The sequence below is a fragment of the Legionella navarrensis genome (genome assembly GCF_052527415.1).
In genome coordinates this window covers 1-113,835 of the sequence record NZ_JBNVZR010000009.1, presented here as the reverse complement: position 1 = coordinate 113,835, position 113,835 = coordinate 1, and the positions used below count along the sequence as shown (strand labels likewise).

The following is a 113,835-nucleotide window of genomic DNA, read 5'->3' as shown; positions in this document are numbered from 1 at the left end:
CTCCTGTATTTAATGTTTACAAGGCACTAGAGCTCATCGTCCTTAAGCTCCGCAAACTTTGCGGCCATGGTAGGATTACCTCTGGTCAGCTTCTTAACAGTCAAGTCTTCGGCTTTGTTGTTAGCAAGACGAAGATTATTTTCAGAACCAAGCAGGGCGTCCTTAGTTTTCTGGAGATGGTCAATCGTTTTATCTATCTCCTCAATGGCCGTTTTAAATTTTCGCGATGCCAGTTCATAATTGCGCGCGAAGCCAGTCTTAAACGCATTAAGTTCATTTTCGAAATTGGTGATATCAATATTCTGCTCTTTCACCAGCGCGAGTTCCTTTTTGTAATTCAGTGAATTCTGAGCAGCATTTCGCAGCAGGGTAATGATGGGTATGAAAAACTGTGGTCGAACGACGTACATTTTTCGGTAACGGTGAGAAACATCAACAATACCCGTGTTGTACAGCTCACTGTCTGGTTCAAGAAGTGACACCAGAACCGCGTACTCACAGTTTTTTTCATTTCGATCTTTGTCCAGCTCTTTAAGGAAGTCTTCGTTTTTCTTTTTGGTGGCTGTTTCGTCGCTTTCGTTTTTCATCTCAAACATGATAGAAACGATCTCCGTCTGAGCTTCATCCAAATCACGAAAGATATAGTCGCCCTTGCTGCCCGAGCGGGAGTCGTTGTCCTTTTCAAAATATGCCCTGGGAAATGCCGTTGCCCGTATGCGGTTAAACTCCGTTTCACAATGCTGCTCGAGGGTTTCGCCAACCATTTTGGTTGACAGGCGCGCCTTCATGTCTCGGAGGCGTTCGATCTCGCCTTCACGATCCTTAATCTGTATTTCGTATCTCTCTTTAAGCGACTGCTCAACGAGCTGCCTTTCAAGCCGCATTTGCATGACATCATGTTTCAGTTTATCCCGCTCTTTCTCAAGGTTGCTCAGCGCTTCGGTTATGGCCAGCTTTTGTCGGACTTCGCCAGCGTCAAGCCGGGCCTTTAATTCCCTGATCTCCGCATCCCTGGCGGCAGTCACCTTCTCCAGCTCACTGGTGATTCTGGTGGTGGCCAGCTCAACGGCATAGCGTTTATCTTTTTCGGCCAATTCAAGCCGCTCGTGCAGCTGCTGTTCAAAATCCCTGTCACGAACCTGCTTAAGAATCTCGGCATACCCAGCCTCGTCAATTTTGAACGCTTTGCTACAGTGTGGGCATATGATGTCGTGCATAATCAGCTATCCTTCTTAAGTTCCCGGGGAATGCTGGATTATATTGCATACCCATCCATATCCGAAAATAAACCACCAAATTGAAATATAAGCCGGTCCACCTATGATGCGAAAGCTTTTAAATTACTAAAATTAAGATGGATCCGCATCGTGGACTGGGGAGTTGAATGAATATCATTGTATTTTTTATCTGCAAACACTGACTATCGACAGCCATTTCACAAGTGTGTCAACCCATTGAATCTTTCTTCAATTGGATAAATGAAAAAAACGGGATTCAAATTGCCAGAAAGGTGCGATCTTATCAAGGCTTGATGGTAAATATCTTTCTGGCTAATGAGATAGACTTTGCTCTGAATTGGTATTAAAGATTTCCCATAGAGACAAATCTATTGATCGAGTAAGTCAAAGGCCTCCCCCTTAATTTCTCGAGCAAGGATTGATTTGCTGATGCTATGTGCGTATGATTCGCTCGCTTTTCTCGCAATCGTCTGAATATCGCAATTTTGGGCGGTGAGGAGCTGACATGCTGTAAACAGCGCATCGCATAAAAAGCTTCTGTGTCGTTCAGTCCATACCTCTCGGTTCAGACAAGGAAGTTATTAAGGAAATTATAATGAAAATTAAAAAAATAATATTGTGCTGCATTCTTTTAGCCAACACTGCAACCTCAAATGCCGCTGGAAAAGAAACATGGCCCGGTGATATTATGGGGCGTGATCTTCAAAGCGATATTATGGGCTGGGTTGGGCACTTGGGGATAGCTACTGAAAGCATGACTTCAGCCGCAGGTATGCCACAGCATGCCTCCATGGTTATTGAGGTTTTGAATGAACCCATTGTTATTCAAATAAATTACACTACCGACTTTGCGCGACGTTCGAAATACTGGGGTTCGAAATGGGGCGTTGCGACATACGATCAGCAAGGTTATCGTATGCTTGTAGAAGCTAACCACCAGAGATGGTGGGGGGCAGAGTACACTATTACTACGGATTACAAACCGGGTGCAGGAAATCCAAAGACAGGTGCAATTTTTTATCCGGGCAAATGGCGATGTGATACCTTTGTATACTGGATTTATTTATATGGTGGATGGGACTTATATCACGGCTCCATGTCGCCAGCCGCCATGTTCAATGCGGCTCCACGATTTAATGACCGCTTGCTGTCAGGGCCATTCTTGAACAGTCGTAATCCCGGCTTGAAAGGCAAAACGACTGCTGATATAACCGTTGATGAACTTAATACGATGAACATCGAGGATATGCAAATGATCGTAGATACCCCCGCGACAAATTATGTTTCATATGAGGTGCCTTATTCTCAGATGGAATTTGCTAAAAATCCGGATGTAAAGATTGAAAAGAGGCAGTTCATGTTGGACACGGCGATTGCACAAGATGCAATGCCCGGCATTATTGATGAGTTGATACGTATGTTTGCCGTCGAGAGGGATCCGGAAATGATCGATACGATTGTAAGCCGCATGTACCTTTATTTTCAGTATAATGTTCGGAATAAATCTCCAAAAACGGAAGATATGGAAAAAATCCGTAGATTTTTTGAGCTCGTTTTACAGTCGGATAAACTGACACAGAAGCAGGCCGAGCGAGGTGTACAAGGATACGTTGACAGCCATTCCGCCGACGAAGTGGTAGCAAACCTCGATAGAATTAATGCGGCGCTGACTCAGACAAACCATGTTGCGTCGATTCAAACCAAATACTTGCTGGCGTTCAAATCACCCAGGCTGCAGACCTTGTATATCCAGTCAATCGTTGACGAACTCATGGCAGCAAATGATTCTGACCTCGATAGTTATTTTCTCGGGCCATTGTCAATCGGGCTTGAGAACACTGGCTCATCGCTTTTAAATCTGGAGTCTCAGGAAATAATCCGGGGATTTCTGCGTAGCCGCGAGAGCAGGTACAGCGCGGAAGGCATTATGGCCAATAAAAAGGACCATTATCGTGGCATGACAGCCATCGAGTATAACAAAGTAAAAAAAATGTTGAAGTAAGAAAATCGTTCTGAACATGTGAGTACAGCTGCTTGGTCGCCTTGGCAGATCTACTCACATGCATAAAAACACTCTACGCAAAGGGATTTTAAGAAATCTTTAATGCCAATTGTGAGCAAAGACTAACTCGGTAGCCAGCACGATGAGGTATTTTGTCTCTCATAATAAATCGGCAGCTAATCCTCCAATGACATGAACCATTTTGTTGTAATAAATCTGCCTGGCGGCTGCTTAAAGCGACGCTTGCGCCATCATTGACTTATCTCGGCCGGTAATCCATCCGAAGCTTTGCTGAAGCTAATCAGATTACCCGATTTTTTACCCTTCAACTTCCATGTTTTGACGCTGCCGAGGCCTTTCAGTTCTATCGGTTCGCGAGGCTCAAGAATAAAATCGTCTTCGAGCAGCATGGCCATTTTTTCCGAAACAAGGATCTCGTCTGGCTCAGAGACCGTTTCTAATCGACTGGCGAGATTAACGACATTACCCCAGACATCATAAACAAATTTTTTACGCCCGATGATACCGGCGATGACAGAACCGCTGCTCATTCCTATGCGCAACTGTATATTTTGCTTATACATCATGTTGAATTCCTTCAGTTTTTTCACCATGGTAAGCGCATAATTTGCGAGTTTTGAGGCGTGATTGGTTGATTCATTGGGAATCCCTGAAACGGCCATGTAATTATCACCAATCGTTTTAATTTTCTCGATGTTATATTCTACCAATAACGCATCAAATTCATCAAAAAGGTGATTCAAAAGATTGACCATATCTTTTGCTCCCAATTGCCTTGTCAGGCTTGTAAAGTTCACGATATCTGCAAACAGAATGCTTGCCTGGGGATATTCGTCAACAATATCTTCCTCTCCTTTTTTTAAGCGCGATACAATCGATGAAGGGAGGATATTTAACAACAGGATATCGTTCTCGTTATTAGCCCTTGATAAGGATTTGAACGCCTTGTAAATCGAAATAAGCATAAAAAGCGTCGACAGAACAGCAAATATAATAGCCACATTAATGATTTTTTTTATCCTTGACTCAAGTAGTTGAGTCATGGCTTTGGTGCGCTCTGTTACAGAATAATAGAAATCTTGAATAGGTTGCATGATTTCGGCTTTCAGTTCCATGTATTTGTCACCAAAAACCAGGTCTTCAGCGAGCTCAATATCAGGCTTGCCATGAATAGAAAATTCACTAGAGCCATCATCAAATTTGCCTTCACGCGCATTCATGGCAAGAATTTCCATTTTAGTTAATGCCTCACTGAGATGACTGGCTTCCGATAAGAGGTCAAACTCATGCATGGTGAAATCCATCTTCAACATCAGGGATTTTTCAGATTCTGCAGGCCCAAAGGCCGTAGGCCGTTTGTCATCCGTTACCAGATCCCAGTATATTTGATTGTAATCGCGGGGACGCGGGGAGGTTCCTTCGCGGATGCTCAAAATTTCGTTATAATAATCACGGTATTTTTTTTCACCGGTGACGACGTACAGCCGTACCATTTTGGTCAGATCATCGGAGCTCTGGCGCAGTTCTGTTGCCAGTACGTAGGATTGATAACGAATGTTGGCGTAGCGGATCCCTTCTTCAGCGATATATCGTAACATAAACAGACAGCCGAGCAGGCTGACTAAAAATATCGACAGAAAGAGGAAAAAAAACTTTAAATTATTATCCCGCTTGATCGAGAGTTCCATGTTTACCTTAAATCAGTCAGTTACCTAATGCAGTACGGTTTTTATCACGTGGCAGCATGGCACAACAGCCATCACCACGTTTACCGTAAAAGCCCGCGTTAAAACCTTTGGTGAATCCCTGTATCGACAAAATTCACGTACAGCTCTGCCAGCACATCAAGCAGAATATTAACAACGGTAAGACTGAAAACTCTGCCCATATCAGCTACTACTATTTCCATTTAGTTTTGACATGTGTCGTCCCCGCCTGCGCGGGGATGACACTTACATGTCAAAACTAAACAGAAACAGTACTACTTATTGTTTTTCCAATATAAATATAGCATATGTAGAGCTATTTGGCTTTTTTATGCGTCACCTCGAGGGGGCATTCGCCTCTAAATGAATAAGAGTGGCTTAATCAGCCGGGCCGTTCCTTATTCCTGCCAGAGCCTGACCATAACGTATACTGGTTCCAGCTTTCAGCTCGTCTTCCCACTGGACCTGTTCCCCATCTGCAAACAACAGAACCACGGTCGATCCCAGTTTGAAATAACCCATTTCATCGGCCTGAGCCAGATTAACCGGTTCGCTGTTCTGATAGTCAAAATGACGGGGCTTGCTGGCTCGTTGCAGGTCACCATGCCAGCTTGTGCCAATTGCGCCGACGATGGTGGCGCCGACCAGTACCATGGCCATCAGGCCGGCGGCGGTGTCAAAGAAAACGACCAGACGTTCGTTGCGGGCAAACAGGCGTGGAATACAGCGGGCCGTTAAGGGCTGTACGGAAAACAATTGACCCGGAACATGGATCATGCTGCGCAGGCTGGCCGCTATCGGCATATGAATGCGGTGATAATCTTTGGGCGACAGGTACAGCGTGGCAAACTGGCCGTTAAGAAACTGATCGCTCAATGACCTGTCACAGGCCAGGAACTCCTCAACCGAATAGGTTTTGCCCTTGGCCTGAATCAGCTGACCCTCGCTGATGCGACCAATTTCGCTGATGGTGCCATCCACAGGCGATACGATGTCGCAATCGGCAATGGGTCTTATGCCCGGCTTTAAGCGTCGGATGAAAAAATCGTTGAAACAGGCGTAGCGCGTGGGATCTTCTTCAAGCGCTTCGCTCATGTTGACATCGTATCGGCTGAGAAAGTCGCGAATCAGGTAATTTTTTACCGCAGGTGTTTTCAGGTCGGCCATGAATCCGGCAAAACGCGTCAGCGCGTGTTTGGGCAGCAGATAATGAACGAGCGTTTTACAGGAGTCATTCAGCATATAAAATCGGGTTATTTTTCACGAAAGAGCATAATACCTGTATCCAGGCCCTATTGCCATTTACAAAAAGGAAATTATGTGGCTAATTAATTACTGGCGTTGATTTTTCCTGTGTAAAATCACGTGTGCCTGCTTTCCAGTACTTCATAAACTGTTGTCACCGGGAGAGAGGATTATGCGCGAAGGGCATTACAAAGTAAGCTACCGGGCCATGCCGAACCGTGCTCGATTCGGTTTTTTTTCGGCCATCCTGCATCATGAGCGTTGCTACACTCAAGACGAGCTGCTGTTTCGAGAGCGCGTGATTACGATTCGGCAAAGCAGCGGTATCAGCGCCGATTTACTGCAGGGCGCCAGCTCCTGGTTTGACGCCGATGCCTCACTCGCCCTGGATAACGTCAACGAAAACTCCTGGCTGTATGCCGCTGAATTTCAGCCCAGACACAGCCTGAGCGAAACCGATTTTCATATTGGGCTGGTGCCGACTGACCGTTTGAACTGGGTCGGTCTGAGTACGCTCACGCGCACCATTGGTGATTACCTCCTGTTCCGCAACAGCCGTCTGCAGCCAGAATATCTTAATCAGCCGGTCAATTACGTACTGCTGGATCTGGCGCGCATGCTCAGGCAGCTGGCCATGATTGAGCGGGCAGACTACGTTGCCGGGCAAGTGCAGCTGTTGCAGCAGTATGTGCGGGCGGTAGAAATTCATGTGCCCTATACCGAAGGCAGTGATCGTCTCTTTCTGGCCGATTGCCGCTACAGTATGGATCAGGTGGTTAATACAGACATCAGGCAGCAGATACAGTCTCGTCAATTGAGGCAGCATTTCCAGGATGTCAGGAAACAGCTTAACCAGATTGGTGAAATGCGCCATACCTTGCTTCATTACGCTTTTTCCCGTGATGAAGTGAATCCTCATCCCTATTGGGAGTCCTTCTCTGACCATGAACTCGCAGGCAGCCAGGTCCTGGGATTTCCCGTTCTGATGGCAAAATCCTGTGCTCAGTCGACGGCTGTGACCGCCGGTGGGGAGCTGCCTTCACTGGAGCTGAGAGCTGAGGATTTGAGCCATTGCCCCGGGGTGCATTTTATTGAGCAGCTGGATCAGGACGCCAAAGATGCTTATGCTCGAAGTATCGCTGATCTGCAGGAAATTCTTCGCTTTCAACACATTATTGATCAGCTGATTCATGTGCTCGAGCAGGCCGGCGAGGTCTTCACGCTGGTTACATTTCGCGAGCAAATGATGGATTTACTGCAAACGATCGATCAGTTTATTCAGCGCTCTCAGGCACACATTGTCCGCATTCAGGACGTTAATACTCAGATTTATCATCAATACATGCAGGACCGGCAGAATCTGGGCTGGTGGGATACCTGGATCGGCAATCGCGAAAAGCTGATTAAACAATACGTAAGTAATCAGGACAATCTCGCTCGTTTTTCTCTTTTTCCGGGTGATTTTCAGGCGGCGAATGCGGCCTTATCCACATATGTTAATCAGTTGATGCAGCATTTGCATCAGCAGCCCTCCGCCGAATTACAGCTCATCGACACAACCAGGCAGCAGATCGATTCCCTGATGCTGTCCATGCACGCCTGGGTTGGCCGGCAGCGGGCCCTGGAAGGGCAGCCGCATCCCGCCTTGTCCTTAATCTCACCGGTTGAAGAGATGCCCGCAAGAGTGGACGCGGACAGGTCGGCGCCGGTCTTCAACGCAGTGGTCTGGACGCCTGTATCGCTGCCACTGGGCGGATCAACATCCTTGAACTGCGCACCCGCCGGCATGCTTGATTCTGGATATTGCGAAAAAGACTGCGCCCTCTCTGAGCCCTCCCGTCAGGCAGACAATCATCTGATCGGCCTCGTTTTTCTGGGTGTTTTTGTAACTGTTCCACTCGTTCTGATTGTGTTGAAGCTGTTGTACGACAGCTGTCTCGGCAGACCAGCGCGGCCCACAGGCCATCAGGATTCAATCCTGTTCGGATCGTTAAAGACAGCCGTTGAAGACCGCCTGGCGCTCCTCATCAATGCTGTGGATGAAGAGGACGAGAGACGTGTTATCGTGGATGATTGTGAAGAGAATTTTGCCCGTCTGCTCAGCCAGTCCGAGCAGGAGCAATATGACATTGACGCCATGCAGGAGCTGGCGGATAGCCTGGCTGATCTGCTGGCAGACATTGACGAAAACGCTCGTCAATGTCTACGAGGTCAGTCTTTAACGACGTAGACGAACGGGAGCTTCGTCGTCCCCGAAAAGAGACATATCGTCGTCCCCGAACAGAGACATAGCGTCGTCCTCCGAGCTATCCGACAACAAAACAGGCTCAGGTGTCAGACGCCTTGCCGGTGGCTTTGCCTGCATAACGGGTATACTGAACATGGAACTGCTGCCCAGTGATGTCGAAACCCGGGAGGAAGCTGTTTTGCCAGGTGCCGTTATGCTGACAGGCTTGCTGAACGTCATACTGCGCCTGACGGCGGGTGAGGCTGGTGTATCCGCAAGGGAATAAGCCGCGGCATTGTCTTTGAGTGTTTTCAGGAAATACAGAAAATGATCAGAATTCTTAGGTTGAATCTGCAATATAAATTCATTACTGGCACTCCGGGTTTCCGCAAGAATACCTTTAGCCTCTCTGATTGCATCTTCCGTTTTGGCGTTCCGCAATGCTTCCATCGCATCCTTGCGATTGCTCGGAATCATTGTCTGCATAAGCTCTAACAAGCCCTTGAATACTATGGTGCTCAGCCTGCCATCATTGGTTTTCCCGCCACCGAATACATAGGCAAGAATCTGGCGATTGCTTTGCGTCGGGTCTTTAAGTTTCGGTCTGACATCATCACCTCGTTGCCTGGTTTTAAAAAACAAAAAAATTTTTTTATCATATTTATCAATGAAACGATTCATCAGCTGTATGAACTCATCGCGTTTCATCTTATCAACCCAGTTATACAATGCGTCGTTGACCAGTCTGACGGAACGATTCGAATAAAAATGGGTGAAACGTGCGTCGCCTCTGGCATAATCAATCGCCTGCTCGGTGTAATACTTCAGGTTGAACTCCATGTGCTGACGCGCATGCTCCAGACTGTGCAGATTACAATCCACACGGCCAATCGAAGCCTGTAACATTAAGGGCATCAGGTGCTCGATTATTTTTGTATTGAGCGATGTAGGCTCGGTTCCCCCGGTGGACAAAATCCTCGCCAGCTTGTTCGCGCCGCTCTCCTGACTGGTTTTCAGGTAAGTTGCGACTTCCTCACCCCGGCATTTTGGGGAAAAGATATTGATATCGGCGGGTTTATAATACAGTTCTATGATTTCGGCTATGTAATGGCTGAATTCTTCTGCGTCCAGGCTGTTGGCCCAGTCAAACAGGGTCTTTAGAGCACTGTCCACTACGTCTTTGTCCGTGTGTTCTCGATACAGAAGATTGGAATAGAGCAGCGGCGTTATATGACCTGGCTCAGGGTTGGCGGCCTCACGATGCAGTGCGAAATCGAGGCGGGCATGATACTGAATAAGCATGGTGCAAATACGATCGAAGGGTTCTTCAAAGGTAGTTTTATTCAGAGAATCAGCAATTTTGTTCTTATAGGTTGTCAGAATACCTTTGATGGCTTGTGCATGAACCTTGTTTACAGTGTCGCTCAGGCGATCGGCTGGTAATTCATAATACTGGCTGCAACATTGGCGCAAATCACTGATCATCTGGTTTAACAGGATCAGGCCCTGTTTCATACTGCTGTCCTGAGCGCAATCGGTTTCAAGCGTCAGATCATCAGAACCAAACAGCGTACTGAGCAAGGGCCAGGCTGCTTTCAGCTCAGGAGCGTCTGGTCTGATAGGCTCCGGTGAGCTGGGTAATGTGTGTGAGTCCAGGCGTAACTCGCTGGCCAGTCTGCGCGACAGTTTTTTGCATAAAAAGAGACACTCCTGCATGATGAGGATACGGCTGTCGCGCCATATCTGGTGATAACGCTGTTCCAGGCGGACAGGGTTAAAATAGGCTTCAGGAGATGACCATTGTCCTTCCTGTTTTTCATTTTGATTATTGGCCCAGTCTAAAATCCGTCGCCAGGCTGAAGGGTTGTTTTGTATGTATTGGTAAAAACTCATCACCGGGACTTGGTGTTCGTTTGTTTCTCTGCCAGGATAAAATACGGTGTTTTTATAGGCGACATCATAATGTTGCTGAACCAGATTCACCATATATTCCGCAAAGGGGCGTTCGTTGGTCTCCTGGGTATACAGACTGGGGTAATTATGCTGATTGAGGATATCTCTTTTCCTCAGGGCTGCAATGGAAGCCTCCGGCAGGGACATGAAGTCCAGTGGCTCCTCGCCAAGATTATCGTCCAGTCTGGCTCTGTACACCCTGGGGTCATAGGTAACCAGGTATTTGAGATGTTCGAAAAACATCTGTTGCTGGAATGATTCGTAGCCTCGTTCTGTTTGAATGGCCGGGTTACGTGCCAGATCCCTGACGCTGGCATAGTTCATACAGCTTCTGCTGATGTTCCCGTTGCCGGGGACTAAGTAAGATGGAAAAAAGGTTCTGCCAGACACATTAGGAAAATTTGTAATGTCGCTGCCTTTTAAAACCAGTGCTTTTGCAGGTACTTCCTTTATTATCCCGTCGACCAGGCGCAGAGACTTCAAGGCTTCGGCCCATTCATCCGCGTAGCGTAAATCATGATCAATGAGAACGTATCGGATCATGTCGTCCGGTAAATGCTTGATAATTTTGTCTTTGCCGGTGTCTTTGTCTTTAACCGGACGGCCATCCTTATCTTTTTCTACGCGCTCGGTCAGCTTGATGATGCGACGAAGCTGCGAATCGTATAGTCTTTTTTTGCGCCCGATCTCCAAAAAAAAATCGTGCACCTCAGAGAGTTTTTCGGGCTCCATTGGGATGAATTCGAGGTTTTTAGCGGACTTGTTAAAATAATAAAAACCAATATCCGTTAAAATATAACATGACCTGGCATGCATCTCATCCAGTCTGTCTGCCTCAGGTTCGCTGTCCATGTACTCAAAGCCACAGCCGTCATCATTAATTACCGCCCAGCCCAGATTGCCATTATGCGCGTCATCATCGTTGGTCAGGAGAGATCCGACCAGGGCTGTTGTCATGCCTTTGTTCATCATGGTGGCAGCAGGGGGGCAACTCAGTTCCCTTTTTTGCACGTCTGTCGGAATTTTTTCACCTAAGGCCAGCATGCAGGTGAATTCAATCAGACCTTTAGAGCAGGTTCCGTAAATTTTGTTGTCTTTGTAGACCAGGTAATCGCGCGCAACCTGCCCACCCATGAACATTTCCATATGGACACTGATGCCTACGCTGCCCAAGGCCAGCATTCTCAGGTAGGTTTTGGAATCGATAGGTTTTAAGAATCCGAACTGTGCTTCGTTGTGATCGTCAAGGTAGGTGCCCTGCATAACGGCATGCCCGGACGGAGGCAGAGCTGCGCCTGTCGGTCTAAAGTTCTTAAAATTTATCGCCTTCACTGGCACAAACATGGCAATTTCCTTATCTTTCTGTTCGCCGCAGAATACTAATATTAAGCAGAAAGTAACGAAAAATTCAACTGCCACTCTTATGGCAAATGTGTTTGTAAATAACAAACCCTGCCTAAAAAAAAGGTTTCAGTCGTGCCGGTATGCCATGATGACAGCTGGTTGGCCCAAGCCAGGCCTAAGTTGCAGGGGTATTGAGAGAACAGAGCGCAGACTGGACTGACGGCTGTCAGAGTCTTGATGCGGCCAGTAAAATAAACGATCTTTTTGGGGTGGTTTTTGGTAAGCTTTAATGAGAGGCCTGGTTTTTTACTATGCAAACCAGGCGCTCGTCGGATCTTGGCTGGGGATATATTATGGCGTCCCCGGCAGGGGTAAATCAGGTGATGAACTATTCCTGACGCTTCATAGCCTCAAAGAACTCCGCATTGGTCTTATGATTTTTCATGTGCTCAATGAGGAACTCAATCGCATCAGATTCATCCATCGACTGCAGAATCTTACGCAGAATCCAGGTGCGCTGCAGATCCTCCGGACTCAGCAGCAGATCTTCACGGCGAGTACCAGAACGATTAATGTTAATCGCCGGAAATACACGACGCTCAGCAATATTACGGCTAAGGTGGATTTCCATGTTACCGGTACCTTTGAACTCTTCGTAAATCACTTCGTCCATTTTAGAGCCGGTATCGACCAGAGCGGTTGCAATGATGGTCAGGCTGCCACCTTCTTCGATATTACGCGCAGCACCATACAGACGTTTCGGACGTTGCAGGGCATTGGCGTCCACACCACCGGTGAGCACCTTGCCGGATGAGGGGATAACCGTGTTGTAGGCGCGGGCCAGACGGGTAATGGAGTCCAGCAGGATAACCACGTCGCGCTTGTGCTCAACCAGGCGCTTGGCTTTCTCAATCACCATTTCGGCGACCTGCACGTGACGTTCGGCGGGCTCGTCGAAGGTACTGGCTACCACTTCACCTTTAACCGAACGCTGCATTTCGGTTACTTCCTCTGGACGCTCGTCAATCAGCAGAACAATCAGGTAACAATCCGGGTAGCTCTTTTCGATGGAATGAGCCAGGTTTTGCAGCATGATGGTTTTACCCGCTTTCGGGGGAGATACAATCAGACCACGCTGACCACGTCCGAATGGCGCACACAGATCAACAACGCGGGCGGTTAAATCTTCAGTACTGCCGTTACCCTGTTCCATAATCAGGCGTTTGGAAGCGAACAGAGGGGTCAGATTTTCGAATAAAATCTTACGTTTGATGCTTTCGGGGCTGTCAAAGTTGATTTCATCAACTTTTAACAGTGCGAAATAGCGTTCACTGTCTTTAGGTGGACGAATCTTGCCGTAAACGGTATCGCCGGTTCGCAGACCAAAGCGCCGGATCTGGCTGGGTGAAACGTAGGTATCATCCGGGCCGGCCAGGTAGGAGTCGTCTTCGGAGCGCAGAAAGCCAAAGCCATCCGGTAATACCTGCAAAACACCGCCGCCCAGGATGTCTTCGCCCTTGCTGGCGTGTGCTTTCAGGATGGCAAACAAAATGTCCTGACGGCGTTTGCTGGACGTATTTTCCACGCCCATTTCCTGCGCGATGTTGACCAGATCGGCAATAGGTAACTGCTTGAGTTCTCTAAGATTCATACTTCTCACTTGATGTGTTGGTTAAACGAATGGGGTTTCCGGGATAATTAATAATAATTAAAGGTGATACGCGTGTACGATGGTGAGCAACAGAGTTCGTTTATCGATTTACCAGGTTGGTTACCGCAGCACACAGTTGATTGTCAACATTTAAGGGTAACCTGAAACTGGCGACCTGTTGTAACCCGGTCACGCATTGAGTAATCAGGCTAACACAGCTTGACCAAGAGATCCAGAAATATTCAGCAGATTTTTTCCTCAGGCTTTTGCTAATCGCTATGTGCTCATCTAAAATTTAAGTAATACCGGGTGTTTCTGGCAGCACAATGGATGATTCAAAACGTGAATACAGCGCCTTGTTCAGGCAGATAACAGACATTGGTATTGCCTTGTCTGCAGAGAAAAATCTTGATGTCCTGCTGGAGATGATTCTAACGAAGGCGCAGGAGCTGACCCACGCCGACGCCGCGACCATCTACCTCTGTGACGCCGGTCAGCTGCTGAAATTTGAAATCATGTTCACAGAATCGCTGGGGCTTCATGTGGGCGGCACCAGCGAAAAAAAAATCACCCTGCCTCCCTTGCCTGTATATAATGAAGATGGTTCGCCGAACAGCCATATGGTTGCCACCTGGGTTGCGGCCACTAAGCAGACGGTCAGCATTGACGACGCCTACCACGAAACAGCCTTTGATTTTTCAGGCACAATTGCCTGGGATCAGGAATTTGGCTACCGATCCAAATCATTTCTTGTTGTGCCCATGGTCGATCATCTCAACGACGTCATCGGCGTGTTGCAGCTGATAAATGCCCGGGATCCGGAAGACGGGCGCATCGTGTCCTTTTCGGCATTTGATCAACAGCTGGTCGAGTCACTGGCATCGCAGGCGGCAGTCAGCATCAGCAATCGTATCCTCATCGATGCTCAGAAAAAACTGTTTGACTCCCTGATTCAGCTGATTGCCGGCGCCATTGACGAAAAATCGCATTACACCGCAGGTCATTGTCTAAGGGTGCCGGTCATCGCCCATATGATAGCCGATGCGATCTGTCGTATTGATAAAGGCCCGCTGAAAGACGTTTGTTTTACCGATGACGAAAAATACGAACTGGACGTCGCCGCCTGGCTGCATGACTGTGGCAAAATTACCACCCCGGAATACGTTGTGGACAAGGCCACCAAGCTGGAAACCATTTCCGATCGTATTCATTTGATTGATTTGCGCTTTGAAGTCTTGAAACGAGACGCCATTATCTCCAGTCTGCGCAGAAGGCTTGCGCAAAATGGTCTTGAGCGCATTGATTTATCAACGGACAGAGAGCTGCAGAGACAGCTGGACGATCTGGATCGTGATGCCGCTTTCATCCGGGTATGCAATGTCGGTAAGGAAAATACAGCCGAGGAGGATATGGAGCGTATTTCACGTATCGCCCAGCGTCGATGGTCAGACAGTCGTGGTGACGATCAGGGGGTGCTGTCAGACGATGAGGTTCTTAATCTGACCATTTACAGAGGAACCCTGTCTATTCGCGAGCGTGACATTATTAATAACCATGTTGTCGTCACCCGGCGCATGCTTGATTCGCTGCCGTATCCGAAAGTTCTGGCACGAGTGCCTGAATTTGCCGGCTCGCATCATGAAAAAATGGATGGAAGCGGCTATCCGCGCGGTTTAACTGGCGCCCAGATGCCCCTGCAGTCCCGTATCATAGCCGTGGCCGATGTGTTTGAAGCCCTGACAGCCAGCGACCGTCCTTACAAAAAAGCCATGCCACTCTCTCAATCTCTGGCCATTCTTGGGCAGATGAAGCTGGATGGCCAAATCGATCCCGATGTGTTTGACGTGTTTATGCATGAAAAACTATATCTGACCTATGCCAGGCAGTACCTCTCTCCAGCCAGCATAGACATTGATGATCCCGGCGGTATTCCGGGTTATAAGGCCTTGGTGTGATAAACGCAGGGATGGCAGGTATTCATCCAGGGCCGTACGGCACCCTCATCCCCAGCCCGTCTCCCTCAATGGAGAAGGGCGTAGATCGTGCTGACTGATTAGCTTCTTATCAATTTTAATGAGACAGCTCTGGGTATTAATCGCATAAATATTGACAAGCCTGCCTTGTTTGTGAGATATTCACTCTGCGAGGTTGGACTTGCTATGTGTCATTCCACTGGGTCAATTGGCGACACACTGATTGGCCCTTTCTATTTCTCCGTTTTACCGCAAAAAGCCACATTAAAAATACCGTTTCCTCTTGTTTAACTCCTGAAGAACATTACAATCAATGCTTTCAATGGATGGAGGACAGGCGATGTTTACTGCGGCAAAAGGTGTTTTGGGTTTTTGGACAGCCCCTGCAGGCGTGCGCACGATAGAGACGAGTGTTTATTCAACGGCATTTAATTACAAGGATGCCACGCACCTGCGCGTAGTCAGCGACAGCATTAATCAATTTACCAGCAAACTGAATGCCCTGATGTATATCGATTACCGGATTGCCATGGCGGCAGCCATCAGCGGTATTGCGTACGTAGGCGCGTACATCTTCCCTCTGGTTCTTGTCTCGATCGCAGCTGCCAGCATTGCATCGTACAACCTGGGTATACGTGGGCCCATACACCTTGAGTATCGTGACGCATTGAACGAATTGATTAAGGTATATCAGTGGACCATGACGGCTGGGTCAGCAAACTACTGGTACAAGCTGGCCGTGCCCCAGTTGCAGGATCTCATCAGCACCCTCGGCCCGTGGGTCACAGCAAAAACCATCGCTACCTGGACGCATGATGATTTAAGACCAGCACGGCTGTCACTGGAGTCAAGGCGCAGTGATATTCCGGTTGACTTCGAAAACAGGCTGACGAGTCTGGCTGCTGGTGAACAGATGAAAAATCTGCCTTATCGCCTGTATGGCGAGACGGCATCGGCTACCCTGTCCGAGTTCCTGCGGGAGCTGTTGGCGAAAGCGGTACCTGCGATAAGTCAGGCTGTCTCCCGTCAACCCTGACTCAGGCCCAGTTTGAATCCCAGGAATACCATCAGACATCCACTGAGCAACTCAATGCGCCGCCAGACGGTGGCGCGGGACAAGGTATCTGAAAAATAGTGGGTCGTGAAGGTCAGCGAGCTGAACCAGAGCAGGCTGGCCGTCAGGACCCCCATTAAAAATGCCTGCTCATGCCCGGGAAACTGACTGCTTCCGCCTCCTATAATGATCAGGCTGTCGATGATGGCGTGTGGATTCAGCAGGGAAAACCCCAGTGCGAGCAGAACAATTTTCACCCGATTGGTTGCCTCGTCCACTGCCGTGCTGTCAACGGAGATCTTACGAAAACAGTTTCTCAGGGTGCTGCAACCATAATAAAGCAGAAACAACGCGCCCAGCCAGGTTATCCAGATTTTGAGGCCCGGATGATGCTCAAGCGCCTGATTCAGACCGGCAATGCTGCCGCAAATCAAAATAACGTCACAGAAAAAGCAGATGGAGGCAGACAGCAGGGCGTGCTGCCGCCTGGCGCCCTGACGGATCAGAAAAATATTCTGCGGGCCAAGCGCCATGATCAGGGACAGGCCAAGAAGCAACCCATTAAAATAAACCGGCATGATATTTATCTCAAATTAACAAATTGTACGGACCGAGAGCCCGATCCTCGTTCTAAAAAGGGCTGAAAACCGGTACCTGCTCATTATCTTACAGATAAATGCCTGATATCAACCTGTTTACGATTGCAAGTTAGGCAGCACGGAGTATAAAATGCGGGATTATTTTTATCGTCATCCCGTGTTCACAGACCCTGGCTGAAACGACTTGATTAAGGAGGGAGCGTGCGCTCTTCGTTGAAAAACAACGCAATACTGGTTTTTATGTTGCTGCTGGCCATGACCATCAACAACCGATCCTTTGCGGAAGAGGCTCCGCAACCCATAAGCGAGCCGTATCTTGCCGATGTTTATCCAACTTACCCTGCTACAACGCCGGCAACGGGCGAGCGGGCTAAACTGATCGAGCGTGGCGAATATCTGGCCAAAATGGGTGACTGCATTGCCTGTCATACCGATATGAAAGGTGGAACCCCACCTTACGCCGGACGACTGCCTATCGAAACACCTTTTGGCACGTTCTACAGCCCCAATATTACCCCTGATAAGGAAACCGGTATTGGAAACTGGAGCGAAGAGGATTTTATCCGCGCACTGAAAGAAGGGCGTGATCCTAAGGGACGCAACTATTTCCCTGTGTTTCCCTATGTCTATTTCTCCAAAATGAGCGACGACGATGCCCGTGCGCTGTATGCCTACTTCATGAGCATTCCTCCGGTCAAACTGGAAAACAAGAGCCTGCCTTTCCCCTTTAATATTCCTGGCGCCAGAATGTCCCTCTGGGGTTGGAACATGCTCTTCTTTTTCCCGCAGGACAATGAATTCGTCTACAACAATGAGCAATCGCCCTCCTGGAACCGTGGTAAATACATCGTGGATACCCTGGGGCATTGCAGCATGTGCCATACTCCTCTAAACGTATTCGGCGCGCCTAAAAACCGTTACTACCTGACTGGTGGATTTATTGATGGCTACTGGGCTCCCAACATCACCAAATACGGCCTGCATACTGCCAGCCACTACGAAGTAGCCGATGTTTTTGGCAAGGGCAACCTGATTAATCGCGCCGGACCCGTTGCCGGACCAATGGCTGAAGTGAATCACAACAGCTTAAGTCATCTGACCGACGATGACCGCCTGGCCATCGCAACCTACCTGAAAACCGTAGTCAGCGAGGAGCCCCTGGGTGTCCCTGCTTCCGAGGCACAGCCCACGCTTAAGCGCGGCAAACAGGTCTATATTAACTCCTGTATTATCTGCCATCAGGATGGAAAAATGAGTGCACCGCTGAACGGTGACGGAGCCAACTGGTATCGACGTCTGAAAAGCAGTGGTCTGACCGGACTTTACCGACACGCTATCAACGGGTACAACAGCATGCCGGTCAAGGGCGCCTGTGTCACCTGCTCTGACAATGATATTATCGCTGCCACGGATTATATTCTGAATAACTCCCTGTCACGATCACAGTGGCTGGATTTATCTACAGGCCGCGCCGCCAAATTTCCATCTAACGGCCGCGACATTTACAACGAAAGCTGTGCCATCTGTCACAACGACGGCAAAAACGGTGCGCCCAGAATTGGCGACAAGGAAGCATGGAAACCACTGATTGCCAAAAATATTGATACGCTGCTTGAAGACACCATGAAGGGAGGCGTTCATCCGGCCAATGGGGGCTGTAAGCTGTGCACCACGGGCGAAGTGCTGGAGGCCATCAAGTACATGGTGAGCCGATCCAAAACCGAGGGTAACTATAGTTTGTGGTGATGGTCCATTTTTACCAATCAAAACGTAACGACAGGCCGGGTTTACCCCGGCTTTCAATGAGGTGAGGAACGGGGATGTTAAACAGGTTTCAGGTAAGTAGAACACTTGCCACGCTGACTGGGCTGTTAATGGGGCTGCCAGCCATGGCTGCTACCGATAACTGGCAACTGAATATGTACAAAGGGGTAACCCCCATCAGCCGTGATATGTACGATCTGCATATGATTGCCATGCTGATCTGCGCCATTATCGGCGTTGGGGTATTCGGGGTTATGATCTATTCCCTGATTTATCACCGCAAATCAAAAGGGCACCAGCCTGCAACCTTTCATGATCACCCACGCCTTGAAATCGTATGGTCGGTGATTCCCTTTTTGATTCTGGTTGGTCTGGCCGTTCCTGCTACCAGGGTCCTGATGAACATGGACAACACCGACGATTCGGATGTCACCATCAAAATCATTGGTTCACAATGGAAATGGCAATATCAGTATCTGGATCAGGGCATCAGTTATTTCAGTAACCTCTCGACACCGTTCTCTCAAATCATGAATGAAGAGAAGAAGGGGCAATGGTATCTCCTGGAAGTCGATAAGCCGCTGGTTGTGCCAGTGAATAAAAAAATACGTTTTCTGGTTACCTCCACCGATGTGATTCACTCCTGGTGGGTTCCTGAACTGGGTGTCAAACGTGATGCGATTCCGGGTTTCATGCACGAAGCGTGGGCCAGCATAGAAAAGCCCGGCGTTTATCGAGGTCAGTGTACGGAGTTATGCGGTATTAACCATGGATTTATGCCGATCGTGGTGCAGGCGGTGAGTGATGAGGAGTTCAACACCTGGGTAGCACAGCAGACCAAGGCAATCGATCAATACGACATAAGCCGGGACGACGCACAGGAACAAAAAACACTGACCAAAGACGAGCTGATGACGCTGGGTAAAACCAAATACGATCAGGTATGTTCAGCCTGTCATCAGGTCAATGGTAAAGGACTTCCTCCCATGTATCCGCCACTCAAGGGCAGCTCCGTGGCCGTAGGAAAACCGATATCAAGGCACGTTGAAATGATACTTCATGGCGTACCAGGTACCGCCATGCAGGCATATAAAGATCAGTTTACAGACGAAGAACTGGCCGCAATTACTACCTATGAGCGAAATGCCTGGGAAAATAATACGGGTGACCTGGTGCAGCCTGCTGACGTTGCAAAGATACGTCAGGGCGACGTGCAGGAACCAAAAATGGTTAAAAAAGCTCAAGCTGGAGGGTTACAATGAGTCAGGCAATTACACACGGTTCTGCCCACGATGAGGCACATGAGCATGATCACGGTCCTGAGCAGGGCAAAGGCGTTATTGGTTTCATAAAGCGCTGGCTGTTCACGACCAACCATAAAGATATCGGTACGCTGTATCTCTGGCTGGCCATGATCAGTTTTTTTGTTGCCGGATCCATGGCGCTCCTGATTCGCGCAGAGCTGTTTCAGCCCGGGCGTTTATTTGTTGATCCGAATTTTTTCAACCAGATGACCACCATGCATGGTCTGATCATGCTCTTTGGTGTGGTGATGCCTGCGTTTACCGGTATGGCCAACTGGCAGATCCCCATGATGATCGGTGCGCCGGATATGGCCCTGCCCAGGCTGAATAACTGGAGTTTCTGGATCCTGCCTTTTGCCTTTACGCTTCTGGCCTCTACCATGTTTCATGCCGGCGGCGGCCCTAACTTTGGCTGGACAATGTACGCGCCTCTGTCCACGAAGTTCGCTCCACCCAGCACTGATTTCATGATTTTTTCAGTACATATGATGGGGATCTCATCCATCATGGGTTCAATTAACATTATTGCTACCATCCTGAACATGCGCGCACCCGGCATGACCATGATGAAAATGCCAATGTTCGTCTGGACCTGGCTGATTACCGCTTTTCTGCTGATTGCCATCATGCCGGTTCTGGCAGGTGCCGTTACCATGATGCTGGCTGATCGTCATTTTGGTACCAGCTTCTTTGAGGCGGCAGGTGGTGGCGACCCTATATTGTTCCAGCACATTTTCTGGTTCTTTGGGCATCCTGAAGTATACGTTCTGGTGTTGCCTGCGTTTGGTGTTATCTCTGAAATCATTCCAACCTTCAGCCGTAAAAAGCTCTTTGGTTACCATTTCATGGTGTACGCAACGGTAAGTATTGCGCTGTTGTCGTTTATCGTATGGGTGCATCACATGTTCACCACCGGGGTACCCCTGGGGGCCGAGCTGTTTTTCATGTACACCACCATGCTGATTTCAGTACCAACGGGTATCAAGGTCTTTAACTGGGTAGGGACTATGTTTAAAGGTGCGATGACCTTTGAAACGCCCATGCTGTTTGCCATAGCCTTCGTGTTTTTGTTTACCATTGGCGGCTTCACAGGCTTGATGCTGGCGCTGGTTCCTGCTGACTATCAGTATCAGGATACCTATTTTGTAGTCGGCCATTTTCACTATGTTCTGGTTCCCGGGGTTATATTCTCCCTGTTTGCGGCAACGTACTACTGGCTGCCCAAATGGACCGGTCATATGTACAGCGAATGTCTCGGTAAATGGCATTTCTGGTTATCGGTAATATCTGTGAACATTACCTTCTTCCCCATGCACTTTCTGGGACTGGCTGGTATGCCGCGCCGGATTCCTGACTACGCGCTGCAGTTCACGAATTTTAATGTGATCACCTCGATTGGCGCCTTTATTTTTGGATTTTCTCAGCTGCTGTTTCTGTATAACGTGATCCGAACCATACGACACGGCAAGAAGGCGAGCGCGCAGGTGTGGGAAGGTGCACACGGTCTGGAGTGGACATTGTCTTCACCACCGCCGTATCACAGTTTCACCACGCCTCCTGTTGTCCATTAATTCAGTCTGAGGCGTGTTGTGGTAAAAAGTCATGTCAGGCTGGTCGTGATACTGGCAGCCATCGTAGTCGGTATGTTTGGTTTTGGTTTTGCACTGGTTCCAATATACAACAGTCTGTGCCAGACGTTGGGTATAAATGGCAAAACCAATAAGGCTCCCATTGCCTACGATGCCAGCAAGGCGAAGGTAAACAAGGATCGCAATGTTGTTGTTGAGTTTGTTGCGACTAAAAACAGTAATCTGGACTGGGCTTTTTACCCGAAAACCAAACGGATAACGGTGCATCCGGGAGAAATTGCCCGCCTGGCTTTCTATGCTGAAAATCAGAGCAATCATCAGATGACCGTGCAGGCCATCCCCAGCATTACACCGGGAATCGCCGCAAAATATCTGAAAAAAACGGAGTGTTTTTGTTTTACCCAACAAACCTTAAATGGTCATGAAGCGATGGACATGCCCTTGCTGTTCCATCTTGATCCGGACTTACCGGCCGGAATCAAAACCATTACACTGGCGTATACGCTGTTTGATGTGACGGGTCGTTAAGCTTGCTGTCCGGCACGGATATTACTAACTGGAGAAAATAACATCATGGGAGCTCAAGGCACCTATTACATCCCCAAGCCCAGTCACTGGCCCCTGGTCGCGTCTATCGGTTTAACCACAACCCTGGTAGGTGCTGCGTCGTGGCTTCATCATGACTGGTATGGCCCTTACGTATTCACCCTGGGTCTGGCCATTCTCACCTTTATGATGTTTGGCTGGTTTGGTCAGGTGATTTATGAAAATGGCAAAGGCCTCTACGACCTTCAGGTCGATCGCTCGTTTCGCTGGGGCATGTGCTGGTTCATTTTTTCAGAAGTCTGTTTTTTTGGTGCGTTTTTTGGTGCCTTGTTTTTTGCGCGTTTCTGGTCGGTGCCTTTGCTGGGTGGCGAGATGCATCCCATCACCCATATCACGCTGTGGAATGATTTCAAGGCCGCCTGGCCGCTGTTGACCAATCCTGATAACCAGCAGTTTGTTGGCGCTCAGGAAGCTATGGGTGCCTGGGGACTGGCCGCGATCAACACGCTGATTCTGTTGACATCCGGTGTAACGATTACCTGGGCGCACTGGGCCCTGAAGATAAAAAAACAAAAGCAGCTACTGATTGGCATGGTGCTGACCATTCTGCTGGGTATCCTGTTTTTGAGTCTGCAGGCTTATGAGTACCATGAAGCGTATACGGAGCTGAATCTGACTCTGGACGCAGGTATTTATGGCACGACCTTCTTTATGCTGACCGGTTTCCACGGTCTGCACGTGACCATCGGTACCATCATGCTGATTGTGATCACCGTTCGCTGCAAACGCGGCCATTTTACCCCGGAACGTCATTTTGCCTTTGAAGCGGTTGCCTGGTACTGGCACTTTGTGGATGTGGTCTGGCTGTTCCTGTTTATCTTTGTTTACTGGTTATAGAAAACCTTATTCTGGGGAAGAATGCAGGTACTGTTGATTGATAGTCAATATAGGCCTGCCCCCTTGCCTTTACCGATTCGCCTTCCGTTACAGGAATGGTCATATGTACCATAATCAAATAAAGTGCCAGCGGTGAAATAACGCTCAACAGACCATAGGGCGACGATATGGCAAAAAAAGTGAATGAGCACCAGACAAGCCAGTCAAAAAAGCAATTGGGATGTCTGCTTAAACGCCATAATTTCTGATTGCAGACTTTTCCTGATGGGCTTTTTTTAAATTGTTGCAGCTGTAAGTCGGCCAGTGTTTCCATCGCCAGAGCAAAAGTAAATAAAATAAGGCCTGCCAATTCTATAAAGCTGATATTCTGTGCTGGATTTAACGAAATAAAATACCAGGATATCGAGACAACAAAGATAAATACTCCCTGTAATTGAAAATTAATAAAAAAACCGAGTGGCTTTTTAACAGTCCATGACTGGCTCAGGGCCATGTAGCGTTTATCGACATGTTTTTGCCTGATGCGCGTCCACCAGAGATAGCCGCCAAGGCGCAGGCCCCAGAGCACCAGAGCGGTTCCAAACACGACTGTGCGCACGGACACAGCGCTCTGGCTTAAATAAATAAGTCCGCTCAGGGTCAGACCTGAAGCCCAGCCTACATCAACAACCGATGGATTATTCGTTACCCGGTACCATACCCAGATAAGAAACATGTGAGCCGTTATTACTAAAAATACGATGAAAATAATCATGATTCAGGATCCTGCCGTAGTTTGTGTCCATATCCAATGTGTGTAGCACTGTTTCCATTTAATTTTGACATGTAAGTGTCATCTCCGCGCAGGCGGGGATCTATTCACCAGTGTCACATTATGCGCAAATCATGGCTGGTCCCACGCCTGCGCGGGGACGACAGATATCAAAATTAAATGGAACCCGTACTAACGTGTAACTGAAATTTATTTCTCATTCTTACTTGAAGTCAATAATACACTCCTTCATAGTAGGCTTTTTTAAAATTAAGGTATATGGATTTATGGCAAGATATTTAATTATCGCTGCGGGCAGCGCGATTGGTCAGTCAGTTGTTGAGCTACTGAAAAAACAGGGCCATGAGGTTTTGACGACTGCCCGGACAAAGGACAAAATCAACCCGGATTTTATACTTGATGCCTCTGACTTTAATGCAGTCGATAGCGTATTTGAGCAGGCTGGGTCTCTGGATGGTGTGGTTAACTGCGCGGGCTCATTATTACTTAAGAGTGCTCATGCAACAAATTTTGAAGAATTTCAAAAGACAATCAATGCGTCTTTGACTACGTCATTTGCAACGGTACGCGCCGCAGGCAAGAGAATGCCTCACGGCGGCTCAGTGGTTCTTATCGCCTCGGCCGCAGCCTTAACGGGGCTGGCTAATCACGATTGTATTGCTGCAGCCAAAGCTGGCGTTATTGGTCTGGCGCAATCAGCAGCGGCGACTTATGCGTCTTTCAATCTGCGGATTAACGTCGTAGCGCCAGGCATGGTGAGAACGCCCTTAACAGAACCCCTGTTGAAAAATGAACTGGCAGCTAAAGCATCTACTGCGATGCATGCTTTGGGGCGGATTGGCGAGCCCATGGATATCGCAAGGGCTGTCCTGTTTTTTCTTCAGCCTGAAAACAACTGGATTACGGGACAGGTCCTGGCGGTTGATGGGGGATTAAGCTCGATTCGTCCAAAGCTTAAACTGTAATTCATTTTCTTTCGGGATGCGCTGTGACGAAATTGTGTTTTATTCTCGGTGATCAGCTCAGTGAATCACTTGCCTCTCTTGCTGCAATCAACAGACATGATGACGTGGTTTTTCTTTGCGAAGTCAGGGAAGAGGCCACCTATGTTGCTCACCATCCTAAAAAAATTGCCTTTTTATTTTCGGCAATGCGCCATTTTGCAGCGCGATTAAACGAACTTGGTTATCGTGTGCGCTACACGCGATACGATGATGCTGCCAACACCGGCTCTTTTGAAAGCGAGCTGCGGCGGGCGGTTCAGGAAGAAAACATTTTAGAGGTACATATCGTTCACCCGGGTGAGTGGCGCGTGCTGCAAAAAATCATCACGCTCAAGGACGAATTGGCTATTCCTCTTTATCTTCATGAGGACACACGGTTTTTATGCTCGACAGATGAGTTTCATGCCTGGGCAAAAGATAAAAAGCAATTACGCATGGAATTTTTTTATCGAATGATGCGTCAAAAGCATAATCTGCTCATGGATGAGCGAGGGAGGCCCGTAGGGGGCGACTGGAACTACGATAAGCAGAACAGGAAAAACGCGAATCATATCACGGCATTTCCCGATCGCCTGACACACCCTCTGGATGAGATAGGCGCAGAGGTTTTAAACCTTGTGGAGAAGGAGTTTTCCAATCATTTTGGTCAATTGCGACCGTTTAATTTTGCGGTGACCCGTGAGCAGGCTCTGTATGAGGCTCATTATTTTATAGAGTATTGTCTGCCTTTTTTTGGTGATTACCAGGATGCCATGCGCGCCAATGAAGCCAGTTTATATCATGCGAAACTTTCCTTCTATCTGAATGCCGGGCTTCTACTGCCCTTAGAGTTATGTCACCTGGCAGAAGACGCGTTTAAACAGCATAAGGCGCCCTTGAACGCAGTGGAGGGCTTTATTCGTCAGATCTCAGGCTGGCGTGAGTATGTCAGGGGCATCTACTGGCTGTTTATGCCTGAGTATGGCGATAGAAATTTTTTTGAGGCGTCCAGGCCATTGCCCTCACTGTTCTGGGGAAAAGACACTCAGATGTTTTGTATGAAGGAAGTCGTTCGACAAACGCAGGTTGAGGCCTACTCGCACCATATCCAGCGTTTGATGATTACGGGTAATTTTGCTCTGCTGGCTGGTCTTAATCCCCAGGAGGTGTGTGAGTGGTATCTGGCTGTGTATGCTGATGCCTTCGAGTGGGTGGAGCTGCCCAACACACTGGGGATGGCGTTGTTTGCTGATGGAGGTTTAATGGCGAGCAAGCCTTATGCGGCCAGCGGCAACTACATTCATAAAATGAGCGATTTCTGTAAATCGTGCGCTTATAATCCTCGCGATGCTGTTGGTGAAAACGCCTGCCCGTTTAATTCACTTTATTGGAACTTTATAGATCAGCATCAAGACAGACTCAGAAGCAACCCTCGTCTTCATTACGCCTACCTCAACTGGGATAAAATGGATCAGCATAAGAAACAAAACATTCTCGCCAGGGCGGCTGACGTGCTGACCTCACTGGATGCCGGGAGCCTGTAAGACAGGGCTTCGCCATGGTGATTGAAATAAATCAGCCCGTGCTTCAGTGTTTCGAATCCCGTCATTTCCCCCTGAACCATTAACATTTATCGAGTATTTTTTAGAGTAAATATGCTACAATTTGTCGATAGATAAAAACGGCGGGGGTTGTATGTCTGTAGAAATTTTATCGCGAATCCAATTTGGTTTCAGCATTGGGTTTCACATTTTGTTTCCTACGCTGAACCTTGGTCTTGCGCTGTTTCTTGTCGTTATGGAAGCAACCTGGCTGAAAACCAAAAACCCCGTTTATCTGGAGATCTGTCGGTTCTGGACTAAAATTTTTGCCCTGACCTTTGGAATGGGGGTTGTTTCTGGAATTGTTCTGGCCTATCAGATTGGGACGAACTTTGGTCCCTTCATCACACAGTTTGGAAACGTCCTTGGCGCTTTATTTGCTTACGAGACCCTGACAGCCTTTTTTCTCGAGGCAGGTTTTCTGGGCGTGATGCTCTTTGGCTGGAAGCGGGTTCCACCACCGCTGCATTTTATGGCCACTCTTTTAGTTGCGATTGGTACCACGATTTCGGCATTCTGGATCATGTCGGCGAATTCCTGGATGCAGACACCCAGCGGCTATCAGTTCACCGAGGGTAAATACATTGTCGACAGCTGGTGGGCTGTCGTATTTAATCCGAGCTTTATCCCGCGCTTTATTCACATGCTCCTTGCCTCTTACGTAACGACCTCTTTTGTTGTCATGGCTGTTGCAGCTTATTTTTTAATAAAAGATAAATTTAACGTGATTGCCAGACGATGCCTTTCTTTTGCTGTGTGGGCAGCCCTGATTTTAGCGCCCCTGCAAATAGGCGTTGGCGATGTGGTGGGTATTAATGTGCATCACTTCCAGCCTTTAAAAACAGCGGCAATGGAAGGGGTCTGGCAGACACAAAAGGGAGCGCCCCTTGTGCTGTTTGCTATTCCATCGCAGGAACAGCAAAAGAATTTTTATGAAATCGCCATACCAAAACTCGCAAGCCTGATTAATACCCATGACTGGGATGGCGAGCTCGTCGGCCTGAGTTCGGTTCCCGTTGCTGAGCAACCTCACATGCTGCCGGTGTTTTTTTCCTTCCGTGTTATGGTCGGTATTGGAATTTTAATGCTCCTGACCGCTATTACGGGCGTTTTCCTGTATTTTAAAGGGACGCTGTATCAATCCCGCTGGTTTCATCGCTGGTGTCTTGCCATGGCGCCATTAGGCTTTGTTGCCAGTATCTCAGGATGGCTTACTGCTGAAATTGGTCGCCAGCCCTGGGTCGTCTATAATCTTTTAAAAACAAAGGATGCGGTGTCTTCTGTAGGTTATGAACAGGTGCTGATATCCTTCACGCTGCTGCTTATCGCTTATGGCGTTGTTTTTGGCTTTTACCTCTATTACCTGTTCAAGCTGATTCGTCAAGGGCCAGAGGCTCTGGTAGAGGATGAAACCGAGCATCATGCATTTCAATACATGACCGACATCCCCAGGGAGAAATCATAATGTTGCCACTCATTTTTGCGGTACTGCTGGGGTTTATTATCATCATGTACGTTATTTTGGATGGCTTTGATTTAGGCATTGGCATTCTCTTTCCCTTTACGGCCAATGAAACAGAGCGCGACACCATGATGAACTCCGTGGCACCCGTCTGGGACGGTAATGAGACCTGGCTCGTTTTCGGCGGGGCGATGCTCTATGGTGCCTTTCCCAAGGTATACGGGCTGCTGTTGCCCATTCTTTATATGCCCATCATGCTCATGCTTATCGCATTAATCTTTCGTGGCGTGAGTTTTGAGTTTCGTTTTAAGGCAAAAACAACAAAACCCATCTGGAATTGGACCTTCGCTATCAGCTCTGTCGCTGCCGCTTTCTTTCAGGGGGTTATTTTAGGTGCGTTTGTGCAGGGCTTTCCTATCGACGAATCGTCAATGACAATCAATCAGCCCGACTGGCTGACTCCTTTCAGTCTGTGTACAGGGATTGCCCTTGTCTGCGGATACGCACTGTTAGGCGCCACGTGGATGATCATAAAAAGCTCAGGAAGGCTTCAGCGTCACATGATTCATCATGCGCGGGGATTGTTAGTACTGGTGAGTTTATTTCTGATTTTTGTGAGTATTTGGACGCCCTTGCACAGTGATGAGATTTTTAATCGCTGGTACAGTTTTCCAAATATCCTGTTGCTGAGCCCCTTACCCCTGCTGACCGCCATCGCCATTTATCAGATTTGGAAAAACCTGAATACGGCGAGCGAGTACAAGCCCTTTATATACAGCATTGTGGTGTTTTTATGTGCTTACATAGGCATTGGCATCAGTGTTTTTCCCTATCTGATTCCGCATCAGGTGACTATCTGGGAGGCTGCCGCCCCTGATTCTACGCTGCTGTTTGTCCTCGTCGGCGTCGTGATCATGCTGCCCATACTCCTGGGCTATACGCTGTATGCCTACTATCTGTTTCGTGGGAAATCGTCAGGGCATTATCACTAGTACTGTTTCCATTTAGTTTTGATATGTGTCAATGCTCCTGATATGACGTAGGTTGGGCCTTGGCCCAACATGGAATTGGCACCTAAGCTCATTGTTGGGCCAAGGCCCAACCTACAGTTGATCACTTTATTTCATCATCTGCTGAAGCAGCTCTTCCAGGCTCTCTGCCGAGTCATAATGGATAACCAGTGATCCCTTGCCTCTTTTTCCCTGCTTTAGACTGATGCGGGTTCTGAGCATCTGCCCGAGCTGTTCGATATGTGACTCAATCACCGGCATGTGGCTTATATGTCTGGGTTCCGCTTCAGAACGGCCTTCCCGTACACGTTTCACCAGTTTTTCTGTTTCCCTGACCGACAGATTTTTAGCTACGATTAATGCCGCCACCTGTTGCTGCTGCTCCGGCTCCAGCATCAGCAGAGCGCGGGCATGGCCCATATCCAGATCACCGTATTCAAGGAAACGCATTACCGCTTCCGACAGTGACATGAGGCGCAGAAAATTACTGACCGCAGTACGTGATTTGCATAACAAATCTGCAATCTGCTGGTGTGTCAGTGAAAATTCATTTACCAGACGTGCCATGGCACGTGCCTGATCCATGGGATTCAGATCCTCGCGCTGCAGATTCTCAACCAGGGCCATGGCCATGGCTGTTTCATCGTCAACATTGCGTATAATAACCGGCGCGTCCGTAAGCCCCGCCAGTCGGCAGGCTCGCCAGCGTCGCTCTCCCGCGATGATTTCATAACGATCGCCAGCAATTGCGCGAATCACGATAGGCTGCAGCAGACCCTGCTGCTTGATCGATGCCGCCAGTTCCTGCAGCGATTCGTCGTCTATTAACGAGCGGGGCTGGTATTTTCCTGGCTGCAGCAAGTCAAGCGCCATGCTTTTGGCCTGTTCGGTACCCGCCGGTTCCGCAGCAGGAGATAATACGGGAGATAACAGCGTATTGGGGGTGCCCAGCAGGGCGGATAAATTACGACCTAAACCGTTACGTTTCATAGCAATGGCACAACCTCTGTCTTAACCGGTTACGGTTTGTTTATTAATAAGCTCAGCCGCAAGAACCATGTAGGCAGCCGCACCGGTGGACGATTTATCGTATTGCAGGGCTGGTATGCCATGGCTGGGTGCTTCGGCCAGACGCACATTACGCGGCACAACCGTACGATATACCTTGTCATTAAAATGCTGGAGCAGTTGCTTTGCCACTTCAGAGCACAGACGATTTCGCGCATCGTACATGGTGCGCAAAATACCCTCCAGCTCCAGACGTGGATTAACCGACGCCTTAACCTGTTCAATGGTTGTCAGCAGGGCGGCCAGTCCTTCCAGGGCAAAATATTCACACTGCATGGGAATAAGCACCGAATCGGCGGCTACCAGCGCGTTGATCGTCAGGGTGTTCAAGGCTGGCGGGCAATCGATAAAAATATAATCGTAACGGCTGTGGATAGGCTGCAGCGCCTTGAATAAAAAGGTTTCGCGATGATCCTGCTCCATCAGACTGACCTCAGCTACGGTCAAATCACCGTTGGCCGGAAGCAAATCGAAGCCGTAAGCGGTAGTCAGGCAGGCCTGTTCGGCCAGACAATCACGCAGAATCACATCATTACAGGTATGCACCAGGGTGTTTTTGTCTACACCACAGCCCATGGTGGCATTGCCTTGCGGATCCAGATCTATCAGCAGAACCTGAAATTTTTGTGCCGCAATGGACGCAGCCAGATTAATAGCAGTTGTGGTTTTGCCGACACCACCTTTTTGATTGGCAATTACGATGACTTTCGCCATGTTGGATTCCTTGTCAGGACAGGCCTGAATTGTCTATAGTCACACAGCAACGCTCGCCTTCAAGGCCAGGAACGGTATAGGTATGTACCTGCCAGGGGCGGTTAAGAGCATTGAGTTCGGTCTCGGGGTAGCGGCCTTTCATGGCCAGCCAGCGACCCTGACTGGCGAGCAGATGCCCGGTCCAGCTGAGCATTTGGCCGAGATCGCTGAACGCTCGACTTATTACTGTATCAAAACCCTGTTGCGGGCGATAGTTTTCTACACGTGTTTGTACAATTTCAATGTTGTGAATGTTTAAAACCCGTTTTACCTCCTGTAAAAAGCGGGTTTTTTTGCCATTGCTGTCCAGCAGAACAAACTGAAGGTGGGGGTGGCTGAGCGCCAGAGGAATGCCTGGCAGACCAGCACCGGTGCCCACATCGATGATTCGTGTACCCGACAGCCATGGGTGTATGGCCAGACTGTCGAGCAGGTGACGTGTCACCATATGCTGGACGTCGCGGATGGCGGTCAGATTATAGGCCTTGTTCCACTTTTCCAGTAGATACAGATACTGCATCAGGGGTTCGCAGGGTGTATCAAGCGCGATGGCCTGCAGACCGTCACGCAGGGACATCATGGCAGTGGATTGTTCGCTCATACGGTCGCTCGCATTTTTTTGACATGAATCAGCAACAGAGACAGAGCGGCCGGCGTCACGCCGGAAATACGCCCGGCCTGAGCCATGGTGACCGGCCTGATTTTACTGAGTTTCTGTATTACCTCGGTGGACAGACCCGGCACCTGCTGATAATCAATGTCTTCCGGTAACTGGGTTGCTTCGTGTTTACGCAGCCGATCAATATCCATTTGCTGGCGCTCAATATAACCGGCGTATTTGCTCTGGATATCGAGCTGCTCGGCTACGTCCGGGCTAAGCGCCGGCAGGCCCAGCGTTGTCACGGCCTGCAGGGTCTGATACGTCACTTCTGGTCGTTTCAGCATGTCCGACGCGCGACAATCCTGGGTCAGTGCCTTGTCGAGCACGGCCTGTAGAGCCTCGCTGTCGCTGACGCGAACGAAGGTACTGTGCAGCTGTGCCTGTGCTTCAGCAATGGCCTCGCGCTTTGCGCAAAAAGCCTGCCAGCGCGTATCGCCGACCAGACCCAGCTCGCGGCCTTTGCCGGTTAAACGTAAATCGGCATTGTCCTCGCGCAGGAGCAGGCGGTATTCTGCCCGTGATGTGAACATGCGATAGGGCTCCAGCGTCCCGGAGGTGATCAAATCGTCAATCAGTACGCCAATGTAGGCTTCGTCGCGACGTGGGCACCATAATTCTTTTTCCTGCACCTGGAGCGCGGCATTCATACCGGCTATCAGGCCCTGAGCCGCCGCTTCTTCGTAGCCGGTGGTGCCGTTGATCTGGCCGGCAAAAAAGAGGTTGGCCAGGGGTTTGGTCTGCAGGAAGCCTGTCAGGCCACGGGGATCGAAATAATCGTATTCGATGGCGTAACCTGGCCGGGTAATGTGGGCATTTTCAAAGCCGACGATGCTGCGTACAAACTGAACCTGGACGTCGAAAGGCAGGCTGGTTGAAATGCCGTTCGGGTACATTTCCGTGGTGGTCAGCCCTTCGGGTTCAACGAAAATCTGATGCGACAGTTTGTCGGCAAAACGTACAACCTTGTCCTCGATGGATGGGCAGTAACGTGGTCCAACACCTTCAATTACCCCGGCATACATCGGCGATTGATGCAGGTTGGCACGAATGATGTCGTGAGTCTGTTCGGTGGTCTGAGTAATGAAGCAGGGAACCTGTTCGGGGTGCATGGCCGTGGAGCCGATAAAGGAAAACACTGGAACGGGCGTATCACCGGGCTGTACGGTCATTTTGCTGTAATCAAGCGAGCGGCTGTCGATTCGCGGGGGCGTGCCGGTTTTCAGCCTGCCCACAGGCAGATTGAGTTCGCGCAGGCGGGCGGCAAGGGCAACGGCAGGTGGATCCCCGGCGCGGCCACCGGCGTATTGACCCATGCCGACGTGTATCTTGCCCGCCAGAAACGTGCCAACGGTTAAGACGATAGCCCTGGCACGGAATATCAGTCCCATCTGTGTTTTCACACCTGTGACCTGATCGCCTTCGACCAGAATGTCGTCCACAGCCTGTTGAAACAGGCTCAGATTAGGCTGCGTCTGCAGGGCATGGCGAATCGCCTGACGATACAGCACACGATCAGCCTGCGCCCGGGTTGCGCGAACGGCTGGTCCTTTCGACGAGTTGAGTGTGCGGAACTGAATGCCGGCCTGATCGGCGGCCAGAGCCATAACGCCGTCCAGAGCATCAATTTCCCGCACCAGATGGCCTTTGCCGATTCCGCCGATAGCCGGATTGCAGGACATTTGCCCGAGTAAATCGAGGTTATGAGTAAGTAACAGTGTCTGAGCGCCAAGGCGCGCTGCTGCCAGCGCCGCCTCCGTGCCAGCGTGACCGCCGCCGATGACAATGACGTCGTAGTGTTTTTCCAGATTCATGCCAGGGTGTGCCTCTTAAAATCGCGAGAGTAAAAAATTGCGCAACAAAAGTTGGAATTATACACATTTTTGGCTGGATTTATAAGATCCTTTTAATGAGGCAACAAGGCTGTCCCATCTTAATTTGAACTGAAATTAACCAGATGGCACGATCTGCTCCCTTCTCCCTTGAGGGAGAAGGGCTGGGGATGAGGGTGGTGGGTGTGGAACGGTCTCGAGTAAATCAAGAATGCCGTCCATCACACCCTGTATTTTTAAAATACCTCATGGTTCCATATTCACAAAACTCGATATCCACAGCTTTCCAAATGAACACAAGTGTCTCATTTCCCCAGCCGGCTTTTTTGCGTAATGCTTTCAATGCAATATTTTCAGGATCATTTAACACGCCAAAATGAGACTAAAATGAGCTGGAAACATCATGATTCACTTTGCTGTATCCATCGATTAGTTAATAAAAACAGACGGATAAACCAATCAAGTACCGTATTTCAATGTATTTATTCAGGCCGTGTCGCACCCACCACCCTCATCCCCAGCCCTTCTCCCTCAAGGGAGAAGGGAGCCTATCGTGCCAACGGATTAACTTCAGTTCAAATTAAGATGGGACAGCCCTGATTTAAAGCCGGGCCCATTCGTCGTAACCAGAAGAAGAGTAGTCGTCAGAATCTTCCGGTGATTTTTCCAGTAAAGGCGTGCTCTCACTGATTCCGTCGTATTCAGGCGGCGTTTTCTCCTGAAAAAATCCACGATGCTCGCTTTTTTTCACAGGAAAACGCTCCGGTGGGTTCTCGTTGAATTCCTCGAAGGCCAGCTCGTCCGCCTCATTCATCTCTGGCAGCTCCGGCATGCCGGGTTCGAATTGCTTCATGATGATTTTGGATATAATAATTAAAACCAGCGCCGCTCCCAATACGCCGAAACCAGCACCCAGCGGCATCAGTGCGATGGAGCTGAATACGAGGGCCGGAATCAGTGCATCAATCAACACCGAGCGTACCAGATTAAAGGCCTGAAAACGCGCCATTTGCTGATGGTAAACCGATTTCGCCGACAAGGCCTGCATTTGCAGATACAGGCGTTTTCGGGTATTCAGATCGGTGCTGTTGTTGAACTCGTCCAGCAGCTCCTGACCTTCGCTGCTGGCCCGGCGACTTAATTCGCGTGATTTGGCAATTTCAAGCCCGCCATTAATGGCAGAATAGGCCACGGTCAATACGAAGCACAGCGCGGCACCCGCGAGGCCAATGGCGGCGGCTGTTGCTGCCGGGATCATCACGGGGGGGAAAAAGAAACAGCAGGTCAGGGCAAATGCGATGAGCAGGGCGCCGGCATAAAATATGTCATTTTCCATGGCCCGGCGTCGGTGTTTCCACTCAAATTCCGTGTGTTCATGCAGTTTTACCAAATCCTTGCGCTGCTGTTCAAGCGCGGCAATTTTTTCCAAATCCGGGACGGCCGCAGCACGTAGTTTCGCCAGTTCGGCCTTAATGGCCTCAAAGGCCTGGCCAATTTCCAGCATTTTTTTATTATGAGCGGTGGATTCTTCCCAATACCGCAGGCAGGACAGACCCAAATCCATTAACAGCAGGGCCGCCGTCAACACATTGCCGCTATAGCCCAGAAGCCCCGGTCCCACCAGCCAGAAGAAACCGGCCAGATTGGCTGTGGCCCAGATAAGATCGTTAAGCAGAGCAAATTTCCTTTGCTGCCACTGGGTTTTAAATCGTTCTGCAAAAGGAATCTGTGCCTCTTCCTTGCTCATCCACGGGCCTTTTATGCAATGCTTGAGCAGCAGACCGAGTTGAATACCGAAACGGGCGTAATACAAAACCCAGCTCATGTAGCCGGTGGTGGAAGAGGGCATGCTCAGTCGTCTGTTGGCTTCGACGGTATTAATACCCGTACCCTGTAAGACAGTCAGGAGAGAGCCAAGCATACTGCCACCCCAGACCCAATACAGACGTACGCCGTTCAGCTCGCTCATGTTCTCGATGACCTTGCCCGTGATATGCTCACTGAATTCGTTGTAGGTAGAGCCAAACAGAGACAGCATTGTTTGCACAAAAGAAGGAGAAAAATCACGCATGGCGGTGAATTTAAGTGCTTTGTCCGAGGCAACCGTGTCTTCAAGCAATAACGAGCCAGGTGTGTCCTTATCAACACGTACGCTCAGCTGATCCAGGAGATCATTGCAGCGTCTCATCCCATCTTTCAGCTCGCCAAGCCTGTAGCGACGACCTTCCATTTTATCCAGCTGATACTGCATGTTCAGCAGGTTTAGCGTGTAAACCAGTCTGTTTGCCAGCGCCTCTCTTTGTTCCATGGTCAGAAAACGAAAGGTCGCTTCGTTGGTTTCTGATAACTGCTGCAGGTAATAATTTAACAGGTTGGGCAGCAGGGCGCGATGGCTGTGCAGTTTGTGCGGATTGATTCTGCGTTTGATGGTTTCATCGTTTTTGCTGCGATGAAAATGATACATATTACGAGCCTGAGCGATACCATCCATGCCCAGCAAATCCACATTTGGCGTGTCAGAATTCGGATTGGCTGATGGCATGATGTCACCTCGTTTTCATCTGCTCTTGATAATGGCGTATTCGGCTGAATACAGAGTGTTCTTTTTTATATCATAGTATTTATTTAAGGAACAAGGTAATTTTCTTTAACTTTACATTTGCAGAATACAGTCAAAGCCTGGGCATTTTCATTTCACTTGCATAATATTTTTGTTAGAATGGCGTCGTTTTTTAATTTCTGGAGTTGCATATGTTTTGGGAAAAAGTAAAAGGCTGGATGCGCAGCCACTGGAAAACAGTCGCTGCTATTTCTCTTGCAATGATAGCGGCCATTGTTGTTGGTGCCGTGTGCGCAAACCCCGTTGGTGCGCCGATTGTAGCCGCAGTAGCCGCAATCAAGATTTTTTCAGCCATTGCGACCATGTCACCGATCTGGATTCCCTTTGTGATGGGTGGATTGGCTGCCGCCGCCACGCTGATAGCGGCTGTTACGTTCAACGCTGCAACCTGGGTGGCTAACTGGCTTGATAAAAAGATTGATAAAAAAGGCGCTGGCGCTGAAAAAGACGCATCTCATCATTATCCGGACATCGATGACGCGAGAAGCCGACGTGCCATGAGCCAGTTGGGTGGTCAGCGGAATGCAGCAACGCATGGCCACGAGAGTCAGGGGCATTATCCTTCCCCTCATCGTCGCTCACGCACGCCGGCCGATATAGCGGAACATACCTCGCGGTCTCCGTCGAACGGTATTGGACTCTAAGAAGCATTAATCGATTAACTGGCAGGATCTCACCGAACCGCGACCGTCAGGAAGCGGAAGTCTTACGATCCTGCTCAACAGAAAGTTCTGCACAATGCGTACCAGGAATTTCCGCTTCCTGACGGTCGCGGTTCGGAAACAGGACTCAAAACTGCGATGTCCCTGCCTCTGGATTGCGCTCGAGAGAACAAGACTATTCCCCCTCATTACGCTATAATCTTCCGATTTTATTGACACAGGTTTCATTCATGAGCAAGCTTCGCACGATTCTGGTTACCAGCGCCTTACCGTATGCCAATGGACATTTACATCTCGGGCATCTGGTGGAGCACATACAAACGGACATCTGGGTGCGTACGCACAGGATGCTGGGCCATCGCTGCTTCAGTGTCTGTGGTGACGATGCCCACGGTACACCGATCATGCTTAAAGCCGAGCAGATGGGCATCACCCCGGAAGCCCTGACTGGCGAGATGCAGGCCAGTCACGAGCGGGATTTTCATGCGTTTGCCATCGCCTACGATTGCTATCACACCACCCATTCACCTGAAAATCAGGAAATGGCCAATCGCATTTATACCCGTCTGCTGGAAAATGGCGATATTGTCAAAAAAAGCATTCATCAGGCCTTCGATCCGGTAAAGAACATGTTTCTGCCCGATCGCTACGTCAAGGGAACCTGCCCAAAATGCGGTGCCGCTGATCAGTACGGCGACAGCTGCGAAGTCTGCGGTGCCACCTACGCGCCCACCGATTTGCTGAACGCCGTATCGGCGATTTCCGGCGCCACGCCCATCGAGAAAGAGTCTGAGCACTACTTCTTTGATTTACCGCGCTATGAGAGTCTGCTCAGAGACTGGACCCGCAACGGTCATTTGCAAAGCGAGGTAACCAACAAGCTGGATGAGTGGTTCACAGCCGGTCTGAAACTGTGGGATATTTCCCGTGACGCACCGTACTTTGGATTCCCCATACCGGGGACCGTTGATAAGTATTTTTATGTGTGGCTAGACGCACCTATTGGCTACATGGCCAGCTTTCAAAAGCTTTGTCAGAACACTGATCTGTCGTTCGACGAGTTCTGGGCTAAGGATTCGGAAGCTGAGCTCTATCATTTCGTGGGTAAGGACATCGTTTATTTTCATGCGTTGTTCTGGCCGGCCATGCTGGCCGGCAGTGGTCATCGCCTGCCTACAGCGGTTTATACCCACGGCTTTTTGACAGTCAACGGGCAAAAAATGTCAAAGTCACGTGGAACCTTTATTGAGGCCCGTCGTTACCTTGAGCATCTGAATCCTGAGTATCTGCGTTATTATTTCGCAGCCAAGCTGAATGGCCGGGTGGACGATCTGGATCTCAATTTTGATGACTTCATTAACCGCGTCAATGCCGATCTGGTGGGTAAAGTGGTGAATATTGCCAGTCGCTGTGCGGGTTTTATCAACAAGCGCTTTGATAACCAGCTGGCCGCTTCACTCAGCGATCCAGATTTGTATCAGAATATCCTCAGCGCCCGCGAAAGCATCGTTGATGCTTACCTGCAGCGTGATTACGCGCGCGCCATTCGTCAGATCATGGATTGTGCTGACCGCGTGAATCAATACATTGACACCAGCAAGCCCTGGGTGCTGGCCAAAGAGCCTGAGCGTCTTGACGAGGTGCAGGCCATCTGCACCATGGGTCTGAACCTGTTCCGACTGTTGATGACTTATTTAAAACCGGTTCTGCCGGCGATGGCTGAACAGGCGGAAACCTTCCTCAATTGCGCGCCGCTTACTTTCCAAAACATTGACGAGCCTTTGCTTGATCAACGCATTAACGGTTTTATTCCACTGATGCAACGGGTAGAGCGTGAAAAAATCGATGCCATGCTGAGTCCGGCGCCATGACTGTCACGGTGAAAGCCATAGACGCGCTGCTGCCGCAGACGCAGTGCGGGGAATGTGGCTATCCGGGCTGTATGCCCTATGCCGAGGCCCTGGCACAGGGCCATGCCCCTATTGATCGCTGTCCGCCGGGTGGTGTTGCCACGGTCAAGGCGCTGGCTGAGCTGCTCAGGAACGATGCCAGTCCTTATCTGCAGGCAGCCGAGGCCAATACCCGCGCGCCGTCGCAGGCGGTGATTCGTGAGGCAGAGTGCATAGGCTGTACCAAATGCATTCAGGCCTGCCCGGTCGATGCCATCCTTGGCAGTGCTAAAGTCATGCACGCCGTGATCTCGACCGATTGCACAGGCTGTGGCCTGTGCGTGGAGCCTTGTCCTGTCGACTGTATTGAGCTGCAGGAGCTGGATGCGCCTCAATACGATAAAAACAGAGCACGCCAGCAATTCCAGCAGCGGCAGGTGCGTTTGCTGCGGGAGCAAAACGAACAGCAACAGGCGTACCGCGCCCGGCGTCGTTTGAGCGCTGAAAACGAGGCTGATCAGCGTGATATGCAGGTCAAGCAGGATTATATTCTGCAGGCTCTGGCGCGCGTGCAGAGCAAAGGAAAGCATGAATAAAAAGGCGCGCCACGAACTGTTCAGCCGGTTGCGTGCGGCCAATCCGCATCCGACCACCGAGCTGCATTACAATTCGCCATTTGAACTGCTCATTGCTGTGATGCTGTCAGCTCAGGCTACCGATGTCAGTGTAAACAAGGCCACCGGGCCGCTGTTTCAAGTGGCCAGTACGCCAGAAGCCATCCTGGCTCTGGGCGAAGACAGGCTGAAAGACTATATTAAAACCATTGGTCTCTTTAATACCAAAGCCCTTAATGTGCTGAAAACCTGCGAGATACTGATAAGCCGGCATCAGGGACAGGTTCCTGCCAACAGGGAGGCGCTGGAAGCCCTGCCTGGCGTCGGGCGCAAAACTGCTAATGTGGTGCTGAATACGGCCTTTGGCCACCATACCATGGCGGTGGATACGCACATTTTTCGCGTTGCCAACCGTACCGGTCTTGCCCCTGGCAAAACACCGCTGGCGGTAGAGCAGGCCTTGCTGAAAGCGGTTCCTCCCGAATTTCTGAAAGATGCGCATCACTGGTTGATACTGCATGGCCGTTACGTATGCACTGCGCGCAAGCCTCACTGCATGGAATGCCCTATTCGCGATCTCTGTGAATACCCTGAAAAATCCAGTGGCATTTAAGCCGCGTTTTCCATAGAATCAGCTACAACGACCCGTTTGTTCAGGAGGATGCCATGGGGTTTTGGGATGGTGTGGGAAGTGCGCTGTTAATACCACGTAAATTTGGTTCCAGCCTGGTCCAGCAGGCGTTGGTTGTGCCTGAAGTGATTTACTCTGCCGTACGCGATCAACCGGTGCGAAGAATTCCGCTGATGGTGTCGAGAATTTCGGCGGAAGATGTGGCCTGGTCTTTGCTGGTTGCCTATATCCATACCCAGCTTGATCAGGCTGTCCGAGGATATCTGGAGGACAGCCCCGAGGACGCGGAGCAGTCCAGTTCCTATAGCTGGTTCTGTTTTTACCTGTTCATACAATTTGTTTTACTGGCTGTAAACGGTCTGGCCATGGCGTATACCAAGGTTCGCAAACCACTGCAGACCTTCGTACGCAGTGAGATACTGGAACTGGAAGCAGGTAATACCCTTGTCAATATCGGCGACCGCGGCTGTCGTCTGATTCGTTTGCAAGAACGGCTTGAATCCACATCGCACGAAGAGCTGCACCGTCTGCAGGGCAATGCGCCAGCCTACGCCATCCATTCGCGTTCGGGTAAAGCCTGGTTTCTTGACCGGCAGCACCGAATCACAGAACTTAATCCGGCCAATTTCACCAGATTCAAGGATCAGTTCCCACCAGCCGAGAAAGCAGGGCAGTTTATTCCTGCTACCAGAGCACAGCTTGATGTAATCAGCGCTCTGACCGGGCGAACACACCAGCATTTGCCAATGACCCTGTGTGAAGAAGAAAAATGCGGATCGCCGCTTAACTTCCTGCGTAACCGCACCTCCTATTATGTCACGGGCTCGCTGACCTGGTGTATGAGCCGGATTGGAAAGACTGGTCATTACATTACCACGGCTCTGAAGATGCCTGCGTATGCCCAGGCGGCTTTCCTCTCGTTGTGGTACGTGGCTGAAGGCATGAGCATTGTGGGCAATGGTCGCTTGATTCAACAGGGAGCCATACCTGAGCTGTGTGCGGATCATCAGATGGTGTATCTCCAGGAATATGTGGAATCATCGCTTGCCTTTGGCTTAAGCCACTGGGCCATGAGTGAAGTGATTATCCGGGCTCTTCAGCATGTAACGGGATGGCCACGTGAGTTGTACGAGAAAGTCGTAAGAGAGTATATGCTGCTGTTCAGTATCAGCATTGCCGCGCATATGTCCAAGGCACCGGCTGTGAAAACGTCAACCCGCTGGCATGATCCTGTCGGAGCGCTGCAGGGCAGTGCCGATGTGGCTTTTGAGATTGTGCGCTTAGGAGCGAGCAAGGTATTGCCGCCGATGTTTAAGGATCGTCCGGAAGGGCCGTCTCTTGCGGAATGGGTTGCGCGCATCAAAACGGCCTGGGAACATCCCGTTGCCCGCTATCTGGAATTTATTTTTATCCCTCGCTTATTGCGCAGCAAAACAGCGTTTACGGAAGATCCGGTGATCGCACCCAGCTGGGAAGTGGTGCGGCAAATGATGATAAGATTTCTTGAGGCCATCGAGATTATCCACAAAAGGCTGGATGTTAAGGCAGCGGCCATGGCTCCGGGCGGTGCCGGCAAGTTTGCAAATAAATTTTTTGGTCTTCCGGAGTCCATGGTTACTCAGCTGCTGATTTTGCTGAGTAACCCTGAAGCCATGGAAGCCTGTCGGGCTTTTCGACGCTATCTGTTTGCCATGGTGCCTGCCGAGATACGTAATGAAGATCTCGATTTTATCATCGATCTGCCGCCACTGCGGTGCAGCGATGAGCCCCTGACACATCCGGCCGATCGATCAGTGGCTGATGCCAGCAGTACCTCGTCAGCACGTACGGTAGAGGAAGCGCAATTGCTTATTCTAGATCACATCCGGCCGATTATTCCCCCGGCGCCGGCAGCGTCTTCCTCCTCCTCTTCCGATGTGCCGGAAAATCCAGTCGAAGCGCCCGGTGACGCCAGCCCGGCAGAGACGCCTGGTCTTAAAACACTCAGACAGAAGAGTGATGACCTAAGGAGACGCCCCACCCCGTCAGACGTCATTTTAGGTGCGAGACCCTTGCTTGCCAGTAGCAACGGGTTTTTTGCCAGCGCTGCGAGACAGAAAGATCCCAGTCAGATTATTCTGGGTAAACGGCCAGCCTGGTAATTCCAAAAATGAGGGGGGTGTTTCGTCTAAATATAGGCACAATGCAAAAAACAAGATAAGTTTGCATGAAATATGCTGATGGTGTTATATTCTCGCTCATGTTTCGCGGCGTTTTCGAGTTCGGTCTCGTCGTTTTTGACAAAAGGCAGGGCGTTTGATTCGTACAGCTTCTTCGGTAACAGCATCCATACGCTGCTACCCGGTCAGTATTGCCATGACAGCAGGGCTTGCCCTGTTGGTCAATACCTCATTCAAATTGATTGCCGTCATGGGGCTGGTCTTTTCGGCCAGCAGCCTGCTGTGCCCCCTGATTACCGGCCTGTACTTATGGATGCTGACAACGGTGTCCCCGATCGGGCAGCGCCATATTTTGAATCAGGCCTTACTGGCTCTGTATCTGTTCTCGATAGGCATCTACCTGCTGTTGAATCTGCCCGCAGCCGAGGGGGCGCTGGATAATCTGGCTTATCAGATTGTTTTTGACGATCTGCCCAGAAAATTTTTTGCATCCACACTGGCTTTTGCCCTCAGCTTTTACCTGCCCCATGCGTATTTTTTCATAAAGCAGACCGCCCTCCTGCAGGCCTTTCGTGGACGGCTGCTTATCGCATTGACGGGAGGGCTGGTGTTTTTCACCCTGAATTTTTTCCTGTTGTTTACCTCTCCGCGTATGGAAGATTTTGACCAGATTTATCTGGACTCCCTGCTGTTGGCGTCCTTCTTCCTGTTGATAATCGGTATCCTGTATTTTCTCTGTGTCAGACCCGCACAGCCGGGTTTGCCAGCGGCTGACCCCTCGAGCGCGGATGATGAGCGGTATCAATATCTCGTCAGTTTCGCCGTCATCATGTTACTGGTATGTCTGGCCTGTGAATACCGCCTTGTTTCGTTTACCAGCGATATGACGCTTGCGGCCAGCAGTATTTTACTGCCTTTGCTGATGATGATCAGCACAGTGGTTGGCGAACGCTTCGGTTATCAGGCCAGTAAGCGCCTGATTCTGGTGCTGCTGTCTGTTGAATTGATCTTTGATGCGCTGCTGATGCTGGTGGTACTTCTGCCGTCCCCTGAATTTTATGATCTGGATTCGTTTTACCATTTAACCCTGCCGCGTCGGATTCCGGCGGCAACGCTGGCTATTATTCTGGCTTTTGGCAGTAATGCCTGGCTGCAGGAGTTTTTGAAAAAATCGCTGTCGTCACAGGCATTACGCCTGTTTGTGGCCAACACGGCGGCTAATTCTCTGTTATGCCTGGTGACTTACACGATTCTGTTCTCTGGCGTTTATCCCGCTGAGCAAATCGTTGATCTGGCCATCAACGCCTGGATATACAAGATGTTGCTGTCGGTATTGGGCCTGCCCCTCATTTTGTGGGCCTGCCGCCGAAACAGGCTGTTGACTGCCTGGAGAGTCAAAAGTGCTCCTGATATGCCGTAGGTTGGGCCTTGGCCCAACATGGAGTTGGCGCCTAAGCTGATTGTTGGGCCGAGGCCCAACCTACTACTACCATTTCCATCGCCCTGTGTTTAGAGAGCAGGGAGCCGTTGTGAACTCATTTGTTATGACTTCTTTTTCTGCGGTCGCTTCCAGCCTGTCACTGTTTTCTGCCGGCTTTCGGTCAGGGTCAGTTCACCAGCCGGGACGTTCTTGCGGATGGTGCTGCCTGCTCCAATCGTAGCATGTGCACCGATGGTGACCGGGGCGACAAACTGGGTGTCAGAGCCGACGAAAACGCCGTCTTCAATAATGGTCTGATGCTTGTTGACACCATCGTAATTACAGGTAATGGTGCCTGCGCCAATATTGACGTCTTTCCCCAATCGGACATCTCCCAGATAGCTGAGATGACTGGCCTTGCTGCCCTCACCGAACAGCGCACTTTTGGTTTCGACAAAATTACCGATTTTGCAGTTATCCGCCAGACGTGTTCCGGGGCGCAGCCGGGCAAAGGGGCCAATGGCACAGTTTTTCCCTGTTTCACACTGATCCAGCACGCTGTTGGCAAAGACTTCGCAGCCAGCATCGAGGCTGACGTTACTCAGCGTGCAGTTAGGGCCAATGCGACAGCCGTCTCCGAGTGTTACGTCGCCGCTGATGACACAGTTCACATCAATGTACACATCACGTCCGCAGCGCAGCTCACCGCGAATATCGATGCGGGTGGCGTCCGCTATCATTACGCCCTCCAGCAACAGCTTTTCAGCCTGGCGCTGTTGCCACACGCGCTCGAGCTGCTGTAACTGCAGGCGATTGTTCACGCCCTGTATTTCGGATTCGTCTTCGGCACATAACGAGATGATAGGTTTTGCTTCTTCGGCAGCAAGGGCTATAATTTCTGTCAGGTAGTATTCTCCCTGAGCATTGCCGTTGCCCAGTTTCGGCAGCCAGCGTCTCAGGTCGTCTGATTGAGCGCAGCAAATGCCGCTGTAGATTTCCTGTATTTGCTTTTGTTCGGCACTGGCGTCTTTTTCTTCCACGATGGCGAGAATGCTGTTTTTCTGATCGCGGATGATGCGTCCAAGGCCAAACGGATTATTGAGCCGGGCGACCAGCAGAGCCAGTGGTGCGGTTTGACCAGGCGCCGCTTTGGCCAGCTCAATTAAGGCGAGCAGGGTGTCGCTTTGTATCAGAGGAACGTCGGCCGACAGGACCAGTACCTGGGCTCCGGCAGGAATATGAGGCAGTGCCTGAAGAACCGCGTGTCCGGTACCAAGCTGCTGCTCCTGAAGCACCCAGTCAAGCGGCTCATCCTTCAGCGCCTGTCGAATCTGTTCGCCGCCATGACCGTATATCACATGCACGGCCTCAGGGTGCAGACGTTCAGCGCATTCGATGACGTGTTTGAGCATGGGTTTTCCGGCCAGGGTGTGTAACACTTTAGGCGTTTCAGAAAACATGCGTTTACCCGCTCCGGCGGCCAGAATAATGATGTGTAATGACATGGTTGTGTTTTTTCCTTAAACGTGAGGCGCTTTCTGGATGATTGGGCGCTGATTTAAACAGTCTGCATTTCTGTTGCAGATATGACAATTACTGATATGATAAAAAAATTGCAACAAAAGGAGTAGTGCAATGACGATATTTCTAGCAAAAATAAAGCCTGAATTGATAAACATTCTGAAAAATACCACAACCGAGACCATTAAGGCAGACAATAGCCTTGCAAATAAAACCATTACCTTCTTCTCTCTGGGATATTGCGGGCGAGACACGGTTGTGGCTGGAAAAAAACGCAGCAAAGTAGATGACTGCATTCTTGCTTTACAGATCATGGTAGATCAGGGAAGCGATGAGAAAAACTATCTCCAAATGAAGCATCTGCTTGAAAAAAGCAAGGAGAATGCAACAGGTGTCAGTGATGAGGTGGGTTTTGGTGCTGGCATCACCGCATCGGGTGTTGAAAAAGCTCTGAATATACTGGAGCATGTTTATAACAAGTACAGGAACATGGCGTTGACCGATATTCCTGATGATAAGGATCCTTACCATATCTGTTGTCGATATCTCGGTGTGTATCTCGCGGATAAGGTCATTGAGGCACTGAAGCCGCCCAGTGGGCCAGTAGGCAAGGTAAAAAAAATCATAGCGGAGCATCCGCAAATGGGCGCAGGCCATCTCGTGACCATGGAAAAAGAAAAGCATATCAAGGCGACACTGATAGCATGCCGGGAAAAACTGGAAAGAGAACATCGTAAGACCGCTGAAGAATATCTGGACAGCCCGGATTATCATGCTGCCCGACGAGACATTTTGATTGCTCAACTGGAGAAATTACGCACGGATAACATCAGCGTGTGCACGTCTCATGGCGTCAGTCTTGATATACCGGTCGTGTCAACCAGCATACTGTCTGCCAGCGTTGCTACGCCTTCGGTGGGGGCAACCGCAGGGACTCTGGAAGATGCCATTGCAGGCGCGTTGAGAGATATCATGGCCCTGGACCCTGCAGTCTGTGAGGCAGAGCTCGCTGGAATGGCGCTGTAGAGCGTCGAATGATTTAACAAGGTACCTGTTTCCATTTAATTTTGACATGTGTCGTCCCCGCGCAGGCGGGGAACCATCCATGATTTGCGCACAATGCTACGCTGGAGAATAGATCCCCGCCTACGCGGGGATGACACTTAGTTGGGCCAAGGCCCAGCCTGCGTCATATCAGGATTATTGTGATGGGTACTGGTTCAATATGGCCTTGATTGAAATTACATGTATTATCTAAAGTCACTCAGCGCTCCAGGCGCTCAATTCACCGCACAGATTACTCTCCATGCGGACTTTGACCTCGTCAATGCTCAGGTCTTTGCTGAATAGATACAGCAGTTTGCAATGAGCGGCTTCCGGCGTCATGTCATGGCCGCTGATTAATCCCGCCTGCTGCAGGCTGTTACCCGTCGCGTATTGACCCATTTCCACTTTGCCCTGCTGGCATTGCGTGCAATTGATGATCACCACACCACGGTCACAGGCATCTTTCAACAGGTCGAGAAAACGCGGATCGTTATTAGGTGCGTTGCCTGAACCGTAGGTTTCCAGAATCAAACCCTGCAACGGCTGTTGCAGCAGGTAACCCAGCACATCGGTCACAAAACCAGGAAACAGACGCAGGTTGGCAATAAAATGCGGGCGGATTGTCTGCAGTTGAAACGCTGATGTCGGAGCTGCCAGCAACAAGTCCTGATTCAGCTCAATGTTTATGCCAACACTGGCCAGATGTGGGAAATTGGGCGAATCAAAGGCATTAAAACGCTGCGCGCTGATTTTCTGCGAGCGGTTACCGCGTAGCAAATGCTGGTTAAAGTAGATGCATACTTCATTAACCGGATGATGGGCGCACAGCCAGAGTGAGGTAATCACGTTGTCGGCTGCGTCGTTGCGAACCTCCGACAGAGGGATCTGCGAGCCGGTGATGATCACCGGTTTGGCCAGATTTTCCAGCATAAAAGACAGGGCGGACGCCGTGTAAGCCATGGTATCCGTGCCATGAAAGATCACAAAGCCATCAAAATGCTCATAGTCTGAGGCGATGTCGCTGGCAATACGATTCCAGTCGCTCATCGTCATATTGGATGAGTCAAGTAAAGGCTGGTATTCGCGAATCACATAATCCGGCATATCAGGATGCTTTAAGGCCGGAAGCAGAGACAGGGCAGCAGCCACGTAACCCTGGACCGGTTCATAACCTTGAGGGCTTTTCACGCTGCTGATGGTGCCGCCGGTGTTTAAAATCAGTATCCGTTTTTTCACAGTCAGCGTAAGCCTCATGATAGATTGATAATTCGACAGTTTATCCTGTCTTTACGGATATGCCAACGAAGAAAGTCCGGGCTGGTTGACAAGGCATCCCCACGATGGTGAAATAAAATTTACCATATCAGGGAGTGCGTTATGGCCGAATGGGAATTGCTGTTAAGGGAAATTAATGCGGCGCTTAATCCTCTTATTGAACGCCGGGAATATTACCGCGAGGGGTTGATTGCCTTTCGTAAACTGCTGGAAGGTTATTTTTTCAATGATGCCCTGGTCAGAACGCTGGTCGAAGCGGCAGGTCCCGGCGAGCAGATTTTTGATTTCAGCGCCATAAAAGACAGCATGAAGGCCTGTCTCAGCGACGAGAACGCCCTGCTTCATTGCGCCTGTGAATCCAGCCTGTGGACGGAAGCGCGAACCCTAAGCCTGGCAGGGGCGCTGGATACCCAGGTAGCCGCCAGCACCCTGCCCCTGCGTTATGATGAGCGGGCACATTACAGCATCGAGTTTAACCCGCCCTTTACTGGTAAGGCACAGGCGTTTATGCGCCAGTTTGCCTATGGCTTAAGCCTGTATCGTGTCTATCTGAGCGTTTTTGATGTCTATTATAATCTCTTCAGCTCAGACTTTCTCAACGTGGCGTATGCAAAATCCTGTCTCGAATATGCGGGTACATTACGGGGAACACTGCCGGAAAATGCTGAGCCTGACACCCTGATCAGGATATGGAAAGAGGCCAAAACGGCTAAAAAACATATCAAGCCCCTTTTAAACCCATTGCGTGATGAGCATCTTCGTTTTGAACAGACATTCCTGCAGGCCAGCTCCAGTCTGATTTCGTTGTTTGACCGCGGAGCAAAACAGCTCGAAGAATCCTACCGTGCCTATCCGAACACCAGCGTGACGTTTATGCTGCGTGACACAGCCTGGCAGGTATTATTGAAACAAATCGCCGTTAATCTGTTTCAAAACCATTATACCTGGTCAACCATGAGAGGTACGCTGACCATTCTGCCAGCTTTCACGAAGCGTCTGGTTGCAGAAATCACACGCTTTTATGATGTGGTTCTGGACAGGCAGCTGGACTATAAATCGGAGTTAATGCTTGAGGCCATTGGTGAGCATGATGGAACACTGCGCTCGGTTCGAAAACAGGCGACGCGTCTGGGCCTGGCGTTAATTGAGGCACCGGTACAGGGCAGGGGGAGTGTACTCGGCACCTTTGGTCATTTTGCGGCCTGGCCTGTTCGTTTCCGGTATGCGGAAGCCACGGCCTCTTCATCCACGCCTTCACCATGAAACGGCGTGTTGAGGATGTGAAACGGCTCAAACAGGCGCAGCTTATGGCGTTGTTTTAAGAAAAGCGCAGAATTATTTGCCAAGGTCTTCTACTTTATGGAAAAATCAGGGTATTGACGATTTAAGGTAAGCAGTGATGCAATGGTTATTGATCGAGCCGGTTATCGGCTAAATGTTGGCATCATTCTTGTGAATGACTCCGGGCGTGTTTTTTGGGGCAGACGCCATGGACACGATGCCTGGCAGTTCCCTCAGGGGGGCCTGGCTGTCGGAGAAACGCCGCTGGAAGCAATGTATCGCGAGCTGTGCGAAGAAGTAGGTCTGGAGCGAGGCGATGTGGATGTACTCGGCGTCACCAAACGCTGGTTAAAGTACCGTTTGCCCAAACAGTATCTGCGCCACGGCAGCGAACCCCTGGTGATTGGCCAAAAGCAAAAATGGTTCCTGCTCAGACTGGTCACCAGCGAGCAGAAAGTGCGCCTCGACCTGAGCGATTCCCCCGAATTCGACAGCTGGCGCTGGATTGATTATCACGAGCCACAGGAACAAGTGATATTCTTTAAAAGACAAGTGTATTCTCAGGCCATGAAGGAACTGGAACATTTGCTGAAAAAACGTAGAACGCCGTATGGGCCGCGTCGCTGGAGAGGTAATCATAGTCGCTAAATGTTAAAAATATTAAAACGTATCGTACAGGATGTCACAACGGCCAGTCACTTGACGGAAGCATTGACTGTTCTTGTGCAGCGCGTTCGAAACGCCGTCAACGCTGACGCCGTTTCTGTTTACCTTATTGACAACAAACACGCCGAGTACGTGCTGATTGCAACCGATGGTTTGAACAAGCAGGCAGAAACCCGTGTCCGGGTCAGTCTGGACAGTGGTCTGATTGGCCTGGTCGGGCGACGCGAAGAGCCCATCAACGTCGAACACGCCGGTTCCCACCCCGATTTTTTTCATGATCCCCTGCTGGGTGAAGAGCACCTGAGTGCCTTTCTGGGTGTGCCCATTATCCAGCATCGTAAGCTGTATGGCGTACTGGTGGTTCAACAGGCTGAACCACGTTGTTTTGATGATGCGGAAGAGGCCTTTCTCATTACACTGGCGGCACAGCTCGGCGGTATCATCGCGCATGCCGAAGCCACCGGCGAACTGGCCTCTCTGACCGAGCCAAGACCGGCTGGCCCTTTGCCTGAGATGCCACAGTCGGTATTAAGTGGTATTGGCAGCGTGCCGGGCGTAGGTATAGGCCGTGCCGTGGTTGTCTACCCGCCGGCGGACATTGATATCGTTCCACGCCACAACGTGGACGACGTGGATGCCGAAGTGGCCATATTTTTTGACGCTCTGCAGGTTGCCCGCGATGATATGCAGCGCTTGAGCAAACGCATGAAGAGCACGGTTGCCGAAGAAGAGCATGCGCTGTTTGACGTTTACGTCCGTATTCTCGACAAAGACAGCCTTGGCGCCGAAGTAGCGGATGTGATTCGCAGCGAGCATTTAAGTGCCCAGGCGGCGCTGTCGTCAGTGATTAAAAAGCACGTGCAGCAGTTCGAAAACATGGAAGACGAATACCTGCGTGAGCGGGCCAGCGATTTTCGGGATTTAGGCCGCCGCGTACTCGCCGAACTGCAGCGCTCACAGCGCGAAGAAATCGTTTATCCCCGCCGAACCATCCTTATCGGCGAAGAAATTACCGCATCGGCTCTGGCCGAAGTACCAGAAGGCTGTCTGGCCGGCGTGGTGTCTGCCAAGGGAGCCAACAATTCCCACGTGGCAATACTTGCGCGCGCGCTCGGGGTGCCAACCGTGATGGGTGTCCGCGGTCTCAAAATCGAAAATCTGTCCGGTCGCGCCGTGATCGTAGACGGATTTTTAGGGCATATTTATTTTTCACCTTCGCGAACGGTGCTGGCTCAGTTTAAAAAACTGGCACAGGAGGAGATGGAGTTAAATCTTGGTCTGGTGAGTCTGCGCGATAAACCTGCCGAAACCATCGATAATTATCGTGTATCCCTGCAGGTGAACACAGGTCTCGCGCTGGACGCCGGTCTGTCCATGAGCGTAGGCGCAGAAGGTGTCGGATTGTACCGCTCGGAAGTGCCATTCATGAGTCGCGATCGCTTTCCCTCCGAAGACGAGCAGTACATTATTTACCGCCAGATTTTAAAAGCCTTTGCGCCCCGGCTGGTAACCATGCGTACGCTGGATATTGGTGGTGACAAGGTGTTGCCCTATTTTCCTGTGGAAGAAGAGAATCCTTATCTTGGCTGGCGCGGCATACGCGTTACCCTTGATCATCCTGATGTATTTCTGATGCAGGTCCGGGCCATGATGCGTGCCAGTGAAGAGCTGGGTAATCTGCGTATCATGCTGCCCATGATTACAACGCTTGGCGAGGTGGACGAGGCTTTGCTGCTGATTGAGCAGGCGTTTCAGGAATTGCTTGACGAAGGCTGCCGTATCGAAAAACCCAGACTGGGTGTGATGATTGAAGTACCGGCAGCAGTCTATCTGGCGCGAGAGCTGGCGAAGCGCGTTGATTTTCTGTCGGTGGGCAGCAATGACTTGACCCAGTATCTGCTGGCAGTGGATCGAAACAATGCCCGGGTTGCCGGTTTGTATGATGCCTTTCATCCGGCCATGCTGCGCACGCTTATCAAGATTGTCGAGGGTGGTCATGCGGCAGGTATTGAGGTCAGTATCTGCGGAGAGATGGCCAGCGATCCTCTGGCCGTTATCCTGTTGCTGGGCATGGGATTCAACACCCTGAGTATGAACTCTGCCAGTCTGCCGCGTGTAAAATGGGTGATCCGCAATCTGACTCTGGCGCGTTCGCGCAAGGCTCTGGCTGACGTTCTGGAGCTTGAACATGCCGGTGATATCCGCACCTATCTGCATAAAATGCTCGAAGAAGAAGGGCTGGGCGGATTAATTCGAGTGGGGAAAACCTGACGTCAACGCAATTCATGCGCTCTCAACGGTAAATCATTTATGCTGACCAATATTTTGTTGTATATCATCACGGGTTCCATTGCCGGTATTCTGTCCGGTGCGCTGGGGATAGGCGGTGGTGTTGTTGTGGTTCCGGCCTTGTTGATGATTTTTCAGCATAACGGCATTATTTCAGGCGATCTGAGCATGCATATGGCGACGGGAACATCGCTGGCCATTCTGATGCTCACGTCTCAGGCTTCTTTACGCGCACACAGACAGCTGGATGATATCCTCTGGCCGGTGTATCACCGTCTGTTCGCGGGTCTGATTCTCGGTACCCTTTCTGGGGCTCTGCTGGCTGACAGCATCCCGTCGAGCTGGCTGGAATGGTGTTTCGGGATATTTCTACTGCTGGTCGCCATGAAGATCGGTTTCGATCGAAAAGTCAGCCGGGGACGGCAGTTTCCGCCTCAGCTTATCAACCATATCGCCAGCTTTCTGATTGGCCTGTTGTCAGGAATGCTGGGTATCGGGGGTGGGCTGTTGATTGTTCCTTACCTGACGTATTGTGGGGTTAATATACGAAAAATCGTCGCCGTTTCTGTCTCCTGCACCATGACGGTCGCGATTATCGGTACCCTTGCCTTTATCATCTCGGGTTATAATCGACCGGGTCTGCCGTCCTGGTCAACCGGCTATGTTTATTGGCCGGCTGTGCTGTGCATCGGAGTTCCCGGGAGTCTGACCGCGCCCATCGGCGCGCGTCTGGCCTATGTTATTCCGCTTACTTATTTACGGGCGATGTTTATCCTGCTGTTGCTGGTGACCGCTTATGGCATGTTAACCTGATAACGAGAGGTGTTATGTTAGTTTACCCAGACTTTGATCCGGTAGCCTTCAGCCTTGGTCCACTCAAAGTGCATTGGTACGGGATTATGTACTTGTTTGGTTTTGCCGCCGCCTGGCTGCTGGCCAACTGGCGGGCGCGCCATTACCACCTGCCATGGAACAGCGAACAGATCGGTGATTTAATCTTTTATGCGGCTCTGGGGGTGATTCTGGGCGGCCGTATTGGCTACATGTTGTTTTATAATACCCACCAGTTGTTTTTCAGCCCGTGGACGCTGGTTAAACTATGGGATGGCGGCATGTCTTTCCACGGTGGCCTGCTGGGCGTTATCCTGTCCATGGTTTTTTTCGCGCATCGCTATAAAAAGCCATTTCTCGATGTCACCGATTTTGTCGCGCCCCTCGTGCCGATTGGTCTGGGACTGGGGCGTATCGGCAACTTCATCAACGGCGAACTCTGGGGGCGGGTCAGCGACGTGCCCTGGGCCATGGTCTTCCCCAACGCAGGTGATTTGCCACGTCATCCCTCGCAGTTATATGAATTCGGCCTCGAGGGCATTCTCCTGTTTGTGTTGCTCTGGTGCTATGCCGCCAGGCCACGGCCATCTGGGCGCGTTTCCGCGCTTTTTTTAATCGGTTACGCGATTGCGCGTATGCTTGCCGAATGTTTCCGAGAGCCGGATGCCCCCCTGGGATTTGTGGCTTTTGACTGGCTGACCATGGGTCAGTTATTATCCATACCCATGCTTTTGGCCGGTTTCCTGTTATGGTGGAAAAAACGATGAAAACCTATTTGAATTTACTTGAACATATTTTGCAGCACGGCGTTGAAAAAGCCGATCGAACCGGCACGGGAACCCTGTCTGTTTTCGGTTATCAGATGCGTTTTGATTTACAGGACGGCTTTCCCCTGGTCACCACCAAAAAACTGCACACGCGCAGCATTGTGCACGAGCTTCTCTGGTTTTTACGCGGTGATACCAACATTGCCTATCTGAACGAACAGGGTGTGACCATCTGGGACGAATGGGCTGACAGCCAGGGCGATCTGGGTCCTGTTTACGGGCGACAGTGGCGCAGCTGGCCCACAGCCGATGGCCGTCATATCGATCAATTGGCCGAGGTTATTCAGCAGATCAAAACTAACCCGGACTCCCGGCGCCTGCTGGTCAGCGCCTGGAACGTAGGTGAGCTGGATAAAATGGCTCTGATGCCCTGTCATGCCCTGTTTCAGTTTTATGTCGCCAATGGCCGCCTGTCCTGCCAGTTATACCAGCGATCGGCCGACGTGTTTCTGGGTGTGCCGTTTAATATTGCATCTTATGCTCTGCTCACGCACCTCATTGCTGTCGAATGCGGCTTGGATGTGGGGGAATTTATCTGGACGGGCGGAGACTGCCATTTATACCTCAACCACCTTGAACAGGCCAGAACGCAGCTGCAGCGCACACCTCTGCCACTCCCGCGACTGGTTCTGGCGCGGCAGCCAGCGTCTGTATTTGACTATCAGTTCGAGGATATTCAATTTGCCGATTATCAATGCCATCCGGGGATTAAGGCGCCGATTGCCATTTAGTGTGATCGGTGTTACTGACAGGGCCTGTTGACAATAACGTGAGAGGCGACAACTTAAAAAGGGACGTTCTCATTCAATTTGTAGCGCTTCTTATTGAGACAATTAATGAATCTGGAGCTAACCCGGACACTATCAGGGAAAAAATCGCAGAATTAGAAGGCCGCTATGAGTGCTCCCTGTTAAGCACCAGACAAGCTTCCTTGCCGCTGGGAAGTTTTTTCAAACCGGAGACGGATTCCTACCGGGTTTGGCGGTCTATAGCACAAACCGCTGAAGACTTCTGTGCGAATTATCAGTCCAGCAATAGTAACAGCATCTAAATCATAGGCATGCAGGCAGCCCAATCTACCTACGCTTCGATCATCAGGCGCGGAACAAAGGTATATTGGGTTGCTTCTATTCGTGCAGTCCAGTAAATAAAAAGCGCGTGGTTGTTGTACCATCAGAGTAATCGCAATCTCAAACAGGGCTATTATCGTTTGCAAACGACCTTGAAATATCTTGTCGGCAAGGAGCTGAGCCTGGGTGAGCGACAGGGGCCTGCTTTATAATTCCTATACCCAATGCGGATGAGCCGTTCGAGTTGGAATAAATTACTTCTCATGGAAAAAGTTCGGCTCGTTAAATGATCTAATTGTAGACAGAGCGTACAATTTTCGTTATACTCCGGAGCGCAAATGATAGCGAGTCATTCTGTTAATCAGTCAATCGGAGAGTTAATGATGTTTACTTGTGAATTGCCAGATGAAAATGCATTCATGGCCAGCTTTGATTTGGCTGGTAAATGGGACGCACCGCGTGTTAGTCACTATTTTAAAAATCTGGACAAGCAAAGTCCAATTCAAGGAATTTTGCTATACAAACAGAACCGTTGGAATTATGATGTTTGTAAAGGGATACAGTTGTTCATACGGAAAGAAGCAGATGTCCCTCAGACAATTTGGGATAATTACAGAGAATGGTTTCCAAAAATTGGTGTATTGGGTTTCATCAGCTCGCACAAAACATTCGGCACGAGATTTCAACTGACTTTGCAATTAGAAGAAGCTGATCAAAAATTATTTGATATGATTTTATTAGCTGAAATATTTGATAAAATAAATCCTGATTTTATCAGATTCCTTGAGCGCGTATTAAATTCTCAAAAGCCTGAATGTTTGCATATGGTTACGCCTGTACTCCCAGCTCCCGTATTTCCTGCTATTGGTGACATACCTGAGCACAGTTTGATTAAAATGCCGGTTCCCTCGGATCAACCTTCAAGTAGTTGCAGTAGTTCGTCCAGCACCAGTGTTATTGCTAAATACTCTTCAGAATATCCGGGACACCCATTTTTTTCTTCATACAACCGGCCACTTGAACAAAAACCGCCTACTGGTGATTTTGTTGCTCCATCCTTGGCATCCACTGCTTCATCAAGCCAACCCTGCTATGAAATTGAAGATCGTTTAAAAGTGTATTTGAATATGCTTGACCAGCGGAAAGAGATATTTAGTGATTCATTTAAACGTCTTGGCATTAAACAACCAATGAAACTTACCTGTCCGCTTTCTCTCTCTGTTTGTGATAAACCGGTCAGAGTTGATGGTGATCTCTTTGATTTTGATGAGTTGGTCAGGCTGGCAAAGAGATTACCCGATGGACGATTGGAGCATCCTGTCAATAGACTTCCATTTCGTCTCGATCAAATTCAGCCAGCCAGGGATATAGTGGAAAAACTTGAGAAAATCATAAAGAGAGCAGAAGATGAGGTAAAAAATGCGGAAGCGGAACTGGTAGAAAGTTCTCACCCCAGCCCATAGCAAGCGTGGCTGGGCTGTCCGCTCAGGCGGCCAGGCGCTCAAATGCCGGTTTGGGCAGCAGCAGCCAGTAGCGTCCCTTGTTTTTCATGTGCTCGCCCAGCCAGGCGGCCCGTTTGCTGGAGCCCCAGTACACATCGCCGCGAACAGCACCCTGTATCGCACCGCCGGTGTCCTGAGCAATCATCAGACGCTGGAACTGGCGTTGGTTTGGCTTTTTGGTTGCCAGCCACAGAGGCGCGCCGAGGGGGATCCATTTTCTGTCTACTGCCAGAGAGTAACCTGGGGTCAGGGCCATGCCTTGTGCGCCCAGTGCGGCTGGTTTTTTAAGTGGCTCGAAAAATACAAAGGACTTATTCTGGTGCAGAATCCGGTTGGCCTGGCTGGGGTTGCTGTCGAGGTAGCGTTTGATGGCTGTTTTGGATGCCGTGTTTTTTGTCATCACGCCCTGTCTGATTAATACCCCGGCGATAGATGTATAGGGCGCGCCGTTCTGGCCCGCGAAACTAAGGTATAGTTTTTTTCCCTCTGGAAGCTGGATAACACCGGCCCCTTCTATTTCCATAAACAGGCGGTCAACTGGGCTTTTGATCCAGGCAAGGACGGGCGCCTTGTTTTTAATTGCGCCGTTATCAATTTCAGCACGGGTATAATAATGCCGGCGTTTTTCACCTTTTTGAATACGCGGCAGGCCGTAGATGGGGGTGCTGTATTCCTTTGTTTTAATCAGACTTCCCTGCAGACGCGGCGTGTAGTACCCGGTAAATACGCCGCTTACGGATGTTTTCTGCTTAAATTCAAGCGCATGAAAATTGGTTTCAAAAAAATCACGGGCGGAGTCATCGGTGATGTAATTAATGTTGATGGCTTTTCTGCATGCTGGTTGCCAGTCACGTGCCTTGATTTTAAGCTGCTGGGGACCGGTACTCTGAGTCGGTTTTTGATTAAGCAGGGTCTGGCAGGATCGTTGGAACGCTTCCAGAGATTTTTTGACATCAGCGCCATCCCAGCCCGGCAGCTGAGTAAACGGCACTTCTTTCAGGGCCAGATTGCGCAGGGCAATTTTATTTGGATTAACCACCTGGGGTTCAACGCGCTTTACGACGTTTACCGCAGGTTTTTCAATCGCGGGAATAACCGATACTTTAATCGGCTCAGGGTGCCTGCTCAGCCCAGTCTGCACTGGAGCTGGTAAGTGGCTGGTCTTTTGATAAGAGAGGGACCAGATTGAGATTAACGCAAGGCTAATAATTCCCGTCAGGGTGAACAGTCTTTTTTGAATCATAGGTGCGGGATTTTTGCACATCAGAGCCGAAAAAGCAACTTGTTGTCGTTTTTATTGGTGTGGGGGCGCGTTGTCTTCCCGGATTACGGCTTTGGATTAGTATTGGTTTTTTGATCGTAGCCCGGATTAGGCGAAGCCGTAATCCGGGGTGGGCTTTGTGTTTATTTAGCCTCGGCGCGGGCTTCCAATACGGCAACGGCTGCGAGCGTTTTGCCTTCAAGGTACTCGAGGAAGGCGCCGCCGCCGGTTGAAATGTAGGACATTTGCTGCGTCAGGTCATACAGGTCAATCGCTGCGAGAGTATCGCCGCCGCCGGCAATGGAAAACGCATCGCTGTTGGCAATGGCAATTGCCAGCGCCCGGGTGCCGTAGGAGAACTGTGGCATTTCAAATACACCCACCGGACCATTCCATATAATGGTTTTGGCCATACCAATAATGTCAATATAGCGGTGAATGGTGTCTGGACCAATGTCGAGAATCATGTCATCACTGGCGACGCTGGCCAGTGATTTGTTGAAGGCCGGGCAACTGTCGCTGAACGATTTACCCACGACCACATCCGTAGGCAGACTAATCCGGCAGCCATTCTCCTGCGCAATACGCATGATCTCACGGGCTTCGTCCAGCAGACCATCTTCGCAAAGCGACACGCCGGTTTCAAAACCCTGCGATTTTAAAAAGGTATTGGCAATACCGCCGCCAGGAATAAGGTAATCAACCATCGTGACCAATTGTCGCAGCAGCGTCAGTTTACTGGAAATTTTAGCGCCGCCAACGATGGCGACGATAGGTTTTTCCGGATTTTTTAATACCTGCTGCAAAGCTTCCAGCTCGCGAATCAATAAGGGCCCGGCGGCCGCGACGGGCGCGTATTCGGCCACGCCACAGGTCGATGCCTGAGCGCGATGAGCCGTACCGAAGGCGTCCATGATAAACACATCGCATAAGGCGGCCAGTCTGCGTGACAGGCTTTCGCTGTTCTCAAGCTCGCCAACGTTAAAGCGCACGTTTTCACAGACCGTCAGCTCACCCGGTTTTGCGTCTACGCCGTCGAGATAACTGGAGGAGAAATGCACGGGATAATCGAGACTGGCGGCCAGATAATTTGCCACAGGCTGCAGTGAAAAGCGTTTGTCGAAACGACCTTCTTCCGGTCGCCCTAAATGCGACAGAACCATCACGGCTGCACCGGCATCCAGCGCACGCTTCAGGGTGGGCAGCGCCGCCTGCAGGCGCTGATCGCTGGTGATGATGCCGTCTTTAATCGGCACGTTCAAATCTTCACGTATCAAAACCCGCTTGCCCTGCAGGTTGATATCACTCATTTTAGTCAGGTTCATGACCGTAATCCTTCTGTTAGAAATTCATCATACAGCGTGCTGTATCCAGCATGCGGTTAGAGAATCCCCATTCATTATCATACCACGCTACAACTTTCACCAGCTTGCCCATAACCTTGGTTTCGAGCGTATCAAAAATAGCGGACGAAGGGTTGTGATTAAAATCGCAGGAGACAAGCGGTTCGTCGTTGATCTGTAAAATATCGCTTTTGGCGCTGTGCATAATGGCATTGATTTCAGCAACGGACACCTGGCGCTCGGCCGTAAAGGTCAGGTCGATAACGGAGACGTTCAGCGTGGGAACGCGCATCGCGAATCCATCCAGCTTTCCAGCCAGTTCCGGTAACACCAGACCAACAGCGGCAGCGGCTCCCGTTTTGGTCGGGATGATGGATTGTGTGGCTGAGCGGGCACGGCGCAGATCGCTGTGACTGCTGTCCAGCAGCATTTGATCATTGGTGTAGGCATGAATGGTGTTGACGAGGCCGGACTGAATGTTCAGCGCGTCATGCAGGGGTTTAATAACCGGAGCCAGGCAGTTGGTGGTGCAGGATGCGTTGGACACGATCACATCACTGTCGCGTAAGATGTGGTGATTCACACCGTAGACAATGGTGGCATCAGCATTTTTGCCGGGGGCGGAGATCAGTACCTTTTTGGCGCCGGCATGAATGTGTTCCATGGCTTTGTCATGGCTGGTGAAATGCCCGGTGCACTCAAAAACCAGATCGATGTCCAGCTCTTTCCAGGGCAGCGCACTGACGCTGCGCTGTGCGATGATGCGGATGGGATGGCCATCGACGACCAGGTTATCGTTTTCAACCAGCACGTCGTGGTTAAAGCGACCATGTGTAGAATCGTAACGGGTTAAATGAGCGGTGGTCTGAATGCCTGATAAATCATTGATGGCAACCACATTAAACTCGTTTGCACGTCCGGACTCATAAATGGCGCGTAAAATACAACGGCCAATGCGGCCATAGCCGTTAATTGCGACACGTATCGTCATACTGCTTCTCCGAATAACAGACTAAATAATCAAATTAAATTAAAGTGAACGGACGGCTGATATCAGCTGTTCGACGGTAATACCCAGGTAGTCATAGGCCTTGGCAGCCGGTGCGGAAACACCGAAACGATCCAGGCCGATGACGGCGCCATCCAGACCGGTGAACTGATACCAGTAGGCGCTGGATGCGGCTTCAATAGCGACACGCCTGCGAACGGCATTGGGCAATACCTGTTCGCGATACTCTGCACTTTGAGCCTGAAACTGCTCGCAGCAGGGCATGGACACGACCCGGACGCGCTGATCCGTCAGCTGTTGCGCAGCAGCCAGAGCCAGCTGCACTTCCGAGCCGGTTGCTATCAATATAATGTCGGGCACGCCCTGGCAGTCGAGCAGCACATAAGCGCCGCGACTGATATCTTCTGTTGCGACACCGCCATGCGGCAGCGCGGGCAGGTTCTGTCGCGACAGCAGCAGGGCTGTGGGGCCGCTGTGACGCGCCAGAGCCTGCTTCCAGGCTACGGCTGTTTCCACCAGATCGGCAGGTCGCCAGACGTGCATGCCAGGCGTCATACGCAGCATGGCTGCGTGCTCAACCGGTTGATGCGTTGGCCCATCTTCGCCGAGACCAATCGAGTCGTGAGTGAAGACGTAAATGACGCGCTGCTTCATCAGCGCACTGAGGCGAATGGCATTGCGCGCGTAATCCGCAAACACGAGGAAAGTGCCGCCGTACGGGATGAAACCCCCGTGCAGCGCAAGGCCATTCATGATGGCGGCCATGCCAAATTCACGTACCCCGTAGTTCAGATAGTTCCCATTAAAATTATCATGGGTAATGGCTTTAGTGCCGCTCCAGTCCGTGTTGTTGGACCCGGTGAGATCGGCAGAGCCGCCAAGCATCTCGGGTAAGAGTGAGGCAAAATATTCGATACACTGCTGAGAGCTTTTTCGAGTAGCAATGGCTTTACTTTCACTGCGGCATCGATCGATGAATTCATTTGCCAGTTTATCCCACAAATCGGGCAGGCCGCCGTTGATGCGGCGCAGGAATGCCTCGTAATCAGATTTGTGTTGTTGCTGATAAGTCTGACACAGCTGCAGCCAGTCGGTTTCATCCTGTCTGCCTTGCTCCACATGATTCCATGCAGCGTAGATCGATTCTGGAATCTCGAATGGTGCATAAGGCCAGTTCAGGTTTTTGCGTACTTCGGCAATACCTGTGGCACCCAGGGGCGCGCCGTGTGATTTTTCGCTGCCGGCAACTGGTGAGGCGAAACCAATGATGGTCTTACAGATAATCAGGCTGGGTCTGTCTGTTTCGGCCTGGGCCTGGTGAATGGCCTGTTCAATGGCCACGGGATCATGACCATCGATGGGGCCAATGACCTGCCAGTGATAGGCTGCGAAGCGCTCAGCGCTGTCATCGCGGAACCAGCCATCGACCTGGCCGTCAATTGAAATACCGTTGTCGTCGTAAAAGACGATCAGTTTGCCCAGTCCCAGGGTGCCTGCCAGAGAGCAGGCTTCGTGCGACAGGCCTTCCATAAGGCAACCGTCACCGATGAAGGTGTAGGTGTGATGATTGACCAGTTCAAGACCAGGTTTGTTAAACTGGCTGGCCAGCACCTTTTCGGCAATGGCCATGCCCACCGCGTTCGCCAGACCCTGGCCCAGCGGGCCTGTGGTGGTTTCAACGCCGGGGGTGTCAGCGTGTTCGGGGTGCCCTGGTGTCTTTGAGTGCAGCTGTCGAAACTGTTTTAAGTCTTCGATGGACAGGGCGTAGCCGCTGAGGTGCAGCAGAGAATACAGCAGCATGGAGCCGTGGCCATTGGACAGCACAAAGCGGTCGCGATCAAACCAGTGCGGATTCGCTGGATTATGCTTCAGAAATTGTTGCCACAATACGGTGGCAATGTCCGCCATACCCAGTGGCATGCCTGGATGCCCGGACTGCGCGCACTCAACTGCGTCCACACTCAACATACGAACGGCATTGGCCAGTTCCTTGGAATAACTCATGGGATCTCTTTGCAAGCGTTTATCAGGGGTACTATTGTCTCTCAGAAGCGTGTATTCAGCAAGATGAGCCAGATAGAGCACAAACTGGCTCTTCATTTGAGCTTAATGATATTAAATTAAACAAGGTGTATCAAAACATGGGTTTCTTGTGGTATATTCGCGGCACACATGCTTTTTCCCATTAACCTGGGTAATCAGGGTTGTATGTCAGCCGTAATGTATCGACTTCAGTCAAGACTTGGCTTTAAGCCTTCACTGCCGAATGAGCAGGACACGAACTGCCGCTGGACGTTTTCGTCTGAACTGTCTGCTTTCACCGCCAACCCCGACATCGCCCGCGATTTTTTTCGATCTCTGGCTAAAAAGCACAGCCTCTTAGCGCTGGAATACAGCGTTTTGTGCACCCAGCTCACCCATGATTTTTTCCGTACCAATCGCAACGATCGCCAGATCATGGAACAACTGGCAACCGCACTGATGATGGCGGAAATCCTGGGCTGCCTGTATCGTGACTATCTGAATGTGCCGCGCGAAGTAACGCGTTTGCGTAATGAGCAGCTGGTTTATCGTCAGTTGCTGGCTGATATTGGTTATCAGTTTGATCAGGATGTGCCGCTGCCGGAAAAGCCATCAGACTGGATCAGTCAGAAAATCCGAACGATGACGGTGTCCACCAACTGGCTGAGGCTGTGTGCGCTGCGTACCAAAAAAGTATTGAATGCCTTTGTGCCCCTGGCCAGCAAGGCCGGCGGCTACGGTAAGTTTGTGGCTGGTCTGGACGTCGTTGCCGCTCCTTTTTTCTCCTGGTTGTCCTGGCTGTTTTTCCTGCCCCGCCTGGGTACGAACCTGTTCATGCTCTTTAAGCATTTGATTCCCGGCTGGTGGATGAGCGACGAGGAGAAAGCCCTGGGAGCCTGGAGTCGCTTCATCGCTCAGTTGCAGCGGCGCTGGTTTGAGCTGGGTAACGATGCTCTGTGGGCCGTGGCCGGTCTGCTGGGCTGTTTTTTACTCGTTGGTGGACTGTCGCCTGTCGGTGCGTATTTAAACGTGCTGTACTATCTTTATGACGTGGTGCTTGCTGTGATACGCATTGCGCTGGAGCTGAATCGTCTGAAAGGGCTGCAGGCTGATTATCGGGACATGGCCCTGAGAGAGGGTGATCCGCAGAAAAGAGCAGACATTGAGGCCTTCGAGCGACATTTGCAGGCACGCTATGATTTTGAACGCAAGCGTCTGATGGTCAGTGTGCTGAACACCACAGCATTGCTCCTGGCCCTGATTTTATGCCTGCCATTCATGTTTTCGATCAATCCGGTTCTGCCGTTGATAGGCGCTGTCCTGATTGTTACCATCACGATTGTTGCCTATTACGCAGCTCAGGAAGTTGAGAAACAGCGCCCGGCAGCGCGCATTGCTTCCCTGACGGAAGATCCTAAGGCAAAATCTCTGTCACGTTTCGGCCTGTTTTCATCCTCGTCTGATGCGGAGCAGCGGGAGCCGGATGTTGATGACGGGCTGGTATTAGGGCTTTAACGCATCAGGGGTTATGCTGTCGCATTCTGGATGACATCCCATACACAACCCGCTATGATCATTTTTTTGCTCTCAGGAGAATTCCGTGTCCCTTAACGCCTTGCCCCAGTTCCACTCCCTCGATACCGATGCCTTTGTCCAGCACCTGGATCAACTGCTGGAAACCAATCTGGCCACGATTGACCGCCTGCTGACACAGCCAGATTATACCTGGGACAACCTGATGCAGGCCATGGATGATATGGACGATGCCCTTGAGCGGTTCTGGTCACCCATGTCGCATTTGCATGCGGTGGTGAATTCGCCTGAATTACGAGCCTGTTATCAGGCCTGCCTGCCGAAGCTGTCGGCTTACGAATCGGCGATTGGCCAGAATCAGGCTTTATATGATGCGGTCAAATCCATCGATCCGGCCACGCTGAACGAGGCACAGAAAAAAATACGGGAAGACAGTCTGCGTGGCTTTGAGCTGTCGGGTGTGGCCCTGTCGGATGAGAAAAAAAAGCGCTTTGAAGCCATTCAGACGCAGCTGGCCGAGCTGTCCAACCGTTTTGAAAACAACGTGCTGGACGCGACCCAGGCCTTCACCTGGCACATAACAGACGCAGCCGGGGTCAGTGGTCTGCCAGAACACGCGCTACAGACAGCCAGAGAGCTGGCCGCAGAGAAAGAGCTGTCCGGCTGGATGCTGAATCTGGAAACGCCCTGTTATCTTGCCGTGATGACCTACGCCGATGATCGGGCGCTGCGTGAGCGTTTTTATGAGGCGTACGTAACCCGCGCCTCCGATCAAGGGCCTTTTGCCGGCCAGTTCGACAACAGCGAGCTGATTAATGAACTGCTGGCTCTGCGCCACGAAACGGCCAATATGCTGGGATTTGCGCAGTATGCTGATTTGTCGCTGGCCACAAAAATGGCCGACACACCCAGTCAGGTTCTTGATTTCTTAATGGATCTGGCCCGTCGTGCTTCTGGCCAGGCCATGGCGGATCGCAATCGTCTGGATGACTTTGCCCGCACGGAGTATGCTCTGGACGTTCTCCGCCCATGGGATGTGGCCTACGTGTCTGAAAAAATGCGGCAGCGCTACTATCAGCTCTCACAGGAAGATCTGCGCCCCTATTTCACGCAGGACAAAGTCATGGATGGGCTGTTCACCATTATTAACCGCCTCTATGGCATCCGCCTCGAAAAAATGATCGGTGTCGATACCTGGCACCCCGATGTGACCTGTTATCGTCTCCTCGACGAAGAGGATCAGGAGCGAGGGTTTGTTTACGTAGACCTGTTTGCGCGGCAACAAAAGCGTGGTGGAGCCTGGATGGACTCCCTGCAAAGCCGACGACGACTGCCGGATGGGCAGGTGCAGCTTCCCATTGCAACCCTGACCTGTAATTTTGCCAAACCGGCCACCGGTGGCGTGGCTACCTTGTCGCATGATGAGGTCGTCACTCTGTTTCACGAATTTGGCCATTGCCTGCACCACCTGCTGACCCGGGTTGACTATCTGGGAGCATCCGGCATTAACGGCGTGGAGTGGGATGCGGTGGAATTACCCAGTCAGTTTTTTGAAAACTGGTGCTGGGAGTTCAGCGCTCTGCAGTTATTAAGTGCGCATGTGGAAACAGGCGAAGCCCTGCCAGCCGGCCTGTACGATAAACTGCTGGCGGCCAAAAATTTCCAGTCGGCCATGGGGATGATGCGGCAGCTGGAGTTTTCCCTGTTTGATTTTCGCATTCATCACGAATACGAGGCCGGTAAACCGAACCTGGTCAGCGATATCCTCAGTCAGGTGCGTCAGCTGACCGCGGTGGTTCCCCTGGTGCCTTATAATCGTTTTCAACACAGTTTTTCGCATATTTTCGCGGGTGGCTATGGTGCGGGCTATTACAGCTACAAATGGGCCGAAGTATTATCCAGTGATGCGTATGCCCGTTTTGAGGACGAAGGAATTTTCAACGCGCAGACGGGCCGTGATTTTCTGCATGCCGTTCTGGAAGTGGGGGGCTCACGCAGGGCACAGGACGCGTTTCGCGCCTTTCGTGGCCGTGATGCTGAAGTGGACGCCTTGTTACGCCATAACGGAATTCAGCCTTAAAGGGCGGAATATAAGGTTAATATTCCCTTAATCTTGTTGGAATAGAATAGAGCTATATACCGAGATGTGGGAGTGCAACATGGGTGCAGCAACTGGGTTTTTCTATCAGCGTGAGCCACAGGTCACCAGACAGAACCTCAAGGCCAAAACGCTGGTTTACGCAGGGCGTGATGGGGATGCTGAATTTTGTGCGCTGGCTGCCGCCATTCTGGATAACATGTTAAGTAATCCCAAGGCTAACCGTGCCTTGTTGACCCGCATTACGCCAAAGACATCGGGGCCGGGTTATTCGTTACTGCCCGTTGAGGAGCGTTTGAAGCGGCTGGCTGGCAATCAGCAGTCTTTGACAAAACTGGTCGGGGAAATGGCGGACAGTCTGAGACAGATCGCTGTGGATGAAATGTCTCAGGATCCAGAGAATGAGCAGTATCACGACGCCCTCGTCAAATACAGTCTGGCTGCCATGCGCCAGCCCGGAGTCCCCATCGGTATCTGTGCCCTGCATGCTCTGGCAAACAGGCTGAACATTCCTGTCACGTTCAGAGAAAAATCCTGTGAAAGTGATCTGCCTCTGTTGCATCCCCACATGGGGCCAGCCAGCGGCGCGAACGTGGCCGACCCGGTGAGTCTGCAGAAAGTCTCTGATTACTATCTTGTTTCCGTACACCATTCGGAATGCTTTATGTCGCTGAGCGAGCGACGTCTGCCTGCCTCTCAGCCCCCAGAAGTGCACGACGCAGGCGATTCAGACAACACCCTGATTTCGCATAGAAAGCGCAAACATAATCAACAGATTCTGAAGGCTTATCAGGTAACCCGTAATCGCCTGACAACCATGTTGTCAGCCGGAGAAATCGATCAGGAGCAACTGCTGTCAGCCTACATACGCAGCATTAAGCCAGGTTCTCTGGGTACCCAGTCTCGTTTTACTTCGCTGATGAACGACGGTGCGCGCCCTGTCAGAGCGTCAGGCGCTCCCGAAATTCTCGACAGACACGAGCAGTTGAATCACGAGTTGATTGGCGCACTGGCCCGGCTTGCCAGCCTGGGGCTGGTTAATGAGAATGAACTCTACGAGCAAGACGTTCGGCAGGCGGTATGTCCCTGAGCCGGCTGGCTTTATTTTGTGCGCAAAAAATGCGCACAGGCGGCTTCATCAATTGCCGGACTGAAATAATAGCCTTGACCTTCGGTCGCCGCATGTTGTTGTAAAAATGCCAGCTCCTCCTCGTTACTGACCCCTTCTGCGATGACGGTGATACCAATTCTGCTGGCTATAATGAGTATGGCCTCGACGATGGAGCGATCAATGCGACTCTGCGTTACCCCCTGAATGAACGATTTATCAATCTTGATTTTGTCGAAGGGAAAAAATTTCAGATAGGACAGGCTGGCGTAACCAGTACCAAAATCGTCCATAGACAGTTGAATGCCCATTGCCTTTAGTTCATGCATCCGCGTGATGATGTCGCTCGTGTTGTCCAGAATCAGATTTTCCGTCACTTCAAATTCCAGCATGGTCGGTTTGACACCTGTTTCCGCTAAAATTGTCTGCACGGTATCGAGAAACCGTTCTTCTTTGAACTGTGAGGGGGAAATGTTAATGGCCATGGAAAAGGATGGATTAATCGTATCATGCCAGATTTTTGCCTGAGTACAGGCCTTTTTCAACACCCACTCACCCACCCTGGGCATCAGACCGCATTCCTCAATGGCATCGATAAAATCACAGGGAAACAGCAGCCCTCGTTCTGGATGGTTCCAGCGCAGCAGGGCTTCTAAGCCGGTTGTTTTGTTTGTGCTCAAATGAATCACGGGCTGGTAATAGACAACAAATTGTTCTTCCACTATGGCGCGATGCAAATCGGTGATTAACTCCTCGCGCGTCAGGAGATACTGATTGAATTCCGAGGTATAAAACTGATAGGTATTGCGGCCAAGGGATTTGGATTGATAAAGGGCGCAATCGGCGTTTTTCAGCAGGGTTTCGCCATCGTCACCGTCTTTGGGGTACATGCTGATGCCGATGCTGGCACTGATGGTCAGCATATGGCCATGGATACTAATCGGTTTTGTGAATAATTTGACCAGCGCCTTAACCTTCATCAGCAGATCTTCCTCGCGCAGACGCGGCAGCAGGAGCACAAATTCATCACCACCCAGGCGGGAAACGGTATCCGAATCGCGTACAAACATGCTCAGGCGCTTACTGATGATTTTTAACAGTTCATCACCGGCTGTGTGGCCAAGGCTGTCGTTTACGTGTTTGAAGTGGTCAATATCAAGAAGAATCAGGCCAACACCCAGGCCGGTTTTCGCCGTGCTGTTGATGGCCTGTTCCATGCGATCATACAACAGGGCGCGATTGGGCAGACTGGTCAGCGTGTCGTGGGTTGCCAGGTGCAGCAGTTCGGCTTCCAGCGCTTTATTGACCGTGACATCATGAAAGCTGAACACGTAGCCGGCAATTCTGTCCTCTATATATTGAGCGTGTATGAACAATTCCAGCTTTTTTCCGGATTTGAGGCTCCACTCCCTTTTCAGGCGATGACCCGCTTTATCGTGGTTGTTGATCTGGTTTAGAAACAGCCAGGGATCATCCGTCATCTCCGCCATTTTTTGAAAAACCAAGGGGGCATCATGCGTTTTTACAACGTCTTCGCTCAGCTCCCAGATAGCGAGTAAATTATTGTTGTACACGTTAATTTTATGCTTTAAATCAACACCTAAAATACCTTCCTGAGTAGCTTCAATGGTTGCTTTGCAGACAGAAACGGATGCTGTTAATTCCTGGGTCCGCTGCTGAATAATCTCATCGAGCTGCAAGAGGTGTTTCTGGGTCTGTTGGCTTAGTATCCATTTTTTGGTGAGGGCCGCTGCAATCTGCCTGATTTCCAGATTATCAAAGGGTTTTTTAAGAATAAGATAACGATCGTTTTGTTGCAGTTTCGTCCGGATGTCGTTAAAAGAATAATCCGAGTATGCGCTGCAGATAACCACTTCCAGTTCAGGATCCAGCTCCCATAATCGCTGAATGGTCTCGATGCCGTCCCAGCCAGGTGGCATACGGATATCAACAAACGCCAGAGAGTAGGGATCCTGGTCCATCATGGCCTGACGCACCATCATAAAACCCTCTTTGCCCTGCAGGGCCGAATCAATCCGATAGGGCATACTGTTACGAGGCTGCGCTGTTGCGGTATTGTCGTTTGAAAACAGTCTGGATTTCAGGCTTTCAAAGGTATCGTCTGAATTTTCCTCCAGCAAAACCTTGCGGAAATCCTTGTGAATTGCCTCGTTATCGTCTATCAGCAACAGACGTATCTGTTTGATTCCTTCCAAGTGTCTCTCCAGTCGTATCTGATACCTGGTACGGCAGTGATAAGGTAGCGGTAGCCCCCTTGTTTACGCCCTCACTGTGTATTACTAAAAATCCACCCAGCTCCTGTGCTGAGTTACAACTGCCGTGCAGCCCGATACCATGGCCATGTTTTTTCGTGGTAAATCCAAACGAGAAAATTCTGCCAAGGTTTTCCTTACTGATACCCTGCCCATTATCAATGATTTCAATGATGGCATTGTTACTGTCACCAGCCAGGATCCGCACGGTAAGCAGCTTTTCTTTCATTATAGACTCTGCCAGAGAGTCAATGGCATTTTTAATCACATTAACCAGAATCTGCAGTACCTTGATGCGATCAATATGGATCTTTGGAATATCTGCGTATTCTTTTTTCAGCGTAACCATGTGTGCTTTCAGATCCGATTTGCAGAAAAACAGGGCGTCATCGACCAGATCAGATACCTGGCACCATTCGTTTGTGCTGATCACCGTGCTGAGCTCCTGCTGTGAAGCAATCACCTTTCGGATGAGGTCGATGTTTTTGAGTAAATCGCTGGACTCCTCCAGTAGGGTGCTCTTGCTGTCCTGCCATTTTTTCGCCAGCAAAATAATAAAGGTCGGTATTTGTCTGCCTTTGCTGTCATACATCAGGTAGGCTCCGTAATTATCCTGATGTTTTTCCAGCAGGCTGGCGATGGCGATTAAATTATCCAGGTCGGATTGGTTGATGCTTTCCTGGATCAGATTGGCTGACACATTGACGCTGTTTAGAATATTGCCAATATTATGCAGCACACTGTTGGCAACATCGGCCATGCCGGCACGTCTCGAAGCAATGATCATGTTGGAGTTGAGCGTAGCCAGTTCAGCCTCTGCGGCCTCACGCGCTTCGATTTGTCTGTTCAGCTGTCGGTTAATATCGGTGATGTTAAAAAGCATGCTGATCAGCTGTTTCTGCGAAACGGAAATCTCGTTGAGCATTTTATTGCTGTATTCTGCCAGATTCGCAATTTCATCCCGACCCTGGACTGGAATGCGCTGATTAAAATCCTGAGTCCTGGTGATGTTGTTCAGCGCGTTCTGGAAGGCAAACAAACGATCCAGGACCATTCTTTTTATCAGAAACTCAAACAACAGAAAAATAATGAGGCCGCTGAATATCATGACGGCAATCGACTTATAAATGGAATAAAGACCAAGCATGTAACTGGTTCTTGTCATTTGGACGCGAAACATGCCAATCAACTGATAATTGAGATTTTTCAAGGGGATAAAGATGTGATTTATCTGATTGTCGACGGCCTGTACAAGGTATTCCTTATCGGCGAGTTGCTGAAAAACAGCTTTCAGGCTGGGATTACGGCTGACCTGGGTCTGGGTGAAGATTTCAATATCAGCCCGAACGGTATCGCTTAATTCTTTGGCTTGTCGGGGGCCATAATTAAAGCCCATGACAAGGTTGCCATTCGGTTTTGCACTCATGTCGTAATTGGTGATGGGAAAGGAGGTCAGCAAAATGGGGTAAGGGTCGCCGTCAATGAACCCGGTTACATCGTCATGCACGTTGTTGTGCCGGATCAGAGCGGGATTGTCGTATATTTTTTCCAGGAGCTCTTTGGGCACTGGACCGGCTTTGTCGCTCTGAAAATCAAAGGAGCGGCCATCATAAAACCGCCCCTGCTGGTCGAAATACAGAATGTAGTTCAGCGATACCTGCTTGTAAGCGGTGTCTATTTCAAGATTATCGTGAATATACTGGTTCGATTTTTTTTGCATGAACTTATAGGTATCGTTCCAGTGCCCCCAGTCGCCGGCAAACAGATTCAGGGCGTCCTTCTGGCGCTGCAGCGTTGCGTTCAGACGCATACAGGCCGCTGCGATTTGTTTCTGTTCGATTTCCTTGATATTGTTCAGCGAAATAAAATAGGACTGCGCGACGACGATGGTGATGATCAGAAGCCAGGTGAGGATCACCATTAATCTGATTTTCATCAGTAATTTCATTCAGACACACTCCATGTGGAATGAACGGCCAGACAAAATCGCCTGCATGAGTGGCATAACCGTCAAGTTAAGATAATTTTCATCCGTGTCGTTCCCGCGAAAGCGGCAATCCATCCATTACTTGAGCACTTTGCCTGATGATAAATAGATTCCCGCCTTCGCGGGAACGACTTTATCGGGCTACTCAATACTTTTTAAAAACCGGCATCCCTTGATGAGAAAGGGTTGTCAGTCTTGTGGGTAAGGATATGGCCGCAGTACGCAGGCAGTATATATTACAAAAATCCGTTTGCCTTCATCCAGTCGTCGTTAACGAACTTGGACATGTAATTACGAATGGAATCAGGCAGAATAACCAGACATTTTTGATCGGACTTTAATGTCTTCGCTGCCTGCAGAGCGGCCCACATGGCCGCACCGCAGGAGCCACCAACCAGCAGACCTTCTTCGGCCATCAGCTGACGTGCCATCGCGAAAGAGTCGGCGTCGTTGATTTTTATGTATTGATCTATCAGTCCGTTATCCAGTACGTCGGGGAAAAAATCATAACCTATTCCCTCGACCTGATAGGGTGCCACCAAATCGCCGCCGCCCAGGATGGAGCCAACCGGATCAACACCAACAATCTGAATGGCCGGATTATATTCTTTCAGTCGTCTTGCTATCCCTGTAATAGTTCCGCCGGTGCCGACGCCCACAACGACCATATGCAGATCCTTGCCAAAATCATCAATGATTTCCTGGGCGGTGCCGTGATAATGCGCGCCAGGATTATTCGGATTGGCGTATTGATCGAGAATATGGGAGTTGGGGATCTTGCGCTGCAGATCTTTGGCCAGGGAAATATGGCTGTCTGGATCATCCCAGGCTGCGGCGGTTGGCGTGCGGTAAATGGTAGCACCCAGACGCTCCAGCACGGATTGTTTTTCCTGACTCATTTTTTCCGGCATGGTGATGACAACCTTGTATCCCATGACGGCACCAGCCAGAGCCAGGCCGATTCCGGTATTACCCGAGGTGGGCTCAATCAGCGTGTCGCCGGGTTTTATCTGTCCGCTTTGCTCTGCCTGTCTGACCATTTCAAAGCCGATTCGATCCTTAACTGAACCGCCAGGATTGAAAAACTCGCATTTTGCATACAGTTCACAATCCAGATGCCTGCCGACGCGATTGATTCGGACAACCGGTGTGTTGCCAATGGTTTCGAGTATATCCTGGTAAATCATGCTATGCCTTGTTAATGAATTCGAAAATCAGTATAACCAAAGAATGCGGTGTTACTCAACGAAGCTGTTGCAGCTTAATATAATTTTATCAAGGAGTGGGTATGACATTCCGGCGGAAGCTGGCTCATGAACTGGATCCCAGACTAAAGGGCACGCTGGGTCTGTCGTTGACCAATAAGGTAATCATGGGGTTGATACTTTTTTCTCTGCTGATCGCCATTATGGCAACAGAATCGTCGTTTTATGCGGAACATGTCCAGGCTTTTCTGATATCCGAATCGATTTTGACAGGCCTGTTTGCTCTGGAGTATATCGCCCGCCTGTGGGTTTGTGTCGAGAATCCCCTCTATCGTAGCCGCTGGCATTATTTTATGACAGCTTCAGCTCTGCTGGATTTGCTGGTAGTCATTCTGTTTGTCGCTACCACCATGGGGGCAGAAGGGTTTTTGCTGCGTCTGTCCCGTTTACTGCGTTTGCTGCGCATCGCGAGGCTGGGACATTATTCAGTGGCCATCAACAACATCAAATTCGCCTTGAATGAACGGCGGGACGAACTGCTGCTGAGTCTGGGTATTGCTCTTGTCATCCTGCTGATTTCGTCGTCGGCTCTGTACTTTGTGGAAGGCGATGCCCAGCCGGAAAAATTTGGCAGCATACCGCGCGCCATGTGGTGGTCAGCCATTACGCTGACCACGGTGGGCTATGGCGATGTATATCCCATTACGCCACTGGGTAAAGTGATAGCATCTATCACCGCCATTGCCGGGATAGGTCTGATTGCCATGCCTGCAGGCATCCTCGCCGGCTCCTTCAGTGATGCCATGCAGCGCCACAGGCGGCATAAAAAAAATGAAGACAGCGCCGCATAGGTTTAGAGGGCGTTGAATGAATATCATCCGAGTAAAAGCATCGGGCTGTAGCATCTTAATTTGAACTGAAGTTAATCCGTTGGCACGATGCTGCTCCCTTCTCCCTTGAGGGAGAAGGGCTGGGGATGAGGGTGGTGGGTGTGGCACGGTCTCGAGTAAATCAAGAATGTCGTCCATCACACCCTGTATATTTTTAAAAACCTCATGGTTCCATATTCGCAAAACTCGATATCCACAGCTTCCCAAATATTTGGTTCGTAGCAAATCATACTCAATAGCATCCAGATGCTGACCACCTGCTCCGTCAGTAATACCACATGCGGTTTTCCGCATCAGGCATGTTTCGTCCCGTGCTACACCTACCACCCTCATCCCCAGCCCTTCTCCCTCAAGGGAGAAGGGAGCAGATGGTGCCAACCGATTAATTTTAGTTCAAATTAAGATGGGACAGCCCTGAGCAAAAGCCGCTCTGTACTGGGCAATTTTTTAATCTTTATATAATTCGCGCTTCCCGCATATCATTTGTCCTCCCCGCCTGCGCGGGAATGACAGTCCGGAGTTTTTGCCCAGTATAGAGATCCTGACGACCATGAGCCCGGGCCTACTGGATAACCGAGGGTTTTTTTGCTAGCATGGGGTTTCAATAAAAGCTTGCAGAACGAAGCAGTTTTTTATTCGGACAGCACATTATGACGCCATTTTCCCGAGATATCAGCATAACGCTTATTTTCAAGCTGGTCTTGTTGATAGCCCTTTGGTTCTTTTTTGTGCGAGGCATGGGCAAGCCTGTAAAAAATGCGCAGCAGTGGATGCTGGGCCCTCATATCTCCGATACAAGCTCTGTAAAAACGCCAGTCAAAGAAGGGTAAATTATGATTCCAGGTAGCGACGTTGTTGATCTCTCCCGTCTGCAGTTTGCGCTGACGGCGCTGTATCATTTTCTTTTTGTTCCCCTGACCCTCGGTCTGTCTATGCTGCTGGCCATTATGGAAACGGTCTATGTCATGACCGGCCGCGACATCTGGAAGCGCATGGTGAAATACTGGGGCCTGCTGTTTGGCATCAATTTTGTGCTGGGGGTGGCGACGGGACTGACCATGGAGTTCCAGTTCGGTACCAACTGGTCTTATTATTCCCATTATGTCGGTGACGTATTCGGCGCCCCTCTGGCCATCGAAGGTCTGATGGCTTTCTTCCTTGAAGCGACATTCGTGGGGCTGTTTTTCTTTGGCTGGGACAGGCTGAGTAAGGTACAGCATCTCTGCTGCACCTGGCTTCTGGCCATGGGCACCAGCTTTTCAGCGCTGTGGATTCTGATAGCCAATGGCTGGATGCAGAATCCGGTAGGCGCCGCCTTTGACTATAACACCATGAGGATGGAGGTCAGTGACTTCGCTGACATCATGTTCAACCCCGTTGCCCAGGCGAAATTTGTACACACCATCAGCGCGGGATATGTCACGGGCGCCATTTTTGTTCTGTCTATCAGCGCCTACTTCATTCTGCGTGGCCGTAATATTCCTTTCGCCAAACGCTCCATGACGGTTGCCGCTTCCTTTGGTCTGGCTTCTGCCTTGTCGGTGGTGGTACTGGGAGACGAGAGCGGCTACCTGGCCAACAGCAACCAGAAAATGAAAATGGCGGCCATGGAAGCCATGTGGCATACCGAACCGGCGCCAGCCAGCCTGACCCTGTTTGGCATACCCAACCAAAAGACCATGCGTACAGATTATGAGATCAGCGTTCCCTGGCTGCTGGGTGTCATTGCAACCCGTTCATTCAGCGAGCCGCTGGAGGGGATTGTAGAGCTGATTGAGCAGGGCAAGGGGCAGATTCGTGAAGGAATACTGGCATACGATGCCCTGACCCGTCTGCAGAAATCGCCGCAGGACGAACAGGCAAAAGCAGATTTCACCGCGCATGGCAATTCGCTGGGCTATGGTCTGTTGCTGAAAAAATACACTGAAACTGTGACAGATGCCACAGATGAGCAAATCAACAAGGCAGCAAACGATTTAAAACCCAACGTGCCTCTGATTTTCTTCTCGTTCCGAATCATGGTTGCCTGTGGCCTGTTTTTTATCGCTCTGTTTGCCGTTGGCTTTTACCTGTCGGTGAAACGCAGACTGCATACCTCCCGCTGGTATCTGCATCTGGCCTTCTGGTCGCTGCCTCTGCCCTGGCTGGCCGCCGAACTGGGCTGGGTAGTCGCGGAGTGCGGGCGCCAGCCCTGGGCGGTACAGGGTGTTTTGCCTACCATGATGGGCACATCCTCCGTCAGTGCCGGTCAGGTTTTAACGTCAATCAGCGGCTTCGTTGCCTTTTACAGTATCCTGGCTGTTGTCGAGGTGTATCTGATGGTGAAGTACATTCGTCTCGGCCCCGATCATTTAGCTCATTAGGAGTCACATATTATGCCTCTGGATTATGAAACATTACGTGTGTTGTGGTGGCTGCTGCTGGGCGTGCTGCTGATTGGTTTTGCAATAATGGATGGTTTTGATCTGGGCGTGGCCATGTGCCTGCCATGGATTGCAAAAACCGACATGGAAAGACGGATCCTGATTAACAGCATTGCGCCGACCTGGGAGGGTAATCAGGTCTGGTTCATTCTGGGCGGGGGTGCTATTTTTGCTGCCTGGCCAACATTATATGCCCTGTCGTTTTCCGGATTTTACATGGCCATGCTGCTGGTATTGCTGGCCCTGATACTGCGGCCGGTCGGATTTAAATATCGCTCGAAACTGGTCAATCCCCTGTGGCGTTCGTTTTGGGATTACGCATTGTTTGTTGGTGGCTTCGTACCGGCCCTGATATTTGGCGTTGCCATAGGTAACGTGCTGCAGGGCGTGCCCTTTAATTTTGACAGCAGCCTGCGTATATTTTACACCGGCACGTTCTGGGCTCTGCTGAATCCTTTTGCCGTATTGTGTGGCCTGGTTTCCGTCTTCATGCTGTTGATGCATGGTGCTTTTTTCCTGAATGTCAAAACTGAAGGTCATCTACAGGAAAGGGCAAGGGTCACCGCCCGAGTCAGTGCGCTGCTGCTGTTGATCCTGTTCGCCGCTGCCGGCGTCTGGGTTTACCTTGGCATCGATGGTTATCGTATTATGGGCATCATGCCACATGATGGCCCGTCTAATCCTCTGCATAAGGATGTCGTTCAGCAAGGCGGTGCCTGGTTAAGCAATTACCGGCTCATGCCAGTCAGCATGCTGGTGCCTCTGCTGGGTATGCTTGGTGCCGTTCTGGCAGCCGCGCTGGCTAATAAGCCAAAACTGGCCTTCGTGTGCAGCGCCGCTTCCGTCTTTGGCGTTATTGCCACGGTTGGCGTCAGTATGTTTCCCTTTATACTGCCGTCTTCATCGGTGCCTGCGCAGAGCCTGACCGTATGGGACAGTTCATCCAGTCAGCTGACTCTCACGATCATGCTGTTTGCGACGGTTGTTTTTCTCCCTCTGGTTCTGGCCTATACCGCCTGGGCCTATCGCGTTATGCGCGGAAAGGTAACGAGAGAAACGATTATTAACAATCACGAATCGGCTTATTAGGAGCAATCATGTGGTATTTTTCCTGGATACTGGGTACGGGGCTTGCCTGCAGCTTTGCGGTGCTGAATGCCATGTGGCTCGAGCTGCGTCTGGATGGTTCACAAGAAAAAGACGCCGCGTCTGAATAAAATGCCATCAGGTAACAATGTGTAGCCCGTATTAGCGATAGCGTAATACGGGAGCGAAGCTGATACACTGCCCGGAGGCGCGCGTTACCTCGGTAGGGCGGGGAACCATGCACGATTCAGCGCCGTACCAAAGCCCGTCTTTGCGGGACGATATGATGCTGTTTTATGCACGCTGATAATACGATTTTACAACAGCGTTGACAGCATATAGAATTCAGAAAGCAGACGATAAAACATCAACAAGGACGATACTATGAAACATAGCAATTTGTTAAGACTTTCTGCCGTTGCGCTTTTTGCAGCACCCGTATTACTGACCGGCTGCAGCACCATGGAAGACATGTTTGGCGACACAAGCTCGGCTTCTCATTATGATTACGCGCACCAGGCTCCCACTGTCACGACAACATCTTCAGGCAGCCAGTCCGGCACTTCCGGCAGTTCATCATCAGCCACTGGCAGCTCCGGCATAGCCAAAAAACGAGGCGTTACTGCAACAACGCTGGCTGATCCGGTTGACGCAGCCGTCATTCATCCTAAAACAAGCACCGCACCCGCATCAGTACCTTTAGCGGCGCCATCGGTTGCGCAATAAAGCGGTTTGAGGTTTTACCCCTCAGAACGGATGATTTATATTTCTGACAATAGGTTTTTTATTCTGGATTCTGAGGGGAGTGTTTATGAGTATATTAAAACAGGAAGCAGCTAAAGCTGCTCTGGCTTACGTCGAAGACGACATGATAGTCGGCGTTGGCACCGGTTCGACTGTTAATTATTTTATTGACGCACTGGCTGCCATCAGGCACCGCATCGATGCCTGTGTGGCCAGCTCCGTAGCAACTGAAGCCCGTCTGCGGGCTGCAGGCATTCCTGTTCTGGATTTGAATGCCGCTGGCGACCTCCCCCTGTATGTCGATGGTGCCGATGAAGTCAATCAGCGCCATGAAATGATCAAAGGCGGCGGTGGCGCCCTGACCCGGGAAAAAATTATCGCCACGGTTGCACGCAAATTTGTATGTATCGTCGATGATTCCAAAGTCGTCAGTCACCTCGGAGCGTTCCCTGTGGCGGTAGAGGTTATTCCCTCGGCCCGCAGCTACGTCGCGCGTCAGTTAATCAGGCTGGGGGGCGATCCGGCTTATCGTGAAGGCTTCGTGACGGATAACGGCAACATCATTCTCGATCTGCACAATCTCGAGATTCTGAACGCCGTCGCCATGGAAGAATCCATCAAACAGATAACCGGTGTTGTGGATTGCGGTCTGTTTGCAAAACGACTGGCCGATCACGTGCTGGTTGCCGGCAGCCAGGGCGTTACCCATCTTTTGAGTTAAGCGTAAGGGACCATACCATGATTGCCAAAACACCTCTTCATGCAAACCATGTGGCCAGCGGTGCCAGAATGGTTGATTTTCACGGCTGGGAAATGCCTCTGCATTACGGATCTCAGCTGGACGAGCATCATGCCGTTCGGCAGCACGCAGGCATGTTTGATGTGTCACACATGACCGTGGTCGATGTGCTGGGCGCAGGCGGACGCCAGTTTCTGCGCCACCTCCTGACCAACGACGTAGACCAGCTGCAACACAGCGGACGCGCACTCTATTCCTGCATGTGCAATGAGCGCGGCGGCATTATTGACGACTTAATCGTGTACCAACGTGCTCCGGATAATTATCGCGTTGTTCTGAACTCGGCCACACGCGAGCGCGATCTTGCCTGGATCCTGTCCAAATGCGACGGATTTTCGGTTGGTCTGCAGGAGCGTCATGAGCTGGCCATGATTGCGGTTCAGGGCCCTGAAGCACGTGCGCAGGTCATGAGTGTTCTTGACGCGGCGCAGGCAGATGCCATTTCCACCCTGACGGAATTCGAATGTGTGGACGTAGACAAGTGGTTTTTTGCCCGCACTGGATACACCGGTGAAGACGGTTTCGAAATAATCCTGCCGTCCCAGGACGTCTCCGCTTTGTGGACGAAGTTGCTGCAGGCCGGCGTGAAACCCTGTGGCCTCGGTGCCCGCGACACCCTGCGTCTGGAAGCCGGTCTGATGTTATACGGTCAGGATATGGACGAATCAACCTCGCCACTCGAATCCGGACTGGCCTGGACCGTCAAATGGCAGCCGGAAGATCGTAATTTTATTGGCATGGGCGCGCTGTTGTCACAGAAGCGAGAAGGCGTCTCCCGCAAACTGGTGGGCCTGATTCTGAATGACAAAGGCATTATGCGCAGCGGCCAGCGTGTTGTTGTTGAGGGTGCGCGGGATGGTGTTATTACGAGCGGCAGCTACTCACCAACGCTGGCCACCTCCATCGCCCTGGCACGCGTTCCGGCTGAAACCGGTGATCAGGTCATGGTCGATATCCGCGGAAAACTGCTGCCGGCACGTGTGGTGAAACCCCGTTTTGTCAAACATGGTCAGGCTTTATAACGAATAAGGAGTACAGGATGAGCGAATTAAAATTTACCCATACACATGAATGGGTTCAGGCCGGTCAGGACAGCATGACGGTAGGTATCACCGATCATGCTCAGCATCTGCTCGGTGATATGGTGTTTGTTGATTTACCGGAAATCGGCAGGGAAGTAGCGGCAGGTGACGAGCTGGGTGTACTGGAGTCGGTCAAGGCGGCATCCGATTTTTACGCACCAGTCAGCGGCGTGATTGTTGAAGTCAACCAGGAGGTGAATGCCAACCCGGCGCTGGTGAACAGTGAACCTTATAACGCCGGCTGGCTGGTAAAAATACGGGCCAGTAATCCAGACGAGTTAAATCGCCTGCTGACATCTGACCAATATGAAAAAGTGTGTGCTGAGGAATAACAATCATGCCCTATATCCCCCATACCGAGGAAGACATTCGTGTTCAAACCAGCACGATAGGTGTAAACAGTATCGATGAACTGTTTGATGAAATTCCGGCGGCGCTGCGCATTGATGGATTTCAGACTATTCCACCGGGCAGCGGTGCCATGGCCATGCTGCAGCAGGCAAACCAGCTGGCAGGCGCAAATCGCAACGGTGTCTGCTTTATGGGGGCCGGGAGCTACGAGCACCATATTCCAGCCGCCGTCTGGGATATTGCTTCCCGCGGGGAGTTTTTGACCTCTTACACGCCTTATCAGGCCGAAGCCAGTCAGGGAACGCTGCAGCTGTTGTATGAATTTCAAACGATGATTGCCGAGTTGACTGGTATGGACGTGGCGAATGCGTCTCTGTATGACGGTGCCACGGCTCTGGCCGAGGCTGTTTTAATGGCCGTACGCATTAACCGGCACAGCAAGTCCAACCGGATACTCGTGGCAGGGACCCTCCATCCCCTGTATCGGGAAACGATAGAAACCATTGTCAGGAACCAGCATATTGAATTGATTACTCTGCCCTTTGACCGCCAGGAAGGGGTTACCTCGCCTGCGGCTCTCGATGCGTATCAGGGTGAGGACATCTGCGCGCTGATTATTGTACAGCCCAATTTCTTTGGCCGCTTTGAGCCGGTTGACGCGTTGACAGACTGGGCGTCGGCCAACAAGGTTGTGAGCATTGCCTGCGTAAACCCGGTGTCGCTGGCCTTGCTGAAGCCACCCGGCGAATGGGGAGCACATGGTGTAGATATCGTGTGTGGAGAAGGGCAGCCCCTGGGGGTGCCCATGGCTTCTGGCGGCCCTTATTTTGGCTTTTTCAGTACACGCATGGAGCATGTAAGACAATTGCCTGGGCGCCTGATTGGCCGCACCGTCGATAAAGACGGTAATCCCGGATTCTCTCTGACTCTACAGGCACGTGAGCAGCACATTCGACGTGGCAAGGCCACATCCAATATCTGCACGAATCAGGGCCTGCTGGTTACCGCAGCGACCATCCACATGAGCCTGCTTGGGCCTGATGGCCTGCATCAGGTGGCGGTGCAATGCCATCAGAACACCAACAGACTGATTGATGCCCTGGTGCAGATTCCGGGCATTGAACGGGCGTTTCATGGCCCGGTTTTTCACGAGGCACTGCTGCGTTTCGATCGCCCGCTTGACGGCGTGCTGACGGCCTTGCGGGAGCGAGGAATTCTGGGTGGCTATCCCGTGCAGACGCATTATCCTGAACTGGCAGATTGCCTGCTGGTCTGTGCCACAGAAATGCGCACGGATGCCGAGATCAATGATTACATCAAGGCCTTAACACACATTATGTCTCAACGAGGTGCAGCATGATCATCATTCAAATGCAGTACAAGACAAAACTGACGGAAGTGGACAAATACCTGCAGGCACATCGTGAGTTTCTTGATTATTACTACAAACAGGGTCTGCTGGTGGCCTCAGGCCCGATGAAGCCACGTACCGGCGGTATTATTATCGCAGCCAGTAACGACAAGGCGGCAGTGGAGGCCATTTTCAAAAAAGATCCCTATTATCTGGCTGAAATTGCGGATTATCAGTTTATTGAGTTTGTACCCGTTAAACACTGTGCCGAATTAAGCGATATCATCCAAAAAATGGAAGGTAAACTATGTTGATATACGAGCGTTCACAGCCCCAGCGCCAGGCTATGGCGCAGGCTCCCAGAGACTCCCGGCACGAGCTGTCGGTTCCTGCCGATTTGCAGCGCAAACGTGCGCCACGACTGCCCAGCTGTTCTGAACTGCAGGTAGTCCGGCATTACACCCGCCTGTCTCAGAAAAACTTTGCCATTGATACTCATTTTTATCCCCTTGGTTCCTGTACCATGAAATACAACCCGCGTGACGTGCACAAAGCGGCGTCACTGGGTGGATTTCTCAATCGTCACCCACTCGCTCCCGAGGCCGGCAGTCAGGGCTTTTTGCAGGCGATATACGAGCTGCAGACCTATCTGGAAGAAATCACCGGCATGGTCGGCGTGTCCCTGACACCCATGGCTGGTTCTCAGGGAGAATTTGCCGGTGTGGCCATGATTAAGGCCTATCATCAATCGCGCGGCGATACCCAACGCGATGAAATGCTGATTCCGGATGCGGCTCATGGAACCAATCCGGCGTCGGCGGTAATCTGCGGCTTCAAGGTTGTCGAAATACCAACAGCGAAAGACGGTGATATCGATCTGGATGAGCTGCGTCGCCACGTTGGGCCAAGAACCGCCGGAATCATGTTGACCAATCCGTCTACTCTAGGGCTTTTCATGCGCCAGATCAGCGAGATTTCAGCCATCATCCATCAGGCAGGCGGTCTGTTGTATTATGATGGCGCCAATCTGAATGCGATTTTAGGGCAGGTAAGGCCTGGCGATATGGGGTTTGACGTGATGCACCTGAATCTGCATAAAACCTTCGCGACCCCACATGGCGGCGGCGGGCCAGGAGCGGGTCCCGTAGCCGTTGGCAAGCGTTTGCTGCCCTATCTGCCTCTGCCCGTGGTTGTGAAAGACGACGCGGCCTACCGTTGGGCTACAACCAGCGATTTCCCACACAGCATCGGGCGCCTGTCCTGTTTTATGGGCAATGCCGGTATTTTGCTGCGTGCGTATTTTTATATTCGCGTGCTGGGCAGGGAAGGTTTATTGCGCGTATCGAAATTTGCCACTCTGAATGCAAACTATCTGCTGAAAAAACTCGGCGATGCCGGTTTTACCCCCGCTTATCCCGAGCGCCGTGCCAGCCACGAGTTCATCCTGACCCTGAGTCAGGAAAAGAAACAGTTTGGTATCACGGCCATGGATCTGGCCAAGCGTCTGCTTGATTACGGTTTCCACGCGCCCACCACTTATTTTCCATTGCTGGTGCCAGAATGTCTGTTGATTGAACCGACGGAAACCGAATGCCGGCAGGAACTCGACGCCTTTGTAGAGGCCATGAAAGCGATACGCCATGAGGCCGAGGTAAACCCTGATCTGTTAAGGAATGCGCCACATGATTTACCGGTCAAACGACTGGATGACGTGAAGGCGGCGAGGGAGCTGGATTTGAATTATTTTCATAAACAGCCCGATTAAAATAAAAAATGTAATGATTTGTTTTCAAGTTGTAAAGAAAACACTTTGCTATTAAAAAAAAATACGCTATAAAAGAAATACCTGAATCAAGGATTGACAGGTGAACGGGTAGCGTAACGTTCCATATGCTGTGTCTTGCCAGGCAGGACGCGGCACGGTTCGCTAAACAGACTATTTTTTCATGGAGTGAAAAATGAACAGCAAGGTGTTTTCCCAGCGATTTAATCGCGAATTATCGTTGTTGGGATTTCCGGAAGAATTGTCGGAAAAAACCAAAGCCGTATCAAAAGTATTTGGTGTAACCCGCCATTTGGCTAACGCTATGATCTTTGGTCATCTGCTGCCACCTGCGGAACAATTGGACAAAATTGCTGAAGTTCTTGAAGTCTGCCCTCAATGGTTGTCCGGCGCGACTGAGAGAAAGAAAGCTTACTCTGGTAAAGAAACCGTAGAAGACGTGTAGTGCCCGGAGAAATGGATTATAATCCGCATGCAGGTGATGTGCTCAGTGTCTAGTACTGTTTCCATACATGTCAAAACTATATGGAAATAGTACTAGACACATCACCGCTCAGAGTGATTTCATCAATAGTCAAACCGTGATTGTTCAGGACGGCACGCTGAATTTTGATGAAATAGCCCTGATTACCGCCGTTATTGAAGGTTATTTTAATCATGGAATGCTTAAGTTATTGCATCGCAAACACTATCGATCTGCCCCGTTTGGATACTCTGTTCAAATCAAGCCCTGAGCGTTATCAATCTGTTAAGTCTCGCGACGTGTTGAAAATAAGCTCAATTGAAAAGCCGGGCTTTGTCCTTTTTATTTTTAAAAATGGAACGGTGGTATCCTGGGGGATTAAGCGTCACCGAATCACCGGCTATCTTGACACCATCAAACCATACTGCGACCGACTGGTGCCGTTTTCTGTCCACGATGAGTTCAGTTATCAGGTTGGTGATAAAACCGCGATTGAGCCCCATGATTATTTTGATGTGGATTGCATTACCATGGACGGCGACAACGATGATCTCAAGCTGAGTCTGTCCTACGGGTTTTCGCAGTCGGTGAAGCTGCAGTATTTTGAAACCATCATTGAAGCCCTGATTGACAAATATTCCCCCTTGATACAGCGCCTGTCGCACAAAGGGCAGATGAATATCTCCCGTAATAAGGTACGACAGATTATTGGCGAGATTCTCAACGCCAAAAGCGAAATGAATCTGATCAGTAACTTTCTCTACCATCCGAAATATTTCTGGCAGCATCCTACTCTGGAAGAGTACTTTACGATGCTGGAGCGTTATCTGCACATCCAGCGCCGCGTTAACGCGATTAATCATCGCCTGGATACGCTCAACGAAATCTTCGATATGTTCAACAGTTATCTGGAGAACAAGCACGCGCATAATCTCGAAATTATCATCATCGTGCTGATTACCATCGAGATCATCGTTGCTTCCATGAGCATGCACTTTTAACCTGATCTGGAATCAGAATATGACAATACGTGAAACGCTGTTGGAAGAACATAAAAATAAATTATTAAAAGCTATTGCTCATCTTGAATACAGCTATAAAAAAGTGCTGCTGCTGCCGGCCGAACCAGACCGGCTGGATGAAGAAACCCTGGAAACATGGGAAAGTTTTTCAGCCCGCTTTGCCCGCGTGGCTGATGTGTATCTGATGAAATATATCCGTACCTATGTGTTAGTTGAAGATCCCGGGTTCAGCGGTAGTTTTCGTGATTTCATCAACCAGGCAGAAAAATTGAATTGCCTGGATAATGTTGATTTATGGATGGCTATTCGTGAGTTACGAAATATCTCTGCTCATGAATATACGGATCGGGACCTTGCCGAATTTTTCATTCGTCTGCGCAAAGAGGCTCCTGTTCTAATTGCCATTAAAGACAGGATTTAATAATTGTGCGCCTGACCAGTCAACAAATCGAGGATTTGATTCGCGCTATAACGCCTTATCTGGATAAGATGAGCGCGGAATTAAGATTATATGGAAGTCGGGTTGACGATACTTGCAGAGGTGGCGATATCGATTTGCTGCTGCTTCTTGACAGTCCTGAGCACGCGATGGCATTAAAGAGCGAAAAACACTATATCCTGGCTTCAATTAAAAAATATCTCGGCGATCAAAAAATAGACTTGCTAATCACGAGCAGAGGGATTGAAACAGATGCGACGTTTTTAAACATTATCTATCCGAAATCCATCCTGTTGACACAGGTCATGCCTCACGGCCGCTCTGGCCATTAAATACAACGTCTACTCATATCAGCTATCACGCTCCAGGGCTTTATAACTGGCCAGGGCAAAATTCCGTGCCTTGTTGTGATCTACCAGACGATGCGGATAATCCCGGCCCAGTGTAATCGCCAGCTGGCCGAAAGGTGCTTCCCAGGGTTTGTGAATCCATTTACTGTTGACCGAATGCAGCTCGGGAACCCATTTTTTTACGTATTCACCCGCGGGATCAAATTTTTCTCCCTGTAATACCGGGTTGAAAATCCGGAAATAGGGGGCGGCATCGGCACCGCAACCGGCGACCCACTGCCAGCTGGCGGAGTTGTTGGCCAGATCGGCATCCAGCAGCGTATCCCAAAACCAGGCAGCACCCACGCGCCAGTCAATCAACAGGTCCTTGATTAAAAAGGAAGCAACGATCATCCGCACCCGGTTATGCATATAGCCACTGTGCCAGAGTTCACGCATACCGGCATCGACAATTGGGTAGCCGGTCAGGCCACGCTGCCAGCGCTTCAGCGCTTCATCGTCCTGCTGCCAGGGAAAGGCGTTGAATTCGCTTTTGAAATTCGTGTCTGGCAGACCCGGAAAATGGTAGAGCAGATAATGCGAAAACTCACGCCAGCCCAGCTCGGCCAGAAAGCGATCAGTGGAGTGAAGGTTACAGCCAGGAAGCTGCCTCGCTTCCTGAGTGGCCTGCCACAGACGCCATGGACTTATTTCGCCAAAATGCAGATGCGGCGACAGCCTGGAGGTGGCGTCGCGAATGGGAATATCGCGTTCGCTCCCATACTGTCCCAGTTGATTCTTGATAAATCTGCTTAAACGATCTAATGCACCCTGTTCGCCAGGCTGCCAGTAGGTCTGAAAGCCAGCCGCCCAGTTGGGATTCTGCGGCAGCAGGCGCCAGTCCTCCAGACTATCGCTCTGAGCTGACAGGGGGGCCGGCCACTGCTCTATACTACAGGATACAGGCTGAGGCATCTGGAGCAGACATTGTCGCCAGTAGGGGGTGAATACTTTGTAGTATTGACCGCTTTGATTACTGACCGTCCACGGTTCATTCAGCAAGGCGCCATTAAAGCTTTTCACCGTGACACCACGAGCTGTCAAGGCCGTCTTGATCGCCGTATCGCGTTCAATCGCCTGGGGTTCGTAGCAGCGGTTCCAATAGACTGTGTCTATTGAATGTTCGTCAATCAGCTGCAGCAGGATGCTTAATGGATCACCTCGACGCAGGCAGAGATTCAAACCATGTTCATGTAGATTGGCACGGAGAGCCGACAGGCTGTGATGCAGCCACCAGCGCTGTGCGCCTCCGCCGGGCAGGCAGTCGATATAGAGGGGCAGCAGGGAGCTGTGAGCCTGACAGGCGGCCTGTAAGGCCGGGTTATCCTGACAGCGTAAATCCTGGCGGAACCAGTAGAGGGCAGACGACATATTGTTTTGCAGGTTTTAACGGGCGTGGCGAAATTGTAACAGCGATATGCCTTGTGAGCGAGAGTGAGAGAGGGGGATTTTGATGCCTGTTTTTGAGATCGCCGTCATGACAGGTGTCTGTGGAGCCGGGGCTCCGTACCCAGAACTCTGCCCGCAATGACGCGCAGAGTTCTGGGCACGGAGTCTGAGGCTTAAATCAAACCGGCTTTTCTGAATTCCGCTTCCTGTAAACGGTGGGCAAAGTCTTCATCCGATTCCCCGTGCAAGGCTATAGCCTGGTCAATCTGGTTGATGTCTATTTTGTTGTGTATCCCGCTAAACAGGCCATGTTTATTAGCCAGCAGAGCCTGTGTGTATTCTGCAACAGCTGCCTCTGCCGATGGCACTGTTTTCTCTTGCGTGGCCGGCAGGACAGGTTCGTGGTACTCCACCATTTCTTCGACAGAAGACAGAGAGGACTCCTCTTCCAGCTCTTCAACAGCTGATAAAGCAGGCTCTATCTTGTCCTGTTGATGGAACAGGGCTTCTCTCAGCGCCTGGGAATGAGTCAGGGGGCTGAAGCCACCATCCGGACTGGTAATATAGCGCCAGGCATTCAGTACATGAGTACCGCAATCATAGTCGTTAAACTGGGCGCCAGTAGTCTCAAAAGTAACGGTCTCTGTCACGCCGAAATCAGTCAGAAGTTTCTGAGTTGCCTGCATCATGGACAGCTGTCTCTGAGACAGACCCTCTTCCTGCATTTTCTGGGAGTCTCTCACGCGCCAGCTATTCTCGAACCGGATCAGATAAAACCAGTGTCCGTCATGATTTACGGGCAGGAAAATGATCGGTACGTTCTCGCTTGCAAGCAGTTTCCCTAATTCTTCATCCTGGCTTTGAGTACGCTCGGTGAGGGAAAACGGCTCCATCGTCAGCACATCCTCCGAATGATAGCCGGGGTTCGCCAAAAGAGTTTTCATGTCTTCCATCGTAAGCAGGCTTTCTTCTGCAAAAAAGCCCATTTTTGCGTGTTGATCTGCAACAGAAAGATACGCCCGGGCGTACGTTTGCCGCGTTAAGGCATCCGCCTGGGCTGAGGCTGCGCTAAAGTCGCGTCGCCAGTCTTTTAGCACTTCCGCTGAGCGGCCAGTAACGATGTGAAGCACGCGATTCAGCAGATTCTGGCCAGTAGCGAAATGCAGATGAGCCAGATTATAAAGCAATATGTCATTATCAATGCAAAAGCGTATCAACTGCTCCTTGTTATTCGCAAAACGATTAGGATAAGTAGTTAACTCGCGCAGCTCATCGTATTTTGACTGTAACATAACCTGTTCAGCAAAGGATAAAGCCATGGCAGACACCTCAAAAAAATGTTTGGAGCAGGGGTATTTTTTTCACGCAGACAGTATAACCCAAACCCGATACCTTATATAGTATCGCATCAAGATTAAGGAAACCTTAACCCAGAGCTTCTATGCTGATACGAAACCATAAACTGAGTCTGCTGCAACAGCAGGATCTTGAACAACTCGCTGCGCTTTGCCTTGCAAAAGACGGTGGGCTGCCAAAAATTTATCATGATCTGCTCAGCCAGCAACGGGAAACGGAAAGTAATTTTCTTTACTATCAATCTGACAGACTGGTTGGTTTTGCCAGCGTGTATTTCTTCTACGAAGATGCCTGTGAAGTCAGTCTGCTGGTGGCGCCTGAACTGCGTAAGCAGAGAATAGCGCGTGAGCTGGTCCGAGCCATGCTGCCTCTGCTGGTGAGTCGTGGCATGAAAAGGGTGATTTTTTCCTTTTCTGACACGTCGGACAACGACTGGATCCAGTCGTTGGATTTTGTGTATTACAACAGCGAATACCATATGCGTCGCGACAGCCCCGACGCACCACCGCTGCAGCCGCGCCAGCTGCATATTCGCCGGGCTGTTATGGATGATTTACCCGTTTTGTATTACCTTGATAAAGCCTGTTTTTCCGAACACCACGCCGATATGACGCAGCGCTTTACCCGTTTACTGCTCAATCCGGAGTACGAGATACTTGTGGCGGAAAAAGACGGGAAATGCCTGGGAAAAGCACATTTGCGCTGGCAACCCGATACGGTGCTGTTGTCTGATATCGCGATTGCACCGCCCTGGCAGGGGCTGGGGCTGGGCAGTGAATTGTTATCGCAGGTGATAACGCACGTACTGTCACTGGGAAGGCAGGTGCTGAGCCTTGATGTCGAAAGCGACAAAAGCACAGCGCTGAATCTGTATTTAAAGCAGGGATTTCGCATCATCACGCGTTACGAATACTGGCAGATTGAACTGGAAAAACTGTCGCGCATATTCCTGTTATCCTGAGTATTGCATTCTCGCGATTGCGCGGTCATAATTTCGGCCTTTACGGTTTGTACGGTGCCGTTTTTTTGATGAAGCGGCTCATGCCAGATGGACGATGTTTCAAGGGTATGAAATGAAAAAACGAGTAGTAATTACTGGGATGGATATCGTTTCCTCCATCGGAAATGGACTGGATGCCTTTTGGCAGGCCGCTGTTCAGGGACATTGCGGAATCAAACGGATTCAGCAGTTCGACCCATCTCCATATCCAACACAGATTGGCGGGGAAATCACCGATTTTACCCTCGATGACCTGCCCGAATTCGATAAAAGCAGGCGTTATTCCCTCGCAACCCGTTATGCCCTGTATTGTTCCCATCACGCGATCAGGCGCTCCGGTCTTACGCCGGCTGAGCTGGCTCATGCCGGGACGTTCATTGGCACCAGCGTTGCAGGGGCGGCTGAGCTGGAGCTGGACGCCTACCGTGCCTTTATCACGGAAAGCTGGAAAAAAATTCCGGCACTCAGCGTGCTGCGCTTTATGCCCAATTCCGTTGCCAATCAGATTGCTATCACATTCGGCCTTGGCGGTCCTAATTCTACCGTATCCAATGCCTGTGTTTCCTCTGCGGAAGCGATAGGTAACGCCTATCACCAGATTGCGCAGGGGCGTCTGGCGGTTGCCCTGTGTGGTGGTACGGAGTCCCTGCTCTGGGAAGCCATTATGGCCGCCTGGTGCAAACTGCGCGTCATGTCCACTCAGAATGAGCAGCCAGAACTGGCCTGCCGACCCTTTGATATTAACCGCGACGGCATGGTCATGGCGGATGGCGCCGGTACCTTGATTCTGGAGGATCTGGATCATGCGCGCGCACGTGGTGCTACGATTTATGCCGAGATCCTGGGGTTTGGCGCAAGCTGTGATGCCTATCATATTACCGCCCCCAACCCCGAAGGACAGGCGCGTGCCATACAGGCCGCTCTGGCGGATGCCCGCCTGTCGCCGGGAGACGTGCAATACATCAACGCACACGGAACAGGTACGCCTTTGAACGACAAGGCGGAAACTGAAAGCATCAAGGCGGTTTTTGGAGATCGTGCCTACGAGATTCCGATCACCGCGCAAAAATCGATGACTGGTCATTCCATCGGTGCGGCCGGTGTAATGGAGATCATTGCCACGGTCCTGTGTCTGCAACAGGATACCCTGCTGCCCACCATTAATCTGCATGAACCAGATCCGGCCTGTGATCTGGATTACGTGGCCAATCAGGCGCGCAAAAAGAAAATTGATATCGCCCTGTCTAACCACTTTGCCTTTGGTGGTTCCAACGCGGCTCTGTTGTTAAAAAGGGCGTAGACTGGGCTCACTGTACAGCTCCCTTCTCCCTGGTTTAAAGGAGAAGGGGGCTGCTATCTGAGCAGGCTTTGATTTATTTCGTGCTCTTCGCTCAAACACTCTTCCTCGATGTTTCTAATCAAGTCAGGGATATCTTCTCTGGTCACGTCCACAGGCACATCAATGCCTTCTGTTTCAAGTACCGGACGGAGGGCATCCATGACAAACGAACCGAACGAATGTCGGAAAAACCTTGTTTTGGGATGGCTTAGCAACAGGCATAAACGTTGTACGCTGGTGTCGTCACTCAATCTTATGTCGTTAAATTGCCGTACCCATCGATTGGCTATGGTTATTCCAGACGCGGTGTGGCGGAAAAAACTCAGATAGCCATCACTCTGACCACGATTGAGTTCCATGCGCACAGCTTTGTCTGCGCGGCTCAGCCCATGATAGGCAACATAATTATTGCGGGCGATTGTGATGGCCTCAAGCAAACGGGCGGCAAGCGGTTCGTTCGGGCCCAGGCGTCCTGGATTGTCGTAATCGCTGAATAGATGCGGCACGTCTGTGTCAGGCCCTGGTGCCGACGTGGACGAGGCCGCAGCGCTGCTGCTTCTGAAGTAGTCGGCGTGGTCTTGCCGAAAAATACCTGGATAGCGCATGACGCTGAATCGCTGAGTGGCATATTGCCCGGGTGTCAGTTCGCATTGCGCCGAGAATAACCTGCCTATGTTGTCGGCAACATAATGGGCTGCCCTTTCCCCGCCATGACCATCATACACGCCCTGTAACACCGCAAACTGTTCCTGGCCTTCTGCCGGCAGGGTTTGTATGGATACGGAAATGTTATCCCCAGAGTCATCTCTAATCGCTGCCTGGGCTAAATACTCACTCAAATCCATGTTGGGCTGTTCTATGTGATAACCGGTTAACTTATTCAGAAGATAATTTTCATGCTCTTGTTTCGTCTGTGCCTTTGCCCGTTCAGTAAAGCCATCACAGGTGACGATAATTTTGATGTCGCCTATGTCTTGTGCACGCAGGGCTTCGTCACGTGACATGATTGTTTGCCTGATGCTGTCTGTGCTGTGAAAATCGATTCGTGCGTCCGAACTGATCAGCGGTTTGTGCGAACGATCACCAATAGCCCGGCTGACGGCCAGAGCATAATTTACGCGTTGTGCGCCCAGATAATAAACAACGGTCCCACCCAGCTCCGCAATGCGCTTACGCTCACTCTCATCAGCGGCACTGTGGGTAACCTGGTTCAGGCGAACCACGCCGCGAGGCCTGCCGTTCCTGTCAAACACCGCTGCAAAAGCGACCGCGTCGGCAAGGGTTGCGGTGATAAGATTTCCGCGGCCATCATAAACGGTGGTAGATGCGGTGGTACCGTGGTCGCTAAATAATCGTATTTGCACTACCGCTTGGTCGAGCTGGCGATAACAGGTCCAGAGACGGAAGCCAATTTCTTCCGGTGTCAGATTATGCAGGGCGCCATCCGGTAAAATATGCCAGGCCAGAGCATCCTGCTGATGAGGCCTGCGTCCACGCGTTTCATAGAATTCAAATTGTGACGGCGTATGACCGCCGCTGACTGGCAGGAAGCCCGGTTTGGAAATAATGCTTTCTTTCATTGCGATTGAACCCCATGTATAATTGTTACCTAATGGTACATCGATGTCAAAAAAGGATCAATTTAAAGAAATCAACGTTCGCATGTCTTGTCATATCGCGTTATAATCGATCCATTTTGCGTGAGTGGACGATAAAGTAATGAATGTTTCTTTGAGCGAAATAGCAGACCGCCTGCAAGGCGTGGTCGTGGGTGATGCTTCTGTGATGATTGCTGCGCTGTCGCCGATTGACGACATAGCCGCAGGTGCGCTGGTGTTTGCCGATGGCGCTGATAACCTGCTGCGCGCGGAGCAGTCGGAGGCCGCCGCCATTCTGGTGAATCAGAAAACCACCAGCCAGGTTAAACCGGTTATTCAGGTCGCGCATCCGTTTCAATCGTTTATCCAGTTGCTGGGCGTCTTTCATCCCGCCAGCAGACCTGCCGCCGGCATTCACCCCAGCGCCGTCATCGCTGACGATGCCCAGGTGTCTCCAGACTGTCATATCGGTCCCTTTGCTGTTGTGGAATCCGGCTCGGTTATTGGTGAGCGCTGCGTCATCAAGGCGCATGTAACCATTGGCCGTGGGGTGAGCATTGGTGCGGATACCACCGTCCATCCCCACGTCACCATTTATGATGGTACGCAGATTGGTGCGCGTGTAATCATTCACGCGTCCAGCGTCATTGGCAGCGACGGCTTTGGTTATACCTTTGTTGACGGCCACCACATGAAAATCCCACACGTTGGGCACGTGGTGATTGAAGACGACGTCGAAATTGGCGCCAATACCGTGGTTGACCGGGCAACACTGGGTGCTACCGTGGTTGGCGCAGGCACCAAGGTTGATAACCTGGTACAAATCGCGCATTCGGTGAAGCTGGGCCGGCACAATATCCTGTGCGCCTTCACCGGAATTGCGGGCAGCACAGTCAGTGGCGATAACGTTATTTTTGCCGCTAACGTAGGAGTCAGCGATCATGTCCGCATTGATGACGGGGTGGTTTTAGCCGCTCGTGCCGGTGTACCTCCCAAAAAGCATTTAATCAAAGGTAACGTGTATCTGGGTAATCCTGCCCGTCCACGTGACAAGGCGATTGAGCAGGAATTGTCGGTAACGCGCATTCCCCTGATGCGTAAAAATCTCAAAGCGCTCAGCGAAAAAATTAACAGACTAAGTGAACGTGTGGACGAGCTGAGTGAGGCGTAATGATGACTGCCCCGGTAATTTTGATTGATGGATCTTCCTATTTTTTTCGCGCCTTTCATGCTCTGCCGCCGCTGACCAATTCCAAAGGTCAGGCAACCGGCGCTGTGTATGGTGTCAGCAACATGGTCAAACGACTAATCAAGGACTATCAATCAGAGCGGGTTGTGGTCGTGTTTGATGCGAAAGGAAAAACCTTTCGCGACGAATGGTATCCCGAGTATAAGGCCCATCGTCCGCCCATGCCCCCAGAGCTCAGCTCGCAGTTTGCTCCTCTGATTGATGTATTGACCGCCATGGGTCTGCCCCTGCTCATTATTGACGGTGTTGAAGCCGACGACGTGATCGGCACACTTGCCCGGCAGGCCGCCAGTCAGGGGCAGGCCGTCATCATTTCCACAGGCGACAAAGACATGGCGCAGCTGGTGAATGAGCACGTTACGCTTATCAACACCATGTCTAACCAGGTGCTGGATATATCCGGCGTCAAGGAAAAATTCGGCGTGACGCCGGAGCAGATTATCGATTATCTGACCTTGATTGGCGACAGTTCGGACAACGTGCCTGGTGTTAACAATTGCGGCCCCAAAACTGCGGTTAAATGGCTGGAGCAGTACAAGACGCTGGACAATCTGATCGCACATGCGGCCGACATCCCCGGCAAGGTTGGCGAAAATTTTCGCGAAAGCCTGAGTTACCTGCCTTTGTCGAAACGTCTGGTCACTATCAAGCTCGATGTTGAACTGCCGGTCACTGTAGATGAACTGCGGGCTGGTAAGGCTGATCGCGAGCGTTTGATAGAGCTGACCCGCGAGCTGGAATTCAAAACCTGGTTAAATGATCTGCTGAGGCAGGACAAGGCAGACGAGTCGGCACTGCCTCCTCCACCCGAGAGCAGCGAAAAAAGCGAATCCCAATACAGCATTATTACCACCGAAGCGCAGTTATCCGACTGGTTGCAACGCCTGCGGACCTGTCCTCTTTTTTGCGTGGACACGGAAACTACCAGCCTCGACGTGATGGAAGCTGAAATCGTGGGTATTTCGATGGCCATTGATGTGAACGATCCGGTTTATATCCCGCTCGCTCATCTCGACGGCAGTGAGCAGTTGCAGAGGAGCGACGTGCTGGCGGCGCTGAAACCGATTCTGGAAAGCGATCGTATTGGCAAAATAGGCCAGAATCTCAAATACGATTTTAACGTCTTTCAAAATTATGGTATCCGCATGAAGGGCATTGTGTCCGACACCATGCTGGAATCCTATGTCCTCAACAGTGTGGGCAGCCGTCACGACATGGACAGTCTGTCGTTGAAATATCTGGGGCATAAAACCATTTCCTACGAAGACGTGGCGGGTAAAGGCGCAAAACAACTGCGTTTTGATCAGATTCCCGTGGCAGAGGCGGCACCCTATGCTGCCGAAGACGCCGACATCACGCTGAAACTGCACCGGGCGATTTATCCTCTGCTGGATGAGCCGTTGAAAACCGTGCTGCACGACATTGAAGTACCGTTGCTGACGGTGCTTGCTGATATGGAGCGTTATGGGGTATTGATTGATACTGAAACGCTGGCGCGTCACGGCGAGCGTTTGAAGATTCGTATGAAAAGCCTGGAAGACGAGGCTCTGGCTCTGGCTGGCCGGCCTTTTAATCTGAATTCGCCCAGACAATTGCAGGAAATTCTGTTTGACGAGCACAAACTGCCGGTTCTGGCAAAGACACCAGGCGGTCAGCCGTCAACTGCAGAATCTGTGTTACAGGAACTGGCCTACGATTATCCACTGCCAGCTGTCATCCTGGAATACCGTGGTTTGAACAAGCTCGTTTCAACCTACATCGATGCCTTACCCAAACGGGTTAACCCGCGTACGCATCGGGTGCATACGTCCTACAATCAGGCTGTGGCAGCTACAGGAAGGCTCTCTTCCAGCGATCCCAATTTACAGAACATTCCCGTCCGCAGTGAGGAAGGGCGTTTGATTCGAACCGCTTTTGTGGCACCCGGAGGGTATAAACTGCTGGCAGCTGATTATTCGCAGATTGAATTGCGTATCATGGCGCACTTATCGGGTGATGCCGGTTTGTTGAATGCTTTTGCCAAAGGTCTGGATATTCATGCAGCCACGGCCAGTGAAATTTTCCAGGTTCCTCTGGCGGAGGTCAATGCCGAATTGCGCCGCCGCGCCAAAGCCGTCAATTTTGGTTTAATCTACGGGATGTCAGCCTTTGGCCTGGCCAAGCAGTTAGGCGTGGAACGAAAAGACGCACAGACCTATATGGACAGTTATTTTCATCGCTATCCTGGTGTGCTGGAGTACATGGAGCGCACGCGTCAGCAGGCGCATCGACAAGGCTACGTTGAAACCATTTTCGGGCGTCGTCTGCAACTGCCTGAAATTAATGCCCGCAACATGATGCGTCAGCGCGCCGCTGAGCGCACGGCCATTAACGGGCCCATGCAGGGTACGGCGGCTGATATCATCAAAAAAGCCATGCTGGCCGTTGCAGCCTGGCAGGCTGATTTACCCGAACCCAGCGTGCGCATGACCATGCAGGTACATGACGAACTGGTGTTTGAAGTGCCAGAGTCGTCGGTCGAATGGGCTACGGCAGCCATTCGTGAGCTGATGGAGAACGCGGTCAGCCTGGCGGTGCCTTTGAAGGTATCGGTGGGGGTGGGTAATAACTGGGATGAAGCGCATTAGAAGGGCAGGCTCCCTTAACCAGGGAGAAGGGAGCTGTTCATTGATTAAACTGATTATTAAACAGGATGTCTATGAAAACACTTACTGGCTGGCTGTTCTCATGGCAGGGCGCGGTCGATCTCGCCTGGCTGCTCTTCCTGTTCGTGCTGTTAAAACACTTCTGGAGCCAGCGTCAGTTTTTAAACAAAGCGCGTGACTGGCTCATCACCAAAGGGCGGATGACGCAATTCAGCTGGAGTCGCGACGGACACCGGCTTTGGGCAAAAATAGAATACAGCTACCATCTCTACGACCAGGATTTTGTTGGCGAGTATTTTTTCCTTGATACGTCTCATAACAACCCAAACAGCAAATACGCCCGCCAGGTTGCCTACCGTGCGGCGATGGCCTTTGAAAACGACGAGGAAATCGATGTGTATTACAACCCCGATAACCCCAGTCAGGCGGCACTGGACGTGCGTATTCCCACCAAACTGAACGTCATTATTGCGCTTTTGCTGGGGCTGATTGCTCTGCACCTGCTGGTGCTGCTGTGGCGTCTGTTTTAGATTCCTCCGCCGCACAGCACTGGCAGGGCTCTGTGGTGATTTTTGCCTGCAGACTGTTCATGGCCAGCCCCCGTACACCCTGATTTGTCGCTGCCGGGACGAAGGTAATCGTGACCATCAGCGTTTGCTTCTGCTGTTGCTGCGGGTTTTTATACATCACCAGCAACGGCATCGTTGCCTTCCACGACTGGCCGTTGTCACTGATGGTGACAGCAGGAGGAGCCAGAGCTACGGCTGAAACAGAATAGTCATTTTGTTTGACGGTGGCCGGCAGACCAGACGCGTTCAGGGCGGTGAGGTAATTCGTCCAGCCTTCGGCCGTAAAATAACGCGCGATTTCCCGCTGACGCTCCAGATAGTTACTGGCATTAAACGTGTACGTGGCAACGATCGCCTCGTTCACCCACACGGCCTTCTGTATATCGTCGGCTGCGGCGTGTACCAGATTGGCGAACAGGATAAGAAGAGCACAAAACAGGCGGTTTATTTTTGACATAAAGGCATCCTTTAGGTTTGGCAAAGGCATCGAATATCTGTCGATTGCAGGCACCGTGTGGTATACTGAGCCACGTTGTCTGTGGTGACATAAGATCGATTGTATCATCGTCGCGGCTTTGTCATCAAATCAATGGTTTTTCTTCGGTCATAATCATTCGTAACAAGCAAAAAGGGGGGCAGAGATGCGCAATACTCGTTTTTACTTTGCCAACCGTGAAAGCGTTGGCCGTTTTGTCAACCGCTGGGATTTTTTGCTGCTGATTCTGATTCTGTCGGTGCTGTTCTTCCTCGGCTGGGCCGGGCAGCAAATGGCCAGTCCCTATCAGTTGGGCGAGCCCCTGCCGATTTCTCTCGATCCGTCTCAGCTGCCGTTTTATGCTTCACGTACCGTGCTGCGCATGTTCATTGCCCTGACCCTGTCGATTGTGTTTACCTTTCTGGTTGGCACCCTGGCCGCAAAAAACCGCCGGGCCGAGCAGATCATCGTACCGGCTATTGACGTATTGCAATCGGTTCCCGTTTTAAGTTTTCTCTCCATCACCGTCACCGGCTTTATTCATCTGTTTCCCAACAGCCTGCTGGGACCGGAGTGTGCTTCTATTTTTGCGATTTTTACTGCTCAGGTCTGGAATATTGTTTTTGGCTTTTATCAATCGCTGAAAACCCTGCCTCATGATTTGAAAGAAGCCTCTGCGGTGTTTCAGCTGTCTGCCTGGCAGCGCTTCTGGAAGGTTGAAGTGCCGTTTTCCATGTCCAGTCTGTTGTGGAACATGATGATGTCCATGTCGGCCAGCTGGTTTTTTGTGGTGTTGTCTGAGGCGATTGCTGTTTCGCATCAGGACATCCGTTTACCAGGCGTGGGCTCCTACATCGCTCTGGCAATTGAACAACATGATCTGCGGGCGGTAGGTTACGCCATTATTGCCATGGTGATCGTTATCTTTCTGTATGATCAGATTCTGTTTCGCCCCCTCATCGCCTGGTCCGAAAAATTTAAAATGGAGCAGTCGCCGGATGAAAGCGAATCGCAATCCTGGTTAATTGACTGGATGCGTGGCAGTAAGCTGATGAAGCGGGTGGGCGCGCGGCTTGGCGTATTGCGGGACAAATTTGTTAATGCACACTGGCTAAGCCGGCGTACACCCACGGTGGCGCGGGAAGTCAACCCACAGCGTCAGCGCCGTATCGACTGGATCTGGAACTCGCTGGTCTGGTTTGCCATCGCCGGCGGTGCCTGGGGTCTGATGAGCTTTATTCTGGCTGAGTTAAGACTGGGCGATATCTTCCATGTTTTTTTGCTCGGCGCAGCCACGGGAACGCGGGTGATTGTCTTGATTGTTATCAGCTCACTGGTGTGGATTCCGGTTGGCGTATGGATAGGGCTTCGGCCACGAATCGCTCAAAAGATCCAGCCGGTGATTCAGTTTGTCGCGGCCTTCCCGGCTAATCTCTTTTATCCCTTGTTTGTGATTGCCATTGTGCGTTTTCATTTGAGCGTAGAGGTCTGGGTCACGCCTCTGATGATTCTGGGTACGCAGTGGTATATATTATTTAATGTGATAGCAGGCGCCTCCACCATTCCGCGTGATTTGTATCTGGCGGCGGATAATTTCGGTCTGAGCGGCTGGCTGTGGTGGAAACGCCTTGCCTTGCCGGGGATTTTCCCCTTTTATATCACGGGTGCCATCACCGCAGCCGGCGGTGCCTGGAACGCCAGTATTGTGGCGGAATGGGTGAGCTGGGGTGATACAACCCTGAAAGCGACCGGCCTTGGCGAGTACATTCAGGCGAGCACGATAGCGGGTGATTTTCCGAAGATTGCACTCGGCACCGGCATGATGTGTGTGTATGTGCTGGTGTTTAATCAGCTCATCTGGCGTCCCCTGTACCGACTGGCTGAAGAGCGTTTTAACTTCAACCAGTAACTGATTTAACTGAGAACTGTCATGTCTGATACCATCATTGCTATTGAAAACTGCCGCAAATCCTTTAAAAAAGCCTCCAGCCAGGATCTGCTGGTGCTGGATGACGTGAACTTCAAGCTGCAGGAAGGCGAGATCGTCGCGTTGCTGGGTAAGTCCGGCTCAGGTAAATCCACGCTGTTGCGCATCATCGCCGGTCTGGTTCCGCCTTCGTCTGGCACAGTAACGTACCGTGGTCAGCCGGTGTCGAAGCCGGTTGCGGGCATTGCCATGGTGTTTCAATCCTTTGCCTTGATGCCCTGGCTTACAGTACTGGAAAACGTAGAGCTTGGGCTGGAAGCACAGGGGATTGGCCGCGAGGAGCGGCGTCGGCGCGCCATCGACGCCATCGACATCATCGGGCTTGACGGTTTTGAATCAGCGTATCCAAAAGAGCTGTCTGGCGGCATGAGGCAGCGCGTGGGCTTTGCCCGGGCTCTGGTAATTAATCCTGACGTGTTGTTGATGGACGAACCCTTTTCTGCTCTGGATGTGTTAACTGCCGAAAACCTGAAATCCGACCTTCTTGAGCTGTGGCAGGAGAAAAAAACCAATACCAACGGTATTCTGCTGGTCACGCACAATATTGAGGAAGCTGCCATGCTGGCCGATCGCATTGTGATCTTTGGCAGTGATCCTGGGTATATTCGCGAAGAACTGCACGTCACGCTGCCTCAGCCGAGAGATCCGGAGTCGCTGGAATTTCGGGCGCTGGTGGATAACATCTATAAAGTAATGACCACAGGACCCTCTGAAAAAACCAGACGTTCGCACCGCGAACGGCAGATTGGCCTGGGCTATCGTTTGCCGGATGTAGAGCCTTCTGAACTGTCCGGTCTGATTGAAACGATGACTTCGTTCAGCGAACGCATTGATTTGCCGGAGCTTGCAGATGAATTGATGATGAACATCGATGATTTGTTCCCACTCTTGGAAACGCTTGAGATTCTGGGTTTTGCCAAGGTATCCGATGGTGATATTCAGTTAAATCCTCTGGGCCGGCAATTCGCCGAAGCCGATTTGCAGGCGCGTAAAAAAATCTTTGCCGGATTGCTGCTGGAAAAAATCCCTCTGGCGCGCTACATCCGTCGCGTGCTGGACGAAAAAATCGGGCACCGCGTGTCGGAAGAGCGCTTCTTAAGCAAGCTGGAAGATTACCTGAGCGAGAAAGAGGCTGAGCGGGTTCTGAAAACCATGATCGACTGGGGGCGTTACGCGGAAATTTTTGCTTATGATTTTAACACCGGTAATTTAAGTCTGGAGAACCCCGGTATCTCGGACGCTGGTTCGGTATAAAGTTATCAACACTACTGCTCCCTTCTCCCTGTGTTTAGGGAGAAGGGCTGGGTGTGAGGGTGAGGCTAATTGGAAGTCCCCGCCTGCGCGGGGAGGACAAATGATATAAAGATTAAAAAATTGTTCAGTACAGAGCACTCAGACAGGAATACACCAGGCTCTAAGCCAGTTCATACCATAGGTTCAATTGCGCTATCAGCTCATCGACCCCGGTTTTTTTCAGGGATGAAAAACCCTGAACGCTGACAAGATGCTCGCAAAGCTGGTAATGCCTTTTGACACTTAATACCGTGTTTTTTAATTCGCTGCGGCTGATTTTATCTGCCTTGGTCAGGAGAATGTGTACCGGGATCTCGCGGTTAAGCGCCCAGTCTACCATCATTTGATCGAGATCTTTCAGGGGATGCCGGCAATCCATTAGTAAAATCAGGCCGCGCAGACACTGCCTGACTTCCAGGTAATGCGCCAGATTTTTCTGCCAGTCCTGCTTTACCTGCAAGGCTACCTTGGCATAACCATAGCCGGGCAAGTCTACAAGGCGGCGCTCCGGGTCAATGCCAAACAGATTTATCAGCTGTGTACGCCCGGGTGTTTTACTGGTACGTGCAAGCTGTTTCACGCCTGTTAAACAATTCAGGGCGCTGGATTTTCCAGCATTGGAGCGCCCAGCAAAGGCAACTTCAAAACCTTCATCCGCAGGGAGTTGATCGACTTTTGCGGCGCTTTTTATAAACGCTGCCTGTGTATAAGGATTTTTTAACATTATCTTCAATTTCGTTTTGGGATTTTTGCTGAGGCAGTGTAACATTAAAACAGTAATATATTTGAGGTTTATATGAAAAAAACTGCATGTGTTGTGCTGTTTATGCTCAGTTTTGGCGTTCAGGCTACCGAACCGTCCGACAAAATACCGGAAGCAGCGAATACCTGTGTTGCCTGTCATGGTCCCCAGGGTAACAGCAGCAATCCTGAGTGGCCCAATCTTGCCGGTCAGCATGCCCAGTACCTGCTCAAACAGCTTAAGGATTTCAAGGCAGGAAAGACCCGTAACGCAGCCAGCATGACGGCCATGGTTGCTTCGCTTTCGGAAGACGACATGAAGGCGCTGGCGAGTTATTATTCCCGCCTGCCCCTGGCTGAAAACATCACACCCAGACAGTACCTGCAACGCGGGGAACAACTGTATCGTGGCGGTGATTTTGATAAGCACATCACCGCATGCATCGCCTGCCACGGCCCTCAGGGAACCGGGAATAATCTGGCCGGATTTCCGGTTCTGTCGGGGCAGAACGCGGCCTATACCATTCAGCAGCTGCAGGCGTTTAAAGATAAAATCAGGCATAATGACATGAATAATATTATGCAGGATATCAGTGCTCGTATGGACAAAAGTGATATGGAAGCTGTGGCCTGGTATGTACAGGGATTGCACTAAGGTCATCAATAACCCGATTTAATTAAGGATTCACCATGATCAAGCGTTTTTTTGTTTTTTTATTACTGTTGCCTGCTCTGGCCTTTGCTGAAACCTTCGTGGCCGGCAAGGATTATGAGGTCATCAATAACGCCGAGCCGGATACATCGGAGAAAGGCATCGTCGTCACCGAGTTTTTCAGTTACGGATGCCCCTGGTGTTTCAAGCTGGAGCCCACACTGGATGCCTGGGTTAAAAAACATCAGAGCAGCAGCGTCCGCTTCAACCAGGTTCCCGTTGTCTTTCATCCCGAATGGTCTTACTACGCCAAGGCTTTTTACGCCGCTAATCTCCTGGGGATCAGCGATAAAATGAACCCGTTGCTGTTTAAGGCAATACAGACCGACAAAAAGAATCTCAGCAGCGAGCAGGCAATGATTGACTTCTTTGTGGCTAATGGCGTTGACAAAGACACCGCTGAAAGTGCGTTCACTCATTCAACCACCATCAACATGAAAGTTGGCGAAGGCAATGCGCTGATGGCCAGTTATCATGTGAATGCGGTTCCGGCCATTGTGATTGGCGGGCGTTATAAAACCGACCTGCAAATGGCTCAGGGTGAGGAGCGGTTTTTTAAAATCATGGATTATCTGATAAGCCTCGATAAACGGAAATAAATCCAGTCGCACCGCGAACCTTCCGGACGCGGTGCCTTCTTCATTACCCATTGAACCGACTTAATTTTCCCAGCAAATTGCTGTCATAATGCCCAAAATCCTTCTATCATCATATTTTATGGCAAAAGGGAGAGGGCTATGTTTGAAGATCAGGTGGAATTTGAGGTGCTCGCGAAGGGCATTGGGGCTATTCGAGCCAAGTCACAGGAGCTGCGACGGAGTACAAGCCAATCTGCCCGACTTAAAGCCTCGGTGCTGGATGGGATGCTTCAGTCCTGGGATCAGGCCATTCTGCGTTTCAACCGATTGGACACAGCAACGCTTTCAGCTACGCAACTGGAACTGGAAAAGCTGTTTTTGCGTGCTGCCTTCATGTTGCCTCTGCTTCGTTTATCGCCGGACACCATCGACAGGCTGGCAACTCACCGGCACAAAAGGACTATCGCTCTGCGGGCGGGTGTCTGGCTGGGGGCTTTGTTTGGTGGTGCTGCCGGTGGGGCCATGCTGGGCAGCCCTTTTCTGGCCATACCTGGTGCCTGCATGGGGCATGTAGCCGGCTCTGTTGCCATCAAATCCGAACCCTCGCTGCCTGAATCAATCCAGCTGGTACTTAATTTTGGCAGATCCATACAGAGGTCTTACAAAAAACCGGAAGCATATGACGAGGCTTATCGCGCTTTTCAGAGTGACATTACAGCAGACAGGGAATTTGTATGGGTAAGCAAACCCAGTGAAGGCATGATGGCCTGCAGCCCCGGAAAACTTTATTTTTATACAAACGCCGACGGTGATTTGCTTTGTCAGGAAGGTGATCAGGTCTATGATCTCTGCCCGTATCTTAGCAAGGCTGAATCAACCCGTCCTTTTGCCTCCGGTTTTCAGGTCTTTTTGCCGGATCCCCTCGATAAATACCGACAGATCAATACAGCCATTCTTCAGGCTGCGTATATTCAGGCCGCCATAGACCAGGAATTGAAAAAAACGGGCCCGCAGTATGAGTCGTCAGAGGCCTGCTGTTCTTCGAGCACGGTTTTTGCCTGACGTTGGGCTGTCAGTGATATAGTTTAAAAAGGGGAGATGCGCATGATAGCGGGACAGGGAATGAAGTTGTTGAGATTACTGCCAGGTGTCGGACTGCTTTTTATATTGCTTGTCGCTGAAACCTCAGCCTGTACACGTATTCTGGTGGCTGATAAGGGGCAATCGGTCATGGTAGGCCGGAGCATGGACTGGGAAGAAGACATGGGCACGAATCTGCTCGTACTCTCTCGGCATCTGCCGCACGTCGGAAGTCCGCCCGGCGTCAAAGCCACGGGTAACTGGCTGACATGGGAGTCCAGATTCGGCAGTATAACCGCTACAGGTTATGAGGATTTTATTACCGATGGATTAAACGAAGCCGGCTTTGCCGTTCACCTGTTGTGGCATGAGGGCGCCGATTACGGCAGGCGTGATCCATCAAAACCTGCTCTGTCTCAGGCTCTGTGGCTGCTGTATTACCTGGATAATTTCAAGTCAGTAGAAGAAGCGGTGCAGTTTTCGCGAACCCAGCCTTTGCAGATCGTTCCGTTTTATCATGAGCCGACGCGGCAGTGGGGGAAACTGCATCTGGTGCTGGATGATGCCTCTGGTGATTCTGCCATTCTGGAGTACGTGGATGGGAAGCTCAGGATTTATCATGGCCCTGAATACGTCACCGCCACCAACGAGCCGGATTATGATGTGCAGCTGGATAATCTGAAACGATACCGAGGGTTTGGGGGTACGAAATCCCTGCCGGGTAAATTCAGTTCCAAAAATCGATTTGTCCGCGCCAGTTTTTACGCCAGTGTTTTACCTGCGTTTGTCACGGCGAATGATCGCCTGGTGGATATTCTCGCCATTTTGAATAACGTAGCCTATCCCTATACCACCATTGATGAAACAAAATCGATCTGGCGGGTTGTGAGCGACCTGGGTAACCGGATGTATTACTTTCAGGCCAGCAAAACCCAGAATCTGCTGTCGGTCGATTTGAAACGCTTCGATTTGGATACCCCTTCTATCCTGAAGCTCGATCTGGTCAATCATCCTGAGTACGTGGGTGATGTGACAGACAGGTTTGAAGCGTACATGCCGATGATGAAGCACAGCGTGCTGGTGAATTAGGGGTCATGCCACCCGTATTACTCTGTTGCTGATACGGGCGGCACGCTGCAAAGTGTTTCAACGAGATTATGTGCGTAATAAATCTTCAATAACCTGTGGATTGGACAAGGTAGACAGATCGCCCAGGTCGTCCATGGATAAACCTGTTTGATTGGCTATCAGGCGCAGCAGACGGCGCATGATTTTGCCCGAGCGGGTTTTGGGCAAATCACTGACGAACTGAATAACATCCGGTCTGGCGATGGCGCCAATCGCCAGTTTCACGCCTTCCGTCAGCTCCTGCTTTAACAGCTCGCTCGCTTCCTGATCGGCTTTCAGACTGACAAACGCATGAATGCCCTGACCCTTCAGCTCATGCGCAATACCAACCACGGCTGCTTCCGCAACGCCCGGATGCGCGACAAGGGCACTTTCTATTTCTGCGGTTCCGAGGCGATGTCCCGATACGTTTAATACGTCGTCGATGCGCCCGCTTAACCAGTAATCACCCTCTTCATCGCGCCTGGCGCCGTCGCCCGTGATGTAGTACCCCTGATTGAGGTAGGTGTTGATATAACGCTGATGATCACCGGCAACGGTTCTGGCGATGGAGGGCCAGGGGTATTTCATAGCCAGCGCCCCTTCGCAGGCACCCGTCATTTCCTGCCCCGATTCATCGAGAAGAACCGGATAAATGCCAGGCAATGGTTGTCCGGCTGAACCCGGCTTTTGATGGGTCATGCCACTTTGCGGGCTTATCATGATGGTGCCGGTCTCCGTCTGCCACCAGGTATCGACAACAGGGCAGCGGCTGAAGCCAACCTGCTCACGATACCACGTCCATACCTCAGGATTGATCGGTTCGCCTACGCTGCCGAGCAGGCGCAGCGACTGGCGCGAACTGCTGGCCAGCCATTCATCACCAGCCCGTTTCAGGGCGCGAATGGCTGTGGGGGCTGTATAAAAAACACTGACCTTGTGTCGGTCGATGATTGTCCAGCAGCGATCCGGGTTGGGCCAGGTTGGAATGCCGGCAAACATCAGGGTGGTCACGCCGTTACATAATGGGCCATAGACCACGTAGCTGTGACCGGTAATCCAGCCAATATCTGCGGTACACCAGAAGACATCGCTGGCATCGCAGTTAAAAACCTGATGATGGCTGTAGGCCGCCTGAACCAGATAGCCGCCTGTTGTATGCACCAGACCTTTGGGCTTACCCGTACTGCCCGACGTATAAAGCAAAAACAGCGGATCTTCGGCGTTCATCGCTTCGGCGGGGCAGTTGGCGTCAACGTTTTCCTTTAATTCGTGCCACCAGTAATCACGGGTTTCATCAAAGGAAACCGGCGTGTTGCTGTGCTGGATCACCAGCGTTTTGACATCCAGACTGCGGCTGGCTTCATCCGCCTGAGCCTTGAGAGTGAAAAATTTTCCACCGCGAAAATAACCGTCTGCGGTGATCAGGAGCCTGCATTCGGATGCTTCCAGGCGCTGCTGCAGGGCAATAGCGGAAAAACCCGCAAATACAACCGTGTGCACCGCGCCGATGCGTGTGCAGGCCAGCATGCTGATGGCAGCTTCCGGGATCATGGGCAGGTAAATCGCGACCCGGTCGCCTTTCTTAATGCCCAGAGTCTTGAGCACGTTGGCCATCCGGCACACCTCGGCATGCAGCCCGGTAAAGCTCAGCACACGCTGTTCTTCTTCGCTGTCACCTTCCCAGATGATGGCGGCCTGATCGCCTTTTGTAGCCAGATGCCTGTCCAGGCAGTTGGCGCTGACGTTCAGCGCTCCTTCTGGAAACCATTGAATGTCGCCTTTGTCAAAACCACCGCTGCGAATGGTTTTCCATGGCTTCATCCAGTCGACGTACTGGTTGGCGGCTTCGGCCCAGAATTGATCGGCCGGATTGATGTTGTTCATGTCTGTTTGTTCCTTCCAAGTATAATGGCTGAAAAATCCAGATCGCCGAATCCAGCGTCATAAAACTCCTGATAACGGGCAGTCGCCTGTGCGGCCTGGGGCGTTTCTACGCCGACCTGCTGTGCGGATTGCTGGCTCAGCAGCAGATCCTTGAGCATCATGGCTGCGGCAAAACCTGCCTGATACTGATGATTGGCCGGCGCATTGGGAAGCAAACCTGCGGCAGGCGGGTATTGGCTCATCACCCAGCATTGCCCGGACGAGCTGTTGACCACCTCAAAGAGTTTTTGGGCTGACAGGCCCAGTTTTTCGGCAAGTACAAACGCTTCGGACACGCCAATCATGGACATGCCGAGAATCATGTTATTGCAGATTTTCGCGGCCTGGCCACTGCCTGTGGCACCGGTATGAAATATTTTTTTACCCATCGACTCCAGAATCACTCTGGCCTGCTGAAAGGACTCCTCATCACCGCCCACCATAAACGTCAGTGTAGCTGCGCTGGCTCCGGAAACGCCGCCCGAAACCGGCGCATCCACCATTAACAGATCACGCTGAGCAGCCTGCTGATGCAGTTCCCGCGAGCTGTCTACGTCAATGGTGGAGCAGTCGATGTGCAGACTGTGACGGGGAGCATGGGCATACAAACCCTGATCGCCGAGGCAGGCCGTGCGTACCTGTTGACCGTTTTGCAGCATGGTAATCAGGATATCGCTTTGTTTCGCTACCTGAGCGAGATCGGCGGCGACGTGACCGCCTGCCGCTGCCAGAGATCCTAAAGCGGCGGCCTGCAGATCGAATCCCGTAACACGGTGCCCGGCCTTGATCAGATTGATGGCCATGGGCAGACCCATGTGCCCAAGCCCCACAAATCCAATGTTTGCCATTATTCGTTTCCTTCCCTTATTGATTGGTGGGCATGATAAAGGCACTTTCGCTGAGCGTGCTCACCGGCCATCGGCTGGTGGTGGTTTTCAGACGGGTATAAAAATGAACGCTTTCCTCTCCATGCATGTTGGTATCGCCAAAACAGGAGCGCTTCCAGCCGCCAAAGGGATGGCTTGCAACAGGCACCGGAATGGGAATGTTAACCCCGACCATGCCGGCCTGAACCCGGTGGCTGAATTCGCGGGCATAGTAGCCGCTGCGGGTAAAGATAGCTGTGCCGTTACCATACTGGTGACGATTGACCAGCGCCAGTCCCTCGTTAAAGTCTTTAACGCGCACCATCACCAGCACTGGGCCAAATATTTCATTCTGGTAAACGGACATGCTTTCATCCACCCTGTCAAAAAGACAGGGGCCAACAAAATAACCCTGGGGGTGTTGAGGGTGGCGATAGGCGCGACCGTCTATCAGCAGACGGGCGCCTTCGGCAACGCCCTGGTCAATGGCAGTGAGTACACGCTGACGATGAGCCTGGCTAATCAAAGGTCCCATGTCACAGCCTTCCACGTCGCCGGCGTCAATCCGTATGGCGCGAACCAGCGGCAGCAAGTGTGCGAGTAACTGATCCGCCGTGTCATCACCAACCGCCACCACCACGGAAATGGCCATGCAGCGTTCACCGGCCGAACCGTATGCGGCGCCCACAATAGCCTGTGCTGCCTGAGCCAGATCCGCATCGGGCATCACCAGACAGTGATTTTTAGCACCGCCAAAGGTGTGCGCACGTTTGCCGTTGGCGGTCGCGGTGGTGTAAATCGATTCGGCTACCGGGGTGGAGGCTACCGCGGTAAAGGCGGCGATGTCGGGATGGTGCAGCAGGTAATCAACAGCGTTTTTATCACCCTGAACACAGTTCACCACGCCGTCTGGCAGACCGGCATCGCTTAAGAGTTCAACTAGACGCAGAGCCGCGGACGGATCCTGTTCGGAAGGTTTTAAAATAAAGGTATTGCCGCAGGCAATCGCCGGCGCCATCATCCAGACGGGTACCATCACCGGGAAATTAAACGGGGCAACGCCGGCACAGACGCCCAGGGGCTGGCGGATGGTGTGGCAGTCAATGCCCGTCGAGACATCAGCGGTATAGCGCCCCTGCATTTGAGTGAGCAGGCCGCAATGCAGTTCGACGACTTCAATGGCGCGCGCCACGGAACCTTTGGCATCGTCTATGGTTTTTCCATGCTCGCGGGTCACCAGACGGGCGAGGTCTAGATGGTTTTTTTCCAGCAGGTCACGGAAATTAAACAGGATGCGCGCGCGTTTAACCGGCGGTGTCTGCGACCAGCTTTCCCAGGCCTCTCTGGCTGTCTTGACAGCCAGATCGCACAAGGCATGATCGGCAAGGCAGACGCTGCCAATTATTTCGCCATGAGCGGGGTTATAAATGTCGTGTTTTCTGTTGCTGTTGTCTGTTACAAGCTGGCCACCAATATAATGGCGTACGGAATAAACCATCATCAAACTCCTTTTATGGCTAATGTTACCTGGTAAAATCGTTTTTTGTCGGACAGTTGAGAGCTCTGGGTTTCGATAATTCTGACATGGCTGTGGCTGCCGGCTTTTTGCAGGGCATTATGTATGGCTTCGTCCATGCTCGATTCAGAGTATCCCGTAAAATCATTTTGCTTTAACTTCATCATCCTTAAACCGTTCATCCTGAGTTATCCGGCTGGAAAGTTTAGCACAGCATGTTAAGAATATCTGTAGCCAGATGAACGCAGCGGAATAGACACCTTCATGGTTTTAAAGTTCATTAACTATATGATTTAACATGTATAAAGATAAAAAAAGCGTGATCAAAAAAAACTTATTGCAAAAATGATCAGCAATAAATTGTTAAGTCAGACATTTTATTCAATAATAAATACACCATAGTATGCAAGGAATAGTAACGATGGGAAAAATAAGATTACGTATTGGTCAGGGAGTCCGGCTGACGCCCGAACTGTTAAGCGAGCTCGCGAAACGTTTTGAGTGCCTGGTTGATGACATCGATATAGAATACTACGGCCTCCAGGATGATTTGCAGAAGGTTTATTCCACAAAGAAAGAATCCATAGCCAGCGCGTTACGCTTCGCCATGCAGGCCCTTCCACCCTCCTGCGATGCCGAGAGTCTTGAAAAATATCTTGCCTGGTGTGATGAGCAGACCCCACTTCCAGATGCCACCAATAACAATGCCTTTGACTACCAACGTATTCTTGGTCAGTATTTGACTAACGTGCTCAATGGTGTGATGGATTTTTGGCCCGTTGCCAGCAAGGAAGCCGCCATCAAATTCCTGAATAAGGCGGATCAATATAATGTAATGAGTAATGGTCGTCCTGACCTGGCCACGCTGAGTCTGGCGGGTGACGGTAAGGAAATTATTCTGCGCTGGGACAGGCAGCTGCCCGCCTGTTCCGAAATCACATTGACTGAGCTTAATAACATCAAGCGCGGCTATCCAGGCCTGACTCCGGATTGGTTCCGCAAGCTGCCCGTGTCGCAGCAGTTGTATCTGCAGAGCAGTGACGAGCATCTGCTCAGACCGGATCAACTGATTGGCGATCTGTATACCCTGCTGCAGGAATGGTCCAATCAACAATCAAAAGGCAGAGAGGCTCTGTTCAAAGATCTCATGGCCATCAGGGAGCACAGTCAGGAGCCCGCCTGGTACCTTAATCTGTCGCCATCTCATCGGCTGTTTATTCGTGAACTGTCCTTTGGTGTCAATGCGGCCAGTGAGCTGCCGGGGATAGTTGACAATAAATTTGTCAAGCTGACAAAGGCCATCAGAAGGCTTAGCGCCACGGAGTTGTCTGAGCTGAGCACACTGCGTCGTCTGCCATACTGGTACACGGTTTTTCCTGAGTTTGAGCAGCAGTTCCTGCAAAACGCGCTGGCTAAAGTCGGGCATGTTGCAGACGCGGTATTTTTCATTCCCAGCCGCCTGCGAACCATCCCGGCCCTGTCCAATTTCCGTGAAAGCCATTCGTATCTGTGTAGCCCGACTGGCGGTCTAATCAGGGATTTTGGTGAGGAGCTGTGTTTCAGCCATGTCGCATCGCGTGATGTGAAAGATCAGTCTCCGCAGGTCAAGGATTTGCATTCCGACCGTAACGTAGGCCGGCTGATTGAAGAGGGAAGGAAAAAAGGAAAAGTTGCTCTGTTTCTTCAAACACTGGTGAGCCCGTCAAAAGTGCTGGCAGCCTTTATTCCCGACTTTGAGCTGACAGAGCAGCTGAATCGAACGGTTGGGCGGTTGAAAAGTTTTTTCAACTCGCTGATTTTTACAAGTAATCACCCGTTTAACGCCTATAAATACTGGGGTTACACAACAGAAAAAGACAGTGGATGCAACGAGTTTCTGACTTATGCCAGGGAGCATTTGCGCAAAGCCTCTATCCGGGCGGAGTGGAGTGCCTTATTTGAGCAAAGCGAAAATGTTGATCCAAATGGCGTGCTCGACCAGAGCCTTCATTTTATTAATGCATGTCCTGATCACCGCATGTTTGGACAATTACTGCAACTGGTCAAAACTCTGGCGCCAGTTGGCCGTGATCCGGCTCATTGTCTGGCCCTGGTCAAGGCCGCCTGGAACGATGCTCTGCTCTTGCAACAGTCTCCCGAACGCCTGGCAGGGCGCTCCAGTCCTGATACCCCTGAAGCAAAAGCGCATGTGGCACTGCTTGAGTTTTTTATCGGGAACATCGATAACCTGTCGAGAAAGGATTTACCCGACTGGTCGGCCACTCTCGCAAACCTTTGGTACCTGTCCGGGCATGCAGATAAGCCAACGCCCGGGCGCTTGAGTCAGCTCGAAAGTATCACAAATATTGCCGAACTGGTTCGTGATTACTCTGATTTATTATTGAATAAATCCTTTTTGGAAAAAACAATAAAAGAGCATAATGGCCGTGAAATGATGCTTGCCATGCAGGAGGGCCTGCTGGCCCGATACCTGGGCGACGTGCAAATGTCAGGCTCCTGCATCAGCGGTAAAGACAGGAAAGCATTGTATCTGCTCTACGTTTTGGCAGCAGAGACCTACCATCATCGTTTTGGCCACTGGCCAAACTATTCCGATACCGGAACTGAGCGCGAGCAGTTTGTTGATATCCTCTCTGATTTGTATATTTCACGCCACGATGCGGTGCACTCTGGGCAAAACGCACCCGGAGCCGATGGTATAAAACATCCACATAATTATTTTCCTGCTGATGTGGTAACGGCTATTGAAAGGAAGATTGGCGTTGGCGCGCTGGTAAAACACGATCGCATTGCCTCAAACAATGAGCTGAAGGATATTCCTCTGGTTGGGGCCGTTGAAAGAAATCGTGCCAGTTGCGTGGTAATGGCCCTGAAACTGGGTGAATCCGGTCGCAAGGCCTTGCTTGAGCAGATTAAAATTATCAGCGAGGAACGCCGGTTCTGGGCCAGTAAAGTGGGCATTATCAAGCGGGCCAAAGCCAAGACCCGGAGTTTGATATTCTTCACTGAGCCCATGACCTCTGTCCCGGCACCTGCGGGCATCGAGAATTCGCGAAACGTCTTCGCCAACACGGCATCGAGCAGCCTTGATGCGATGGTTGAGCTGTGTATGACCTTTTTGCAGCGCCCCGCGGAAGATGACACATGGGGCACCCGGGATCCGGATACTCAGGAATATTATGATTGCCTGTTAAGTTTAATTAAGGCCGCGGATCCCTTGAGCTGCCTGCCTCACACCCTGGCGAAGCTGGAGGAGATTAAACAGCGGGCCTTTTGGTTTAACAGCAAATCGCCTGAGCTTGCCTCTGTGCCTTAGTCAGAAGGGTGGGAGTGGCTGGTTGACAATTCATTGTTGGAGAGTAGAGATGAAACGATATGTTACCGGGCTTGCCCTGGTTGTGTTGTCGATGTCTGCGCAGGCATCCGTCCCTCCTGACTTGCAGTTTTCAGGCAAGCCGATTGATGCCCTGTGTTTTTCTAATCTGGAAGATAACTCGGATAAGGTTAATCTGAATCAATGCGGGATTAAGAAGGACGCAATGAAAATCAAGGGCCATAACAGTGATCTGCTCAAGCAGGGCTTTATTGGTTTTGACTGGCAGGCAACGAACACGTCCTACCCCTCGCAGGGCTCGAGCTATTACAAATGGTTTGAGGCCGGTCATCAGGCCTTTTGGGTGTATACCCTGAACAATGGTGGCGGGAGCGGTGATTTTACGGCAATTAATCAGGTAAAACGCCTGTCTCCCAACAAGTTGCAGGTTAAAACGATCGCTTCTGGGGATCGCTGCAATGGCGGAATTCAGGACGTCAGCGTAAACGACACGCGCCTGAGTTTCAGTGTGAACCTGACGGCTGCAGACTTTCTGTCACTGGCTGGAGACAACCCACACAATCTCCAGGCCTACGATGATTTATCGGCCTGTGCTGTCTGCTGCACCGCCAAAGCCTTCTACGAAGTCGGCAGCTCGCTGGATCCCAGGCTGAGCTGGATTGATTTCAGCGGGCATGGCACTAATCTGGAAGAAATGCCCCAGCAAGGCAAATATCAGGCCTGCTTCAACAAACTGTTTGCCCGTTACGTCAGCAAAGGAACGGTAAAGCTCAACACCGCGCAACTGAAACAGTTTGTGAAAGACTTTAATACCGGCTGCGTAAAATAAGCAGGAAGTGCAGTCCCGACGCAGAGTAAGCGCATAATCACGTTCTCCGACAGGAGTCCGAATGCTTTCCTCCCCAAACGGGGTATGATGACGTAGGTCGGGCGCTTCGCCCGACGTTCAGGTCTTCATCAGACACCGATATGTTTACCTGATGATCTCTTTGATGTTAAAATGGCCACTCGGCGCGATGCTCGATATCCTGTAACAGGCTCGCGTATGGCCATGGGTTATTTTAATTTTAGGGGTGTTTATCATGAAAAATGTATTAGCCGTTACCCTGTTTGCCGCCAGTCTGCCTGTCTCTGCTTATGCAATGGAGCAGAGCTGTTATGTTCAAGTGGCTGTTTCAAGCAATGCCGGTTCAGGACAAAACGTAGCCTTTAATGTGACAAATACAGAAATGGGATTAAACCGCTCTTTAACGGTATCCGGTAATGGCAGCCCACAGATTATCCCCGATCTTCCCTGCGTAGCGTCGGAATATACTATCAGTGCAACAGGGTATACGCCGCAGCATATCGCTCAATCCGTTGGTATCTGTGCGTTAAAGTCAGGCGCTGTGTTCCTGTCTAATGCGGGTGATAACGTTTCAGTGGTGTTTCCGGAAGATTTTGTTTGCGATTAATTAAATAACGCATGGTGTGTTATCAAACCAGGCGTAGGTCGGGTCAAAGCGCCCGATCTACGTCAAATAAACAAACGCCACGCTCCTCCGCGAAGCGTGCATAAGTACGTTTCATCATAATCTATAATAACGAGTACTGTTTTTTTCCGGCTCCAAAACTATTTGTTGTACTTTCTCAAACGCTTTTTTTGCAGAATATCGAGCGCCAGGGGCTGCTTTAACGCATTTGTCGATTATGGGACAGAAAAAAGCTGATCTGGGGTAACCGGGATCGGATTTTGCCGCATGTTTATCCGCTTCAAATGCTTTAAATTTACCTCTGGATATCTCCTCAATTGTACGTTCTGGTACCCGCCCTGTTGCCAGCTCCCATAGAGTAATTCCGGCGCTGAATACATCCGATTTCAATTCTTTAGACTCTTTTCTATCACATAGGGCTTTATAAATTTCTGGGGCTGCGTAAGCGAGAGTTCCGCCCACGTTACCGTGATGTACTTCAGCCAATACGTTGCCTAACAAAGGAGCCGTCACCAGGTCTATCTGTCTGGCAAGACCAAAATCAGTAATCTTAAGCTTAATCATGGGATCATCGGTGAGCCGGTCAACCAAAAGATTAGCTGTTTTAATATCTTGATGAACAATCCCATGACGAGTAAAACGGGTTGAACTCAAACAGTGCAGGTAGGCAATCCCGCCTAATAATTGCCTTGCGAGCGACAGCTTTGTGTTCCAGGATAAGCCGGGATTGCTATCCAGCAAATCACGAACGGTCCCTTTCATTAAATCCATCACAATCCAGGTCATATCATTTACTTCAACCGAGCAATGAAATGTTATGATGTTGGGATGCGTTTCAATCTGTTTCATGTGTTCCAATAATTCAAGCTCATGTTTCTGCATGCTGGTGTATTCAATTCTGGTCGGGATCTTGACTGCCACGGGTATCCCATCAAGCCTATACTCGCGCACGGTGCTAAAAGCCCCACCGCCCAGATCTTTAACGGGGCCAGTTAAAAAACGCCCATCATCAACGCGGTGTTTTTCAAGGGGGCTGCTTGAAGAAGGAGCACGGGCAATGGGGTTTTCCTGATTAGAAAAAAGCAAGCCTCGTTTAATGCAGAATATAGTTATGAAAACAGCACTGATGGAGGCTAAAACGATAATCAGTTCAGCACTAAGCAGGCCTTCAGACAGGAAAGAATACAACATGACATAACTCCTCATGAATTATGAAAAAGAAGCGCTTACGCGGTTTTGTTGTGATCAAGTCAAATATCATACGCGCAGTAAGGGCGTTTATCCAGGGTGTGTTGACAATGCATGGACCTCTAATGAAGACTAAATTTAATCCATATTAATCATAATGATCCTGATATGATAGGTTGGGCCTTGGCCCAACATGGA

92 protein-coding genes and 1 pseudogene are annotated in these 113,835 nt (G+C 50.7%); 60 read left to right on the top strand and 33 right to left on the bottom strand.

The genetic code is table 11. The features are described 5' to 3' along the window. Positions 1–26: 26 nt before the first annotated feature. Complete coding sequence (locus ACQUTA_RS07220) at positions 27–1,217, bottom strand: DUF2130 domain-containing protein (RefSeq protein WP_444987555.1); 1,191 nt, start codon at positions 1,215–1,217, stop codon at positions 27–29. A 616-nt stretch (positions 1,218–1,833) separates the two neighbouring features. Here ACQUTA_RS07220 and ACQUTA_RS07215 point away from each other — a divergent pair. Beyond that, a complete protein-coding gene (locus ACQUTA_RS07215) occupies positions 1,834–3,240 on the top strand; it encodes a hypothetical protein (RefSeq protein ID WP_444987554.1) in 1,407 nt (468 codons plus the stop codon). A 251-nt stretch (positions 3,241–3,491) separates the two neighbouring features. Here the strand turns inward: ACQUTA_RS07215 and ACQUTA_RS07210 are convergent, their stop codons facing one another. Then, on the bottom strand, positions 3,492–4,949 hold the full coding sequence (locus ACQUTA_RS07210; protein ID WP_444987553.1) for an adenylate/guanylate cyclase domain-containing protein: 1,458 nt from the start codon (positions 4,947–4,949) through the stop codon (positions 3,492–3,494). Between the two features lie 396 nt (positions 4,950–5,345). Next, positions 5,346–6,209, bottom strand: a complete 864-nt coding sequence (asd, locus tag ACQUTA_RS07205) for an archaetidylserine decarboxylase (protein ID WP_444987552.1) — start codon at positions 6,207–6,209, stop codon at positions 5,346–5,348. A gap of 175 nt (positions 6,210–6,384) precedes the next feature. On the opposite strand from asd, the gene ACQUTA_RS07200 reads away from it, so the two are divergent. Continuing rightward, complete coding sequence (locus tag ACQUTA_RS07200) at positions 6,385–8,442, top strand: hypothetical protein (protein ID WP_444987551.1); 2,058 nt, start codon at positions 6,385–6,387, stop codon at positions 8,440–8,442. On the opposite strand, the gene ACQUTA_RS07195 is transcribed toward ACQUTA_RS07200, so the two are convergent. Together ACQUTA_RS07195 and rho are read right to left on the bottom strand one after the other, a co-directional pair. Then, positions 8,431–11,736 (bottom strand): hypothetical protein, encoded by a 3,306-nt coding sequence (locus tag ACQUTA_RS07195; protein ID WP_444987550.1) that lies wholly within the window; start codon positions 11,734–11,736, stop codon positions 8,431–8,433. The two genes, ACQUTA_RS07200 and ACQUTA_RS07195, sit on opposite strands and share 12 nt — an antisense overlap. Positions 11,737–12,124: 388 nt before the next feature. Further along, positions 12,125–13,387 (bottom strand): transcription termination factor Rho, encoded by a 1,263-nt coding sequence (gene rho / locus ACQUTA_RS07190; protein ID WP_444987549.1) that lies wholly within the window; start codon positions 13,385–13,387, stop codon positions 12,125–12,127. 326 nt (positions 13,388–13,713) lie between these two features. Here rho and ACQUTA_RS07185 point away from each other — a divergent pair, with 326 nt between their 5' ends. After that, positions 13,714–15,342, top strand: a complete 1,629-nt coding sequence (locus ACQUTA_RS07185) for an HD domain-containing phosphohydrolase (RefSeq protein WP_444987548.1) — start codon at positions 13,714–13,716, stop codon at positions 15,340–15,342. A gap of 358 nt (positions 15,343–15,700) precedes the next feature. Then, positions 15,701–16,396, top strand: a complete 696-nt coding sequence (locus ACQUTA_RS07180) for a hypothetical protein (RefSeq protein ID WP_444987547.1) — start codon at positions 15,701–15,703, stop codon at positions 16,394–16,396. On the opposite strand, the gene ACQUTA_RS07175 is transcribed toward ACQUTA_RS07180, so the two are convergent. Next, positions 16,387–16,992: a LysE/ArgO family amino acid transporter gene (locus tag ACQUTA_RS07175; protein ID WP_444987546.1), complete on the bottom strand. Its 606-nt coding sequence runs from the start codon at positions 16,990–16,992 to the stop codon at positions 16,387–16,389. The genes ACQUTA_RS07180 and ACQUTA_RS07175 overlap by 10 nt on opposite strands. A gap of 261 nt (positions 16,993–17,253) precedes the next feature. Here ACQUTA_RS07175 and ACQUTA_RS07170 point away from each other — a divergent pair, with 261 nt between their 5' ends. The 5 genes from ACQUTA_RS07170 (at position 17,254) to ACQUTA_RS07150 (ending at position 23,113) form a co-directional block, all read left to right on the top strand. Then, positions 17,254–18,759 (top strand): c-type cytochrome, encoded by a 1,506-nt coding sequence (locus ACQUTA_RS07170; protein ID WP_444987560.1) that lies wholly within the window; start codon positions 17,254–17,256, stop codon positions 18,757–18,759. A 128-nt stretch (positions 18,760–18,887) separates the two neighbouring features. Beyond that, entirely contained in the window at positions 18,888–20,039 is a 1,152-nt protein-coding gene (gene coxB, locus ACQUTA_RS07165; protein WP_444987559.1) for a cytochrome c oxidase subunit II, read from the top strand. Next, positions 20,036–21,652 (top strand): cytochrome c oxidase subunit I, encoded by a 1,617-nt coding sequence (gene ctaD, locus ACQUTA_RS07160; RefSeq protein ID WP_444987545.1) that lies wholly within the window; start codon positions 20,036–20,038, stop codon positions 21,650–21,652. The genes coxB and ctaD overlap by 4 nt, the downstream gene beginning before the upstream one ends. Positions 21,653–21,670: 18 nt before the next feature. Beyond that, positions 21,671–22,198 (top strand): cytochrome c oxidase assembly protein, encoded by a 528-nt coding sequence (locus ACQUTA_RS07155; RefSeq protein ID WP_444987544.1) that lies wholly within the window; start codon positions 21,671–21,673, stop codon positions 22,196–22,198. A gap of 45 nt (positions 22,199–22,243) precedes the next feature. Continuing rightward, the gene (locus ACQUTA_RS07150) at positions 22,244–23,113 is read left to right on the top strand and encodes a cytochrome c oxidase subunit 3 (RefSeq protein WP_444987543.1); all 870 of its coding nucleotides are present in this window, start codon (positions 22,244–22,246) and stop codon (positions 23,111–23,113) included. Here the strand turns inward: ACQUTA_RS07150 and ACQUTA_RS07145 are convergent. Then, on the bottom strand, positions 23,091–23,867 hold the full coding sequence (locus ACQUTA_RS07145; protein ID WP_444987542.1) for a DUF1295 domain-containing protein: 777 nt from the start codon (positions 23,865–23,867) through the stop codon (positions 23,091–23,093). The genes ACQUTA_RS07150 and ACQUTA_RS07145 overlap by 23 nt on opposite strands. Positions 23,868–24,151: 284 nt before the next feature. Here ACQUTA_RS07145 and ACQUTA_RS07140 point away from each other — a divergent pair, with 284 nt between their 5' ends. The 4 genes from ACQUTA_RS07140 to cydB (ACQUTA_RS07125) all read left to right on the top strand — a co-directional run bounded on the left by ACQUTA_RS07140 (position 24,152) and on the right by cydB (ACQUTA_RS07125) (position 28,923). Further along, entirely contained in the window at positions 24,152–24,850 is a 699-nt protein-coding gene (locus tag ACQUTA_RS07140) for an SDR family NAD(P)-dependent oxidoreductase (RefSeq protein ID WP_444987540.1), read from the top strand. A 23-nt stretch (positions 24,851–24,873) separates the two neighbouring features. Beyond that, on the top strand, positions 24,874–26,412 hold the full coding sequence (locus ACQUTA_RS07135; RefSeq protein ID WP_444987539.1) for a cryptochrome/photolyase family protein: 1,539 nt from the start codon (positions 24,874–24,876) through the stop codon (positions 26,410–26,412). A 151-nt stretch (positions 26,413–26,563) separates the two neighbouring features. After that, positions 26,564–27,934: a cytochrome ubiquinol oxidase subunit I gene (locus ACQUTA_RS07130; protein WP_444987538.1), complete on the top strand. Its 1,371-nt coding sequence runs from the start codon at positions 26,564–26,566 to the stop codon at positions 27,932–27,934. Beyond that, positions 27,934–28,923, top strand: coding sequence for a cytochrome d ubiquinol oxidase subunit II (gene cydB / locus ACQUTA_RS07125; protein WP_444987537.1), 990 nt, complete (start codon positions 27,934–27,936; stop codon positions 28,921–28,923). Before ACQUTA_RS07130 ends, cydB (ACQUTA_RS07125) begins: the two co-directional genes overlap by 1 nt. A 126-nt stretch (positions 28,924–29,049) precedes the next feature. Here the strand turns inward: cydB (ACQUTA_RS07125) and ACQUTA_RS07120 are convergent, their stop codons facing one another. The 5 genes from ACQUTA_RS07120 to ACQUTA_RS07100 form a co-directional block, all read right to left on the bottom strand. Next, positions 29,050–29,937, bottom strand: a complete 888-nt coding sequence (locus ACQUTA_RS07120) for a ParB/RepB/Spo0J family partition protein (RefSeq protein WP_444987558.1) — start codon at positions 29,935–29,937, stop codon at positions 29,050–29,052. Between the two features lie 15 nt (positions 29,938–29,952). Further along, positions 29,953–30,723: a ParA family protein gene (locus tag ACQUTA_RS07115; protein ID WP_444987536.1), complete on the bottom strand. Its 771-nt coding sequence runs from the start codon at positions 30,721–30,723 to the stop codon at positions 29,953–29,955. A 13-nt stretch (positions 30,724–30,736) separates the two neighbouring features. Next, complete coding sequence (gene rsmG / locus ACQUTA_RS07110) at positions 30,737–31,363, bottom strand: 16S rRNA (guanine(527)-N(7))-methyltransferase RsmG (protein WP_444987535.1); 627 nt, start codon at positions 31,361–31,363, stop codon at positions 30,737–30,739. Beyond that, positions 31,360–33,234, bottom strand: a complete 1,875-nt coding sequence (gene mnmG, locus ACQUTA_RS07105; RefSeq protein WP_444987534.1) for a tRNA uridine-5-carboxymethylaminomethyl(34) synthesis enzyme MnmG — start codon at positions 33,232–33,234, stop codon at positions 31,360–31,362. The genes rsmG and mnmG overlap by 4 nt, the downstream gene beginning before the upstream one ends. Positions 33,235–33,853: 619 nt before the next feature. After that, a complete protein-coding gene (locus tag ACQUTA_RS07100; protein WP_444987533.1) occupies positions 33,854–35,794 on the bottom strand; it encodes a hypothetical protein in 1,941 nt (646 codons plus the stop codon). A 209-nt stretch (positions 35,795–36,003) separates the two neighbouring features. Here ACQUTA_RS07100 and ACQUTA_RS07095 point away from each other — a divergent pair, with 209 nt between their 5' ends. The 6 genes from ACQUTA_RS07095 to ACQUTA_RS07070 all read left to right on the top strand — a co-directional run bounded on the left by ACQUTA_RS07095 (position 36,004) and on the right by ACQUTA_RS07070 (position 43,247). Then, the gene (locus tag ACQUTA_RS07095) at positions 36,004–36,516 is read left to right on the top strand and encodes a hypothetical protein (protein ID WP_444987532.1); all 513 of its coding nucleotides are present in this window, start codon (positions 36,004–36,006) and stop codon (positions 36,514–36,516) included. A gap of 248 nt (positions 36,517–36,764) precedes the next feature. Continuing rightward, positions 36,765–38,405 carry a methionine--tRNA ligase gene (gene metG, locus ACQUTA_RS07090; protein WP_444987531.1) on the top strand — a complete coding sequence of 547 codons (1,641 nt, stop codon included), beginning with the start codon at positions 36,765–36,767 and terminating at the stop codon, positions 38,403–38,405. Further along, on the top strand, positions 38,402–39,019 hold the full coding sequence (locus tag ACQUTA_RS07085) for an RnfABCDGE type electron transport complex subunit B (RefSeq protein ID WP_444987530.1): 618 nt from the start codon (positions 38,402–38,404) through the stop codon (positions 39,017–39,019). Before metG ends, ACQUTA_RS07085 begins: the two co-directional genes overlap by 4 nt. Beyond that, positions 39,012–39,650 (top strand): endonuclease III, encoded by a 639-nt coding sequence (gene nth, locus ACQUTA_RS07080; RefSeq protein WP_444987529.1) that lies wholly within the window; start codon positions 39,012–39,014, stop codon positions 39,648–39,650. Before ACQUTA_RS07085 ends, nth begins: the two co-directional genes overlap by 8 nt. Before the next feature lie 53 nt (positions 39,651–39,703). Continuing rightward, on the top strand, positions 39,704–41,809 hold the full coding sequence (locus ACQUTA_RS07075; RefSeq protein ID WP_444987528.1) for a hypothetical protein: 2,106 nt from the start codon (positions 39,704–39,706) through the stop codon (positions 41,807–41,809). Positions 41,810–41,963: 154 nt separating this feature from the next. Next, positions 41,964–43,247 carry a VUT family protein gene (locus ACQUTA_RS07070; protein ID WP_444987527.1) on the top strand — a complete coding sequence of 428 codons (1,284 nt, stop codon included), beginning with the start codon at positions 41,964–41,966 and terminating at the stop codon, positions 43,245–43,247. Between the two features lie 122 nt (positions 43,248–43,369). On the opposite strand, the gene glmU is transcribed toward ACQUTA_RS07070, so the two are convergent. Then, positions 43,370–44,752 (bottom strand): bifunctional UDP-N-acetylglucosamine diphosphorylase/glucosamine-1-phosphate N-acetyltransferase GlmU, encoded by a 1,383-nt coding sequence (gene glmU / locus ACQUTA_RS07065; RefSeq protein ID WP_444987526.1) that lies wholly within the window; start codon positions 44,750–44,752, stop codon positions 43,370–43,372. Between the two features lie 130 nt (positions 44,753–44,882). Here glmU and ACQUTA_RS07060 point away from each other — a divergent pair, with 130 nt between their 5' ends. Further along, the gene (locus ACQUTA_RS07060; RefSeq protein WP_444987525.1) at positions 44,883–45,794 is read left to right on the top strand and encodes a hypothetical protein; all 912 of its coding nucleotides are present in this window, start codon (positions 44,883–44,885) and stop codon (positions 45,792–45,794) included. 234 nt (positions 45,795–46,028) lie between these two features. Here the strand turns inward: ACQUTA_RS07060 and ansA are convergent, their stop codons facing one another. Further along, positions 46,029–47,051 (bottom strand): asparaginase, encoded by a 1,023-nt coding sequence (ansA, locus tag ACQUTA_RS07055; protein ID WP_444987524.1) that lies wholly within the window; start codon positions 47,049–47,051, stop codon positions 46,029–46,031. A 141-nt stretch (positions 47,052–47,192) separates the two neighbouring features. Between ansA and ACQUTA_RS07050 the strand changes: the two genes are divergently transcribed. The 7 genes from ACQUTA_RS07050 to ACQUTA_RS07020 all read left to right on the top strand — a co-directional run bounded on the left by ACQUTA_RS07050 (position 47,193) and on the right by ACQUTA_RS07020 (position 55,517). Continuing rightward, complete coding sequence (locus tag ACQUTA_RS07050; protein ID WP_444987523.1) at positions 47,193–48,353, top strand: hypothetical protein; 1,161 nt, start codon at positions 47,193–47,195, stop codon at positions 48,351–48,353. 141 nt (positions 48,354–48,494) lie between these two features. After that, entirely contained in the window at positions 48,495–49,019 is a 525-nt protein-coding gene (locus ACQUTA_RS07045; RefSeq protein ID WP_444987522.1) for an RNA pyrophosphohydrolase, read from the top strand. Next, entirely contained in the window at positions 49,020–51,308 is a 2,289-nt protein-coding gene (gene ptsP / locus ACQUTA_RS07040) for a phosphoenolpyruvate--protein phosphotransferase (RefSeq protein ID WP_444987521.1), read from the top strand. A 39-nt stretch (positions 51,309–51,347) separates the two neighbouring features. After that, the gene (locus ACQUTA_RS07035; RefSeq protein WP_444987520.1) at positions 51,348–52,139 is read left to right on the top strand and encodes a sulfite exporter TauE/SafE family protein; all 792 of its coding nucleotides are present in this window, start codon (positions 51,348–51,350) and stop codon (positions 52,137–52,139) included. 14 nt (positions 52,140–52,153) lie between these two features. Next, complete coding sequence (gene lgt, locus ACQUTA_RS07030; protein WP_444987519.1) at positions 52,154–52,924, top strand: prolipoprotein diacylglyceryl transferase; 771 nt, start codon at positions 52,154–52,156, stop codon at positions 52,922–52,924. Beyond that, entirely contained in the window at positions 52,921–53,715 is a 795-nt protein-coding gene (thyA, locus tag ACQUTA_RS07025; RefSeq protein ID WP_444987518.1) for a thymidylate synthase, read from the top strand. The genes lgt and thyA overlap by 4 nt, the downstream gene beginning before the upstream one ends. Positions 53,716–54,392: 677 nt before the next feature. Continuing rightward, positions 54,393–55,517, top strand: coding sequence for a hypothetical protein (locus ACQUTA_RS07020; protein WP_444987517.1), 1,125 nt, complete (start codon positions 54,393–54,395; stop codon positions 55,515–55,517). A gap of 22 nt (positions 55,518–55,539) precedes the next feature. Here ACQUTA_RS07020 and mltA read toward each other — a convergent pair whose 3' ends face one another. From mltA to tkt, 4 genes are all read right to left on the bottom strand, one after another. Then, the gene (gene mltA / locus ACQUTA_RS07015; protein ID WP_444987516.1) at positions 55,540–56,799 is read right to left on the bottom strand and encodes a murein transglycosylase A; all 1,260 of its coding nucleotides are present in this window, start codon (positions 56,797–56,799) and stop codon (positions 55,540–55,542) included. A 161-nt stretch (positions 56,800–56,960) separates the two neighbouring features. Continuing rightward, positions 56,961–58,142 carry a phosphoglycerate kinase gene (locus ACQUTA_RS07010; protein ID WP_444987515.1) on the bottom strand — a complete coding sequence of 394 codons (1,182 nt, stop codon included), beginning with the start codon at positions 58,140–58,142 and terminating at the stop codon, positions 56,961–56,963. A 16-nt stretch (positions 58,143–58,158) separates the two neighbouring features. Further along, the gene (gap, locus tag ACQUTA_RS07005; protein ID WP_444987514.1) at positions 58,159–59,151 is read right to left on the bottom strand and encodes a type I glyceraldehyde-3-phosphate dehydrogenase; all 993 of its coding nucleotides are present in this window, start codon (positions 59,149–59,151) and stop codon (positions 58,159–58,161) included. Between the two features lie 39 nt (positions 59,152–59,190). Then, positions 59,191–61,173: a transketolase gene (gene tkt, locus ACQUTA_RS07000; protein ID WP_444987513.1), complete on the bottom strand. Its 1,983-nt coding sequence runs from the start codon at positions 61,171–61,173 to the stop codon at positions 59,191–59,193. Positions 61,174–61,377: 204 nt separating this feature from the next. Here tkt and ACQUTA_RS06995 point away from each other — a divergent pair, with 204 nt between their 5' ends. From ACQUTA_RS06995 to ACQUTA_RS06985, 3 genes are all read left to right on the top strand, one after another. Continuing rightward, positions 61,378–62,706, top strand: a complete 1,329-nt coding sequence (locus tag ACQUTA_RS06995) for a hypothetical protein (RefSeq protein WP_444987512.1) — start codon at positions 61,378–61,380, stop codon at positions 62,704–62,706. A gap of 85 nt (positions 62,707–62,791) precedes the next feature. Further along, on the top strand, positions 62,792–64,804 hold the full coding sequence (locus ACQUTA_RS06990) for a M3 family metallopeptidase (protein ID WP_444987511.1): 2,013 nt from the start codon (positions 62,792–62,794) through the stop codon (positions 64,802–64,804). A 79-nt stretch (positions 64,805–64,883) separates the two neighbouring features. Continuing rightward, the gene (locus ACQUTA_RS06985) at positions 64,884–65,912 is read left to right on the top strand and encodes an OTU domain-containing protein (RefSeq protein ID WP_444987510.1); all 1,029 of its coding nucleotides are present in this window, start codon (positions 64,884–64,886) and stop codon (positions 65,910–65,912) included. 11 nt (positions 65,913–65,923) lie between these two features. Here the strand turns inward: ACQUTA_RS06985 and ACQUTA_RS06980 are convergent, their stop codons facing one another. The 3 genes from ACQUTA_RS06980 to ACQUTA_RS06970 all read right to left on the bottom strand — a co-directional run bounded on the left by ACQUTA_RS06980 (position 65,924) and on the right by ACQUTA_RS06970 (position 71,377). Further along, positions 65,924–68,146, bottom strand: a complete 2,223-nt coding sequence (locus tag ACQUTA_RS06980) for an EAL domain-containing protein (protein WP_444987509.1) — start codon at positions 68,144–68,146, stop codon at positions 65,924–65,926. Continuing rightward, on the bottom strand, positions 68,103–70,151 hold the full coding sequence (locus ACQUTA_RS06975; protein ID WP_444987508.1) for a CHASE4 domain-containing protein: 2,049 nt from the start codon (positions 70,149–70,151) through the stop codon (positions 68,103–68,105). Before ACQUTA_RS06975 ends, ACQUTA_RS06980 begins: the two co-directional genes overlap by 44 nt. 275 nt (positions 70,152–70,426) lie before the next feature. Further along, complete coding sequence (locus ACQUTA_RS06970) at positions 70,427–71,377, bottom strand: pyridoxal-phosphate dependent enzyme (protein ID WP_444987507.1); 951 nt, start codon at positions 71,375–71,377, stop codon at positions 70,427–70,429. Positions 71,378–71,478: 101 nt separating this feature from the next. Between ACQUTA_RS06970 and ACQUTA_RS06965 the strand changes: the two genes are divergently transcribed. Beyond that, a complete protein-coding gene (locus ACQUTA_RS06965; RefSeq protein ID WP_444987506.1) occupies positions 71,479–72,246 on the top strand; it encodes a potassium channel family protein in 768 nt (255 codons plus the stop codon). Between the two features lie 165 nt (positions 72,247–72,411). On the opposite strand, the pseudogene ACQUTA_RS06960 reads toward ACQUTA_RS06965, so the two are convergent. Then, positions 72,412–72,579, bottom strand: a pseudogene (locus tag ACQUTA_RS06960) (DUF559 domain-containing protein); the annotation flags it as partial. A gap of 356 nt (positions 72,580–72,935) precedes the next feature. Between ACQUTA_RS06960 and cydP the strand changes: the two are divergent. The 12 genes from cydP (at position 72,936) to ACQUTA_RS06900 (ending at position 82,349) form a co-directional block, all read left to right on the top strand. Next, positions 72,936–73,115 (top strand): cytochrome oxidase putative small subunit CydP, encoded by a 180-nt coding sequence (gene cydP / locus ACQUTA_RS06955; protein WP_444987505.1) that lies wholly within the window; start codon positions 72,936–72,938, stop codon positions 73,113–73,115. 3 nt (positions 73,116–73,118) lie between these two features. After that, positions 73,119–74,648, top strand: coding sequence for a cytochrome ubiquinol oxidase subunit I (locus tag ACQUTA_RS06950; RefSeq protein ID WP_444987504.1), 1,530 nt, complete (start codon positions 73,119–73,121; stop codon positions 74,646–74,648). A 12-nt stretch (positions 74,649–74,660) separates the two neighbouring features. After that, entirely contained in the window at positions 74,661–75,797 is a 1,137-nt protein-coding gene (gene cydB, locus ACQUTA_RS06945) for a cytochrome d ubiquinol oxidase subunit II (RefSeq protein ID WP_444987503.1), read from the top strand. A gap of 8 nt (positions 75,798–75,805) precedes the next feature. Continuing rightward, entirely contained in the window at positions 75,806–75,925 is a 120-nt protein-coding gene (gene cydX / locus ACQUTA_RS06940) for a cytochrome bd-I oxidase subunit CydX (RefSeq protein WP_444987502.1), read from the top strand. A 253-nt stretch (positions 75,926–76,178) separates the two neighbouring features. Continuing rightward, on the top strand, positions 76,179–76,520 hold the full coding sequence (locus ACQUTA_RS06935) for a hypothetical protein (RefSeq protein ID WP_444987501.1): 342 nt from the start codon (positions 76,179–76,181) through the stop codon (positions 76,518–76,520). 85 nt (positions 76,521–76,605) lie between these two features. Beyond that, entirely contained in the window at positions 76,606–77,259 is a 654-nt protein-coding gene (rpiA, locus tag ACQUTA_RS06930) for a ribose-5-phosphate isomerase RpiA (RefSeq protein WP_444987500.1), read from the top strand. Positions 77,260–77,276: 17 nt separating this feature from the next. After that, complete coding sequence (gcvT, locus tag ACQUTA_RS06925; RefSeq protein ID WP_444987499.1) at positions 77,277–78,359, top strand: glycine cleavage system aminomethyltransferase GcvT; 1,083 nt, start codon at positions 77,277–77,279, stop codon at positions 78,357–78,359. 17 nt (positions 78,360–78,376) lie between these two features. Next, complete coding sequence (gene gcvH, locus ACQUTA_RS06920) at positions 78,377–78,751, top strand: glycine cleavage system protein GcvH (RefSeq protein ID WP_444987498.1); 375 nt, start codon at positions 78,377–78,379, stop codon at positions 78,749–78,751. Positions 78,752–78,756: 5 nt separating this feature from the next. Further along, entirely contained in the window at positions 78,757–80,130 is a 1,374-nt protein-coding gene (gcvPA, locus tag ACQUTA_RS06915; protein WP_444987497.1) for an aminomethyl-transferring glycine dehydrogenase subunit GcvPA, read from the top strand. Further along, entirely contained in the window at positions 80,127–80,435 is a 309-nt protein-coding gene (locus ACQUTA_RS06910) for a YciI family protein (protein ID WP_444987496.1), read from the top strand. Before gcvPA ends, ACQUTA_RS06910 begins: the two co-directional genes overlap by 4 nt. Next, complete coding sequence (gene gcvPB, locus ACQUTA_RS06905; protein WP_444987495.1) at positions 80,429–81,886, top strand: aminomethyl-transferring glycine dehydrogenase subunit GcvPB; 1,458 nt, start codon at positions 80,429–80,431, stop codon at positions 81,884–81,886. The genes ACQUTA_RS06910 and gcvPB overlap by 7 nt, the downstream gene beginning before the upstream one ends. Before the next feature lie 193 nt (positions 81,887–82,079). After that, positions 82,080–82,349, top strand: a complete 270-nt coding sequence (locus ACQUTA_RS06900; protein WP_444987494.1) for a hypothetical protein — start codon at positions 82,080–82,082, stop codon at positions 82,347–82,349. Positions 82,350–82,425: 76 nt separating this feature from the next. On the opposite strand, the gene ACQUTA_RS06895 is transcribed toward ACQUTA_RS06900, so the two are convergent. Beyond that, positions 82,426–82,563, bottom strand: coding sequence for a hypothetical protein (locus tag ACQUTA_RS06895; RefSeq protein WP_444987493.1), 138 nt, complete (start codon positions 82,561–82,563; stop codon positions 82,426–82,428). On the opposite strand from ACQUTA_RS06895, the gene ACQUTA_RS06890 reads away from it, so the two are divergent. Genes ACQUTA_RS06890 through ACQUTA_RS06880 form a run of 3 tightly spaced genes read left to right on the top strand, consistent with a single transcriptional unit; the run spans position 82,562 to position 84,160 of the window. Then, positions 82,562–83,368: an RMD1 family protein gene (locus tag ACQUTA_RS06890; RefSeq protein ID WP_444987492.1), complete on the top strand. Its 807-nt coding sequence runs from the start codon at positions 82,562–82,564 to the stop codon at positions 83,366–83,368. The genes ACQUTA_RS06895 and ACQUTA_RS06890 overlap by 2 nt on opposite strands. Before the next feature lie 19 nt (positions 83,369–83,387). Then, a complete protein-coding gene (locus ACQUTA_RS06885) occupies positions 83,388–83,810 on the top strand; it encodes a hypothetical protein (protein ID WP_444987491.1) in 423 nt (140 codons plus the stop codon). A 5-nt stretch (positions 83,811–83,815) separates the two neighbouring features. Further along, positions 83,816–84,160, top strand: coding sequence for a hypothetical protein (locus ACQUTA_RS06880; protein WP_444987490.1), 345 nt, complete (start codon positions 83,816–83,818; stop codon positions 84,158–84,160). 18 nt (positions 84,161–84,178) lie between these two features. Here ACQUTA_RS06880 and ACQUTA_RS06875 read toward each other — a convergent pair whose 3' ends face one another. Then, on the bottom strand, positions 84,179–85,588 hold the full coding sequence (locus ACQUTA_RS06875) for a cryptochrome/photolyase family protein (RefSeq protein WP_444987489.1): 1,410 nt from the start codon (positions 85,586–85,588) through the stop codon (positions 84,179–84,181). A 191-nt stretch (positions 85,589–85,779) separates the two neighbouring features. After that, a complete protein-coding gene (locus tag ACQUTA_RS06870; RefSeq protein WP_444987488.1) occupies positions 85,780–86,925 on the bottom strand; it encodes a hypothetical protein in 1,146 nt (381 codons plus the stop codon). Positions 86,926–87,047: 122 nt separating this feature from the next. Between ACQUTA_RS06870 and ACQUTA_RS06865 the strand changes: the two genes are divergently transcribed. After that, a complete protein-coding gene (locus ACQUTA_RS06865; protein ID WP_444987487.1) occupies positions 87,048–87,923 on the top strand; it encodes a GNAT family N-acetyltransferase in 876 nt (291 codons plus the stop codon). Positions 87,924–88,035: 112 nt separating this feature from the next. Beyond that, positions 88,036–89,262, top strand: coding sequence for a beta-ketoacyl-[acyl-carrier-protein] synthase family protein (locus ACQUTA_RS06860; protein WP_444987485.1), 1,227 nt, complete (start codon positions 88,036–88,038; stop codon positions 89,260–89,262). A gap of 53 nt (positions 89,263–89,315) precedes the next feature. Here ACQUTA_RS06860 and ACQUTA_RS06855 read toward each other — a convergent pair whose 3' ends face one another. Continuing rightward, positions 89,316–90,881, bottom strand: a complete 1,566-nt coding sequence (locus ACQUTA_RS06855; RefSeq protein ID WP_444987484.1) for a PP2C family serine/threonine-protein phosphatase — start codon at positions 90,879–90,881, stop codon at positions 89,316–89,318. Positions 90,882–91,020: 139 nt separating this feature from the next. On the opposite strand from ACQUTA_RS06855, the gene lpxD reads away from it, so the two are divergent. The 3 genes from lpxD (at position 91,021) to ACQUTA_RS06840 (ending at position 95,323) form a co-directional block, all read left to right on the top strand. Then, entirely contained in the window at positions 91,021–92,070 is a 1,050-nt protein-coding gene (gene lpxD / locus ACQUTA_RS06850) for a UDP-3-O-(3-hydroxymyristoyl)glucosamine N-acyltransferase (RefSeq protein WP_444987483.1), read from the top strand. Between the two features lie 2 nt (positions 92,071–92,072). Beyond that, on the top strand, positions 92,073–94,775 hold the full coding sequence (gene polA / locus ACQUTA_RS06845) for a DNA polymerase I (RefSeq protein WP_444987557.1): 2,703 nt from the start codon (positions 92,073–92,075) through the stop codon (positions 94,773–94,775). Positions 94,776–94,846: 71 nt separating this feature from the next. Beyond that, positions 94,847–95,323, top strand: a complete 477-nt coding sequence (locus ACQUTA_RS06840) for a DUF3592 domain-containing protein (protein ID WP_444987482.1) — start codon at positions 94,847–94,849, stop codon at positions 95,321–95,323. Here the strand turns inward: ACQUTA_RS06840 and ACQUTA_RS06835 are convergent. After that, on the bottom strand, positions 95,259–95,819 hold the full coding sequence (locus ACQUTA_RS06835; protein WP_444987481.1) for a DotI/IcmL family type IV secretion protein: 561 nt from the start codon (positions 95,817–95,819) through the stop codon (positions 95,259–95,261). The genes ACQUTA_RS06840 and ACQUTA_RS06835 overlap by 65 nt on opposite strands. A gap of 184 nt (positions 95,820–96,003) precedes the next feature. Here ACQUTA_RS06835 and ACQUTA_RS06830 point away from each other — a divergent pair, with 184 nt between their 5' ends. Together ACQUTA_RS06830 and ACQUTA_RS06825 are read left to right on the top strand one after the other, a co-directional pair. After that, positions 96,004–97,746, top strand: a complete 1,743-nt coding sequence (locus tag ACQUTA_RS06830) for an ABC transporter permease (protein ID WP_444987480.1) — start codon at positions 96,004–96,006, stop codon at positions 97,744–97,746. A gap of 21 nt (positions 97,747–97,767) precedes the next feature. Further along, positions 97,768–99,078: an ABC transporter ATP-binding protein gene (locus ACQUTA_RS06825; RefSeq protein WP_444987479.1), complete on the top strand. Its 1,311-nt coding sequence runs from the start codon at positions 97,768–97,770 to the stop codon at positions 99,076–99,078. 160 nt (positions 99,079–99,238) lie between these two features. Here ACQUTA_RS06825 and yihA read toward each other — a convergent pair whose 3' ends face one another. After that, on the bottom strand, positions 99,239–99,841 hold the full coding sequence (gene yihA, locus ACQUTA_RS06820; protein ID WP_444987478.1) for a ribosome biogenesis GTP-binding protein YihA/YsxC: 603 nt from the start codon (positions 99,839–99,841) through the stop codon (positions 99,239–99,241). A gap of 72 nt (positions 99,842–99,913) precedes the next feature. On the opposite strand from yihA, the gene ACQUTA_RS06815 reads away from it, so the two are divergent. The 4 genes from ACQUTA_RS06815 to ACQUTA_RS06800 all read left to right on the top strand — a co-directional run bounded on the left by ACQUTA_RS06815 (position 99,914) and on the right by ACQUTA_RS06800 (position 103,317). After that, positions 99,914–100,513 carry a c-type cytochrome gene (locus ACQUTA_RS06815; RefSeq protein WP_444987477.1) on the top strand — a complete coding sequence of 200 codons (600 nt, stop codon included), beginning with the start codon at positions 99,914–99,916 and terminating at the stop codon, positions 100,511–100,513. A gap of 35 nt (positions 100,514–100,548) precedes the next feature. Next, complete coding sequence (locus ACQUTA_RS06810) at positions 100,549–101,169, top strand: thiol:disulfide interchange protein DsbA/DsbL (protein ID WP_444987476.1); 621 nt, start codon at positions 100,549–100,551, stop codon at positions 101,167–101,169. A 138-nt stretch (positions 101,170–101,307) separates the two neighbouring features. After that, positions 101,308–102,210, top strand: coding sequence for a hypothetical protein (locus tag ACQUTA_RS06805; RefSeq protein WP_444987475.1), 903 nt, complete (start codon positions 101,308–101,310; stop codon positions 102,208–102,210). 42 nt (positions 102,211–102,252) lie between these two features. Continuing rightward, complete coding sequence (locus ACQUTA_RS06800) at positions 102,253–103,317, top strand: linear amide C-N hydrolase (RefSeq protein WP_444987474.1); 1,065 nt, start codon at positions 102,253–102,255, stop codon at positions 103,315–103,317. Between the two features lie 66 nt (positions 103,318–103,383). Here the strand turns inward: ACQUTA_RS06800 and acs are convergent, their stop codons facing one another. The 4 genes from acs to ACQUTA_RS06780 are packed head-to-tail and all read right to left on the bottom strand — an operon-like array spanning position 103,384 to position 107,825. After that, complete coding sequence (gene acs / locus ACQUTA_RS06795; protein ID WP_444987473.1) at positions 103,384–105,222, bottom strand: acetate--CoA ligase; 1,839 nt, start codon at positions 105,220–105,222, stop codon at positions 103,384–103,386. Beyond that, positions 105,219–106,109 carry a 3-hydroxyisobutyrate dehydrogenase gene (gene mmsB, locus ACQUTA_RS06790; RefSeq protein WP_444987472.1) on the bottom strand — a complete coding sequence of 297 codons (891 nt, stop codon included), beginning with the start codon at positions 106,107–106,109 and terminating at the stop codon, positions 105,219–105,221. Before mmsB ends, acs begins: the two co-directional genes overlap by 4 nt. Positions 106,110–106,125: 16 nt before the next feature. Next, positions 106,126–107,625 carry a CoA-acylating methylmalonate-semialdehyde dehydrogenase gene (locus ACQUTA_RS06785; RefSeq protein WP_444987556.1) on the bottom strand — a complete coding sequence of 500 codons (1,500 nt, stop codon included), beginning with the start codon at positions 107,623–107,625 and terminating at the stop codon, positions 106,126–106,128. 2 nt (positions 107,626–107,627) lie between these two features. Further along, positions 107,628–107,825 carry a hypothetical protein gene (locus ACQUTA_RS06780; RefSeq protein WP_444987471.1) on the bottom strand — a complete coding sequence of 66 codons (198 nt, stop codon included), beginning with the start codon at positions 107,823–107,825 and terminating at the stop codon, positions 107,628–107,630. A 239-nt stretch (positions 107,826–108,064) separates the two neighbouring features. Between ACQUTA_RS06780 and ACQUTA_RS06775 the strand changes: the two genes are divergently transcribed. The 3 genes from ACQUTA_RS06775 to ACQUTA_RS06765 all read left to right on the top strand — a co-directional run bounded on the left by ACQUTA_RS06775 (position 108,065) and on the right by ACQUTA_RS06765 (position 112,431). Beyond that, complete coding sequence (locus ACQUTA_RS06775; RefSeq protein WP_444987470.1) at positions 108,065–110,959, top strand: hypothetical protein; 2,895 nt, start codon at positions 108,065–108,067, stop codon at positions 110,957–110,959. A 49-nt stretch (positions 110,960–111,008) separates the two neighbouring features. Beyond that, positions 111,009–111,806, top strand: coding sequence for a hypothetical protein (locus ACQUTA_RS06770; RefSeq protein ID WP_444987469.1), 798 nt, complete (start codon positions 111,009–111,011; stop codon positions 111,804–111,806). 253 nt (positions 111,807–112,059) lie between these two features. Further along, positions 112,060–112,431, top strand: a complete 372-nt coding sequence (locus ACQUTA_RS06765) for a hypothetical protein (RefSeq protein WP_444987468.1) — start codon at positions 112,060–112,062, stop codon at positions 112,429–112,431. Between the two features lie 114 nt (positions 112,432–112,545). On the opposite strand, the gene ACQUTA_RS06760 is transcribed toward ACQUTA_RS06765, so the two are convergent. Then, the gene (locus ACQUTA_RS06760; protein WP_444987467.1) at positions 112,546–113,640 is read right to left on the bottom strand and encodes a serine/threonine-protein kinase; all 1,095 of its coding nucleotides are present in this window, start codon (positions 113,638–113,640) and stop codon (positions 112,546–112,548) included. Positions 113,641–113,835: the final 195 nt, after the last annotated feature.

Coding starts and splice junctions, on each gene's coding strand:
- ACQUTA_RS06995 (WP_444987512.1), top strand. CDS start 61,378: ATGTCAGCCGTAATGTATCGACTTCAGTCAAGACTTGGCTTTAAGCCT.
- ACQUTA_RS06805 (WP_444987475.1), top strand. CDS start 101,308: ATGTTTGAAGATCAGGTGGAATTTGAGGTGCTCGCGAAGGGCATTGGG.
- rsmG (WP_444987535.1), bottom strand. CDS start 31,363: ATGAGCGAACAATCCACTGCCATGATGTCCCTGCGTGACGGTCTGCAG.
- rho (WP_444987549.1), bottom strand. CDS start 13,387: ATGAATCTTAGAGAACTCAAGCAGTTACCTATTGCCGATCTGGTCAAC.
- ACQUTA_RS06775 (WP_444987470.1), top strand. CDS start 108,065: ATGGGAAAAATAAGATTACGTATTGGTCAGGGAGTCCGGCTGACGCCC.
- nth (WP_444987529.1), top strand. CDS start 39,012: ATGAATAAAAAGGCGCGCCACGAACTGTTCAGCCGGTTGCGTGCGGCC.
- cydX (WP_444987502.1), top strand. CDS start 75,806: ATGTGGTATTTTTCCTGGATACTGGGTACGGGGCTTGCCTGCAGCTTT.
- ACQUTA_RS06950 (WP_444987504.1), top strand. CDS start 73,119: ATGATTCCAGGTAGCGACGTTGTTGATCTCTCCCGTCTGCAGTTTGCG.
- asd (WP_444987552.1), bottom strand. CDS start 6,209: ATGCTGAATGACTCCTGTAAAACGCTCGTTCATTATCTGCTGCCCAAA.
- ACQUTA_RS06970 (WP_444987507.1), bottom strand. CDS start 71,377: ATGATTTACCAGGATATACTCGAAACCATTGGCAACACACCGGTTGTC.
- ACQUTA_RS06855 (WP_444987484.1), bottom strand. CDS start 90,881: ATGAAAGAAAGCATTATTTCCAAACCGGGCTTCCTGCCAGTCAGCGGC.
- ACQUTA_RS07170 (WP_444987560.1), top strand. CDS start 17,254: ATGTTGCTGCTGGCCATGACCATCAACAACCGATCCTTTGCGGAAGAG.
- ACQUTA_RS06910 (WP_444987496.1), top strand. CDS start 80,127: ATGATCATCATTCAAATGCAGTACAAGACAAAACTGACGGAAGTGGAC.
- ctaD (WP_444987545.1), top strand. CDS start 20,036: ATGAGTCAGGCAATTACACACGGTTCTGCCCACGATGAGGCACATGAG.
- gcvH (WP_444987498.1), top strand. CDS start 78,377: ATGAGCGAATTAAAATTTACCCATACACATGAATGGGTTCAGGCCGGT.
- ACQUTA_RS07150 (WP_444987543.1), top strand. CDS start 22,244: ATGGGAGCTCAAGGCACCTATTACATCCCCAAGCCCAGTCACTGGCCC.
- ACQUTA_RS07140 (WP_444987540.1), top strand. CDS start 24,152: ATGGCAAGATATTTAATTATCGCTGCGGGCAGCGCGATTGGTCAGTCA.
- ACQUTA_RS06985 (WP_444987510.1), top strand. CDS start 64,884: ATGGGTGCAGCAACTGGGTTTTTCTATCAGCGTGAGCCACAGGTCACC.
- cydB (WP_444987537.1), top strand. CDS start 27,934: ATGTTGCCACTCATTTTTGCGGTACTGCTGGGGTTTATTATCATCATG.
- metG (WP_444987531.1), top strand. CDS start 36,765: ATGAGCAAGCTTCGCACGATTCTGGTTACCAGCGCCTTACCGTATGCC.
- ACQUTA_RS07075 (WP_444987528.1), top strand. CDS start 39,704: ATGGGGTTTTGGGATGGTGTGGGAAGTGCGCTGTTAATACCACGTAAA.
- ACQUTA_RS07185 (WP_444987548.1), top strand. CDS start 13,714: ATGGATGATTCAAAACGTGAATACAGCGCCTTGTTCAGGCAGATAACA.
- ACQUTA_RS06835 (WP_444987481.1), bottom strand. CDS start 95,819: ATGTCAAAAATAAACCGCCTGTTTTGTGCTCTTCTTATCCTGTTCGCC.
- rpiA (WP_444987500.1), top strand. CDS start 76,606: ATGAGTATATTAAAACAGGAAGCAGCTAAAGCTGCTCTGGCTTACGTC.
- ACQUTA_RS07130 (WP_444987538.1), top strand. CDS start 26,564: ATGTCTGTAGAAATTTTATCGCGAATCCAATTTGGTTTCAGCATTGGG.
- cydP (WP_444987505.1), top strand. CDS start 72,936: ATGACGCCATTTTCCCGAGATATCAGCATAACGCTTATTTTCAAGCTG.
- gap (WP_444987514.1), bottom strand. CDS start 59,151: ATGACGATACGTGTCGCAATTAACGGCTATGGCCGCATTGGCCGTTGT.
- ACQUTA_RS07180 (WP_444987547.1), top strand. CDS start 15,701: ATGTTTACTGCGGCAAAAGGTGTTTTGGGTTTTTGGACAGCCCCTGCA.
- ACQUTA_RS06900 (WP_444987494.1), top strand. CDS start 82,080: ATGAACAGCAAGGTGTTTTCCCAGCGATTTAATCGCGAATTATCGTTG.
- ACQUTA_RS06890 (WP_444987492.1), top strand. CDS start 82,562: ATGGAATGCTTAAGTTATTGCATCGCAAACACTATCGATCTGCCCCGT.
- ACQUTA_RS07200 (WP_444987551.1), top strand. CDS start 6,385: ATGCGCGAAGGGCATTACAAAGTAAGCTACCGGGCCATGCCGAACCGT.
- tkt (WP_444987513.1), bottom strand. CDS start 61,173: ATGAGTTATTCCAAGGAACTGGCCAATGCCGTTCGTATGTTGAGTGTG.
- ACQUTA_RS07095 (WP_444987532.1), top strand. CDS start 36,004: ATGTTTTGGGAAAAAGTAAAAGGCTGGATGCGCAGCCACTGGAAAACA.
- ACQUTA_RS06885 (WP_444987491.1), top strand. CDS start 83,388: ATGACAATACGTGAAACGCTGTTGGAAGAACATAAAAATAAATTATTA.
- ACQUTA_RS07145 (WP_444987542.1), bottom strand. CDS start 23,867: ATGATTATTTTCATCGTATTTTTAGTAATAACGGCTCACATGTTTCTT.
- ACQUTA_RS06935 (WP_444987501.1), top strand. CDS start 76,179: ATGAAACATAGCAATTTGTTAAGACTTTCTGCCGTTGCGCTTTTTGCA.
- ACQUTA_RS06975 (WP_444987508.1), bottom strand. CDS start 70,151: ATGAAATTACTGATGAAAATCAGATTAATGGTGATCCTCACCTGGCTT.
- acs (WP_444987473.1), bottom strand. CDS start 105,222: ATGAACAACATCAATCCGGCCGATCAATTCTGGGCCGAAGCCGCCAAC.
- ACQUTA_RS06895 (WP_444987493.1), bottom strand. CDS start 82,563: ATGATTAAAATAACCTTCAATAACGGCGGTAATCAGGGCTATTTCATC.
- ACQUTA_RS06810 (WP_444987476.1), top strand. CDS start 100,549: ATGATCAAGCGTTTTTTTGTTTTTTTATTACTGTTGCCTGCTCTGGCC.
- ACQUTA_RS06840 (WP_444987482.1), top strand. CDS start 94,847: ATGAAAACACTTACTGGCTGGCTGTTCTCATGGCAGGGCGCGGTCGAT.
- ACQUTA_RS07060 (WP_444987525.1), top strand. CDS start 44,883: ATGACGATATTTCTAGCAAAAATAAAGCCTGAATTGATAAACATTCTG.
- gcvT (WP_444987499.1), top strand. CDS start 77,277: ATGATTGCCAAAACACCTCTTCATGCAAACCATGTGGCCAGCGGTGCC.
- gcvPB (WP_444987495.1), top strand. CDS start 80,429: ATGTTGATATACGAGCGTTCACAGCCCCAGCGCCAGGCTATGGCGCAG.
- ACQUTA_RS07215 (WP_444987554.1), top strand. CDS start 1,834: ATGAAAATTAAAAAAATAATATTGTGCTGCATTCTTTTAGCCAACACT.
- mmsB (WP_444987472.1), bottom strand. CDS start 106,109: ATGGCAAACATTGGATTTGTGGGGCTTGGGCACATGGGTCTGCCCATG.
- ACQUTA_RS07020 (WP_444987517.1), top strand. CDS start 54,393: ATGATAGCGAGTCATTCTGTTAATCAGTCAATCGGAGAGTTAATGATG.
- ACQUTA_RS07050 (WP_444987523.1), top strand. CDS start 47,193: ATGGCCGAATGGGAATTGCTGTTAAGGGAAATTAATGCGGCGCTTAAT.
- ACQUTA_RS06780 (WP_444987471.1), bottom strand. CDS start 107,825: ATGAACGGTTTAAGGATGATGAAGTTAAAGCAAAATGATTTTACGGGA.
- ACQUTA_RS07035 (WP_444987520.1), top strand. CDS start 51,348: ATGCTGACCAATATTTTGTTGTATATCATCACGGGTTCCATTGCCGGT.
- ACQUTA_RS07045 (WP_444987522.1), top strand. CDS start 48,495: ATGGTTATTGATCGAGCCGGTTATCGGCTAAATGTTGGCATCATTCTT.
- ACQUTA_RS06785 (WP_444987556.1), bottom strand. CDS start 107,625: ATGGTTTATTCCGTACGCCATTATATTGGTGGCCAGCTTGTAACAGAC.
- ACQUTA_RS06870 (WP_444987488.1), bottom strand. CDS start 86,925: ATGGCTTTATCCTTTGCTGAACAGGTTATGTTACAGTCAAAATACGAT.
- ACQUTA_RS07210 (WP_444987553.1), bottom strand. CDS start 4,949: ATGGAACTCTCGATCAAGCGGGATAATAATTTAAAGTTTTTTTTCCTC.
- ACQUTA_RS07115 (WP_444987536.1), bottom strand. CDS start 30,723: ATGGCGAAAGTCATCGTAATTGCCAATCAAAAAGGTGGTGTCGGCAAA.
- ACQUTA_RS07195 (WP_444987550.1), bottom strand. CDS start 11,736: ATGTTTGTGCCAGTGAAGGCGATAAATTTTAAGAACTTTAGACCGACA.
- ACQUTA_RS07175 (WP_444987546.1), bottom strand. CDS start 16,992: ATGCCGGTTTATTTTAATGGGTTGCTTCTTGGCCTGTCCCTGATCATG.
- yihA (WP_444987478.1), bottom strand. CDS start 99,841: ATGTTAAAAAATCCTTATACACAGGCAGCGTTTATAAAAAGCGCCGCA.
- ACQUTA_RS06815 (WP_444987477.1), top strand. CDS start 99,914: ATGAAAAAAACTGCATGTGTTGTGCTGTTTATGCTCAGTTTTGGCGTT.
- ACQUTA_RS06965 (WP_444987506.1), top strand. CDS start 71,479: ATGACATTCCGGCGGAAGCTGGCTCATGAACTGGATCCCAGACTAAAG.
- coxB (WP_444987559.1), top strand. CDS start 18,888: ATGGGGCTGCCAGCCATGGCTGCTACCGATAACTGGCAACTGAATATG.
- ACQUTA_RS06875 (WP_444987489.1), bottom strand. CDS start 85,588: ATGTCGTCTGCCCTCTACTGGTTCCGCCAGGATTTACGCTGTCAGGAT.
- cydB (WP_444987503.1), top strand. CDS start 74,661: ATGCCTCTGGATTATGAAACATTACGTGTGTTGTGGTGGCTGCTGCTG.
- lgt (WP_444987519.1), top strand. CDS start 52,154: ATGTTAGTTTACCCAGACTTTGATCCGGTAGCCTTCAGCCTTGGTCCA.
- thyA (WP_444987518.1), top strand. CDS start 52,921: ATGAAAACCTATTTGAATTTACTTGAACATATTTTGCAGCACGGCGTT.
- ACQUTA_RS07085 (WP_444987530.1), top strand. CDS start 38,402: ATGACTGTCACGGTGAAAGCCATAGACGCGCTGCTGCCGCAGACGCAG.
- polA (WP_444987557.1), top strand. CDS start 92,073: ATGACTGCCCCGGTAATTTTGATTGATGGATCTTCCTATTTTTTTCGC.
- ptsP (WP_444987521.1), top strand. CDS start 49,020: ATGTTAAAAATATTAAAACGTATCGTACAGGATGTCACAACGGCCAGT.
- mltA (WP_444987516.1), bottom strand. CDS start 56,799: ATGATTCAAAAAAGACTGTTCACCCTGACGGGAATTATTAGCCTTGCG.
- glmU (WP_444987526.1), bottom strand. CDS start 44,752: ATGTCATTACACATCATTATTCTGGCCGCCGGAGCGGGTAAACGCATG.
- ACQUTA_RS06770 (WP_444987469.1), top strand. CDS start 111,009: ATGAAACGATATGTTACCGGGCTTGCCCTGGTTGTGTTGTCGATGTCT.
- ACQUTA_RS06765 (WP_444987468.1), top strand. CDS start 112,060: ATGAAAAATGTATTAGCCGTTACCCTGTTTGCCGCCAGTCTGCCTGTC.
- lpxD (WP_444987483.1), top strand. CDS start 91,021: ATGAATGTTTCTTTGAGCGAAATAGCAGACCGCCTGCAAGGCGTGGTC.
- ACQUTA_RS07010 (WP_444987515.1), bottom strand. CDS start 58,142: ATGAACCTGACTAAAATGAGTGATATCAACCTGCAGGGCAAGCGGGTT.
- ACQUTA_RS06865 (WP_444987487.1), top strand. CDS start 87,048: ATGCTGATACGAAACCATAAACTGAGTCTGCTGCAACAGCAGGATCTT.
- ACQUTA_RS07220 (WP_444987555.1), bottom strand. CDS start 1,217: ATGCACGACATCATATGCCCACACTGTAGCAAAGCGTTCAAAATTGAC.
- ACQUTA_RS06800 (WP_444987474.1), top strand. CDS start 102,253: ATGATAGCGGGACAGGGAATGAAGTTGTTGAGATTACTGCCAGGTGTC.
- ACQUTA_RS06830 (WP_444987480.1), top strand. CDS start 96,004: ATGCGCAATACTCGTTTTTACTTTGCCAACCGTGAAAGCGTTGGCCGT.
- ACQUTA_RS06825 (WP_444987479.1), top strand. CDS start 97,768: ATGTCTGATACCATCATTGCTATTGAAAACTGCCGCAAATCCTTTAAA.
- ACQUTA_RS07100 (WP_444987533.1), bottom strand. CDS start 35,794: ATGCCATCAGCCAATCCGAATTCTGACACGCCAAATGTGGATTTGCTG.
- gcvPA (WP_444987497.1), top strand. CDS start 78,757: ATGCCCTATATCCCCCATACCGAGGAAGACATTCGTGTTCAAACCAGC.
- mnmG (WP_444987534.1), bottom strand. CDS start 33,234: ATGAATCTGGAAAAACACTACGACGTCATTGTCATCGGCGGCGGTCAC.
- ACQUTA_RS06760 (WP_444987467.1), bottom strand. CDS start 113,640: ATGTTGTATTCTTTCCTGTCTGAAGGCCTGCTTAGTGCTGAACTGATT.
- ACQUTA_RS06860 (WP_444987485.1), top strand. CDS start 88,036: ATGAAAAAACGAGTAGTAATTACTGGGATGGATATCGTTTCCTCCATC.